Here is a 103,071-nt window from a genome sequence, read left to right as displayed (position 1 = left end):
TTCGACGTCATGTTCTGTACGCGAAAAGTCGCAGAAATCGACCTCAGGATTAAGGCGTAGAATGGTTCGACATGTGTCACCTATGTCTCTAGACATGTGTAACCCATGTCCCTGTGCCATACAGGGTATCCCGCCCACGCGGTGATAGTTGCGGCTACAACTGACGAACGGGTAGATCTTGCTGGTTTGACCGCGTGGGCAGGAAACCTGCCCACCCTACAAAATCATGTGCGGCTATGAACGAGTGTTCCGGCCGAGTACGTCGCCCGGATGGCCCGGTCATCCCCCAGCAGCGCCAGCGCGAACAGCAGTTCTTCCAGCGAGTCCAGCTGCTTCGTCCTGCGCGCCAGCAGCGGCGTGCAGCTTGGGTCGAGCACGACGAAGTCTGCTTCCGTGCCCGGCTGGAAGTTGCCGACCGTGCCTTCCAGGCCCATGGCGCGCGCCGCGCCCAGCGTCGCCAGGTAGAACATGCGCTCTGCCTTCAGGTAGCTGCCCTTCAGGCGCGCCACCTTGTAGGCCTCGTTCATGGTCTGCAGCATCGAGAACGAGGTGCCGGCGCCGACGTCGGTGCCGAGCGAGAGCAGCGTGCGTGCTCCGTCGGCCTTCTCGAAGTCGAACAGGCCGCTGCCGAGGAACAGGTTGGAGGTCGGGCACACCGCCGCCGCCGATCCGGTGGCCGTCATGCGCGCGAAGTCCTCGTCGTCCAGCCAGATGCAATGGCCGAACAGGGCGCGCGGACGCATCAGGCCAAAGCGCTCGTAGACGTCCAGGTAGCTGCGCGCCTGCGGATGCAGTTCGCCCACCCACTTGCACTCGTCCCTGTTTTCCGAGACGTGAGTCTGGATGAAGGTGTCCGGGTAGGCCTGGGCCAATTCGGCGGTGGCGCGCAGCTGGGCGTCGGTCGAGGTGGGGGCGAAGCGCGGGGTGATCGCATACAGCTGGCGGCCGCGCTTGTGCCACTTCTCGATCAGGTCCGCGCTGGCGCCGACGCCGCCCTCGAGGTCGCGCAGGAAGTCAGGGCAGTGGCGGTCCATCAGCACCTTGCCGGCCGCCATGCGCAAGTTGCGTGCCTCGCTGGCCTCGAAGAACGCGTCCACCGATTGCGGATGCACGGTGCAGTACACCACGGCGGTGGTGGTTCCGCAGCGCAGCAGCTCGTCGAGGAAGAACTCGGCGGTGGCGCGCGCATGCGCCGGATCCTCGAAGCGGCGCTCGGTCGGGAAGGTGTAGGTCTCCAGCCAGGGCAGCAGGCCCGGGCTCGGCGAGGCGATCATGTCGGTCTGCGGGTAATGCAGGTGGGTGTCGATGAAGCCCGGCGTGATCAGCTGGCCGCGGTAGTCGTGCGGGGCCACGCCTGGCGGCAGCGTGCCGACCAGGGCAGCGTAATCGCCCGCCGCCTTGACGCGGCCGTCTTCGACGAACAGCAGGCCGTCCTCGTGCCAGGCGTAGGCGTCGCTGTCGAAAGCCGGGTCGGCGTGAAAATGCAGCAAGCTCGCACGGTAGGCTTGCACGTTATTGGGTGCGGTGGACATTAGATAAATTCCGTTGAAACGTCTGGCTGGCGGGCGCAAGCTTCCCACACGAGGAGCAGCTGGGCCGCCACGGAGGCCGCGATCACGGCCGGGGCCTTGCCCTCGATGCCGGGCAAGCCGACGGGGCAGACCATCGCGTCGAGGCGCGCGGCATCGATGCCGCGTTCGCGCAAGCGGTGCTCGAACTGGCGGCGCTTGGTGCTTGAACCGATCAGGCCGAACCAATCCCCTGCGCCGGGGCGGGACAGTATCGCGTGGGACAGCTGCAGGTCAAGTGCGTGGCTGTGGGTCATGACCAGGAAGGTGGTGCCGTGTGGTGCTTTTTCAACAAGCACCTCGGGGGTGTCGGTCGCTTCGACCGTGACGTTGGCCGGGATCGAGGCCGGAAACAGCTCGTCGCGCTCGTCGACCCAGGTGACGCGGCAGGGCAGTTCGCCCAGCGCGCGGACGATGGCGGCGCCGACGTGGCCGGCGCCGAACAGCATCAGGTGGGCGCGCGGGGCGAGGATGGCGTCAAGCAGCCAGAGGCGGTTGTCGGCGTCCTGGAAGATGTGCGTGCCCGCAGTGCGGTCGAATGCGGGAGCGTCCCCGCCGGCAAGCAGTCGTCCACTCCCGTCGAACAACGCAGTTGTAGGGTGGGCGGGTCTCCCGCCCACGCGTTCAGCTAAAGATGAATTCTCGGCTGAGCTTCCGTCAGTTGAACGCGTGGGCGGGGAACCCGCCCACCCTACGAAAACCAAGCGCCAGCTGTCTTCATTGCGCCGTGCTGCGAGCAGCTTTAATTGACCTGCATCCGCCATCTCGAAAGCCAGCCACGCAATCCCCCCGCAACACTGCCCCAGCTTGGGCCCCAGCGGAAAACGCTCGACATGCGCCTGCCCCCTACCCTGCCCCAGCATCACCCGCGCCATCTCCAGCGCCCGGTGCTCCAGGTGCCCGCCACCGATGGTGCCGCGAAAGCCCTGCGCATCGACGAGCATGCGCGCGCCCGGTTCGCGCGGGACGGAGCCCTCGACGCGGGCGACCGTCACCAGCACTGCCGGTCCGTGCAGCTCCCTTGGCAACCAATCGCTCATCAAGCGCTCGCCGCTTCGACGGCTGCCACCGCCTTCAGGATCTCTTCGCAGGTGGCCGGCGCGTTCAGCGGCGGATGCACCCGGTGATCGCCGACCGCGGAGATGGCGTCACGGATCGCGAAGAACACCGAGAACGGCAGCAGCAGCGGCGGCTCGCCCACGGCCTTGGAGCGATGGATGCTGTCCTCGACGTTGCTGTTCCGGAACAGGCGCACGCGGAAGTCCTCCGGGCAGTCGGAAACGCCGGGGATCTTGTAGGTCGAAGGCGCATGCGTCATCAACTTGCCCGCCGGGTTCCACCACAGCTCTTCGGTGGTGAGCCAGCCCATGCCCTGGATGAAGGCGCCTTCGACCTGGCCGATGTCGATCGCCGGGTTGAGCGAATTGCCGGCGTCGTAGAGCGCATCGGCGCGCAGCAGCTTCCATTCGCCGGTGAGCGTATCCACCACCACTTCCGACACCGCGGCGCCATAGGCGTAGTAGGAGAAGGGATGGCCGTTCATGGTCTTCGGGTCCCAGTGCAGGCCCGGGGTGGCATAAAAGCCGTCGGACCACAGCTGCACCCGGGCCAGGTAGGCCTTGGCCACCACTTCGCCGAAGCGCAGCGCTTCTCCGTTCACGAACACAGTGTCGTCGGCAAAATGGACTTCAGAAGCACTGGCGCCGAACTCCGCTGCGACGAAGGCGGCCAGCCGGTCGCGGATCTTACGCGCCGCGTCCTGCGCGGCCTTGCCGTTCAGGTCCGCGCCGGTCGAGGCGGCGGTGGCCGAGGTGTTGGCGACCTTGCTGGTATTGGTGGCGGTGGCGCGCACGCGCGCCAGGTCCACGCCCAGTTCGTGGGCCACCACCTGCATCACCTTGGTGTTGATCCCCTGCCCCATCTCGGTGCCGCCGTGGTTCACCAGGATCGAGCCGTCCACGTAGACGTGCACCAGCGCGCCCGCCTGGTTCAGGTGGGTGACGTTGAAGGCGATGCCGAATTTGACGGGTGTCAGCGCCAGGCCCTTCTTGAGCACGGGGCTGGCGCGGTTGAAGTCCTCGATCGCCGCGCGGCGCGCGCGGTACTCGCTGGTCTGCTCGAGCTCCGCCACCAGCTCGTGGATGACGTTGTCGACGATGGCCTGGCCGTAGGGCGTGACGTTGCGCTCGCCCTTGCCGTAGAAATTCAGGCGCCGGATGTCGAGCGGGTCGCGGCCGAGGTTGCGCGCGATCTCGTCGATCACGTACTCGATGGCGATCGCGCCCTGCGGTCCGCCGAAACCGCGGAAGGCGGTGTTCGACTGGGTATTGGTCTTGCCGCAGGCGGCGCGGATCTCGACGTCGGACAGGTAATAGCTGTTGTCGAAGTGGCAGACGGCGCGCGTCGCCACCGGACCGGACAGGTCGGCCGAGAAGCCGGCGCGCGTGACCATGTCGACCTTCGCGGCGAGGATGCGCCCTTCCCCGTCGTAGCCGACTTCATATTCGTAGTGGAAGCAGTGGCGCTTGCCGGTGACGAGCATGTCGTCGTCGCGGTCGGCGCGCAGCTTGACCGGACGGCGCGTGCGCACCGCGGCAATCGCCGCCGCCGCCGCCCACAGCGCCGACTGCGATTCCTTGCCGCCGAAGCCGCCGCCCATGCGGCGGCACTCGACCGTCACATGGTGCGAATGCAGGCCGAGCGCATGCGCCACCACGTGCTGCATCTCGCTCGGGTGCTGGGTCGAGCAGTAGACGTGCATGCCGTGGTCTTCGCCGGGAATGGCGTAGGCGATCTGGCCTTCGAGGTAGAACTGCTCCTGGCCGCCCACATACAGCTCGCCTTTCACGCGGTGCGGCGCGCCTGCGAAGGCGCTGTGCGCGTCGCCGCGCGCCAGGCGCATCGGCGGCAGCACGTACGATTGGGCGGCGCGCGCCTCCTGCGGCGTCAGGATTGCCGGCAGGTCTTCGTAGTCGATCCTGGCCAACCTGGCGGCGCGGCGCGCGTTGTCGTGGCTGTCGGCGACGACGATAAAGACCGGCTGTCCCACGTACTGGACCAGGCCGTCCGCCAGGATCGGGTCGTCATGGATGATGGGGCCGCAGTCGTTCAGTCCCGGAATATCCTGCGCGGTGAGCACCGCCACCACGCCGCGGCTGGCTGCTACCTGTTCCAGGTCGATACCGAGGATGCGCGCATGGGCGCGGCTCGAGAGGCCGAGCGCGGCATGCAGGGTGCCGGCGGTTTCGCGGATGTCGTCGGTATAGGTGGCCTGGCCGAGCACGTGCAGCACGGCGGATTCGTGCGCGCGCGCGCGCCCGACTTCGGTCCACTGGGCCGCGTCGAGGATGGGGGTGCCTGCGTCGTTCATGTCCGTTCTCCCCTCAAGCGGCCGCGAAGGCATTGAGCGCGCTGGCCGGCAGCGGATTCTCGAGGCGGGTCTCGAACCAGAAACGGCGCAGCAGGTTCTGCGCAGCCAGCATGCGGTAGGCGCTGGAGGCGCGCATGTCGCTCAGCGGCGCGTAATCCTGGGCCAGCGCGTTCATGGCAGCGCGCAGCGAAGCTTCGTTCCATGGCTGGCCGATGAGCAGCGCTTCGGCCTTGGCGGCGCGCTTGGGCGTGGCCGCCATACCGCCAAAGGCGATGCGTGCGGCGGCCACGGTGTCGCCGTCGAGGGTGACGGCAAAGGCCGCGCACACGGCCGAGATATCCTGGTCGAAGCGCTTGGCCAGCTTATAGGTACGGAAGCGCAGGCCGGCGCGCGGCAGCGGCACTCGTACCGCCTGGACGAACTCACCCGGCTGCAGGTCTTTCTGCTGGTAGCCGAGATAAAAATCTTCCAGCGCCAGCACCCGCTCGCCCGCGGCGCTGCGCAGCACCACCTGGCTGCCCAGGGCGATCAGCCAGGGCATCGAGTCGCCGATCGGCGAGCCGTTGGCGACGTTGCCGCCCAGCGTGCCGGCATTGCGGATCGGGAGCGAGGCGAAGCGCTGCCACATCTCGGTCAAGGCATCCGGATAGTGGCGGCAGATGGCCGCGTAGGCATCGTTCAGGCTCACGCCCGCGCCGATCTCGAGCATGCTGCCGGATTCAGCCAGCGTTTTCAGCTCGTCCACCTGGCCCAGGTAGATGATGTCGTTCAGCTCGCGCATCTGCTTGGTGACCCAGAGGCCGACGTCGGTCGAGCCGGCAAGCATCAGCGCCTGCGGGAATGCGCTGCGCAGCTGCACCAGCTCGGCGAGCGTGCGCGGGACGTGGAAGCGTCCGCCTTGCGCTTCATACGTGAAGCCGTGGGTGCGCTGCAGGACGCGCAGGCGCTCGGCCAGCGCGGCGCGGTCGAAAGCGCTTGGGGGCAGCTCGACCATGCGGCGGGCCGCGTCGATGATCGGGCGGTAGCCGGTGCAGCGGCACAGGTTGCCCGAGAGCGCATCGTCGATCTGGCAGCGCGAGGGCTGGCGGCCGGAAAGCCCATGGCTTTCCTGTTTCAGGTACATGCCCCACAGCGACATGGCGAAGCCCGGGGTGCAGAAACCGCACTGCGAACCGTGGCACTCGACCAGGGCCTGCTGGACCGGATGCAGGCTGCCGTCGGGCTGCTGCAGGTCTTCGACCGTGAACAAGGCCTTGCCGTCGAGCGTGGGCGTAAACTGGATGCAGGAATTGACCGCCTTGAGCTGCAATTCGCCGTCTTCCAGCGAGCCGATCACCACCGTGCAGGCGCCGCAATCGCCCTCGGCACAACCTTCCTTGGTGCCGGTGCAATGCAGGTCCTCCCGCAGGTGCTGCAGGATGGTCTGCGTCGGCTGCGCGTCACGTACTTCGTGGACGGCGCCGCGGTAAAAGAAGCGGATCGGCTCTGGCATTCTGTTCTCTCTTGGCTGCAAAAGCGGCAAGGGCGGAAGGCTACCACCCGGAAGCACACCACTTATAAGATAAACTATATATTACTTATCAATATATTCGTATATCTTATGAATCGCCCTGCTCTTTCATTTTAGGAAAGGATGCAGCGTTTTCCAGTGGTTCGCGATGTCGATGCGGCGCGTGATCCAGACCTTATCATGCCCCTGGACATAGTCGAGGAAGCGCGCCAGCGCCGCGGCGCGCGCCGGCCGTCCGACCAGCCGGCAATGCAGGCCGATCGACAGCATCTTCGGCCGGTCCAGGCCGTCAGGGTCGCCCTCGGCATACAGCACGTCGAAGGCGTCTTTCAGGTAGTCGAAGAACTGGGTGCCCGAGTTAAAACCCTGCATGGCGGCGAAGCGCATGTCGTTGGTGTCGAGCGTGTACGGCACCACCAGGTGCGGCACCCGCTGGCCGTCGCTGGTCTCGACCTGCTGCCAGAACGGCAGGTCGTCGCCGTAATGGTCGGCGTCGTAGGCGAAGCCGCCGTGCTCGACCACCAGCCGGCGCGTGTTGGGCGAATCGCGCCCGGTGTACCAGCCGAGCGGCGCTTCGCCGGTCAGCTCGCGCAGGATCTGCACCGCCTCCGCCATGTGCGCACGTTCAAGGGCCTCGTCGACGTTCTGGTACGAGATCCAGCGCAGCCCGTGGCAGGCGATCTCGTGGCCCAGTTCGCGGAAGGCGCTGGCCGCCTCGGGATGGCGCCTGAGCGCCATCGCCACGGCGAACACCGTCAGCGGCAGGCCGCGTTCCTCGAACAGGCGCAGCACCCGCCACAGGCCGGCGCGCGAACCGTATTCGTAGAGCGACTCCACGCTCATGTGGCGCATCGGGAAGGCTTGCGCCCCGATGATCTCGGACAGGAAGGTTTCGGAGGCCGGGTCGCCGTGCAGCACGCAGTTCTCGCCGCCTTCCTCGTAGTTCAGCACGAACTGCAGGGCCACGCGCGCGCCGCCGGGCCAGCGCGCATGCGGCGGATTGCGGCCGTAGCCGACCAGGTCGCGCGGATATTCGGAATAAGTGTCCATGGGCTCGGAAAGAGGCAAATATATCGGCGATCATATATTGCAGGAAGCACAACGGTATATGATTGCCCGCATACTTCCACTCATTCTGCTGATATGGGCAAACTCTCCACCCACGTGCTCGATACCGCCCACGGCCGCCCCGGCGCAGGCGTCAAGGTCGAGCTGTACGGTATCGACGCAACCGGGCGCACCCTGATCAAGACCGACGTCACGAACAGCGACGGCCGCTGCGCCGCGCCGCTGCTGGAAGGCGAGCTGCTGCGGCCCGGCCAGTACGAGCTGGTCTTCCATGCCGGCGACTACTTCGCCGCCCAGGGGGTGGCGCTGCCCCCGCCCCACTTGCGCTTCCTCGACCGCGTGACGATCGCTTTCGGCATCTTCGACGCACAGCAAAACTACCACGTGCCGCTGGTAATGACGCCCTGGTCCTACTCCACCTACCGGGGCAGCTAGCATCCGGACGCGGCCGGCGCCTGAAACTTGCTATGCTCGATCTCATCGCGTCGGGAGAAGCCATGGCATTGCATATCGTTCATTTCATCGGACCGATCAACCATCATTCCGCCAGCAGCATTCGCAACAATTGCTTGCAGGCGCTGCAAAACGGCGCGACCGAGATCGAACTGCACATGTCCAGCGAGGGCGGCAACATGACGGCCGGCTTCGCCCTGTATTTCTTCCTGAAATCGCTGCCGGTGCCGCTCACCACCCACAATATCGGCAGCGTGGAATCGGTGGCCGTGGTCATCTTCCTGGCCGGGCAAAAACGCTATGCCTGCCCCGGCACACGCTTCCTGATCCACCCGCTGCACTGGGGTTTCGGCAGCCTGGTCGCGGCCGACCACTCGCGCGTGTCCGAATGGCGCGACTGCCTCGATTTCGACGCCGAGCGCTATGCCAGCATCTTCCTCGAGGCCACGACCGCCGCCGGCTGCCCCACCGACATCCGCAGCAACCTGACCGGCAATGCACGCATCTTCGATGCCGACGGGGCGGTCAAGGCCGGGATCGTCCACCGCGCGGTGCAGGCGCAGTTGCCGGCAGCCGGGTCGACTTGTCATTGGTGGAATTAAATCTGACAACACGCTGTTTCAATTGCACAACAGGTAATGACATTCCGGCATAAAATGTCACCAATTGTCATCTTTTGAGTTGCATCAAAAATTGCTCGCTGGATAGAATAATTTTCAGAGTTTCACGGCGCTGCCTGCTTGCTGCCTTTTTAGCGCCGCCTTTTCCGAGCAGCTTTTGCAACCAGAACGATGATAAAAAAAGTGTAATTGCTACCCTGCTGGCGCTTTCGCTGGCAGTCCCGGCCGCCTTTGCGCAGGATGGCGCCGGCTTCCCTTCCGTAAAAATCAGCGGCTTCGGCACCGGCGCCCTGACCTATGCCGACACCCGCCACGCCGAATTCGCACGCCCGAACCAGGCTGAAGGTTCGGCGCGCGGTTTCCGCACCGGCATCGACTCCAACCTCGGCCTGCAGGCCGACATGCCGGTCAACAGCTGGCTGTCGCTGACCGCCCAGGGCCTGGTGCGCAAGGATGCCGAAGCGAGCTACGGCGCCGAGCTGACCTAGGCCTTCGCCAAGGCCCGCATCTCGGACGAGCTGAGCGTGCGCGTCGGCCGCGTCGGCCTGCCGGTGTTCATGATCTCCGACTACCGCAACGTCGGCTACGCCAACCACACCGTGCGTCCGTCGGCGGAGGTCTATTCGCAGGTGCCCTTCAACAGCATCGACGGCCTGGATGTCACCTGGCAGCATGGCTTCGGCGACACCAGCCTGACCACCCAGCTGGCCTACGGCAACGTGAAGTCGCCGCTGGCCGGCGGCATGCACGCCAAGGGGAAGCAGATTGCTGCCCTGAACATCAGCGCCGAACACGGCCCCTTCACCGTCCGCGCCGGCCACGCCACCGCCAAGGTCACGGTCGACGACTCGGCCTCGCTGAACACCCTGGTGGGCGGCCTGCGCGCTGCCGGCGCCGGCTACCGCTTCCCGCAACTGCTCACCCTCGCCGATGAGATCCAGGCCAACGAAAAGCGTGCGACCTTCAGCTCGCTGGGCCTGGCCATGGACTGGAACGACATCGTCGTCCAGACCGAGTATGCCAAGCGCAAGACAAAGGCCTACATCAACGACACCAGCGCCTGGTACGTGATGGGCGGCTACCGCATCGACAAGTTCATGCCTTACGTCAGCCACGCCGTGCTGAAGATCGACAGCGCCGTCGTCAACACCGTGCCGGCAGCCTGCCCGGCCGGCTACCCGGCCGCCTGCACCCCGACCATGCAGCAGCTCGGCGCCGGCGTGCGCCGCCTGCCGAACACCGGCGTCGGCCAGGGCGAGCAGTCGACCAGCAGCTTCGGTTTCCGCTGGGACTTCGCCAGCTCGGTCGCCTTGAAAGCGCAGATCGACCGCGTCAAGCCGAAGAACGGCAGCGGCCTGTTCGTGAACGCCCAGCCGAGCTTCAAGGGCGACGTCGTCGTCGGCGCCGTGGCCCTCGACTTCGTGTTCTGAGGAGCGGACCATGCACAAGATGATTGCAAAGCTGTTCGCTGCAGCCGCCCTCCTTGCAGCCGCTCCCGCCATGGCCGAGGTGGTCGTGGTGGTGAACCCGAAGGCCGCCGAAGCCTCAATGACCAGGGAGCAGGTGGCCCAGTTCTTCCTGGGTAAATCCAGCGCCATGACCCCGATCGACCAGGCCGATGCGAGTCCGGTGCGCGCCGAGTTCTACAAGAAGGTCGCGGACAAGGACGCCGCCCAGGCCAAGGCCCTGTGGTCGAAGCTGGTCTTCACCGGCAAGGCCACGATGCCGAAGGAAGTCGCCGACAACGCCGCCGTGAAGGCCGCCGTCGCCGCCAACCCGAAGGCCATCGGCTACATCGACAAGAGCGCCGTCGACGGCAGCGTCAAGGTCGTCTACTCGGCACAGTAACAAGCCTCACCTTATAGGTAGCACCCGCCGCCGGCCATGCGCCGCCGGCGGTTTCTGCATTCTGGAGACATCACCATGAGCATCAAGCGCAGGATCTGGGCACTGCCCGTCATTTCCGCCATTATTTTCGGCCTTGGCGCCGGCGCCAGCGCGATGATCGCGAACGGCGCGCTGACCTCGATCACCACGACCGCGAGCGTCGACTATCCGGTGCTCGATGCTTCCAAGGCACTCATTCTCGACGTCGCAGCCGTCACCGACGGCCTGCAGGACGCGGTCGCCGAAGGCGACAAGGACAAGATCGGCCAGGTCGGCGAGCAGGCCGACAAGCTGCGCGCCAGGCTGGACAAGTTCAAGCAGATCCCGGGGCAGCTGGAAACCGGCACGCGCCTGGGCAAGGAATTCGACGCCTATTACGCGCCGGCCCTGTCGGCCGCGCGCATCATGCTCGAAATGGAGCAAGGCGACCCGCAGGCGGTCGTCGGCAAGATGCAATCGGCCCTCGCCGTGCTGAACGGCGACCTGGCCAAGGTCAACGAAGCGGCCCAGCGCCAGTTTGCGGCCGGCATCGAAGCCAGCAAGAACAGCGTGAACGAGGTCGTGATCTCGATGATCGTGACCGCGCTGATCGTGATCGCCAGCCTGGCGGTGGTCTCGTGGTTCGTGGTGCGCACCATCTGGCAGCAACTGGGCGGCGAACCGGAATACGCCCGCGAGATCGCCCAGGCCGTGGCCAGCGGCGACCTGTCGACCGAGATCCGCCTGGAAGCCGGCGACAAGGGCAGCCTGCTGGTGGCGCTGAAGGAGATGCGTGGCCGCCTGGCGACCCTGGTCGCCGAGATCAAGCTGTCGGCCGACACCATCGCCCTGGCCAGCTCGGAAATCGCGAGCGGCAACGCCGACCTGGCGCGCCGCACCGAATCGCAGGCCGAGAGCCTGGACCGCACCACCCGCTCGATGGAAGAACTCACCGGCGCCGTGCGCGAGAACGCCAGCGCCGCCAGCCAGGCCAATGCCCTGGTCGAGAGCGCGACCAGCATCGCGACCCGCGGCGGCCAGGTGGTGGGCGGGGTGGTGAGCACCATGGGCGACATCAACAGCTCGGCGAACAAGATCGTGGAGATCATCTCGGTCATCGACGGCATCGCCTTCCAGACCAATATCCTGGCCCTGAATGCGGCCGTGGAAGCGGCGCGCGCCGGCGAACAGGGCCGCGGCTTCGCGGTGGTGGCGGGCGAGGTGCGCAACCTGGCGCAGCGTTCGGCGGCGGCGGCCAAGGAGATCAAGGAACTGATCGGCGACTCGGTGTCCAAAGTGAGCGCCGGCAGCGCGCTGGTGGACGAAGCCGGCGTGACCATGGGCCAGATCGTGGAGTCGGTGCGCAAGGTGCAGACCATCATGGCCGAGATCAGCGCCGCGGGCGCGCGCCAGAGCGCGGGCATCGACGACATCGGCCGCGCGATCGGCAGCATCGACGAGATGACCCAGCAGAACTCGGCGCTGGTGGAGGAAGCCTCGGCGGCGGCGGAGTCGCTGTCGGAGCAGACCACGCAGCTCACCAGCGCGCTGTCGGTGTTCAAGCTGGAGACGGCAACGCCGGGGCTCGGTTCGCCTGCCAGGCGGCTGGCGCTCAAGTAAGCCGTCGATCGTCGCGCTTGCGGGCCGGCATGGCGCCATCGGCGCCATGCCGGCTTTTTTGCGCCCGCGCGCGCCGCATCAAGGCATTCCATTGCCACCTCAACCATAATGCTTGTCGACCCAACCACAAGCGTTATCGGCTGCACCATATACGTGGCGCGTACGCATCTCCCGGGGCACGGTACGCTTTACAAATTTGATGCCCGTAGGCATCATCCAGAGAATCCATCCCGGGTAAAACTCCGTCCTTCCAGCCCTTCTCCTATGGCAGCAGTCCTCCCCAACACGATCACCGGTGCGCCCCTGTCGGGCCTGGCGCGGGCGCTCGTGCAGGCTGGCCGGCTGAGCCCGGGACAGGCGGATGGGCTGCACAAGAAAGCCGCCGCCGACAAGACCGCCTTCATCGACGCCCTGCTCGAGAGCGGCATCATCGAGCCGGCCGCCCTGGCCAGCTTCTGCGCCGAGACCTTCGGCTACCCCTTGCTCGACCTGTCCTGCTTCGCGCCCGAATCCCTCCCGGCGGCCGCCATCGACGCCAAGCTGATGCAGGCGCAGCGCGTCATCGCGCTGGCCAAGCGCGGCAATAAGATGTCGGTGGCGCTGTCCGACCCGACCAATATCCAGGCCCTGGACCAGATCAAGTTCCAGAGCGAGGCCTCGGTGGAGCCGGTGATCGTGGCCCACGATGTCCTGCTCAAGCTGCTGGACAAGCTGGCCAAGAGCACCGAAGCGAGCCTGAACGAGCTGGTCGGCGACGATGCCGAGATCGAATTCGCCGAGGAAGAAGCGCAGGCGGCGGCGCTGCCGGACCCGGCGAGCGATGTCGAGGATGCGCCGATCGTGCGCTTCCTGAACAAGATCCTGATGGACGCGCTCCAGCTGGGCGCCTCCGACATCCACTTCGAGCCCTACGAGAAGTACTACCGCATCCGCATGCGCGTCGACGGGGTGCTGCGCGACCATGCCAATCCGCCGCTGTCGATCCGCGAGAAGCTGGTCTCGCGCATCAAGGTGCTGGCCAAGCTCGACATCTCGGAAAAGCGCGTGCCGCAGGACGGCCGCATGCGCCTGATCGTTGGCCCGACCCGCAGCATCGACTTCCGTGTCAGCACCCTGCCCACGCTGTTCGGCGAAAAGACCGTCATGCGTATCCTCGACGCCACCCAGGCGCAGATGGGCATCGACGCGCTCGGCTACGATCCCGAACAGAAGGCGCTGCTGCTGGACGCGATCTCGCGTCCCTACGGCATGGTACTGGTCACCGGCCCGACCGGCTCCGGCAAGACGGTATCGCTGTACACCTGCCTGAATGTACTGAACAAGCCCGGCATCAACATCTCGACCGCCGAAGACCCGGCCGAGATCAACCTGCCCGGCGTGAACCAGGTGAACGTCAACGACAAGGCCGGCCTGACCTTCCCGGTGGCGCTGAAGTCTTTTCTCCGCCAGGATCCCGACATCATCATGGTCGGCGAGATCCGCGACCTGGAAACCGCCGACATCGCGATCAAGGCCGCCCAGACCGGCCACATGGTGTTCTCGACCCTGCACACCAACGACGCGCCCTCGACCCTGACCCGCCTGATGAACATGGGCGTGGCGCCTTTCAATATCGCCTCCTCGGTCATCCTGATCACGGCGCAGCGCCTGGCGCGCCGCCTGTGCAGCTGCAAGCAGCCGCTCGATACCTCGCGCGAGGTGCTGGTCGCGGCCGGCTACCGCGACAGCGACCTGGAAGGCGGCTGGAAGCCCTATGGCCCGGTGGGCTGCGACCGCTGCCTCGGCTCCGGCTACAAGGGCCGCGTCGGCATCTACCAGCTGATGCCGATCACCCCGGCCATCGAGGCCCTGATCCTCGCGCACGGCAATTCGATGCAGATCGCCGAGCAGGCCGAGAAGGAAGGCGTGAACTCGCTGCGCCGCTCCGGCCTGATGAAGGTAAAACAAGGACTCACCAGTCTCGAAGAAGTGCTCGGCTGCACCAACGAATAGACGACAAGAACATATGGCTACCTCCCTACAACCCCGGAGCCGCGCCGCAGCGCAGGTCAAGGAAGCGGTCTACGCCTGGGAAGGCAAGGACAAGACCGGCAAGACCGTGCGCGGCGAACTGCGCGCCGGCGGCGAGGCGATCGTCAACGTCACGCTGCGCCGCCAGGGCATCCTGGTCACCAAGGTCAAGAAGAAGGCCTACCGCAGCGGACGCAAGATCACCGACAAGGACCTGACCCTGTTCACGCGCCAGCTGGCCACCATGATGAAGGCCGGCGTGCCGCTGCTGCAGGCCTTCGACATCGTCGGCAAGGGCCATGCCAACCCGTCCATGTCCAAGCTGATCATGGACCTGCGCAACGACGTCGAGACCGGCACCAGCCTGAACAACGCCTTCCGCAAGTACCCGGTCTACTTCGACCCGCTGTTCTGCAACCTGGTGGGCGCCGGCGAACAGGCCGGCATCCTGGAAGACCTCCTGACCCGCCTGGCGATCTACAAGGAAAAGACGCTGGCGATCAAGGGCAAGATCAAGTCGGCCCTGATGTACCCGATCTCGATCATCGCGATCGCCTTCGTCGTCACCGCGATCATCATGATCTGGGTGGTCCCCGCCTTCAAGGAAGTGTTCAAGACCTTCGGCGCCGACCTGCCCGCCCCGACCCTGATCGTGATGGGCATCTCGGACTTCGTCGTGGAATGGTGGTGGCTGATCTTCGGCGGGCTGTTCGCCGGCCTGTACTTCTTCTTCCAGGCCTGGAAGCGCTCGCGCAAGATGCAGCAGGCGATGGACCGCCTGCTGCTGCGCCTGCCGATCTTCGGCGCCGTGATCCGCAAGGCCACCATCGCGCGCTGGACCCGCACCCTGTCGACCATGTTCGCCGCCGGCGTGCCGCTGGTCGAAGCGCTCGACTCGGTCGGCGGCGCCTCCGGCAACGACGTCTACCTGGAAGCGACCAAGAAGATCCAGACCGAAGTCAGCACCGGCACCAGCCTGACGATCTCGATGCAGAACGCGAACGTGTTCCCCAACATGGTCATCCAGATGGTGCAGATCGGAGAGGAATCCGGTTCGCTCGACGCCATGCTGGGCAAGGTGGCCGACTTCTTCGAAGAGGAAGTGGACGAGGCGGTGGCGGCGCTGTCGTCGCTGATGGAGCCGCTGATCATGGTGATCCTGGGCGTGCTGATTGGCGGCCTGGTGATTGCGATGTATATGCCGATCTTTAAGCTGGGGTCGGTGGTTTGATCGGCTGACCGATTCTCAAAACGGGCCTCGACATGTGTCGCGGCCTTTTTTTCGCCATGTTGATCAGTCCACCCAGCGCGGGGCCGGAATCGGGGTGCCCAGGTTGTGCATCACGATCGAGCTCACCCTGCCCGCATCGTCACGGATCACTTCCACGCTCACATCTTTCAAGTGTTCATAAAAGAACACGGAGTTTGATTGTGCCTTGAGTTGTTGCCATGGCCACCTGCCACTGCCGCCCGCCCATAATTTATTGCCTCTTACTTCGAGCGTGAATTTTTCCCCCATCAGGCGATACGTTCCTTCGTATTGTTTCAGGGTCGAGACGGCGACCGGGATTTCCTTCAGCTCGGAGTGCAGTACGACTGCGCCTCCTGCTGCCACCTTGGCCATCCGGTCCAGCATGAGCGGTATGTTGGCGCGCCCATCCAGGTTCCCAAGAATGATGACGTTGCCCCCGGACCCGGGGTAGTGCCCGACAAAGCTGCGAAACCCCTGGATATGGCCGTTGTGCGTGATCTCCTGTTCCCCTGCGCCCTTGATGACTTCGAGCCCGAACGCCTGATCATCCTTGTAGGGGGTCGTCATCCTTTTCAAGGATGGCGGCGAAAGAAGCTTGCCGCCATACAGGGCCCGCTGCCAACGCAGCAGGTCCTGTGTCGTCGAATACAATCCGCCGGCAGCATAGGGTAGGCTCATGTGGACGTATTCCGCTTTTTCGACGCCTGCTTTCGTCATCGTATAACCACTGGCCCGGCGCGACATGACCGTGGCATTCCTGTCGTATCCGGAATCTTTCATGCCCAGCGGCGTGAAGATCGCCTCCTGGAGGAAGCGATCGTAAGTTTGCCCGCTAATTTGCTCGATTAAATGGCCAAGCAAGATGTAGCCGAAGCTGCTGTAGCTGGCCCGCTCGCCCGGTGTGAATTCGAGCGGCTTGTCGCGGAAACTGGCGATACTCGTGGCAGCCGTGGTCGACACTGGCTGGATCTCACGGAAATTCGCGAAGCGGGTGAGATCGGGAATGCCCGACGAATGCGTCAACAAATGGAAAAACGTGATGTCCTTCCATGCAGGAGGCGCATCCCTAAGGTAGCTGGAAATTTTATCGTCGACCTTCAGTTTGCCGCGCTCGGCAAGGACGAGGATGGCTGCCGCTGTGAATTACTTGGTGATCGAGGCAATCCGAAACCTGGTATCCGGTCCGTTCGGAACACCCCACTCGCGATTCGCTTCGCCATACCCTTTATTCAACAGCGTTTGATCACCGCGCGCGACCAGCACGGAGCCGGTGAAATTCTTGTCATCGACATAGGATCGAACGATCTGATCAAGACGAGCGGACGTCTGCGCATTACTCCCATCAGAGGCTGCCTGTCCAAACGGGCTGACAGAGAGAGCAAGCAGAATTGGCACCGCGAGGAATTTTCTCATGCTTGCTCCTGGCAATTTATTTACCTCATGCTAGCAATGCCTGAATCAATACGCAATGCGGCCTGCATATAATGGGGTCCAGTTGACGGCGCAAGTACGAAGCGTACTTTGCTCAGCCGAACACCGCCCCCGACCCCTCCAGGATGCGCCGCACCGCCGGATGCCGTTCGCGCCGCTCCACCGACACCGCATAGAAGTGCTCGACGATACTGTCGATGACGCCCACCGGCACCATGCCGTTTTCAAGCTGCACGATCTCGGACAGCACCGTCGGCGCCACCATGAATCCGGTGCCGGCGCAGGCGAAGGATTTCAACAAGGCGCCGTCGTCGAATTCGCCCACCGTGATCGGACGCAGGTCGTGGCTCTCGAACCAGCTCTTGAGCTGGGTGTGGACGGCGGCGTCCTGCCCGGGCAGCAAGAAGGGCGCGTCGCGCAGGCGCTGCGGAAAGTCACCGGGCCACTCCTCGCACAATTCCGGATGGCCGAATACGGTCAGCGTGCTCGATCCCATCAGCTGGGTATAGCCGCGCACCGCGCCGCCGGTGGGCAGGCCCTGGTCGGCGATCACGAGATCGAGCTTGTGGGCGGCGAGATCGACGACCAGGTCGTCGAAACGCCCTTCGCGGCAGATCAGGCGCATCGCCATCCCGGCTTCGCGCGCCGGCTGGAGCAGGCGGAAGGCCATGGGCTTGGCGATCACGTCGCAGATGCCTACTCGTAGCGTTTCCTCGCCCGTGAAGGCGCCGCGCCGCACCGCATGTTCCAGCTCGTTGCCGAGGTCGAAGATCTGCTCGGCATAGCGCAGCACGGTCTTGCCGGCCTCGGTCAGTTCCAGCACCCGTCCCTTCTTCTTGAACAGTTCCTCGCCCAGCTGCTCTTCCAGCACCTGCAGCTGCATGCTGATCGCCTGCGCCGTCACGTGCAGCTGTTCGGCCGCGCGCGCCACGGTACCGTGGGTGGCGACCGCGTGGAAGTAGTGCAGATGCTTGTAATTGATCATAGCAGCAAAACCTCAATTAAACTTACGATTTATGAAAGATTAATCGATTTTACTTTAGTTTCGTGCGCTTCTATAGTGGGCCTCACTTAATCACAACAACGAGGTCACCATGCACACTTATCAACCCAATAGCCCGGAAGCCGTCAGCCGCATCCTGGCCCTGACCATGATCGTCGACGGCCACCTGAGCCCCGCCGAGGTGAGCGCCATGCACCGCTCCAAATACCTGGAACAGGTGCAGATCGACGACGACACCTTCGACCGCACCCTGCGCGAGCTGTGCGAAGACCTGCTCGATGCCGCGGCCAACCGCCGCGCCGGCATGGTCGAGATCGACCCGCGCCTGATGGACGCCCTGCTGCTCGACCTGCGCGATCCGCTGCTGCAGATCCGCGTGTGGAGGACCATGGTCGACATCATCCACGCCGACGGCCACCTCGACGGCCGCGAAGCGACGCTGGTACGACGCGCGGCGCGCGCCTGGTTCGGCCAGATCGATGCCGAGGATTCCTTCACCACCGCGGCCCTCGCCACCTGAGGCCGCCTTTTCTTAAGCGGAGAACATCATGGACTTCCTCACTGCACTCTGGCTCGGTACGCCGGCCTGGTCCTGGCTGGTGTTCCTCACCATCGTCGTGGTGCTGCTGGCCTTCGACCTTGGCGTGCTGAACAAAAAGGACCACGTCATCGGGGTCAAGGAAAGCCTGAAGCTGTCGGCGCTGTACATCGCCGCGGGCCTGCTGTTCGGCCTGTGGGTCTGGCATGAATTCGGCAGCGAAAAAGGCATGCACTTCTATACGGGCTTCCTGATCGAGAAGAGCCTGTCGCTGGATAACATCTTCGTGATCTCGCTGATCTTTGCCACCCTGGCGATCCCGCCGCTCTACCAGCACCGTGTGCTGTTCTGGGGCATCATGGGTGTGATCGTCACGCGCGGCATCATGATCGGCGCCGGCACCGCCCTGGTGGAAAGCTATTACTGGACCCTGTACATCTTCGGCGCCTTCCTGGTCTTCACCGGCATCAAGATGTTTTTCGTGGATACCGACAGCGACGACATCCGCGAGAGCAAGGTGCTGTCCTGGCTGAAGGGCCACATGCGCATCACGCCCGACCTGCACGGCAACCACTTCCTGGTGCGTCAGCCCGACCCGGCGCAACCCGGCAAGACCCTGCTTTGGGCGACGCCGCTGTTCCTGGCGCTGTGCATGGTGGAGATCACCGACGTGGTGTTCGCAGTCGACAGCGTGCCCGCGATCTTCGCGATCACCAGCGACCCGTTCGTCGTCTACACCTCGAACATCTTCGCGGTGCTGGGCCTGCGTGCGCTGTACTTCGCGCTGGCGGCGATGGTGGCGCGCTTCCACTACCTGAAGTACTCGCTGGCCGCGGTGCTGGTCTTCATCGGCTCGAAGATCTTCCTGGGCGACTTCGTCTTCGGCGGCAAGGTGCCGGCCGCGCTGTCCCTGGCGGTGACGGGACTGCTGCTCGCCTCGGGCATCCTGTACTCGCTGTGGAAGACCCGGAATGACCCGCCGGCGGTAGCGGGCTAAATAGCAGCAAACCCACACGGCGGCACCGGCAGGCGCGAAGCAAACAGCGCCGACCGTGCCGCCGGCTCTTTTCCAGCCTTCTCGGCAGTTGACTACGTACTAAGCCTCAGCCATACTCGGATAAATGCTAGCGCTATCATTTAGTGATATATAAATGGTAGCGACTGGTTCCGGCGCGTCAGACGCCTGACTTATAACGATATCCGAGACATCATGAGCATTCCAAAAGCGACCCCTGCACGGCTGGGAGTAGTCGAAAAGCTCGGCTACAGCCTGGGCGACCTTGCCGCCAACCTGATCTTCCAGACCCTCCTGACCTTCATCGCCTTCTTCTACACGGACGTGTACAAGCTGGCGCCGAGCGCGGCGGCCTCGGTCATCTTCATCGGCGGCATCGTCGGCGCCTGCTTCAACCCGATGATGGGCCTGCTGGCGGACCGCACCCGCACGCGCTGGGGCAAGTTCCGTCCCTGGATCCTGTGGACCTCGATTCCTTTCGGTCTCACCGCGCTGCTGGCCTTCAGCACGCCCGATCTCGGGGAGCAGGGCAAGATCGTCTATGCGCTGCTGACCTACATCCTCCTGATGCTGGTCTACTCCGCCAATAACCTGCCCTACTCGGCCCTGAGCGGCGTCCTGACCGGCAATATGGCCGAGCGCAACAGCCTGTCGGCCTACCGCTTCACCGCCGTCATGGTCGCCCAGTTCATCATCCAGGTCCTGTTGCTGCCGCTGGTGCTGATCGCGGGCGGCGGCGACAAGGCGCTCGGCTTCCAGAACGTGATGACCGTGTTCGCGATCGTCGGCACCGTCTTCTTCCTGATCACCTTCTTCACCACCCGCGAGCGGGTGGTGCCGGCACCGACGCAGCGTTCCAGCATCCGCCAGGACATCGTGGACCTGCTGGGCAACCGGCCCTGGGTCGTGATGCTGGTGCTGACCATCCTGGTGTTCATCACGCTGGCCCTGAAAGGCGGCACCTACGTCTACTACTTCAACTCCTACCTGAGCGAAACGCAGCTCGCCGCCTTCCTCGAGAACATCGGCTTCAACGGCTTCATCGCCGGGCTGAACGCGGTGCTCGCCAGCGTTGGCCTGACCGCCTTCCACTGGCCGAAAGATGCTGCCACCTCGGGCTTCAGCGTGTTCAATGCCGTCGGCATCATCATGATGATCATCGGGATCGGCTTTTCCAAGCCGCTGGCGGACCGCTTCGGCAAGCGCGACGTGTTCGGCGCCGCGCTGCTGGTCTCGACCGTCTTCATGATGGCCCTGTACTTCTTCCCGCCCGAGTCCATCGGCCCGGTCTTCCTGTGCCAGCTGCTGCACGGCTTCTTCTACGGCATCACGATCCCGCTGCTGTGGGCCATGATCGCCGACGTCGCCGACTACTCGGAATGGAAGAACAACCGGCGCGCCACCGCCCTGCTGTTCTCGGCGATGATCTTCGGCCTCAAGGCGGGCCTGAGCATCGGCGGCGCCCTGGTCGCGGCCCTGCTGTCCCACTATGGGTATGACGCGTCGTTGCCGGCCCAGGCGCCCGAGACGGCGAACGGCATCCTGCTGTCGGTCAGCGTGTGGGCCTCGATTCCCTTCCTGCTCGGCGTCGCCAGCCTGGCCCTGTACGACATCCGCAAGTCGGTCGAGCTGCAGATCGAGCGCGATCTCGGCGACCGCCGCGCCGCCGCCCAGCACTGATTTTTCTTTCAACGACAAACAGGTCCCAACCATATGTCCGAAGTCATCGACACCGAGCGCGTGCAGGAACTGAAGGCGCGCGCCATTTCCGCTCCGCTCGTCACCCACATCTATACCGCCGACCCTTCCGCCCACGTCTTCGAGGGCAGGATCTACATCTATCCTTCGCACGACATCGAGGCCGGCATTCCCTTCAACGACAACGGCGACCATTTCGCGATGGAGGACTACCACGTCCTCTCGCTCGACCGTCCGGACGCCGAAGCGGTCGACCACGGCGTCGCCCTCCACGTCAAGGATGTGCCCTGGGCCGAGCGCCAGATGTGGGCGCCGGATGCCGCCTGCAAGGACGGGAAGTACTACCTGTACTTCCCGGCCAAGCGCCCCGACGGCATCTTCCAGATCGGCGTCGCCGTCGGCGAGCACCCGGCCGGCCCGTTCGTGCCCGAGCCCAAGCCGATCGAAGGCAGCTACTCGATCGATCCGGCCGTATTCGAAGACGTCGACGGCGCCTTCTACATGTATTTCGGCGGAATCTGGGGCGGGCAACTGCAGAAGTACCGCGACAATGCCTATGACGCGGCGAATGAAGAGCCGGAACCGAGCCAGGAAGCGCTGGCCCCGCGCGTGGCGCGGCTCACGTCCGACATGACGCAGTTCGCGGAAAGCCCGCGCGCGGTCCTCATCCTCGACGAGAACGGCCAGCCCCTGCTCGCCGGCGACCACGAGCGCCGCTATTTCGAGGCGCCCTGGCTGCACCGGCACGACGGCAAGTACTACTTCTCCTACTCGACGGGCAATACCCACCTGCTCTGCTATGCGGTCGGCGACAGTCCCTACGGTCCTTTCACCTACCGTGGCCAGATCATGACGCCGGTGATCGGCTGGACCACCCACCATTCGATCTGCGAGTTCGAAGGCCGCAGCTACCTGTTCTACCACGACAGCAGCCTGTCGGAAGGCGTGACCCACCTGCGCAGCGTGAAGGTCACCGAGCTGCACTACGACGACGAAGGGAATATCCTCACGATCTCGCCCTACGGCGAGCGCTAGCATCCGCTGGCCAGCAAGGAAAAAGGGCGCCGATGGCGCCCTTTGTCGTTTCTTCCTTGCCTCGCCAGGTTGCGCGAGGCAAGATACATCAGAACTTCATGCGCATGCCGACCGAGATGGTGCGGCCCGGTTTGTAGCTGGTGAAGGTGGCGTTCGAGAACTGGAAGTAAGCGCGGCGCACGGTGTCGGTCGCGTTCACCACGTCGAAGGTCAGGGTCGGCAGGCCGTCGCGGTCGAGCAGCTTCTCCAGGTCGAACTGCGACGAGAAGTCGAGCTGCTTGAAGCCGTCGCTGAACAAGGCCGCGGCCGCGATGCCGTTCTGGTTCAGGCCCGAGATCTGGCTGCCCTGCGAATAGGTGTGCGACAGGCGCGCCATGAAGCCATGGTTCTCGTAGTAGAGCTGAAAGTTGTTACTCTTCTTCGGCACGCCCAGCGCCACGAAGCCCTGGGTGCCTTCGCCGGTCGCCTTCTGGTCGATCAGGGTCAGGGTTTCCGAGAAGCCAAAGCCGCGCCACGGCAGCAGCTTGTCGAGCGGCTGCACCCAGCCCAGCTCCAGGCCCTTGATCTTCAGTTCGCCGCCGGCGTTGCGCTGCGAAGTCATCACCACGCTGGCGTTGGCGGGACCGCCGCGGGCGTCGAGCGCCTGCTGCATGGTGGGGGTCACGCTCTCATAGGTGACGCCGTACTGGGCCAGCGCGCTGAAGGGCAAGGTATTGCTCTGGTTGACCGTGAAGCCGTTCAGCGTCTTCTGGAACACCGTGGCCGCGACATAGCCTTCGCGTCCGGTGTACCACTCGACGCCGAAGTCCAGGTTATCCGAGATATAGGGCGCCAGGTTCGGTGCGCCCAGGCTGCCGATGTCGGCCGACGGGTTCGAGAAGTTGATGCCCGGACGAAGGGCTTCCGGATTGGCGCGGGTCATCGAGCGCGAGGCCGAGGCGCGCAGCACCACGTTCTTCGCCAGGTCGAGGGCGGCGCTGGCCGAGGGCAGCGTATTGCTGTAGGTCTTGTCGACGTAGACCCACTGGTTCACGTTCGGAAAGGGCGTGGCCCCTGCCGGCAGGCTGGCGTTGCGCGGATCGGCCACCGAGTTGTAGGCGCCCACGCTCTGTTCGGTGCGCACGTAGCGCACGCCGGCGTTGTAGCGCAGCTGGTAGCCCACCAGCTGGGTGATGCCGTCGGCCTGCAGGAACACGCCCTTGGTCTTTTCCTGGATGAAGCCGGTGGCCGCGCCGGTATTGGACGCGCCGGTGATCGGCGCCTGGTCGAGCAGCTGCTGGTAATTGGTGTCGCCGGCGAAGCGCTGCCAGTCGACTTCGATCAGGCCGTTCGGGCCGCGGCGCAGGTACTCGCCGACGCGCGCGCCGATCGTGCCCGCGCCCTGGCAACCGGCGACGTTACCGCAGATCAGGTTCTGCCAGGCGGTCGTGTTGTCGCGCGCGGTGATGCGGCGCAGGATGTCGTCGTAGGCGAAGCCGCCCTTGATGCTGAAGTCGCTGTCGCCCCAGGTCAGGTCGGAGCGCAAGCCCTTGGTGCTGGTCTCGCGCAGCTCCTGCTGCAGGTTGACGCGCGCGCCGTTGGCGGTGTCGAACACGTAATTGGCCGGACTCGTGATGTCCATCGAGCTCACGATGCTCGGGATCGGGCCGTTGGTGAAGCTCACGGTATTGCCCGCGTTGACCGGCGTGACCGGCAGCACGGTCGGCGACTCGCGCGAGAACTCCGACTTCGTGTAGTTCAGTTGGGCGGTCAACTTGAGCTTCTCGCCGAGCTCCCATTCCATGCCCGGGTTGATGCCCTTCAGGCGCACCTTCTCCATGTAGGGGCGGTATTCGGCGAAGTACTGGGCGTTGGCGAGGGTAGCGCTTTCGACCACGCAGCCGTTGGCGCAGTCGCTGCGGTCGACTTTCATGTCCAGCGGGATGATGGCGCCGTTGCGGCCGATCAGCGCGGTGTCGAGGCGCTGCAGGTCGTTGTCCTTCTCGCTGTACATCGTGTCGACGTAGAAGTGCAGGCCGGCGCTCGGACGGAATTCGCCGGACAGGATCGCGGTGACCTTGTCCTTGTCGCCGTACTGCGCCATCTGGCGGCCTAGGCGCGGGATCAGGGAGTTGTCGATCTGCTGGATGGAGAGGCCCGGGTTACGGGCCAGCAGCAAGGCCTGGTCGATGGCGGCGCCCGGGCTCAAGCCGTTGCCGGCATTGCTCGGGACGGTGGCCGGGATGGTCCAGTTGCCGCCGCCGGTGTTGTTGCGGGTCGGGCTGCTGTTCTGGGCCGCGGTCAGGTTCGGGTTGGTCAGGCCGATGGTCTCGTAGCCGGTGGCCTGCACCTTGGACTTGTTCCAGGCGACGCCGCCCAGGATGCCCCAGGTGTTGTTGAAGGTCTTGCTGGCCAGGACCGAGCCGCGGTTGCCCCACTTGCCGGCAACCTGGTTGCGGGTGCCGCCCAGGTTGGCCGAGACGTAGCTGCCCTTGCGGTCGAAGGGACGCGCGCTGCGCATGTCGACCACGCCGGCGGCGCCGCCTTCGAGCAGCGACGCCGAGGGGCTCTTGCTGACGGTGAGCTTGGTGAACAGGTCGGTCGGCAGCAGGTCGAGGTCGACCTCGCGGTTGGTGTTCTGGCTGTCGGTGCTGCCGGTGGAGGCCACCGCGATCGGGGCGCCGTTCAGCAGGACCTTGGTGAAGCTGGTGCCCAGGCCGCGGATCTGGATGTTGACGCCCTCGCCCGTGATCTCGCGCGACACCTGCACGCCCGGGATGCGGTTGAGCGATTCGGCGATGTTCGTGTCGGGGAATTTGCCGAGGTCCTCGGCGAAGATCGAATCCTGGAAGCCGGTGGCTTCGCGCTTGTCGCGCGCCGAGGTTTCCAGGCTGCCGCGGTAGCCGGTCACCTGCACGGTCTGGATCGAGCCCAGGGCACTTGGCGCCGTCTCCTGCGCGTACGCTGCCGAGACCAGCCCGGCGAGGATCGTCAGTTGAAGAATGCGGCCGCCGGTATGACCGGGGCGCAGGAATCGCTGCTGGACCATGATTGTCTCCTGAGTATTTTTATGCAATATGTTGTCGGCGACGCGATCAACATTTTCAATAACATAAATGTTATCGCAATCATTTTTAGTCTAAACTTCAACTTTTATACTTGTCAACTAATATATTTGCTGCGAGGACGACCGCAGAAAAAGCGTGGCGCACACGCGAAATTAGTTACTGTTTGAAAAAGTTTGCGCTAACATCCGGATTCCAACATACGTCGGGCGCAGTTAGGCCGGACAACAAAACGACGGAGACTATCTTGCAGCGATCCCTCGCATCCGTGCTGGTTCGCGCCCTGGCAGCCTTGCTGCTGGGCGCCATGTTCGCAGCCGCCGCCCGCGCCGACGAAGACGGCTACCAACTCTGGCTACGCTATCGCCCCCTGCCTGCCGCCCAGGCAGCGGCAGTGCCGGCCAGCGCGATCGTCACGCTGGCGCCCGAGACCCCGACCGTGCTGGCCGCACGCACCGAACTGCAGCGCGCGCTGGGAGGCATGCTGGGCCGGGTGCCGCAGGTTGCCACCGCCATCCGCGCCGGCAGCGTGGTGCTGGCGCGCAGCGACGGCCTGCTCGCCGGGCTGCCTGCCGAGCTGCGCGGCTCCCTGGACCGCGTCGGCCCGGAGGGTCACCTGCTTGCCCGCACCCGGATGCAGGGCCAGGACGTCTTCCTGATCACTGCGAAGAGCGACATCGGCCTCTTGTACGGCAGCTTCGCCTGGCTGCGCGCCCTGCAGGACGGCAGCGCCGCCTCCCTGGTGCGCAGTCCGCTGGTCTCGAACCCCGCCCTGCCGCTGCGCGTGCTGAACCACTGGGACAACCTGGACCGCAGCGTCGAGCGCGGCTATGCCGGGCAATCGATCTGGAACTGGTGGGAACTGCCCGCCATCGTCGATCCGCGCTACCTGGACTATGCGCGCGCCAACGCTTCGCTCGGCATCAACGGCACGGTGCTGAACAACGTCAATGCCAAGGCCGAGGTACTGAGCCCGGCCTTCATCGCCAAGGCCGCCGCGGTCGCGACCGTCCTGCGCCCCTACGGCATCCGGGTGTTCCTCTCGGTGCGCTGGTCGACCCCGCTGGACCTGCGCGAGACCGCCACTGCCGATCCGCTCGACCCGGCGGTGGCCGCCTGGTGGCGCCGCAAGACCGAGGAGATCTACCGCAGCATCCCCGACTTCGGCGGCTTCCTGGTGAAAGCCAACTCAGAAGGCCAGCCCGGCCCGCAGGACTATGGCCGCAACCACGTCGACGGCGCCAACATGCTGGCGCGCGCGCTGGCGCCGCATGGCGGCACCGTGATGTGGCGTGCCTTCGTGTACGAGCCGCCCGAGGCGCGCAAGCGCAAGGGCCTGGGGGACGATCCGAAGCACGACCGCGCCGCCCACGCCTACGACCAGTTCAAGCCGCTGGACGGCAAGTTCGACGCCAACGTGCTGGTGCAGGTGAAGAACGGCGCGATCGACTTCCAGCCGCGCGAGCCCTTCCATCCGCTGTTCGGCGCCATGCCGGACACGCGCCTGATGATGGAATTCCAGATCACCAAGGAGTACCTCGGTTTCGCCACCCACCAGGCCTACCTCGGCCCGATGTTCCAGGAGACCCTGCGCGCCGACACCCGCGCCGGCGGTCAAGCGCTTACCGTGACCCAGGCATTGCAGGGCGCGCAGAAGGGTCGCGTCGGCGGCATCGCCGGCGTGGCGAATATCGGCAGCAGCCGTACCTGGTCCGGCTCGGTCTTCGACCAGGCCAACTGGTACGTGTTCGGACGCATGGCCTGGGATCCGATGCTGGACGCTGGCGCCGTGGCGCGCGAGTGGGCGGCGCAGACCTTCTCGCCGGACAGGCAGGTGCTCGACCCGGTGGTCGCGATGATGATGGCTTCGCGCGAGGCAGTGGTCGACTACATGACGCCGCTCGGCCTGCACCACCTGATGGACACCGGCCACCACCATGGCCCGGGGCCCTGGGTGGACAACCTGGAGCGTCCCGACTGGAACCCGGTGTACTACCACCGCGCCGGCCGCGACGGCATCGGCTTCGACCGCACGGCGCGCGGCAGCAATGCAGTCAGCCAGTACGCGCCCGAAGTCGCGCGCCGCTTCTCCAAGCCGGCCACCACGCCGCCCGAACTGCTGCTGTGGTTCCACCACCTGCCCTGGGACTACCGCATGCCTTCAAACCGCACGCTGTGGGAAGAGCTGGTGGCGCGCTACGACCGCGGTGTGCTCGAGGTCGGGCGCATGCAGGAACGCTGGAATGGGCTGCGTAGGGTGGTCGACGCCCAGCGCTGGAACGACACCGCCCAGCGCCTGGCCCAGCAGCGCGTGGAGGCGCAGTGGTGGCGCGATGCCTGCCTGGCGTATTTCATGCACGTGTCGGGACGAGCGCTGCCGGCCGGGGCGAAGGCGCCGGCGCAGCCGCTGGAGTACTACCGCGCGCAGCGTTTTCCGTACGCTCCCGGTAACGGTTGAATGAGTTCGTACGGTGGACGGCGGAGCCGTCCACCGTATCTCAACGGCGGCAGTCCTTCAGCAGCTCCAGCGGCACCGCCTCCGCCATCGCCTTGTACCCCGCCATGTTCGGATGCAGCCCATCGTTGTCATACGCCTTGAGCAGATGATCCGGCCGCGCCGGATCGCGCAGCGCCGCATCGAAGTCGATCACCCCGTCGAACACGTTCGAGCGGCGGATCCAGTCATTGTAGGCCAGGCGATCCTGTTCGTTGGGCGCCTTCGGATGGTAGTACTCGCTGCCGGCATAAGGGGTGATGGTGGCGCCGATCACGCACACGCCGCGCGCCTGGGCACGCGCGGCCGACTGGCGCAGCGCCTCTTTCATATCAAGCAGCAGCTGCGCGCGTGCGGCCGGGCTGTCGTGCCCGCCCCGGTGCAGGCCGCCGAAGTCGTTCACGCCGATCAGGACGATCGCATGGCGCACGCCCGGCCGCTCCAGGATGTCACGCTCGAAGCGCGAAACCAGGTTGGGGCCCAGGCCGTCGCGCAGCAGGCGGCCGCCGCCGATCCCCGCATTCACCACGCCGACTCCCGTCATGCCGGCCTGGCGCAGCCTGGTCGCCAGGCCGTCGGTCCAGCGCAGGTTGGTGTCCGGCGCGACCCCATAGCCGTCGGTGATCGAATCGCCGATCGCCACCACGGCATGCGCGCCGGGCCCGGCCTCGACCTCGATCCCGGCCAGCTGGTACCAGCGCGTGAAGCTGGACGCCTGCGCCAGCTCGGCAGCCGTGAGCTGCTGTCCCGGCGCGATGAAACTGGTGGCGCGGGCGCCCGGGTGGCTGGTCTGGCGGCTTGGGGCGGCCGGATAGTGGATCGACACCGCCAGGTCGCTTCCTGCGCTGTGAGGCAGGTCGACCGGATCGCTCAGGTACTCGGCCCCGGCCGGAATCGTGACCGAGGCGGCGCCGCCGAAGCGCAGGGGCCGGCTGCTGGCCGGGTCGATCGTGGAGCGGCCCGGCCCGCCCGACAGCGCGATGCTGGCGCCGCCAATCACCAGCGGCTCGGTGCCGAAGGCATTGCTGAACCTGACGCGCAGGCGCTCGCCGCCCAGCGACACCCGCAGCACCTGGCGCAGGGTGGCGTCGCGCCACTGGGCGGGCGCCAGTTCGTGCTCGGCGCCGGGCACCATCTGCGCCGTTCCCCAGGAGGCGACCCAATGGGAGGCGCCTGGCTGCCGTGGAGCGCTGGCACATCCGGCCAGCAGTACGGCAGCCAGCGCGGCTGCCAGAATCGATTGACGCGCCATCGCAATTCCTTCACACTGATTATGTTAGCGCAATCATTTTATTTGATACTAATGTTACGAGCAAGTTCCATCCTTGCTTGCAAGGAGACTCTTCGATGAATCCGATCCAGCGACACGCCAGCCCGACCGTCACCGAGATGCAGGTCATCCCGGTGGCCGGCATGGACAGCATGCTGCTCAACCTGTGCGGCGCCCATGCGCCCTACTTCACGCGCATCCTGGTGCTCCTGAAGGACAGCGCCGGCAACACCGGCATGGGTGAAGTGCCGGGGTCGAGCGGCATCCTGCGCGCGCTGGAGCGCCTCGTGCCGCTGGTTGCCGGCACCCCGATCGCCCGCTACCACCACACGCTGAACACGCTGCGCGGCGCCATCGCGGGGCCGAACCACCAGGTCACGTCAACAGCGGAAGCCGCCCTCCTGGCGCAGCCGCACGAGATCAACCTGCGCCTGGAGAACGTGATCACGGCGGTCGAAGCCGCCCTGCTCGACCTGCTCGGCCAGCACCTGGGCGTGCCGGTCTGCGAGCTGCTGGGCGGCGGCCAGCAGCGCAGCCACGTGCCGATGCTGGCCTACCTGTTCTACATCGGCGACCGAAAGCGCACCGACCTGCCCTATTCTCCCGGCAGCGGCGCGGATGACTGGTACGGCTTGCGCACCGAGGAAGCGCTCACGCCGGATAGAATCGCCGACCTGGCCGAGGCCAGCGTCGACAAGTATGGCTTCCGCGACTTCAAGCTCAAGGGCGGCGTGATGCGGCCGGAAGAGGAGATTGCGGCAGTGGCGGCCATCAAGCGCCGCTTCCCCGAGTCGCGCGCGACGCTCGACCCGAACGGCGCCTGGTCCTTGGCAGAGGCAGTCTCCGCCTGCCGCGGCCAGGGCCATGTCCTGGCCTATGCCGAAGACCCGTGCGGCCCCGAGCAGGGTTATTCCGGACGCGAGATCATGGCCGAATTCAGGCGTGCCACCGGCATCCCCACCGCAACCAACATGGTCGCCACCGACTGGCGCCAGATGGGCCATTCGCACCTGCTGGGCGCGGTCGACATTCCGCTGGCGGACCCGCATTTCTGGACCATGCAGGGATCGGTGCGCCTGGCCCAGCTGTGCCACGACTGGGGCCTGACCTGGGGCTCGCATTCGAACAACCACTTCGACGTGTCGCTGGCCATGTTCACCCACGTCGCCGCCGCGGCGCCCGGCACGATCACCGCCATCGACACCCACTGGATCTGGCAGGAGGGCCAAGAGCGCCTGACGCGCGAGCCGCTACAGATCGTTGGCGGACAGGTGGCGGTGCCGGAGCGCCCGGGCCTGGGCATCGAACCCGACATGGCGCGCATCGAGCAGGCGCACCTCCTGTACAAGAAGGTGGCGTCGGGCGCACGCGACGACGCGACGGCGATGCGCTACCTGTTCCCGGACTGGACCTACGACGCGAAGCGTCCCAGCTACGCGCGCTGAGCGCTCCACGCGGGCGCGCACGGCGCCCCGGGGCGGCGTTCAGCGCAGCGCCGCCTGCAACTGCCTTGCCATCCTTCCCATCAGCGCCCGCCACAGGTAGCCGCCCATCCTGAGCGGCCGGTGGCGGTCGGCCCCGCGCCGTCCCATGCGCTGCGGCAGGAAGAAGCGCCCGAATGTGGACAGCCCGCTGCGCCGCAGCGTCCAGAAGCAGCCGCCCGCATACACCGTGTCGAAGCCATCCTCGGAGCGCAGCAGCTGCAGTGCCGTTCCCGAAAACATCGCCACGTGGGCCGTCTGCTGTTCATCATCCATGCGCGGCTTCACGCGAAAACCGTGCCGGTAGGACAGCTCCACCGTCTGGCGCAGATCGGGCAGGTGCACGAGCAGGGGCCGCAGCGGCCCGGCCGTCTCGAGCAGGCGCGGCAGCACATGCATCGTGGTCGCGATGCGCTCGCGGTAGCGCGCGAAGGCCGCCTTCAGTTCCCCCAGCGAGGCCTGCGGCGGGCGCGGCAGCGGCGGCGGGCGCTTGCGCCAGCAGTCGGCCCAGTGCTCCAGCGCGCGCTCGTGCGCGGCCCCGAGCGTGCCGGGCGTGTCGCGCTGCAGGTCGATGCTGCTGCCCGGGGTGAGGAAGCGGATCACGCCGCGCAGGTTTTCCAGCCGCGACAGCTCGAGCAGCTCGGGCGGCGACAGCCGGCCGCCGTTGAGCCAGACGTTGTCGGACCGCGCGAAGCGGGCGAACGAGGCGATCGGCACCACCAGCCGGGGCCGGAAGTGCTCGACCTGCAGCGCCAGGCGCTCCACCGCCGCCTTGGCTGCCGCCTCGCGTACCGCGAACTGTTCCGGATTGCCGCACCAGCCCATGCTGCCGAAACCGGTGAGCAGCAGATCGATGCGCGAGGCCGCCCGCCCGATGCGCGGCGCCGCCGCATGACAGGCGGCCTCGGTGGCCAGCGCCCGGTCGCCGAGGTTGAGGATGCTGCGGCCGCCGCAACTGATCAGGCAGGCGGAGTCGCCGTCGCCGTTGGCCAGGGCCGTGAGGCGCAGGTCGCCGGCCAGCGCCACGGTGACGCCGTCCGGGCATTCGCCCACCGGCAGGCGCTGGCGCCGCAGTTCCTCGCCGATGCGCATGTCGCGCCCGGGACGGTAGAGGAAGGTGGCGATGCCGCGGAATTCGCTCCGGAAGCGCCGCAGGAAGGGCAGCGAGAAATGGTCGGGCTGGGCACGCGAGCACCATATATAGACGGGCACGCCGGCCGCATTGAGGATGTCGAGCAGGGCCGCATGGCTGGTAGCGCCGTCGACCAGGCTCCAGGCCTCGCCCAGCACCGCGCCTTCCAGCCATGGGTCGGACACCAGGAGGGCACCGTCGGTGCGGACCATGAAACAGGCATGGTTCAGGAAAGTAAATGTTGCGCGTGGCATCGCAGGCACCCGGGAGTAGCTCTATCAAGGCCCAGCGTAGCCGCGCGCCACGGAGCGGGCATGATCCCTCACAATCGTGCGCCGGGACGGCATACCACACCACCACTCCCGGCGAGGTGCAGATGCTTCGCCAAATCACGGGAAACCTCTACAATAGGTTGATGTAAAGAATCTTTTCCTGCCATCTGCCCCTGCTTTCTGATTGGACCCTGCCGCCATGCCCATGGAATCCCTGCTGTTTGCCCCGCCGGCCACACTCAGCGCCACCCTGGTGGCCGCCCTGTTCGGGCTGCTCGTCGGCAGTTTCCTGAACGTGGTGATCCACCGGATTCCGAAGATGATGCAGCGCGAATCCGACAACTACGTGGCGCAGGAGAGCGGCAAGGAGCCGCCGCATACCGACCGCTACAACCTGATGGTGCCGAGGTCAAGCTGCCCGCACTGCGGCCACCAGATTACGGCGCTGGAAAACATCCCGGTCGTCAGCTGGCTGGCCCTGCGCGGCAAGTGCCGCAAGTGCAAGGCGCCGATCTCGGCGCGCTACCCGGCGGTCGAGCTGCTCACCGGCATCCTGGCGGGCGTGCTGGTGTGGACCTTCGGCAGCGGCCTGGCCGGCCTGGCAACCCTGCTGTTCCTGTTCCTCTTGGTGGCGATGACCTTCATCGACATCGACACCCAGCTGCTGCCGGACGACCTGACCTATCCCCTGCTGTGGGCCGGCCTGCTGGTGAACCTGCACGGCACTTTCGTGCCCCTGCAGGACGCCGTGGTCGGCGCCGCCGCCGGCTACCTGGTGCTGTGGTCGGTGTACTGGCTGTTCAAGCTCGTTACCGGCAAGGAAGGCATGGGCTACGGCGACTTCAAGCTGCTGGCGGCGCTCGGCGCCTGGCTCGGCTGGCAGATGCTGCCGACCATCATCCTGCTGTCCTCGGTGGTCGGCGCGATCGTCGGCATCAGCCTGATCGTGTTCGCCAAGCGCGGCCGCGACAAGCCGATTCCCTTCGGCCCCTACCTGGCGGCGGCCGGCCTGATCGCCCTGCTCTACGGCAGCGCCATCAGCGCCCAGTTGCAGGCCGTCGTGACCGGCTGAGATGGACACCCCGCATCAGCTCGCTTTCTCCGTCGGCCTGACCGGCGGCATCGGCTGCGGCAAGAGCACCGTGGCCGACATGTTCGCAGCCCTCGGCGCCTCGGTCATCGATACCGACCAGATCGCCCACGCGCTCACCGCCCCGCACGGCGCGGCGATGCCGGCCCTGCTCGCCGAGTTCGGCAAGGAGTTCGCCACCCCCGAGGGGGCGCTCGACCGGGCCAGGATGCGCGCCCTCGTGTTCAGCGACGCCACGGCGCGCGCCCGGCTCGAGGCCATCCTGCACCCGCGCATCCGCGACGCCACCGCGGCCGCGGCCGCCATCGCCAGCGGCGACTACGTGATCTTCGTCGTGCCCCTCCTGATCGAATCGGGCACCTGGCGCGAGCGCGTCACCCGGGTGCTGGCGATCGACTGCCCCGAGGAGCTGCAGGTGGCGCGGGTGATGGCCCGCAGCGGCATCACCGCGGCACAGGTACGCGCCATCATGGCCGCCCAGGTCACCCGCGCACAGCGCCGCGCGGCGGCCGACGACATCATCGTCAACGACGACGGACTGGACGCTTTACGCCCGCAAGTCGAGATTTTGCACGCAATGTATTTATCCCAGAGCAAACGAACTTAAAAATCAATTGAATTAGGTCAATGCGGGATTTGTAATTTTGCGCAGCATGGTTCAGAATCACGGGGTTGCTCGCCAGCCTACATTCAGAGGAATGTCATTTTGATCGTCTACGAATATCCTTTCAACGAGCGGATTCGCACGTTGTTGCGGCTGGAAGATTTGTACGAGAAGTTCAAGTTCTTTGTGCAACAAGAGCACCCGATGCAGCACCACGTGGCCCTCGCCACGATCTTCGACATGCTGGAAGTGGCCGGCCGTGCCGACCTGAAGTCCGACCTGCTGCAGGAGCTCGAGCGCCAAAAGCAGAGCCTGTTGTCCTACCGCAGCAATCCCAATGTCGCCACCGAGACGCTCGACGCCGTGCTGGCCGAGCTGGACGCCGTCAGCGGCGCGCTGGTAGCAAGCCAGGGCAAGACCGGCCAGAACGTGCGCGACAACGAATGGCTGATGAGCATCCGCGGCCGCACCATCATCCCGGGCGGCGCCTGCGAGTTCGACCTGCCCTCGTATTACGCCTGGCAGCACCGCCCCGCGCAGCAGCGCCAATCGGATATCATGGGCTGGTTCGCCCCGCTGGCGCCGCTGTTCGAGGCCTTGGCCCTGGTGCTGCGCCTGCTGCGCGATTCCGGCGGCCCGGCCAAGATGATCGCCGTGGGAGGCAGCTACCAGCAGATGCTGCAGGGAAAGGTCTACCAGATGCTGCGCCTGTCGATCGACGCATCGCTTGGCGCGATTCCCGAAATCTCGGCCAACAAGTATATGCTGTGGGTTCGCTTCACCACCCAGGACGGGGACTGCAAGCCGAAGGCGCTGGAAACAGACGTGCCCTTCAACCTGACCCTGTGTAATTTCTGATTCAACGATTGAGACGAAGATGACTGTTGTAGCCTGCCCGACCTGCGGCAAGAAGGTCGAATGGACCCCGGCGAACAAGTACCGCCCGTTCTGCTCGGAACGCTGCAAGCAGATCGACCTGGGCGCCTGGGCCGAAGAGAAGTACACGATTCCCGGCGCGTCCACCAGCGACCCGCAGGACGACAAGCCGACGGACGACTGAGCACCAGTAACAGCGCGAGCGGCATTACGGTTCCGCTGTTCTTTAGCTAACCCTAAGACCGTCGTACCCGCCACTGGCGGCTACGACTTCCGGCGAAGGCCGGAACCCAATTTGACTTTCGCGGCATATCGACGAAATTGGATCCCGGCCTTCGCCGGGATGACGTGCCGAGGGGGTGGTACTAAGTTATGCAGGGCTACTCCGGCGTCGCGTAACGCACCTTGTCCAGCCATTCCAATAACGGTATCGTCGCCGGCAGCAACGGACTGACGCTGTACCCGCCCTGCCATGCAAAGGCCTGCCCTTCCAGGCTTTGCGGCTCGCCTTCCCATTCGCGGCAGATGTAGAAATACAGGCGCACGTGCGCATGCTCGTACACGTGCTCGACGCAGCACCAGGGCTCGCCGCTGAGCGGGCGCACGCCCAGCTCCTCGACGAACTCGCGCTGCAGCGCGTGGAAGATGTCCTCGCCTGGTTCGACTTTCCCACCCGGGAATTCCCAGTAGCCGGCATAGGGCTTGCCTTCCGGACGCTGGCCCAGCAGCACGTCGCCGTTGGGGCGCATCAGGATGCCGACTGCGACGTCGACCGGTTTTGCTTTTACTGCTTCACTCATTGGTTTTTTGATCCGGCAGCCTGCCGGCGTAGTCCTTCGCAAATTGCCACGCCACCCGGCCCGAACGCGAACCGCGCTGCAAGGCCCATTGCAGCGCCTCCGTCCTTGCCGATTCGATTCTCTCCGGCATGCAGCCGAAGCTGGCCAGCCAGTGGGCGACGATGCCCAGGTAGTCGTCCTGCCTGAAGGGGTAGAAGGAGAGCCACAGGCCGAAGCGTTCCGACAGCGAGATCTTCTCTTCGACCGTCTCGCCCGGATGCAGGTCGCCGTCGTCGCCATGGGTGTAGCCGGCGTTGTCCGACATCTTTTCCGGCATCAGGTGGCGCCGGTTCGAGGTCGCATAAATGAGCACATTGTCCGACTGCGCCGAAATGCTGCCGTCGAGCGCCACCTTGAGCGCCTTGTAGCCCGCCTCGCCTTCTTCGAAGGACAGGTCGTCGCAGAAGATCACGAAGCGCTCCGGCCGTCCCGCCACCAGGTCGACGATGTCGGGCAAATCGGCCAGGTCGGCCTTGTCCACCTCGATCAGGCGCAGGCCCTGCTCGGCGAAGCCGTTCAGGCAGGCCTTGATCAGCGAGGACTTGCCGGTGCCGCGCGCACCGGTCAGCAGCACGTTGTTGGCCGGGCGGCGCAGCACGAACTGCTTCGTGTTCTGCTCGATCGCACGCTTCTGGGCGTCGACGTGCTGCAAATCCTCGAGCCGGATGGTCGAGGCGTGCAGCACCGGCGCCAGGTATTTGCCGCCACCGCCGGCGCCACCAGGGCGCTTGCGCCAGCGGAAGGCGAAACTGCGCTTCCAGTCCGGCTCGCGCGGCACCGCGGGCGGCAGCACCGCTTCGACCCGCGCCAGCAGGGCTTCGGCGCGGTGCAGGAACTGTTCCAGTGGCGTCACTCGCTTGCTCTCCTTACGAACGGTAGTCGGCGTTGATCGAGACGTAGTCGTGCGACAGGTCGCAGGTCCAGACGGTGGCGGTGGCGTCGCCGCGGCCGAGCGTCACGCGCACGGTGATCTCGGCCTGCTTCATCACGCGCTGGCCGTCCTCTTCCTTGTAGTCCGGGTTGCGCCCGCCCGCCTTGGCCACCCACACGTCGTCCAGGTAGAGATCCAGCTTGGTGGTATCCAGGTCGTCGACGCCGGCGTAGCCGATCGCGGCCAGGATGCGGCCCAGGTTCGGGTCCGAGGCGAAGAAGGCGGTCTTGACCAGCGGCGAGTGCGCGATCGAGTAGGCAATCTTGCGGCACTCTTCCACGCTGCTGCCCTGCTCCACCGTGATGGTCATGAATTTGGTCGCGCCTTCGCCGTCGCGGATGATCTGCTGCGCCAGGTTGCGCGAGATGTCGGTCACGGCTTCCTTCAGCGCTTCGTAGTCCGCACCCGAGGCGGCATCGATGTTCAGGCTGCCCGCGCCGGTGGCGACGATGATGAAGGAATCGTTGGTCGAGGTGTCGCCGTCGATGGTGATGCTGTTGAACGAGTGGTCGGCCGCGTGCTTCACCAGTTCGTCCAGCACCGGCTGCGCCACGCGCGCGTCGATCGCCAGGTAGCCCAGCATGGTCGCCATGTTCGGCTTGATCATGCCCGCACCCTTGCTGATGCCGGTCATGGTGACAAGATGGCCGCCGATGGTGACGGTGCGCGAGGCGGCTTTCGGCTGGGTGTCGGTGGTCATGATCGCCTCGGCGGCGTTGAACCAGTTGTCCGCCTTCAGGTTCGACACGGCGGCCGGCAGGCCGGCAACGATTCTATCGATCGGCAGCTGCTCGAGGATCACGCCGGTGGAGAACGGCAGCACCTGCTGCGCGTCCAGGCCGAGCAGCTTCGCGACCTCGGCGCAGGTGGCCTGCGCGTTGGCCAGGCCCTGTTCGCCGGTGGCGGCGTTGGCGTTGCCGGTGTTGACTACCAGCGCTCGGATCGGCTTGCCGCCATCCGCGACGGCTGCCAGGTTGGCCTTGCTCACCTGGACCGGCGCGGCGCAGAAGCGGTTCTTGGTGAAGACGCCGGCCACGGTCGCACTTTCGGCCAGCTTCATCACGAGCAGGTCCTTGCGGTTGGGCTTCTTGATACCGGCTTCGGCAAAGCCGATCTCGATGCCGTTGACGGGTTTCAGGTCGGCTGCGACTGGCAGGGGGGAATTGACGGCCATGGCATTCTCTTAAAAGAAAAGATAGGTAATCCGATATTGTACTGCCAGCGGCGGGTACGGCGAGCAGGCCTGTCCAGCCAGGGTGTCGCGCCCGCTTTCATGCCGTGCGCATAAAGCGATAACCCCCGCTTACACCCTCTTAATCTGCGTGTATGGTCCGACTTTTAGTGGCGCATTGAGCACGATTCATTTCTGCCGAAATATTGTTTTAAATCAAATCCTTACCGTTTCTCGATCTGGAGTATGCATATACTCGACAGGCCTGGAAACGGCATGTTGTTGCGTCTTCCAGGCACCCTTCCGGCCCCGTGCCGGAGCTATTCAAACAACACTGGAGACAACAATGAAGCAAAGCGTCAAGCTGCGGCTGCTGGCCGCGCTATGTGCAGCAATCGTTGGAACGGCGGCAGCGCCGCTCGCGCTCGCCGACGGCAAGCAGGCCGAGCTGACCGTGTCGGCAAAGCAGTACAAGCAGTACTTCCGGGAAGCCTCGAACGAATTCAACGTGCCGGTCGAACTGCTGCAGTCGATCGCCTATGCCGAAACGCGCTGGCATCCGCACGTCCCCAAGGGCAAGCTCAAGAAGAACGGCGAACCCGAGGTCGAAGTCGAGTCGCACGACGGCATGCCGATCAGCTACGGCATCATGGGTCTGCGCGACGACAATCACTTCGGCCACTCCCTGCACGAAGGCGCGGCCCTGATCCGCGTCACGCCCGAGCAGGCGGCCTCGGACACGCGTTCCAACATCCGCGCCGCCGCCGCCCTGCTCGCCCACTACGGCGCCCGCAAGAACAAGGGCTTCCCGCTCGCGGACTGGGAAAGCGCGGTGGCCCGCTACAGCGGCATCCCGCAGCCCGAGATCGCGAAGATCTACAGCTACGAAGTCTTGACCGCGATCCGCCAGGGCCGGCGCAGCGACAAATTCGAGATCGACCAGAAGCACGTCGAGATGGAGAAAGCCTACGGCAAGGAGCGGCTGCGCAAGCTGTCCGCGCGCCGCATCACCGTGGAAACCGGCACCCCCGATCCGAAGATGTCGGCGCCGGATTTCGTCGACACCCCGAACAGATAATAACGAAGCAGAATACGGAGACAACATCCATGAAGAACATGATGCGCGGCTCATTTGCCAGGCTCCTCGCTGGCCTGTGTTTGATCGCGTCGGCCCAGCCGGCGCTTGCGTCGACCGACTATCCGCCGGCCATCTGGAACCCGGCCGCCAGCTGCAATTATTCCGCCCGCACCGCCTCGGTCAGCCACGTGACCGTGCACACCACCCAGGGCTCCTACGCCGGCTCGATCTCCTGGTTTCAGAACTGCAGCGCCGGCGTCAGCGCCCACTACGTCATCCGCTCCTCGGACGGCCAGGTGACGCAGATGGTGCGCGAGGCCGACAAGGCCTGGCACGTCGGGAACTCGAACGGCTACACCATCGGCATCGAGCACGAGGGCTACATCGCCAACCCGTCCGCCTGGTACACCACCGCGATGTACAACGCCTCGGCGGCGCTGACCAAGGACATCCTCGCCTCGCGCGGCCTGGCGCAGAAGGTGTATGACGGCAGCAGCGGCTGGAGCGCCGTGCCCTCGGACTCGCTGTACAACGTCAAGGGCCACGTCAACTACGCCAGCCAGAGCCATACCGACCCGGGCTCGGGCTGGGACTGGCCGCGTTACAAATCGCTGGTAGCCGGCAGCACCTCGGGCGGCGGCACCACCACCACCTGGCCGCTGGTCCAGTACGGGAACACGGGCGAGCGCGTGCGCACCATCCAGTACCTGCTGCAGCAATGGGGCTACACGCTCAGCGTGAACGGCACGTTCGATACCACGACCCAGAACGCGGTGAAGAACTTCCAGTCCTCGCACGGCCTGGGCGCGGACGGCGTGGTCGGCAACGCCACCTGGCCGGCGCTGACCATCCTCACCCAGCAGGGCGACTCGGGCGCCAAGGTGCGCGCGGTGCAGAGCCAGCTCAACGAGAGCGGCGCCGGCATCACGGTGGACGGCGCCTTCGGCCCGGCCACGGCGACCGCGGTGAAAAACTTCCAGACCTCGAAGGGATTGAGCGCCGACGGCGTCGTCGGCGACAACACCTGGAACAAGATGGTCTGGTAAGCAGGGGTGTGCGAAGATGCTTGACCCTCACGCAAGGTGAGGGTCCAGAGTAGCGCTACGCATGAAGACGGGGAGAAGCTCGATGTTGAAAGTGGGAGAACTCGCGGCGCACGCCGGCCTGACGGTCCGCACGCTGCACCATTACGACAGCATCGGGCTGCTCTCGCCTTCGGCGCGTTCCGATGCCGGCTACCGCCTCTACAACCGCGACGACGTGGCGCGCCTGCAGCAGATCCAGGCCCTGCGCGCGTTCGGCATGGCACTCAGCGACATCGGAGCTTACCTGGACAGTCCCGCCGCCTCGCCGCTGGCCATCGTCGAGCGCCAGCTCTCCAGCCTCGACCAGCAGATCGCGCAAGCGCGGCACATGCGCGAGCAGCTGCTGCGTCTGCGCTCGCGCCTGGCCGCCGGTAAAGAGACGGACCTGTCCATCTGGCTAACCACTCTGGAGCAGATGACGATGTACGAAAAACACTTTTCGAAGGAAGAACTGGCGCGGCTGCCGCTGTACCAGAACCCCGAGGCCCAGGCCGAATGGCAGGAACTGGTGCGCCACGCCCAGTCGCTGATGAATCGCGGCGTCGCGCCGGATACGCGCGAGGCCAGAGCCTTCGCCGAGCGCTGGCTGGGCTGCGTGGAACGCGACAGCGGCGGCAACCCCGCTTTCATCCTGCGCCTGACCGCGATGGCCGGACAGGATCCGGAAGCGCAGAAGGAAATGCGCTTGACGCCTGCGCTGCTGGCCTACATGCGCACAGCGATCGCCGAGCTGCGCTTCGTCATCTACGCGCGCTATCTGCCGGCGGAGACGATCGAGCGCATGCGCCGCCACGAGGCTTCTCACTCGGACGAATGGATCGAGCTGGCCATGGCGATCCGTGCATGCATGGGGGCCGACCCGGAGGCGCGGTCGAGCGAGGCACTGGCCCTCACCCGGCGCTGGTTCGCGCTGTTCCACGATATGGTGGGCGACGACCCGGAGGTGGTGGCGCAGTTCCGCCGCGCCGGCAGCACGGAACCGATGCTGCACCTCGGCACCGGCATCGGCGACGATGTGATCGGCTTCTTGCGCCGGGCCATGCAGAACATCCAGGCGCAGGCCGCCAAGGCGTAAGCGACAGGGACGCGGTGCTGTTCAGCGCGGAATCGACAGCGCCAGCGTCTCTTTCAGCTCTTCCATCACCACATAGCTCTTCGACTGGCCGGCATCGGCCACGTGCAGGATCTCGCCCAGCAGGCGGCGGTATTCCGACATTTCCGGAATGCGGGCCTTGATCAGGTAGTCGAAGTCACCAGATACGAGGTGGCACTCCATCACCTCGGGAATGCCGAGCATCGCGCGGCGGAAGCGGTCGAAGGCTTTTTCCGATTTCTGGTGCAGGGTGATTTCGACGAACACCAGGATCTGCAGGCCCATGGCCTGCGGATTCACGCGCGCATGGTAGCCGGCGATGACGCCGTCGCGCTCCATGCGCTTGACCCGTTCGATGCAGGGCGTCAGCGACAGCCCGACCTGCTCGGCCAGGTCTTTCATGACGATGCGCGCGTCGTCCTGGAGAATCGACAGGATGTGCAGGTCGATCTTGTCGAGGACGCGGTGGGAGTTCTTCTGGACGCGCATGAAGTTTCACTGAAAACGTGTGTAATAACAGGAACCATTATTTCACCACCACCTGTATCATGGCAATCTTTTCTGAATCCGGCTTCTTTTCTTAATCAGGACTCCTCATGCGCGTTCTCGTACTGGGCAGCGGCGTGGTCGGCGTGACCACCGCATACTATCTGGCCAAGGCAGGCCACGACGTCACCGTCATCGACCGTCAACCCGGCCCTGCCCTGGAGACGAGTTTTGCCAACGCCGGCCAGATCTCGCCGGGCTATGCCTCGCCCTGGGCGGCGCCGGGCATCCCGCTGAAGGCCGCGAAGTGGCTGTTCCAGAAGCACGCGCCGCTGGCCATCCGTCCGGACGGCTCGCTGTTCCAGCTGCAGTGGATGTGGCAGATGTACCGCAACTGCACCGCCGACCGCTATGCCGTCAACAAGGAGCGCATGGTGCGCCTGGCCGAGTACAGCCGCGATTGCATCCGCGAACTGCGCGCCGACACCGGCATCGAATACGAAGGCCGCAGCCTGGGCACGATCCAGCTGTTCCGCACCCAGCAGCAGCTGGAAAGCGCCGGCAAGGACATCGAAGTCCTGCGGGACGCCGGCGTCGACTATGAACTGCTGCTCGGCCACGACCTCGGCAAGGCCGAGCCGGCGCTGGGCTCGCACGGCACCCTGGTGGGCGGATTGCGCCTGCCGAACGACGAGACCGGCGACTGCCAGATGTTCACCACCCGCCTGACCGCGATGGCGCGCGACCTGGGCGTGCGCTTCGAGTTCGATACAAGCATCCAGGCGCTCGACATCGCCGGCGACCAGATCACCGGCGTGCGCACCGACAAGGGCCTGCTCATGGCCGACCGCTACGTGCTGGCGCTGGGCAGCTACTCGCGCCTGCTGCTCAAGCACCAGTTCACGCTGCCGGTCTACCCGCTCAAGGGCTATTCGATCACCGTGCCGATCACGGACGCGAGCCGTGCGCCGGTGTCGACCATCCTGGACGAGACCTACAAGATCGCCGTGACCCGTTTCGAAGACCGCATCCGTGTGGGCGGCATGGCCGAGATCGCGGGCTACAGCCAGGTCCTGAACCCGGCGCGCCGCGAAACCCTGGAAATGGTGGTCAACGACCTGTTCCCGGGCGCCGGCGACACCCGCCAGGCATCCTTCTGGACCGGCCTGCGCCCGATGACCCCGGACAGCACCCCGGTAGTCGGCGCCACTCCGCTGCGCAACCTGTTCACCAACACCGGCCACGGCACCCTTGGCTGGACCATGGCCTGTGGCTCGGCCAGCGTGATCGCCGACCTGGTCAGCGGCAAGAAGCCGGCCATCCGCGCCGACGACCTGGCGGTATTCCGCTACGCCGGCACCCCGCAGCGCGGTGCTTCGCCCGAACTGGTCAAGGCCTGACGCGTCGATGGTGGATTCTGTGGATGCGTCCCGCGCCGGGGCGCGGCTGACGGTCGACCTGGGCGCGATCCGTGACAATTACCGGCTGCTGGCCGGGAAGACCAAGGGCGCCTGCGCGGCCGTCATGAAGGCCGACGCCTACGGGCTCGGCATGGAACAGGTGGCGCCCGCGCTGGCCCTGGAAGGCTGCAAGACCTTCTTCACCGCCCACCTGGAGGAAGGCATTCGCCTGCGCCAGCTGGTGCCCGAGGATTGCGCGATCTACGTGCTGCACGGGCCACCGCCGGGCACGACGAAGGACTGCTTCCAGTACGACCTGCGGCCGGTGCTGAACGATCCCGGGCAAATCCAGGAATGGCGCGCGCTGGCACGCACCCTGGACCGCGAACTGCCGGCCGCGATCCAGCTCGACACCGGCATGTCGCGCATGGGACTGGCGCCGGAAGACCTGCTGGCGCTCTCCAAGGACCGCAACTGGCTGGCGGGCGTGCGCCCCACCCTCGTGATGAGCCACCTGGCCTGCGCGGACGAGCCCCTGCACCCCTTGAACGAGGCGCAGCGGCGCCGCTTCGAGGAGCTACGCCAGCTGTTCCCGGGCGTACCGGCCAGCCTGGCCAATTCCTCGGGCGTGTTCCTGGGTTCCGCCTATCACTACGACCTGCTGCGCCCCGGTGCGGCGCTGTACGGCATCAATCCGCAGCCGGGCATGCCGAATCCGCTCAGGCAGGCGGTGTCGCTGCATGCGCGCGTGGTGCAGGTGCGCAGCGTCTGCGATGGCGCTGTGGTGGGCTATGGCGCGCACCATGCCTGCACCGGCGAGCAGCGCATCGCCACCATCGCGGTGGGCTATGCCGACGGGTGGCTGCGTTCGCTGTCGGGACGCGGCTTTGCCTTCGTGGACGGCGTCAAGGTGCCGATCGCGGGGCGGGTGTCGATGGACAGCATCACGCTGGACGTGACCGGGATTGCGCCCGAGCGCGTGGCGCCGGGTTCGGAAGTCGAGCTGATGGGTGCGCACCAGCCGGTGGACGAGGTGGCGGCGCTGGCGGGGACGATCGGGTATGAGGTGCTGACGCGCTTGGGCACCCGCTTCCATCGGCGCTACGTCTGATTACGCAAAATTGGATCCCGGCCTTCGCCGGGATGACGGTCTTTAGGTCAGCGGCAGGAATCGAACCGCTTGCCATTCATACACATTGAAACAACGTCGTCCCGGCGCAGGCCGGGACCCAAGTTCCCAAGCATCACGCAAATATAAAAAAACGGCCGGACATCAGTCCGGCCGTTTCCGTTTACACGCTGAAGCAGCTTACGCCAGCTTGCCGTGGCACGCCTTGAACTTCTTCCCGCTACCGCAAGGGCACGGATCGTTGCGGCCGACCTTCATGCCCAGGTAGGTGTTGTGGTCTTCCGCCGCCACAGCCGCCGAATCGGCGCGCACCGGGTTCGGGTTGAGCAGCTCTTCCGGCGCTGCCGACGGGTTGAAGTCGGCGTGCTGGAAGTTGATGTTTTCCAGCTGCGCCACCTGCGCCGCCATCGCCGCTTCGGCAGCTTCCACTTCCTCGCGGGTCTGGATGCGGACCGTCATGACGGTGCGGATCACTTCGTTCTTGATACGGTCCAGCATGTCGCTGAACAGCTCGAAGGCTTCGCGCTTGTATTCCTGCTTCGGGTTCTTCTGCGCGTAGCCGCGCAGGTGGATGCCCTGGCGCAGGTGGTCCAGCGCCGCGAGGTGTTCGCGCCAGTGGGTGTCCAGGCTCTGCAGCATGACGTTGCGCTCGAAGCCGCCGAAGGATTCCTTGCCGACCACCGCCACCTTGGTGTCGTAGGACTCCGCGGCCGCCTTCAGCACGTGCTCGAGGATGTCGTCGTCGTTCAGGTTCGGCTCGTCGACCAGCATCTTCTGCAGCGGGATCGTGAGGCCCCACTCCGCGGCCAGCACCGATTCCAGCGACGGGATGTCCCATTGCTCCTCGACCGACTCGGCCGGGACGTACTGGCGCACCAGGTCGGTGAACACGCCCACGCGCAGCGAAGCGATCAGCTCGGCCATGTCGACCGATTCCAGCAGTTCGTTACGCTGGGTGTAGATCACCTTGCGCTGGTCGTTGGCGACGTCGTCGTATTCCAGCAGCTGCTTGCGGATGTCGAAGTTCCTGGCCTCGACCTTGCGCTGGGCGGTCTCGATCGAGCGGGTCACGATGCCCGCCTCGATCGGCTCGCCTTCCGGCATCTTCAGGCGCTCCATGATCGCGCGCACGCGGTCGCCGGCGAAGATGCGCAGCAGCGGGTCGTCCAGGCACAGGTAGAAGCGCGAGGAGCCCGGGTCGCCCTGGCGGCCCGAACGGCCGCGCAGCTGGTTGTCGACCCGGCGCGACTCGTGGCGCTCGGTACCGATGATGTGCAGGCCGCCGGCGCCCACCACGTGGTCGTGCAGCGACTGCCATTCGTCGCGCAGCACCTTGGACTGCGCTTCCTTGTCGGCGTCCGACAGCGCGTCGTTGGCTTCGATCAGCTGGATCTGCTTCTCGACGTTGCCGCCCAGGACGATGTCGGTACCGCGGCCCGCCATGTTGGTGGCGATGGTGATCATCTTCGGACGGCCCGCCTGCGCGATGATTTCCGCTTCGCGTGCGTGCTGCTTGGCGTTCAACACGTTGTGCGGCAGGTTCGCCTTGTTCAGGATGCCGGACAGCAGTTCCGAGTTCTCGATCGAGGTGGTCCCCACGAGCACCGGCTGGCCGCGCTCGTAGCAGTCGCGGATGTCGTTGAGCATCGCGTTGTACTTCTCTTCGGCCGACTTGTACACCTGGTCCTGGCGGTCCTTGCGCTGCGACGGCTTGTTCGGCGGGACGACCACGGTCTCGAGGCCGTAGATTTCCTGGAATTCGTAGGCTTCGGTGTCGGCCGTACCGGTCATGCCGGCCAGCTTGCTGTACATGCGGAAGTAGTTCTGGAAGGTGATCGAGGCCAGGGTCTGGTTCTCGTTCTGGATGCGCACGCCTTCCTTGGCTTCCACGGCCTGGTGCAGGCCGTCGGACCAGCGGCGGCCCGTCATCAGGCGGCCGGTGAATTCGTCGACGATCACCACCTCGTTGTTCTGCACCACGTAGTGCTGGTCCTTGTGGTACAGGACATGGGCGCGCAGCGCCGCGTACAGGTGGTGGATCAGGGTGATGTTGGCGGCGTCGTACAGCGAAGCGCCTTCCGGCAGCAGGCCCCATTCGGTCAGGATGGCCTCGGCCTTTTCGTGGCCGGCTTCGGTCAGCAGCACGGTGTGCGCTTTCTCGTCCTTGGTGTAGTCGCCCGGGACTTCGATCTTGCCCTTGCCGTCCGGGGTCTCTTCGCCGATCTGCTGGGTCAGCAGCGGCGGCAGCGCGTTCAGGCGGTGGTACAGGTCGGTGTGGTTCTCGGCCTGTCCGGAGATGATCAGGGGGGTACGGGCTTCGTCGATCAGGATCGAGTCGACCTCGTCGACCACCGAGAAGTTCAGGCTGCGCTGCACGCGTTCGCGCACGTCGTACACCATGTTGTCGCGCAGGTAGTCGAAGCCGAATTCGTTGTTGGTGCCGTAGGTGATGTCCGAGGCGTAGGCCTTCTGCTTGCTGTCGTGGTCGAGCTGCGACAGGTTCACGCCGGTCGTGAGGCCGAGCCAGCCGTACAGGCGGCCCATCGATTCGGCGTCGCGCTGGGCCAGGTAATCGTTGACCGTAATGACGTGCACGCCCTTGCCGGACAGGCCGTTCAGGTAGACCGGCAGGGTCGCCATCAGGGTCTTGCCCTCACCGGTGCCCATTTCGGCGATCTTGCCCTCGTGCAGGACCATGCCGCCGATCAGCTGGACATCGAAGTGGCGCATCTTCATGACGCGCTTGGCGGCTTCGCGGCAGACCGCGAAGGCTTCCGGCAGGATGTCGTCGAGCGTCGCGCCCTTGGCCAGGCGGTCCTTGAATTCGGGCGTCTTGGCTTGCAGTTCGGCGTCAGACAGCTTTTCCATCTGGGGCTCGAGCGCGTTGATCTGACGCACGGTCTTTTGGTATTGCTTGAGCAGACGCTGGTTACGGCTGCCGAAAATCTGGGTCAGGAATGACATTGCTGTGTTCTAGAAAATTACGCCGCAAAAAGAGCCAGGGGTGGCTTGTACATACTAGCCGCCGCAGACCGCCTATGGCAAAAAGCTACTGATTTTATCATGCGATCCGGCCACACTTGGGGTCATTGGGCAGGATAACAAGGCTGCTGAACAGCAGAATGTTATCAAATTGCACTGCGCGTACACCACGCGCCACGTTCCCAGGGCCCTTCGCCCGCGCACGGGCGGCGAATATGGTATGTTGCGGGCATAGCGAACCCGCTCTTCTTCTCCCTTTTTCCTGTCCCTGTTTACCAGTGCATATCTACGGTACCAAGAACCGGCAGACCTCGATCGTCGCGACGGATTTCCTGCGCAAGAACGACCGCATGGCCAGCCTCCTGCCCGCCGCGATGCGGATGGCGCGCCTGCAGTCCGACTGCGCCGCCATCCTGCCCGTCATGGCCGGCAATACCGACGTGATCTCGTTCCAGGACGGGGTGCTGGTGCTGGCCGTGCCGAGTTCGGCCGTCGCGGCAAGGATGAAGCAGATGCTGCCCAAGCTGCAGTCGGCGCTGGCGCAGCGCGGCTGGGCGGTGGAGTCGGTCAAGCTGAAGGTGCAGGTGGCGCGCGCCATGCCGGACGACAAGCCGCAGATGCGCACCCTGGAGCTGCCGAAGACGGCGGTGCAGGCCTTCGAGGAACTGGCCGAGTCGCTGGAGGACAGCAGCCAGAACAAGGATCTGGTGGCGGCGTTGAGGAGGTTGGCGGAGAGGCGGAAGTAGTTCTTTGCTTCTTTGGCTAAACGACACGCTAGCGGTTTGCCGCTAACTTGGGTACCGGCCTTCGCCGGTACGACGTACTACTGCTAGTGGCAACAAGTAACTATCGTTTACTCCACCGCCCTAAAAACCGTCGTTCCGGCGAAGGCCGGAACCCAATTTCTGCATGCACGCCATAAGACTGAGCGTGCACCACAGAATCACATCTGCGCCCACTCCCGCGTCATTTGCCGCAGGTAGGACGGCGGCGCCTCGCTCAGCGAATCGAACTCCACCCACTCGTAGGCGTCCGGCGTTGCCAACAGCTTGCGCAGCAGTTCGTTGTTGAGCGCATGGCCCGACTTGTGGGCCGTGTAGCTGGCCAGCAGCGGGTGGCCGACAATGTACAGGTCGCCGATCGCGTCGAGGATCTTGTGGCGCACGAACTCGTCCTCGTAGCGCAGCCCGTCCGCATTCAGGATGCGGTACTCGTCCATCACGATCGCGTTCTCCAGCGAACCGCCGCGCGCCAGGCCCATGCCGCGCAGGGTTTCCACGTCCTGCATGAAGCCGAAGGTGCGCGCCCGCGCCACGTCGTGCACGTAGGAGACGTCGCCGAAATCCACCGAGGCGCGCTGCATGGTGCCGTCCACGGCCGGGTGGTTGAATTCGATGAAGAAGTCGAGCTTGAAGCCGTCGTAGGGCGACAGGCGCGCCCACTTCTCGTTCTTGCCCTCGCCCTGGCGGATCTCGACGTCCTTCAGCACGCGGATGAACTTCTTCGGCGCGTCCTGCTCTTCCAGACCGGCCTGCTGCAGCAGGAACACGAAGGAAGCCGCCGAGCCGTCCATGATCGGGATCTCTTCGGCCGTCACGTCGACGGTCAGGTTGTCGATGCCGAGGCCGGCGCAGGCCGACATCAGGTGCTCGACGGTGGAGACGCGCGCGTTATCCTTGATCAGGACCGTGGCCATGCGGGTCTCGCCGACCACGTCGGCCGCGCTCGGGATGGCGACGATGGGGTCGTAATCGACGCGGCGGAAGGTGATGCCGGCGCCCGGCGGCGCCGGACGCAGGGTCAGTTCGACCTTGGTGCCCGAATGGACGCCGACACCGGTGGTGCGGACGACCTGTTTGATGGTTCGTTGTTTCAACATCCGGCGATTATAGCCCAGCGCTTATTGGCCCGCTGAGGCCATGCCGTCCTTACGGATGATCCGACTCCACGTGCACTTTTTCGTGGCGAATCAGATACATACCACTGCCGATGATGATCGCCGCGCCCACCACCGTCCAGCCGTCCGGCAGGGTTTTCCACAGCATCCAGTCGAGGCCGACCGCCCAGGCCAGGGCCGTGTACTCGAAGGGCGCCACACTCGAGGCGTCCCCCTTGGCGAAGGCTTCGGTGATGGCCAGCTGGCCGATGAAGCCGCTCAAGGCCAGGCCCAGCAACAGCGGGATATCGCTCATCCGCATCCCGACCCAGCCCGGCGCCGCCAGCAAGCCGGCGCCGATCGACATCATGACCATCAGCCAGAACACCATGTGCTCGCTGCGGTCGGTCCTGGCCAGGATGCCGACCGTGATCGCCGAGACCGCGTACATCGCGGCCGCCCCCAGCACGGCCAGGCCGCCGATGGTGAGGAAGCCGGCGCCGCTCGGGCGCAGCACCACCAGCACACCGCACAGTCCAACGGAGATGGCAATCCAGCGGGGTACGTCGACGCGCTCCTTCAGGAACCATACGGAAAGCGCTGTGATGATCGCCGGCGCGATGAAGAAGATCGTGTAGGCCTCGGCCAGCGACAGCTTGCGGATGCCGAAGGCGAAGAAGCTGAGCATGGCGATGCCGAGCACCGCGCGCAGGATATGCAGTGGCCAGCGGATGCGGAAGATGTCGCCGTAGCCGACCTTGATGCCGACGTAGACCGCGATCAGCGGCAGCGAGGTGAGCGAGCGCAGCGCGGCCACCTGGATCGCCGGGTAACTCTGCGAGAGCAGCTTCATCATCGTGTCCATCAGCGCGAACATGAACACGGCCAGCACCATCGCGTAGATGCTGTACAGGTTGCCGGCGGGCCGCTTCACAAGTGCTTTTCCATGAACAGGCTCAAGGGGTCGGGCTGGTAGTCGCCAAAGGCGTCGCGGCGCACGAAGCCCATCCGCTCGTACAGGGCGATCGCTTCCGGCTGGTGAATGCCGGTTTCTAACCTCAGGACCTGCAGTCCCGACATGCGCGCGAACATCACCAGTTGCTCCAGCAGCTTGCTGCCGATGCCGCGGCCGCGGCCCGCTTCCTCGACATACATGCGTTTGACTTCGCCATAGGCGCCGCGATTGGCGAGCGCCGCGCAGCCGACCGCCGCTCCTGTCACGTCGCGCGCGACCAGGAACAGCACGTCGCCGGCCAGCAGCGACGCAATGTCCATCAGGTGGTTGGATTCGGCCGGATACAGCGACGCGCAGTAGGCGTCGAGCTGGTCCAGCATGGCCCGCACTTCGGGCTGGTCAGGAGATTCGGCGTTGATGATCATGATTGAAAAACGGCGCCGCAGCGCCGTTTGCACAGGGTAGCGGGCAGTTTAGCCCAGTTGTTCCAGCATCTTTTCGGCGCTCGAGACTTCGAAGCCGGCGGTTTCCACGTTCAGCTGCTTGACGACGCCGTCTTCGACCAGCATCGAGTAGCGCTTGCAGCGGGTGCCCATGCCGTGCTTCGAGAAGTCGGCGTCCAGGCCCAGGGCTTTGGAGTAGTCGGCATTACCGTCGGCCATCATGCGCACGATGCCGGTGGCCTTCTGGTCGCGGCCCCAGGCGCCCATCACAAAGGCGTCGTTCACCGAGATGCACCAGATCTCGTCCACGCCCTTGGCCTTCAGTGCCTCGGCATTCTTCACGAAACCCGGCACGTGCTGGGCCGAGCAGGTCGGGGTGTAGGCGCCCGGCAGGCCGAAGATGACGATCTTCTTGCCCTTCGCCAGTTCAGCAACCTGGAACGTGTTCGGGCCCAGCGAGCAGCCGGCGGTTTCGGTTTCGATGAATTCCGACAGGGTGCCTTCCGGCAGGCGGTCGCCGATCTGGATGGTCATGGGGTGTACTCCTTCAGTTTTGAGAATCTGGCAATTATCGCCGATGTGGCGATGGTCTGCAGGAAGCGACGTCACAAAGCAGAAGGGCCAGCTAGTGCTGGCCCTTCTTTATTCAGCTAATCCTGAAAATCAGTCAGCCTGCTTGCGCAGGAAGGCCGGGATGTCGTAGGTCTCGACGCCGTTGCGCTGCATCGCCTGCACCTGCTCGGATGCCTGCTCGCGGCGCCACACGGCCGGCTGCTTCATGCCGCCCATGGCGTCGCCGCCTGCGTGGCCCATGGTCAGGCCGCCGGCCACGGTCGAGGCGCCAGCCATCACCGGGGCGTTGTAGGTGCCGGTCTTGAGCATCTGCTGCGGCTGCACCAGCTGCATCTTCTTGTTCTTGCCCAGGCCGGTCGCGACCACGGTCACGCGCAGCTCGTCGCCCATCGCGTCGTCGTAGGCGATGCCCTGTGCGATCGAGGCGTCCGGCGCCGCGAAGGCGCGCACGGCGGCCATGACTTCCTTGATCTCCTTGCCCTTCAGGCCACGGCTTGCGGTCACGTTGACCAGCACGCCCTTGGCGCCCGACAGGTCGATGCCGTCCAGCAGCGGCGACGCCACGGCCTGCTCGGCGGCGATGCGCGCACGGTCCACGCCCGACGCGGTCGCGGTGCCCATCATGGCCTTGCCCTGCTCGCTCATGATGGTCTTCACGTCGTTGAAGTCGACGTTGATGTGGCCCGGCACGTTGATGATCTCGGCGATACCGGCGACGGCGTTGTTCAGGACGTCGTCGGCGTGCTTCATCCAGTCGAGCATCGATTCGTCTTCGTAGATGTCTTCCAGCTTTTCATTGAGGATGACGATCAGCGAGTCGACGTGCTTGGTCAGCTCTTCCAGGCCCGCTTCCGCGACCTGCATGCACTTGTCGCCTTCGTAGGAGAACGGCTTGGAAACCACGGCAACGGTCAGTGCGCCCATGGTCTTGGCCACTTCGGCGACGATCGGCGCGGCGCCGGTGCCGGTGCCGCCGCCCATGCCGGCGGCGATGAAGACCATGTGCGCGCCGCGCAGCGCATCTTCGATGCGCGAACGCGACTGCTCGGCGAGCTGGCGGCCCACTTCCGGACGCATGCCCGCGCCCAGGCCGGATTCACCGATCTGGATGATGTTGTTTGCGCTCGAAACGGCAAGTGCCTGCGCATCCGTGTTTGCGGCGATGAACTCGACACCGGACACACCCTTGTTGATCATGTGCTGAACCGCGTTGCCGCCGGCGCCGCCGACGCCGACAACTTTGATAACGGTTCCCAGTGCTGCGTTATCGACCATATCGAACTCCATATCGAACTCCCAATTTTCAAGTTGCCGCTTCCGTTTCAAGACTGGTGCCAGGCCCCTGGCAGAGCCTTGAAACCGGAAGTAGCGATTGTATTTAAAAAATCTTTACCCGTGAACGCTTTGTTGCTGACGTACTGAAAAAATTCACGCCTTGCCCGACTGTTAATCCCTGCTCTCGCTTTTAGAAGTTCCCCGCTATCCATTCCTTCATGCGCTGCCACACTGCCTTCACCGAACCATCCTGACGCGTGACGATGTGTCCGCGCAGGTACTGCTTCTTCGCTTCCAGCAGCAGGCCGAGCACCGTGGCGTAGCGTGGGCTGCGCACGACGTCGGCCAGCTGGCCGCGGTAATCCGGCGTGCCGAGGCGCGCCGGTTTGAGGAAAATGTCTTCGGCCATCTCGATCATGCCGGGCATGATCGAGCTGCCGCCGGTGAGCACGATGCCCGACGAGAGCACGCCCTCGTAGCCCGACTCGCGCACCACCGTGTGCACCATCGCGAACAGCTCTTCGACGCGCGGCTCGATCACGGCCGCCAGCGCCTGGCGCGACAGGGCGCGCGGTCCGCGGTCGCCCAGCCCCGGCACCTCGAGCGTCTCGCCCGGGTCGGCCAGCACCTGCTTGGCGACGCCGTAGCGGATCTTGATGTCCTCGGCCTCGCCGGTCGGCGTGCGCAGCGCCATCGCGATGTCGCTGGTGATCTGGTCGCCGGCGATCGGCAGCACGGCGGTGTGGCGGATCGCGCCATCCGAGTACACGGCGATGTCGGTGGTGCCGCCGCCGATGTCGATCAGGACCACGCCCAGTTCCTTTTCGTCGGTGGTCAAGACGGAATCGGCCGAGGCAATCGGCTGCAGGATCAGGTCCGAGACCTCGAGCCCGCAACGGCGCACGCACTTTACAATATTCTGGACCGCGGATACCGCACCGGTGACGATGTGCACGCGCACTTCCAGGCGGATGCCGCTCATGCCGATCGGCTCGCGCACGTCTTCCTGGTTGTCGACGATGAATTCCTGCGGCACCGTGTGCAGCAATTGCTGGTCGGTCGGGATGTTGACCGCCTTGGCGGTCTCGATCACGCGCGCCACGTCGGTGGCGGTGACTTCCTTGTCCTTGATCGCAACCATGCCGCTCGAATTGAACGAACGGATATGGCTGCCGGCGATGCCAGCATAGACGTTGCGGATCTTGCAGTCGGCCATCAGCTCCGCTTCCTCGAGCGCGCGCTGGATCGACTCGACGGTGGCCTCGATGTTCACGACCACGCCCTTCTTCAATCCTTTCGACTCGTGCTGACCGAGGCCGATCACCTCGTGGCGTCCGTCGGACATCACTTCGGCCACGACCGCCACCACCTTCGAGGTGCCGATGTCGAGGCCGACGATCAGGTTCTTCGCGTCTTTAGTCATTGCTGTTGCCTGCTTATGTTTGCTTGGTTGTTTTGTTGGGTTGATTCGGTTTTTTCTTTACCGGCTTTACTGGTTTACTGGCGTCGTCCGGCACCGAAAGCAGAGCCGAGGACAGCGCCAGGCCGTTCGGGTAGCGCATGTCGATGGTGTCGATGCGCCCTTCCTGCAGCCGCGCGACAAGCTGCGGGTAGACGCCCACCAGCCGCTGCACGCGCTTCTTCAGCGTGTCCTTGTCCTGCTCGCGCCCCAGGGCCACGCTCATGCCGTTGTCCAGCTTCACGGTCCAGGCATACCGGTCGGACAGCGACAGCGCCATCGGCGCCAGCTGTACCGGCGCAAACAGCGAACGCAGTTCGGTGAAGCGGGCCAGCACTTCCTTCTCGCTGCCGCGCGGGCCGCTGAAGGCCGGCAGCTCGTGGTCGTCGTCGGCCTCGGCCAGGTTGGCGGTAAACACGTCGCCCTTGACCGACAGCAGGCGGCCATCCTCGCCCCAGGTGCCGAGCGCCTCGTGCTCTTCCACCTCGACGATCAGCTGGTCCGGCCATTCGCGGCGCACGGTGGCGCGCCGCACCCAGGGCACGGTCTCGAACGTCGCCCGCACCCCTTCCAGGTCCGTGGTGAAGAAGTTGCCGCGGATCTTGCCGATCACGCCGTTGCGCACCGTGAGTTCGTTCACGTGGCGCAGCGGCAGCTGGTACATGCTTTCCACCGTCACCGCGCGCAGCGAGAACATGGGGAGCTGCGACAGCCACCACACGCCGGACCCGATACAGGCGAGCACCACCAGCGCCACCAGGCTGCTGGCGGTTGCGTTGAGGGCGCGGATGTCATGCCACATGCGTTCTTATCCCTCTACCTTCTTCGCCATTTTCAGGCGGGCGGAGGCCAGGATCTCCAGGCACAGGTCCTCGTAGCCGATGCCCACCGCGCGCGCGGCCATCGGCACCAGCGAGTGCGAGGTCATGCCCGGCGAGGTGTTCACTTCCAGCAGGAAGGGACGCATGTCTTCCTTGCGCACCAGCACGTCGATCCGGCCCCAGCCCTCGCAGCCGAGCGCGCGGTAGGCGTTCACGGCGTGGCGCTGGATCTCTTCCGTCAGGGCCGCATCCAGCGGCGCCGGGCAGTGGTACTGGGTGTCGTCGGTGAAGTACTTGTTCTGGTAGTCGTAGTTGCCTTCCGGAGCCACGATCTCGACGATCGGCAATGCGCGCGCGCTCTTGCCGGTGCCCAGCACGGCGACGGTGAACTCGCGCCCGGTGACGAATTCCTCGGCCAGCACCACCGGGTCGAAGCCGATGGCCAGGTCGACGGCGGCCTTCAGCTCGTCGGCCTTGCTCACCTTGGTGATGCCGATGGTCGAACCTTCGAGCGGCGGCTTGACGATCATCGGCAGGCCGAGCGCGACCAGGACTTCGTCGAGGTCGGTGGACGGATCGATCGCCATGTAGTCCGGCGTCGGGATCTCGTCCATCTTCCAGATCTTCTTGGTGGTGATCTTGTCCATGCCGACCGCGGACGCCATCACGCCGCTGCCGGTGTAGGGAATGCCGAGCTGCTCGAGCGCGCCCTGCAGGCTGCCGTCCTCGCCGTAGCGGCCGTGCAGCGCGATGAAGACACGGTCGAACTTCTGCTCGGCCAGTTCGGCCAGGCTCTGGGTGCCCGGATCGAAGGGGTGGGCATCGACGCCACGCGATTTCAGGGCGTTCAGGACGCCGGTGCCGGACATGATCGACACGTCGCGTTCGGCGGAGCGGCCGCCGAACAGCACGCCGACCTTGCCGAAGGATGCCGGATCAAAGGTGGGAGTAGTTACGTTCACGATTCAGGCCTTTGCATTGGTCAGTTGTTGCGGGACGCCGCTGATCGAGCCGGCGCCCATGGTGAGGACGACGTCGCCGTCACGCGCCACGTTCATGATGGCGGCGGGCATGTCGGCGATCGCCTCCACGAAAATCGGTTCCAGCTTGCCGCCGGTGCGCAGCGCGCGCGCCAGGGCGCGGCCGTCGGCAGCCACGATCGGCGCTTCGCCGGCGGCGTAGACGTCGGCCAGCAGCAGCACGTCCGGGGTCGCCAGCACTTTCACGAAGTCCTCGAACAGGTCGCGCGTGCGGCTGTAGCGGTGCGGCTGGAAGGCCAGCACCAGGCGCCGGCCGGGATAGGCGGCGCGCGCGGCGGCCAGGGTCACCTCGGTCTCGACCGGGTGGTGGCCGAAATCGTCCACCAGGGTGAAGCTGCCGCCGGGGATGGCCACTTCGCCGTAGCGGGTGAAGCGGCGGCCGACGCCGCTGAAATTCTGCAGGCCCAGGTTGGTCGAGACGTCGTCGATGCCGATCTCGCGCGCGATCGCGACTGCCGAGCAGGCATTGAGCACGTTGTGCATGCCCGGCTGGTTCAGCACGAACCTGGTATCCGGGTAGCCCTGCTGGCGCACCGTGAAGTGCATCTGCACGCCTTCGGCGTGGGCGTCGATGGCGCGCACTTCGGCGTCCGGCGAGAAGCCGTAGGTCGTCACCGGCTTGGTCACCTGCGGCAGGATGGCGCGCACGTGCGGGTCGTCGATGCACATCATCACCCGGCCGTAGAACGGCAGGCGGTGGGTGAAGTTCACGAACGCGGCCTTCAGCTTCTCGAAGTCGTGCTCGTAGGTGTCCATGTGGTCGGCGTCGATGTTGGTGATCACCTCGATCATCGGCGTCAGGTTCAGGAAGGAGGCATCCGACTCGTCGGCCTCGGCCACGATGTAGTCGCCCGAACCCAGCTTGGCGTTGGCGCCGGCCGCGGTCAGGCGCCCGCCGATGACGAAGGTCGGATCCAGGCCGCCCTGGGCCAGCACCGAGGCCACCAGGCTGGTGGTGGTGGTCTTGCCGTGGGTGCCGGCAATCGCGATGCCGCGCTTCAGGCGCATCAGTTCGCCGAGCATGATCGCGCGCGGCACCACCGGCACCTTGGCGGCGCGGGCAGCGACCACTTCCGGATTGGCTTCGTTGACCGCGGTCGAGGTCACGACCACGTTGGCGCCGACCACGTGTTCGGCCGAGTGGCCGGTACACACGCGGGCGCCCAGTTCACTCAGGCGCTGGCTAGCGGCATTGCTCGACAGGTCGGAACCCGACACGTTGTAGCCGAGGTTGAGCAGCACTTCGGCGATGCCGCTCATGCCGCTGCCGCCGATGCCGACGAAATGGATGTTCTTGATCTTGTGCTTCATTTATTTGCTCATCCCGGCCAGTTGCTCCAGTTCGCGCGCGATTGCCTCATTCGCATCGCGCTTGCCCACTTTGTGCGCCGCCTGCGCCATCGCCAGGCAGTCAGCGCGCGTTGTCGTTTGCAGCAGGCTTGCCAGCCGCTGCGGATCCAGTTCGCCCTGCGGCAAATGCACCGCCGCCTTCTGTTCGTGCATCCAGATCGCGTTGTCGCGCTGGTGGCTGGTGGTGCTCGCGACAAACGGCACCAGCACGCTGGCCACGCCGGCAGCGGTCAGTTCCGAGACCGTGATGGCGCCGGCGCGGCAGATCACCAGGTCGGCGTTCGCATAACTTGCGGCCATGTCGTCGATGAAGTCGACCACGTTTGCCTGCACCCCGGCGGCCGCATAGGCGGCGCGCAGCGCGTCGATGTTCTTCTTGCCCGACTGATGGGTCACGATCGGGCGCGTGGCCGGATCGATTCTCTCCAGCGCGGCCGGCACGCTATCGTTCAGCACCTTCGCGCCCAGGCTGCCGCCGACCACCAGCACGCGCAGCGGACCGCTGCGGCCGGCGAAACGCGCGGCGGGCAGAGGCAGATCGAGGATCTGCTGGCGCACCGGATTGCCGGTGACGACCGCCTTGCCGGTCGCCGCGCCGAAATCGGCCGGGAAGCCGAACAGCACCCGGCTGGCGATCGGGGCCAGGGTCTTGTTCGACAGCAGGAGCGCCGCATCGGCATTCACCAGGGCCAGCGGGATGTTGCGCGTCTTCGCCATCATTCCGCCCGGCACCGTGACGTAGCCGCCCATGCCCAGCACCACATCGGGTTTGCGCTGGCCGAGATAGCGGCGGCAGGCGGCGAAGGCGCCCAGCATCTTGAAGGCGCCCTTGATGGTGTGGCCCAGGCCCTTGCCGCGCATGCCGGCGAAGTCGATGCTGTCCATCGGGATGCCGGCCTTCGGCACCAGCTCGGTTTCCATGCCGTGGGCGGTGCCCAGCCACGAGACCTCCCAGCCGCGCGCGCGCATGGTCTGCGCGATCGCGATGCCGGGGAAGATGTGGCCGCCGGTGCCGGCGGCCATGATCATCAGGCGCTTCCTCATTGGCGTACTCATGTCCGCCCTCCCCGCATGCGCACGCGGTTCTCGTAGTCGATCCGCAGCAGGATGGCCAGGCCAATGCAGTTGAACATCACGCCCGAACCGCCAAAGCTCATCAGCGGCAGGGTCAGGCCCTTGGTCGGCAGCAGGCCGAGGTTGACGCCCATGTTGATGAAGGTCTGCGCGCCGATCCAGATGCCGACGCCCTTGGCGACCAGGCCGGCGAAGATCTGGTCGAGGGCGATGGCCTGGCGGCCGATGTCGAAGGCACGCTTGACCAGCCAGTAGAACATCGCGATCACGACGAGTACGCCGACCAGGCCGAGTTCCTCGCCGATCACGGCCATGATGAAGTCGGTATGCGCCTCCGGCAGGTAGAACAGCTTCTCGACGCTGCTTCCCAGGCCCACGCCGAAGAATTCGCCGCGTCCGAAAGCGATCAGGGAATGCGTCAACTGGTAGGCCTTGTCCAGCGCATGGCCGTCGGCCCACGGGTCGAGGTAGGCGAACATGCGCGCGCGGCGGAACGGCGACAGCGCGATGATCGCGCTGAAGATCAGCACCAGCAGCGCGCCGATGCCCCCGAACCAGACAATATTGATCCCGCCCAGGAACAGGATGCCCATGGCGATGCAGACGATCACGCCGAAGGCGCCGAGGTCCGGCTCCAGCAGCAGCAGGCCGCCCACCAGTCCGATCGCGACCATCATCGGCAGGAAGCCCTTGGTCAGCTTGTGCATGTATTCCTGCTTGCGCACCGTGAAATCGGCCGCGTACAGCACCACCGCGATCTTCATGATCTCGGACGGCTGCAGCTGCATGACCTTCAGCGGCAGCCAGCGGCGCGCACCGTTGACGGACACGCCGATGCCCGGGATCAGCACGATCACCAGCAGGAACAGCGTGCCGATGAACATCATCGGCGCGTACTTCTGCCACACGGCGACCGGCACCTGGAATACGACGGCCGCGGCCACCATCGAGACGATGATGTACATCATCTGGCGGTACAGGAAGTATTCATTCTTGTCGTTCAGGTAGGCGAACTTGGGTGAATCCGGCAGCGCGATCGAGGCCGAGTACACCATCACCAGGCCGAACATCATGAGCAGCACGGTGACCCAGACCAGCAGCTGGTCGTAGTCCATCATCTTCGACGGACGGCTGCGCGCCGCGATGCTTGCATCGCTGCTGGAGCCGGAGAACTTGAACGGAAGCTGGAAGGCCATCAGATCTCCTGCCCCTTCTCCAGCGCCAGCTCGCGCACGGCGTCGACGAACACCTGCGCGCGGTGCGCGTAGTTGGTGAACATATCGAGGCTGGCGCAGGCCGGCGACAGCAGCACGGCGTCCCCAGGGCGAGCCAGGCCGGCGGCGCGGCGCACCGCTTCCGGCAGGCCAGGCAAATCGAACACCGGCACGCCGCTCGGCTCGATCGCGGCGCGGACCGCCGGCGCATCGCGGCCAATCAGGAGCACGGCGCGCACGTAGCGCGAAGCGGGCAATGCCAGCGGCGCGAAGTCCTGGCCCTTGCCGTCGCCGCCGGCGATCAGGAGGATCTGCTGGTCTTCGCCGGCAAAGGCCTTACCGAGGCCTTCGAGCGCGGCGACCGTCGCGCCGACGTTGGTGCCCTTGCTGTCGTCATAGAAATCGACGCCGTCGATGTTCGCGACCAGCTCCACGCGGTGCGGCTCGCCCGCGTATTCGCGCAGGCCGTGCAGCAGCGGGGCCAGCGGCAGGCCGCAGGCGCGGCACAGGGCCAGCGCGGCCAGCGCGTTCGAGGCATTGTGCAGGCCGCGGATTTTCAGCGCATCGGCCGGCATCAGGCGGCTCACGCTCACCTCGACCGGCGGGGCGACCTCGCCCTTCTTCAATTTCTTGGGCGGCTCGTCGTCGAGCGCCACGGCGTTGGCGAGCCACAGCACGCCGCGTTCGTTGACCAGTCCGAAGCTGTTCGGATCCGACGGCTCGTCGGTACCGAAGGTATAGGTTGGCGTGTCGACGGCCGTCATGCGCATGACGATCCCGTCGTTCCGGTTCAGCACGCGCACCGTGTCGGAACCAAAAATGCGCGCCTTGTCCGCGGCATAGGCGTCCATGCTGCCGTGCCAGTCCAGGTGGTCCTGGGTCACGTTCAGCACCGTGGCCGCATCGGCCTGCAGGCTGAAGGTGGTGTGCAGCTGGAAGCTCGACAGCTCGAGCACCCAGGCCTGCGGCAGGTCTTCGCCGTCCAGGCATTCGCGCAGCACGTCGAGCGCGGCCGGGCTGATGTTGCCGGCCACGCGGGTCGACAGGCCGGCGCGCCGGCACAGCAGGCCGGTCAGGCTCGTCACCGTGGTCTTGCCATTGGTGCCGGTGATGGCGATGACTTTCGGAGAATATGCGCGTTGCGCGCGCAGGTGCGCGAGCGCCTGCGCGAACAGCTCGATCTCGCCCCATACCGGGATGTTGCGCGCACGCGCCTGCGGTGCCACCTGCGCGAGTTCGCGCTCCGGCGCCAGGCCCGGGCTGACGGCCACGAAGTCCATGCCGTCGAGCAGCGACTCGCCGAACTCGCCACCGACGAACTCCGCGTTCGGTACCGCCTGGCGCAGGGCGAACAGGCGCTGCGGCTCGGTGCGCGTGTCGGCCACGCGCACGCGCGCGCCGCAACGTGCCAGCCATTGCGCCATCGCCAGCCCGGATTCACCCAGGCCCAGCACCAGTGCGGATTTGCCTTCGTAGTTCATTCTTTAGCGTAGCTTCAGCGCAGTTTTAAGGTGGACAGGCCGACAAGGACCAGCATCATGGTCACGATCCAGAAGCGGACCACGACCTTGGTCTCCTTCCAGCCCTTTTGTTCGAAATGGTGGTGCAGCGGCGCCATCAGGAACACGCGGCGGCCGGCGCCGTAGCGCTTCTTGGTGTACTTGAACCAGGTGACCTGGATGATCACCGACAGGGTTTCGGCCACGAACACGCCGCCCATGATGAACAGGACGATTTCCTGGCGCACGATGACGGCGATGGTGCCGAGCGCGCCGCCCAGCGCCAGCGCGCCGACGTCGCCCATGAACATCTGTGCGGGGTGCGCGTTATACCAGAGGAAGGCCAGGCCCGCGCCCGCCATCGCGCCGCAGAAGATCAGCAGTTCGCCGGCGCCCGGGATGTAGGGGATGAACAGGTACTTCGCATAGGTCACGCTGCCGGTGAGATAGGCGAACAGGCCGAGGGCGGCGCCGACCATCACGGTCGGCATGATCGCCAGGCCATCCAGGCCGTCGGTGAAGTTGACCGCGTTCGAGGAACCGACGATCACGCAATAGGTCAGCGCGATGAAACCCCACACGCCCAGCGGGTAGCTGATCGACTTGAAGAAGGGCACGATCAGGTCTGCTTTAGGAGGCAGGGTCATCGAGAAGCCCGACTGCACCCAGGCGTAGAACAGCTGCAGCACTTCCCACGGGTTCGCGGCCGAGACCGAGAACGCCAGGTACAGGGCCGATGCGATGCCGATCAGCGACATCCAGAAGTATTTTTCGCCCGAACGCATGCCTTCCGGGTCCTTGTAGACCACCTTGCGGTAGTCGTCGACCCAGCCGACGGCGCCGAAGCCCATGGTCACCACCAGCACCGGCCAGATCAGGCGGTTCGACAGGTCGCACCACAGCAGGGTCGAGACGCCGATCGAGATCAGCACCAGCACGCCGCCCATGGTCGGGGTGCCGTGCTTGGCCAGGTGGGTCTGCGGGCCATAGGTGCGCACCGCCTGGCCGACCTTCATGGCGGTCAGCTTGCGGATGACGGCCGGGCCGCAGACCAGGCCGATGGCGATCGCGGTGATGGTCGCGAAGACCGCGCGGAACGTGATGTAGTTGAACACGCGCAGCGGACCGATGTAGTCCTGAAAATATTGGGCTAGCCAGAGAAGCATGTCAGTGGGCGTCCTTACTCATAGTTGATCCGGTCAGGTGCTGGACCGCGCGCTCCATCTTCATGAAGCGCGAGCCCTTCACCAGCACAGTCGCTTTCCTATTGCCGCCCAGTGTTGAATCCAGTGCTGCCAATAATTCGTCGAACTGCTCGTAATGCCGTGCTCCCGACGCCGTCATGTGACGGGCCAGTTCGCCAGTGGCGAGCACGTGTTCGATGCCACGCGCCTGAGCGTAAGCACCGACTTCTTCGTGAAACTCCTTACCTTGCGTGCCGACTTCGCCCATGTCGCCGACCACCAGGATGCGCGGGGCGTCATACGCCGCCAGCACGTCGATCGCGGCGCGCATCGAGTCGGGATTCGCGTTGTAGGTGTCGTCGATGACGGTCGCGCCGCCGGCGGCCTGCTTGCGCTGCAGGCGGCCGCCGACCGGGGCGAAGCTTTCCAGGCCGCGCACGATGGCCTCGACCGGGATGCCCGCCGCCAGCGTGCTGGCGATCGCGGCCAGCGCGTTGCGCACGTTGTGCTCACCTGCCGCCTGCAGCGTGACGCTCACGATGTTTTGACCGTTATCGCTTGATCCGTCATCCCGGCGCAGGCCGGGATCCAAGTTTCCATCCGTCGCCGATACCGCATCCGCAGTCGACTGCGCATCGAAATTGGATCCCGGCCTGCGCCGGGATGACGTTGTTATACGCAGCTGGCTACCAAAACCGTTGCTGGTATAGCTGGCGCTAACGTTGCATTCGTTGGTCAGGCCAAAGGTCAGGACCTCGCATTTGGCCATGCTGCGCCACAAGTCGGTATACGTATCGTCGCCCGGGAACACCGCGACGCCGTCGCTCGGCAGCGCCTGCAGCACCGAGCCGTTCTCGCGCGCCACCGCTTCCACGGTGTGCATGAATTCCTGGTGCTCGCGCTGGGCGTTGTTCACCATGGCGACCGTCGGCGCGGCGATGGCGGCCAGGCGGGCGATCTCGCCCGGATGGTTCATGCCCATCTCGATCACGGCGGCGCGATGCGCTTTCCCCAAGCGGAACAGGGTCAGCGGCACGCCGATCTCGTTGTTCAGGTTGCCCTGGGTCGCCAGGCGGGCGTCCTCGCCGACGGCGACGGCCAGGATGGAGGCAATCATTTCCTTGACCGTGGTCTTGCCGTTCGAGCCGGTCACGCCGATCACCGGGATGTCATGCTGCGTGCGCCAGACATTGGCGATGCAGCCGAGCGCCACCAGGGTATCCGGCACCACGATCGCAGGCAGGGTCCAGCCCTCCGGCAGCGCGTGCACCGCATTTTCGTTAATGACTGCCGCGGCGACGCCACGCCCGGCGACCTGGCCGAGGAAGCTGTGCGCATCGAAGGTCGCGCCCTTGAGGGCGACGAACAGCGCACCGGCGGGCGCCGTGCGGCTGTCGGTCGACACGCCCTCGAAGGCGGCGTCGCCGCCCACGAGCCGTGCGCCCGGAATCGCGGCGACCAGTTGTGCAAGCGTACCGCGCATCAGTGGGTCCTCATCATGGTGAGCCGCGCGGTCAATGCCAGCGAAGCGTGGTCGGCATCGGAGAACGGGAGCTTCTTGCCCTTGATTTCCTGGTAGGGCTCGTGGCCCTTCCCTGCCAGCAGAATCACATCCTGCTTGCCGGCGTTCTTCACGGCCAGCAGGATCGCGGTGGCGCGGTCTTCCACGGCCTGGTATTCCTTCTCGATGCCGGCAACGACCTGGGCGATGATGCTGGCCGGCTCTTCGCTGCGCGGATTGTCGCTGGTGACCAGGATGTGGTCGGCGGCCTGCGCCACGGCGCCCATCTGCGGGCGCTTGCCCGGGTCGCGGTCGCCGCCGCAGCCGAACACGCACCACAGCTGGCCGCCGCGCTCGTCGGCCACCTGGCGCAGGGCTTGCAGCGTCTTTTCCAGCGCGTCCGGGGTGTGCGCGTAGTCGATCACGACCATCGGCGCATCCTGGCCGCCGATCTGCTGCATGCGGCCCGGCGCCGGCGCCAGCGCCTCGACGGCGTCCACCGCGCTCTTCAAGGACACGCCCTTGGCCAGCAGCGCGCCCAGCACCGCCAGCGCATTGCTGACGTTGAAGTGGCCGACCAGACGGGTCTTCACGACCGAGGTACCGGCCGGGCTGTCGACCGTGAAGTCGGTGCCCGCGTGGCGGCTGCGCATGTTCGAGGCGCGCAGGATGGCGACGCCGTCGATGGCCGGCTGCCCGGCCTCGCTCCCGAGCGTATAGCCGGTCACCGGCAGCGCCGGGAAGTTCGTGCGCAGGTGCGCCACCAGGCGCAGGCCGGCCGGGTCGTCCAGGTTGACCACGGCATGCTTCAGGCCCTCCCATTCGAACAGCTTCAGCTTGGCGGTCTCATAGTCTTCCATCGTGCCGTGGAAGTCGAGGTGGTCGCGGGTCAGGTTGGTGAAGATGGCGACGTCGAAGTGCATGCCGGCGGCGCGCTCCTGCACCAGGCCGATGGACGAGACCTCGATCGCCAGCGCGCCGACGTCCTGGGCACGCAGCTCGCCCAGGGTCTGCGCCAGCAGCACGGCGTCCGGCGTGGTGTAGCCGGTGGCGTCGAATTGCGGTTCCGCCCCTTTCTTCACGATGCCGACACCCAGGGTGCCGATCACGGCGGCGGTCTCGCCCAGGCGCGCCAGCGCCTGCCCGGTCCACACCGCACAGGAAGTCTTGCCGTTGGTGCCGGTGACGCCGACGGTGAACATGCCGGCGTCCGGATGCTGCAACACGCCGTGGGCGATCGGACCCAGGTTCTTCTTCAGCTTGGCCACGCCGAGATGCGGGACCTCGTGCGCCGCGTCCCAGCTGTATCCGTCTTCTTCATAGACGACGGCGGCCGCGCCGGCGGCGAGCGCCGCGGCGATGTAGCTGCGTCCGTCCGAGGCTTCGCCCGGATAGGCGAAGAACACGTCTCCCTGCGCCACGCGGCGGGAGTCGGAAACGAGTCGGCCGCCTGGAGCGGCGGCGCGAATCCACTGGCAGATGTCGTTCAGGCTCATCGCCATCACAAATCCTCCTCTACCGGTTCGTCCGGAATGATGATGTCGGTGATCGATGAGTCGGGCGGCACGTTCGCCGCCCGCAAGGCATTCGAGGCCAGGTCCGCGGCGGTCGGCGCCGCGACGCTGCCCCCGGTTCTCAGGGCCCCGCGCGGGTTGTCGATCATGACCGCGATGACGAAGCGCGGCTTGGACATCGGCGCGATGCCGACGAAGTAGCCGATGTTGTCGGTCTTCGAGTAGCGGCCGTTGACGATCTTTTCGGCGGTGCCGGTCTTGCCGCCCACGCGGTAGCCGGCCACCCGGGCTCGCGTTGCGGTGCCGCCCGGCTCCACGACCGATTCCAGCATGGTGCGCACCTTGGCCGCGGTCTCGGGCGAGATCACCTGCTGGCCGACCGGCTCTTCAGTGACTTTCAAAAAGGAGAGCGGGATGATGTCGCCGTCGCGCGCGAACACCATGTAGGAGCGCGCCAGCTGCAGCAGCGACACCGACAGGCCGTGGCCGAAGGACATGTTGGCGTATTCGATCGGCTTCCAGGATTTCCATGGACGCACGCGGCCGGCGACGGCGCCCGGGAAGCCGAAGCGCGGCGCCTGGCCGTAGCCCAGCTTCGTGTACAGCTCCCACATGTCCTTCGGTTCCAGCATCTGGGCGATCTTGACGGTGCCGACGTTCGAGGACTTCTGGATGATGCCGCTGGTCGTCAGGGCGTCCTTCGGATGCATGTCGCGGATCGGGCGGCCGCCCACGACGATGCGCCCGCCGGAGGTGTCGAACACGGTGTCCGGAGTGATCTTCTTCTTTTCCAGGCCGAGCGCCACCGTGACCGGCTTGAGGGTCGATCCCGGCTCGAAGGTGTCGGTGATGACGCGGTTGCGCAGCTGGGCGCCGGTCAGGCCGGCGCGGTCGTTCGGGTTGTAGGTCGGGTAGTTGGCCATCGCCAGCACTTCGCCGGTGTGCACGTCCAGCACCACGGCGCCGCCGGCCTGGGCGTTGAACTTCTCGACCGCGTTCTTCACGCTGGTGAAGGCGATGTACTGCAGCTTGCTGTCGACCGACAGGGTCAGGTCCTTGCCGTGGTGCGGCTCGCGGAACATGCCCAGGTCTTCGGCGATGTGGCCGAGGCGGTCGCGGATGACGCGGCGGCTGCCCGGCACGCCGTTCAAGGACTTCTGGTGGAACAGCTCCATGCCTTCCTGGCCCTTGTCCTCGACGTTGGTGAAGCCCACCATGTGGGTCATCACTTCGCCTTGCGGGTAGTAGCGCTTGTATTCCTTGCGGGTGTCGATGCCGTCGATCTTGAGCTTCTCGATCTGCTCGACCTTGTCCATCTCGACCTGGCGCTTCAGGTACACATAGCTGCGCTTCGGATCGAGCTTGGTGCGCACCTCGGAGAGCGGCATGTCGAGCAGGCGCGCCAGTTCGGCCAGCTTGTCGTCGGGCGCGTTCAGCACTTCTTTCGGGAAGGCGGCGACCGCCTTCACCGGCAGCGAAGAGGCCAGCACCTGGCCATTGCGGTCCATGATCTTGCCGCGCGCGGCCGGCAGTTCGACCAGGCGCTCGTAGCGGCTCTTGCCCTGCTTTTGCAGGAACTGGGTGGACACGCCCTGCAGCCAGAGCGCGCGCACGGCCAGCGCGGCGAAGGCCGCGAACAGCACGAACAGCACCAGGCGCGAGCGCCAGTTGGGCACGTTCACGGCCAGGACCGGGCTCTTCGAGAAGGCCACGCCCTTGGACGCGGCCACCCGCGAGGTGCTGCGACGTTCGGTGCGGCTCATTTCGCCCCTTCCGTCAGGTACTGGGTACGGGCCGGCGTGAGCGGCGACATGTTCAGGCTGTTGCGCGCGATCTGCTCGATGCGCTCGTTCTTGCCGAGCGTGGACTGGTCGAGCTGGAGCTGGGCCCAGTCGATCTCGAGCTGGCGCGAATGCTGGTTCAGGCGCTCGAGTTCGATCAGGAGGTGGCGCGACTGGTAGCGCGCGTTCACCACCGACAGCGCGCAGCCGACCACGGCCACCGTCAGGACGATGTTCAGCTTGACGCTCATGCAGCGCTTTCCTGACGATTGCCCAGGCGCTCGGCCACGCGCAGCACCGCCGAGCGGGCGCGCGGGTTGGCCTCGACCTCGAGGTCGGATGGCTTGGTCTTGGTGATCAGTTTCATCAGGGGCTGCGGCAGGTCGACAGCGCGGATCGGCAGCCGGCGGTCCGGCTGCTCCACTTTGGCCTTGGACGCGAGGAATTGCTTGACCATGCGGTCTTCCAGCGAGTGGAAGCTGATCACGGACATGCGCGCCCCCGGCGCCAGCATCGCGTAGGCGGCGCTCAGACCTGCTTCGAGGTCTTCAAGCTCTTTATTGATGAAAATCCGGACAGCCTGAAAGGTCCGGGTTGCCGGATCTTTGCCCTTTTCGCGAGTCTTGACCGTGTCTGCCACGATTGCGGCAAGCTCTCGTGTGGTCGAAATTGGCTGGATTGCGCGGCGAGCAACAATCGCCTTTGCAATCTGGAAAGCAAACCGTTCTTCTCCATAATCCCGAATAACCTTTTCCAGTTGTTGTTGCGTCGCGGTGGCCAGCCATTCGGCCGCCGACATCCCGCGCGTGGTGTCCATGCGCATGTCGAGCGGTCCATCCTGGCGGAAACTGAATCCGCGGGAGGCGTCGTCCACCTGGGGCGACGAAATACCAAGGTCCAGCAAGATGCCGTCCACCTGGCTGATGCCGCGCGCGTCAAGCGCGTCGATCATCGTGGCAAAACTGTCATGCACAATCGTGAAGCGGGGGTCCTGCACTGCTGCCGCGGTGGCGATCGCCTGCGGATCCTTGTCGAAGGCGATCAGGCGGCCCTGCGGCCCCAGTCGGGACAGGATCAGGCGGCTGTGGCCCCCACGGCCGAACGTGCCATCTATATATGTACCGTTGATGCGCTCACCGGTCAGGTCGAGCGCGTCGACTGCTTCATCCAGCAGCACCGTGCGATGCTGAAAAGCTCCAGGCACCGTGTTTGTTTCCGTCATCGGCGCCTCAGAAGGAGAAATTGGAAAGGACATCGGGCATGCCGCCGGCAACAGCTTCGGCTTCGCTTTCGGCAAGCTTGGCGGCATCCCAGATTTCGAAATGGGTGCCCATGCCCAACATCATGACTTCTTTCTCCAAACCCACGGCGGCGCGCAACTCGGGCGAAATCAGTACCCGGCCTGCGCTGTCCAACTCGACATCGCACGCGTTACCAAGGAAAATGCGCTGCCACGCACGGGCCGACATCGGCCAGGCCGCGATCTGCTCGCGATGCTGCTCCCACACCGGGCGCGGGAAGAACAGCAGGCAGCCGTGCGGATGCTTCGTCAGCGTCATCCGGCCCTCGCACTGGACCGCAAGGGCGTCACGATGCTTTGCCGGGATCGACATCCTTCCTTTAGCATCGAGATTGATCGCTGACGCGCCCTGGAACACGTATTTACCTAGCTTGGAGAATTATCAATTTAGAATTTTTTGGCCGCCTGGGGTTCCAAAACTCCCCCACAAATCGACACTTTTTCACACTGTTTCCCACTTTATTGGAATCAATGTTGGTGGTCAAGCGAATTCACGCTTGGCAAATCCGAATTTGTCTAATGAAACCAAGGACTTAGCGGCATCTATTGAGGCATCGCCAAGGTAAAATGTCTCGTAAATCAGTCACTTAGGAAACAACATGAAGGTTGGACCTCAGTTGTAATGACAAGCTTTCCGTTTGATCAACGTCACGTCATGACGATGTCTTTTTTCACGGAAACTAAAATTGCCGCACAGAATTAGTGGTAGGAGATTGGCGGTGCTCGGCTGGACGCGTTAGGATCGGGGCATGGCGAAGACCCATCCGGCTAACGGCCCGCTCGGCAGGATGGGAGCCGGATGGGGGCGGGCGACCTAGGAGAAAGCCGTGAGCATTACACTCGCCCGTACCTGCGCGGTCTACGACCTGATCGAAGTTCAGGAAGCGCTCGACCGCAGCCGCGGCCGCGCCCCGGAACTCGAAGCGTTCTACGAGCGCATGCTGGAGACCGGGGCCGACCGCTTCGTCACCAAGCCCTCATCGATCGATGCCCTCGATCCCCTGTTCGAGGAATGCCCCAATTTCGACGAAGTCCTGGACGACCTGGCGCGTTACCTGGCCTTGGCGCACGCGGGCGACCGCGGCTTCAACGTCATGCCGATCCTGCTGCTGGGCGGCCCCGGCGTGGGCAAGACCCACTTCGCGCGGCGCCTGGCCAGGGTGATGCAGACCGAGTGCGAGCTGATCAGCATGAATGCGCTGTCGGCCGGTTTCGTCATCACCGGCAGTTCGGCCAGCTGGCGCGGCGCCAAGTGCGGCAAGGTGGCCGAGCGCCTGGTGCGCGGGCAGTACGCCAATCCGGTGATCGTGCTGGACGAAGTGGAAAAGGCGAGCGGCTCCTCGCAATCCGATCCGCTGGCCGCCCTGTATCAGCTGCTGGAACCGGAAACGGCCAGCACCTTCCGCGACGAATTCATCGACGTCGAGATCGACGCTTCGCAGATCTTCTGGGTGCTGACCGCGAACTCGGTCGAAGGCATCCCGCATCCGCTGCTCAATCGCATGGCGGTGTACGAGGTACCGACCCCGACGCCGGAACAGGCGGCCGGCATCGCCCAGCGCATGTATGCCGGGCTGCTGGACGAACTGAACCTGGCGGCCTTCGACCCAAGACTGGGCGACGTGGTGCTGGACAAGCTGGTGAACGTGTCGCCGCGCGACCTGCGCAAGACCCTGCTCGATGGCCTGGGCCATGCGGTAGCGGCCGGACGCGAACGCGTGAGCGTGGACGACATCCGCATCCGGCCAACGCCTGGCAAGGGCCGGATCGGGTTCTAGGATCCCGGCGGCTCCCCTTTCTTCGCGCAGATGAAGATCAGCAGCGCGCCGAGGACGGCGACGTAGGCGAGGAAGATGCCGGTGCCGTAGGGCAGGACCAGGGCCGATCCCGCGATCAGCAGCATGATGAAGCCCACCAGGACCGCCCAGCCCTGCCAGGTCAGCGGCGGTCCCCATCCCCATCCGTGTCCCGGCGGTTTGGCAGCGAACCAGTAGTCAGGCTTGGTGTGCTTCATTCTCGTCCATCCTTCGTTTGCATCCGGCAGATCATGCCATCTGCCGCAGGCTTGCAAACTCTCGGAATGTCACGCCTCAGCTCAGGTAGGCCTTGAGGACCGCGGCGCTGCGGTCCATGCCTTCCTTCAGGCGCTTCTCGGCATGCAGGGCGTAGTCGGCCGGCGCGGCGCCGCCCTGGCTGGCCGCCTTGGCCGACATGGCCTTGGCCGCGACGCCCAGGGCGACGACGGCCTGGTCCCAGGTCAGGCCCGAGGCGAGTGCGTCTTCCACCACGCGTGCGGCGAGTGTGCCGAGCTTGTCGATCAGCCGGGGATCGGTTTCTCCCAGTTTCAGCATGTTTTCTCCTGCGAATCGGCGAGCTGGGCGCCGCCGCTGCGGGGATCATACGGCATCGGCAATCGTGGACGGCACACCATTGGACTGCTCATGCGGGATGCGGCGGGCCGAGGCGATATCGCGCACCAGCTGGCCCAGGAAGTAGCCATTGCACAGGCCAAGGAGGCCGCACACAGTGGCCACGAAGATCGCCTGTCCTGCCATCTCGGGCAGGATCACCAGCACGACCGCCAGCACATACTTGATCGAGAATACCGCCAGCATCAGGGCGAGCGGCGTCCAGCTGCCGCGCAGTCGCACCCTCCCCGCGCCGGCGGCCGCGAGGACGCAGCTACGGCCAAAAGCCAGGCGCTGCAGCGTCAGGACAGCCGCGCCGAGCAGCCATGCCGGCATGGCCACGCTCGCCATGCCGAACTGGGTGGCGATGGCGTGCAGCGCCAGCACCAGCATGACCACCGGAACGATCGCCATCCGGGTGAGTGTCACGTCGCGCTCGCGCGCGGCCAGCACGCCCCGATAGACCAGGAAGGCGAGGATGGCCCAGACATACAGTGGGGTCTTGATGAGGATCTGCTGCAGCATGACGGGCTTTCGCATGGTGGTCGATGCACGCCACCTTATCAGGGCGGGTAGTGCGCCGGCAGGTTTGCGACGACATGGCCGGTCGGCGGCGCCAGATGCGCGGAAAGCGGTGCGAAATGCGCCACGAAGGCGCGCTGCTCTTTGGTATAAATCTCCGACCAACTTCTTAGCGATAAATTTTAGGCTAGACTGCCGGGCTCCGTACAATGACCCAGGCCTCCCTGGCCAAGCTCGACATGGCAGTTGTCCTACCCCCTATCACTTCCACCGTCCACACCCGCATGGGAACATGCCGCGCCTGCGAGGCCCTGTCATGAACGCCCCGCTGGATCGCCACCTCCTGGATCTCCCTTCTCCTGTCGTCGAGGACCAGGCGCGTCATCCATGGCGCTTCTTTTCCGCCGGCGGTTTCACCCAGGTCCGCCTCGACACGGGGGCCGACTTCGTCAACCTCAAGCAGCTCGACCAGAAGCTGTGGGTCGCCCTTTCCTGTCCCGTCCAGGGCCTGGAATTCGACCGCCGCACCCTGGCGCTGATGGATACGGACAACGACGGACACATCCGGGCTCCGGAACTGATCGCCGCCATCGACTGGGCGGCGGCGCGGCTGGCCTCCCCCGATGTCCTGGCGCGGGGCGGCCCGCTGCCGCTGGCCGCCCTCGACATCGACAGCGAAGCCGGTGCGCGGCTCCTGACCTCGGCGCGCCACGTGCTGGACAGCCTGGGCAAGGGCGGCAGCGACACCATCAGCGTCGAGGATGTCAGCGACAGCGACCGCATCTTCTCCGGCATGGCCTTCAACGGCGACGGCGTCATCACCGCCGCCGCCTGCGACGAGGCACTGGAGCCGGTTTTCGCCGCCATCGTGGACACCCTGGGCAGCGTGCCGGATCGCAGCGGCGCGGCAGGCATCGACCAGGCGCTCGCCGACCGCTTCTTTACCGAAGCCGAAGCCTGGCTCGCCTGGCAGTCCCGCCCCCGCGACGACGCCACCCTGCTGCCCCTCGGCGCCGACACCGGATCCGCCTTCGCCGCCCTGGCCGCGATCCGGGTCAAGGCCGACGATTATTTCACCCGCTGCCGCCTGGCCGAGTTCGACCCACGGGCCGCGGAATTGATGAACGGCGCACCGGAAGAGATCCGCGCCGTCGGCGCCCGGAGCCTGACGGCGGACGACGCCGTCCTGGCGGCCCTGCCGATCGCCTACGTCCAGGCCGGCGGTGCGCTGCCGCTGGAGTCCGGCATCAATCCGGCCTGGACGGCGGCAGTAGCGGCCCTGCGCAACCAGGTGGTCCAGCCCCTGCTGGGAGACCGGGAAAGCCTGGGCGCCGGCGAGTGGGAGAACCTGAAGGACCGCTTTGCCGCCTACCAGGCCTGGCAGGCGGCCCGTCCGGAAACACCCCTGGCCAAGCTCGAGACCTCCCGCCTGCAAGCCTTCCTCGCACCCGGCATCCGCGCCGCCATCGACCAGCTCCTGTCGCGCGACCTGGCCCTGGCCCCGGAAGCGGACCTCATCGCCGAGGTGGAACGCCTGGTGCGGTATGTGCGCGACCTGGAACAGCTGGCCAATAACTTCGTCTCCTTCCGCAACTTCTATAGTAGCGACGACAAGGCCATGTTCCAGGCCGGCACCCTGTTCCTGGACGGCCGCAGCTGCGAGCTCTGCATCAAGGTGCTGGACCCGGCGCGCCACGGCGTGCTGGCCAGCCTGTCCGGGGTCTACCTGGCGTATTGCGACTGTGTGCGCGCCGGCCAGAAGATGACGATCGCCGCCGCGTTCACGGCCGGCGATTCGGACCAGCTCATGGTCGGTCGCAACGGCATCTTCTATGACCGCGAGGGCAAGGACTGGGATGCCACCATCACCAAGATCGTGGATCACCCGATCAGCATCCGCCAGGCTTTCTGGGCGCCCTACCGCAAGGCCACCCGCCTGATCAGCGAGCAGATGGAGAAATTTGCCGCCACCCGGGCCAAGGGCGTGGACGACATGACGTCCAAGCTGGTCACCGAGGCCGGCAGCAAGGTCGAATCCGGCGCCAGGCCCGGACCTGCCCCCACGCCTTTCGACGCGGCGCGCTTCGCCGGCATCTTCGCCGCCCTCGGGCTCGCGATCGGCGCCATCGGCACCGCCCTGGCCTCGGTGGTCACGGGCTTCCTTGGCCTCAAGGGCTGGCAGATGCCGCTCGCGATGGTGGGCCTGTTCCTGGCGATCTCGGGCCCTTCCGTGGCGATGGCCTTCTTCAAGCTGAGGAACCGCAACCTGGGTCCCATCCTGGACGCGAACGGCTGGGCCGTGAACGCCCGCGCCCGCATCAACATCCCCTTCGGCACGGCGCTGACCCGCATGGCCAGGCTGCCGGAAGGGGCGGAGCGCAGCCTGCGGGACCCCTACGTCGCCCAAGGTAGATCCTGGAAGCTCTACCTGGTGCTCGGGATGCTGGCCGCGGCTGCGCTGACCTGGCTTGGCTTCAACACCGACCTGGGCGGCTTCAAGCTGTTCTGAACCACGCCGGCTAGCCGTTCGCCCAGCCCTTCGCATGCTCCACAGCCCGGCCCCAGCGCGCCATCAGCTCGGCGCGCCGGCCGGCCTCCATCGCCGGTTCGAAACGCCGCTCGACCTGCCACTGGCGGGCGATCTCGTCGACCCCCTCCCAGTAGCCGACCGCCAGTCCGGCCAGGTAGGCCGCGCCCAGCGCCGTGGTTTCAAGCACGCGCGGCCGCACGACGGGGATGCCGAGCAGGTCGGCCTGGAACTGCATCAAGAGGTCGTTGCGGGCGGCGCCGCCGTCGGCGCGCATTTCAAGGACGGCACACGATGCATCCTTCTGCATCGCCGCCAGCAGTTCCGCGCTCTGGTAGGCGATCGCCTCGACCGCGGCGCGGGCGATGTGGCCGGCCGTGGTCCCGCGCGTCATGCCGACGATGGTGCCGCGCGCATACTGGTCCCAGTGCGGGGCGCCCAGGCCGGTGAAGGCCGGCACCAGCATCACGCCGCCGCTGTCCGGCACGCTCAGGGCCAGCGCCTCGACCTCACCGGATTGCCTGATGATGCCGAGGCCGTCGCGCAGCCACTGCACGGTGGCGCCGCCCATGAAGACGCTGCCTTCCAATAGATAGTCGGTGGCGCCGCCAATGGTCCAGCCGACGGTGGACAGCAGGCGATTGTACGAGACCGGCGGCGTGGCGCCGGCATGCATCAGCATGAAGCAGCCGGTGCCGTAGGTATTCTTGACCAGTCCCTGGCGGTGACAGGCCTGGCCGAAGGTGGCGGCCTGCTGGTCGCCGGCGATGCCGGCGATCGGCACCGCGGCGCCGAAGCATTCTTCGGCCGCCAGACCGACGACCTCCGAACTGGCGACGAGGTCCGGCAGCACGCCGGCCGGGATGTCGAACAGGGCCAGCAGTTCCTCGTCCCAGCGCAGCGTGTGGATATTGAAGAGCATGGTGCGCGCGGCGTTGCCGGCGTCGGTGACGTGGCGCCCGCACAGGCGGTACACCAGCCAGCTGTCGACCGTGCCGAAGGCCAGTTCGCCGCGCTCGGCGCGGGTCCTGGCGCCCGGCACGTGCTCGAGCAGCCATTGCAGCTTGGTGGCGGAAAAATAAGCGTCGACTTCGAGGCCGGTGCGCTGCCGGATGTCCTCCGCCCTGCCCTGTTCGCGCAGGCGGTCGCACGTGGCGGCGGTGCGGCGGTCCTGCCAGACGATGGCGCGCGCGACCGGTTCGCCGGTGGCGCGGTCCCACAGCACCGTGGTTTCACGCTGGTTGGCGATGCCAACGGCGGCGAGCTGCCGTCCGTCGATGCCGGCCTGGCGCAGCGCCTCGCGCGCGCAGGCGAGCTGGCTGTGCCAGATGTCGAGGGCGTCGTGCTCGACCCAACCGGGTTCGGGGAAATGCTGGGGATATTCGTGCTGGCTGCTCGCTACGGCCAAGCCGGCGCGATCGCAGACGATGGCGCGCGAGCTGGTGGTGCCCTGGTCGAGGGCAAGGATGTATTGATGCATCGATGACTCCACCAAGGACTACCGGAATTCATGTAAAGCAGGCCGATAGGCCGGATTCTGTGTAGTGGTCTCCCTTGCGGGACGCCCCTATGACAGCCATTCCTCTAGGCGCTGGATTACTCCAGCGCTCAAGCTTCCTACCCGCACGCTCCGCGAGCAACATCAACGCGTGCCTATTTGGAATTGCTCCAGGTGGAGGTTACCGCGTTTCACCGTAACTTAATACGCTCGTCTCTGTGGCCCTATTCCTCGCCTTATACCTTGCGGCTTTCAGCGGACGGCCGTTAACCGTCACCCTGCTCTGTGGAGTCCGGACCTTCCTCCCGCCATCACCCGAAGATGACGGCCAGCGGCTGTCTGGCCTGCTTCACGGAGGGCATTGTAACCGATTGGGCTTGCGCAACCTATCGCCAAGTGACCACGTTTTCTGAAATTTCGTGTCGCCATTTCAAAATCCTTCCCCACCTCATCCACATAGAATGCTTGGATAGCAAAATCATCAAGGACGAGACCCAACCATGACCCACCCTTCCCGCACCGGCGGCCAGATCCTGGTCGATGCGCTCCATACCCATGGCGTGGACACCGCCTTCGGCGTGCCCGGCGAAAGCTACCTGGACGTGCTGGACGCACTGCACGATTCGGATATCCGCTTCGTGATCAACCGGCAGGAAGGTGGCGCGGCGTTCATGGCGGAGGCCTACGGCAAGATGACCGGTAAACCAGGCATCTGCTTTGTCACCCGCGGCCCTGGCGCCACCAACGCCTCGATCGGCGTGCACACCGCCTTCCAGGACTCGACCCCGATGATCCTGTTCATCGGCCAGGTCGGCAGCGACTTCATCGACCGCGAAGCCTTCCAGGAAATCGACTACCGCCGCATGTTCGGCCAGATGGCCAAATGGGTCACCCAGATCGACCGCGCCGACCGCATCCCCGAATACATCGCGCGCGCCTTCCAGGTCGCCACCAGCGGCCGCCCCGGCCCGGTGGTGCTGGCCCTGCCGGAAGACATGCTGGTCAACAAAGCGGAAGTGCCTGATGCGCGCCGCTACCAGCCGGTGCAGGCAGCACCATCGACCGAACAGGTCGCCCAGCTGCGTGCCATGCTGGCCGAAAGCCAGCGCCCGATCGTGCTGCTCGGCGGCGGCTCCTGGTCCGACCAGGCCTGCGCCGACCTGGCCCGCTTCGCCGAAGCCAACCGGCTGCCGGTCGGTTGCACCTTCCGCTTCCAGGACCTGATGGACAACGCGCATCCGAACTACGTGGGCGACGTCGGCATCGGCATCAACCCGAAACTGGCGGCGCGCGTGAAGGAAGCCGATCTGGTGATCGCCATCGGCCCGCGCCTGGGCGAGATGACCACCAGCGGCTATTCGCTGCTGTCCTCCCCGGTCCCGCGCCAGCGCCTGGTCCACATCCACGCGGATCCGGAAGAGCTGGGCAGCGTCTACCAGGCCGATCTGATGATCGCCAGCGGCGCTCCGCAGGTGTGCGCGATGCTGGCCGCGATGGAGCCGGTGGATTCCTCGGCCTGGGCTAACACAGTGGAAGAAGCCAGGGCCGACCTGACCGCCTGGCAGGCGCAGCCGCCGATCTTCCGCGACGGCGCTGCGCCGCTCGACCTGTGGCAAGTGGTGCAGGAACTCATGCGCCAAAGCCCGCGCGACACCATCATCACCAACGGCGCCGGCAACTACGCGACCTGGGCGCACCGCTTCTACCGCTACGGCGGCAAGCGCACCCAATTGGCGCCGACCAATGGCGCCATGGGCTATGCGGTGCCGGCCGGCGTGGCGGCCAAGATCATCGATCCGCAGCGCACGGTGGTCACCTTCGCCGGTGACGGTGAATTCATGATGACGGGCCAGGAACTGGCCACCGCGGTGCAGTACGGCGCCGGCGTGATCATCCTGGTGTTCAACAACAGCATGTTCGGAACCATCCGCATGCACCAGGAGCGCGACTACCCGGGCCGCGTGTCGGGTACCAGCCTGCACAATCCGGATTTCGCCGCACTGGCGCGCGCCTATGGCGGCCACGGCGAGGTGGTCGAGAAGACCGAGGAATTCGCGCCCGCCCTGCAGCGCGCGCTGGCGCATGCGAACGAACGCAAGCTGCCGGCGGTGATCGAGCTGCGCTACGACGGCAATCTGATTACGCCGAACGCGACGCTCGAGACGATCCGCAAGACGGCGGAAGCGGCCAAGGCTGGCCGTTGATGTCGTACGGTGGTCGGCCTGCCGACCACCGCCCTACTGCCCCAAGCCCAGCTCGGCCGGCAGCGGAATCGGCTTGTCGAAGATACTGACCGGCTCACCCGACGGGTTGGTCAGGAACAATGCGACGAGGGCGATAAACGCCCACACGATAATGTTGCGCATGTTCGCGGCGCTGCCATCCGTGGCGTTGTCGCCATAGATGAGGCGCTTCAGAAAATTGGTAATTTTCACGGTGTGCCCCGTTGTATTTTGTGGTTTTCTCTCTCTGTTCAATTTAACGCAAGTCGCTGTCGTTTTCCAGACGCGCACTGTTGAGTAACCAGTCGGTTTCATCAATAACACAACAAAGAGTTCCTTCCACGCATCTTCTAGCGTCGATACCTGGCATTCCGGGTGGCGTCTTGCTGCTCTGGTAAAATATTCGCTACTTTTCTCATCGCCGGCGCCAGCCGGCAGCGTGCGCAGGAATCGCCCCCATTTATGTTTAGTTTCTTCAAGAGAAAGAAGCCTGAAACCGAGGTCTCGGCGCCGGACCAGGCCGCGCCCGCAGCGGCGCCGATGTTCGTGCCGGGTGCGCTGGACGCACCGGTCAGCCCGCCGCCGCCGGCACCAGTCGCCGCGCCCGCTATCGCGCCGGCTGCGCCGGCCGCCCCGCCCGTCGCAGCGGATATCGGCGAACTGTTCCCGGAAACCGCGGAACGCCCGACCAGCGCCGCGGAACAGAAGACATCCTGGATGGCGCGCCTGAAGGCTGGCCTGTCCAAGACCTCGAGCAACCTGTCGCTGCTGTTCGTCGGTGCGCGCATCGACGAAGACCTATACGAGGAGCTCGAAGCGGCGCTGCTGATGTCCGATGCCGGCATGGACGCCACCGAGCACCTGCTGGGCGCCCTGCGCCGCAAGGTCAAGGAAGACAAGCTGCTCGACGCCGCCCAGGTCAAGGCCGCGCTCAAGGAACTCATGATCGAGCTGCTGGCGCCGCTGCAGAAGCCCCTCGAACTGGGCCGCCACGAACCGCTGGTGATGATGATCTCGGGCGTGAACGGCGCCGGCAAGACCACCACCATCGGCAAGCTGGCCAAGCACATGCAGCGCTTCGACCAGTCGGTGCTGCTGGCCGCGGGCGACACCTTCCGCGCCGCCGCGCGCGAGCAGCTGATGGTCTGGGGCCAGCGCAACAACGTCACCGTGATCTCGCAGGCCTCGGGCGACCCGGCCGCCGTCGCTTTCGACGCGGTCCAGTCGGGCAAGGCGCGCGGCACCGACGTGGTCATGGTCGACACCGCCGGCCGCCTGCCGACCCAGCTGCACCTGATGGAAGAACTCAAGAAGATCAAGCGCGTCATCGGCAAGGGCATGGACGGCGCCCCGCACGAGACCCTCTTGGTCATCGACGGCAACACCGGCCAGAACGCGCTGGCCCAGGTGAAGGCTTTCGACGACGCCCTGCAGCTGACCGGCCTGGTGATCACCAAGCTGGACGGCACCGCCAAGGGCGGCGTGCTGGCCGCGATCGCGCGTACCCGCCCGGTGCCGGTGTACTTCATCGGCGTGGGCGAAAAGCTGGACGACCTGCAGCCGTTCAACGCCGAAGAATTCGTCGAAGCGCTGCTGGGTTGAAGGAACGGACCATCGATGATCGAATTCCAGTCCGTCTCCAAACAATATTCCCCTGACGCTTACGCGCTGCGCGACGTCTCCCTCAATATCGGCAAGGGCGAGCTGGTCTACCTGGCCGGCCCGTCCGGCGCGGGCAAGTCGACCCTGATGAAGATGGTGGCCGCCGTCGAGCGGCCCAGCAGCGGCGTGGTCACCGTCAACGGCCAGGACATCGGCCGCCTCAAGCGGGCCGGCATTCCTTTCCTGCGCCGTAACCTGGGCCTGATCTTCCAGCACCAGCGCCTGCTCAACGACCGCAACATCCTCGGCAACGTCATGCTGCCCCTGCTCGTCACCGGCGCCCCCAAGGCACAGGCCGAGCAGCGCGCCCGGGCCGCCCTCGACAAGGTGGGCTTGCTCGAGCGCGCCAGGGCAATGCCGCTGGAACTCTCCGGCGGCGAGCAGCAGCGCGTGGCGGTGGCGCGCGCCATCGTCAACCGCCCGCAGATCATCCTGGCGGACGAGCCGACCGCCAACCTCGACCGCGTGGCGGCCGACAAGGTGCTCGACGCGCTGCGCGCCTTCAACGCCGTCGGAGTGACCTGCGTGATCTCGACCCACGACGACCAGGTGCTCGACAGTGCGGCGGCGCGCGTGATCCGTCTCGAGCATGGCCAGCTGGTGGGAGACGCCGCATGAGCCCCTGGATCCGCCAGCACCGCTTCGCCCTGGGAGCGGCCCTGTCCACGGTGCGCAAATCGCCGGGCAGCTTCCTGTTCAACGTGCTCGTCGTCGCCTTCGCCCTGATGCTGCCGATCGCCGGCATCACCCTGCTCGACAACGTGCGCCCGCTGTCCGAGCAGCTCTCGGTCGACCCGGAGATCAGCGTCTTCATGAAGCTCGAGGCGACACGCGAGGAAGCGACCGCCCTGCAGCCGCGCATTCGCGCGATCGCAGCCGGCGGCGGCAAGGCCGACGTCGACTTCATCCCGCGCGAGCAAGCGCTGGCCGCGATGAAGGCCGGGAGCGGCCTGGGTGACGTGATCGACACGCTGGGCGAAAACCCGCTGCCGGACAGTTTCAAGCTGCGCCTGGACGGCAGCAGCGCAGCAAGCCAGGTCGACGCGATCACCGAACAGCTGCGCACCCTGCCCGGCGTGGACGTGGTGCAGGTCGATTCGGCCTGGGTGAAGCGCCTGGCCGCCATGCTGGCCATCCTGCGTCTGGCCCTGCTGCTGCTGGCGGTCACGCTCGGCATCGTGGTGATCGCGGTGGTGTTCAACACCATCCGCCTGCAGGTGCTGACGCAGAAGGAGGAAATCAACGTGTCGAAGCTGCTGGGCGCCACGGACAACTTCATCCACCGCCCCTTCTACTACACCGGCGGCCTGCTCGGCCTGTGCGCGGGCGCGGTGGCGCTCGGCGCCGTGGTGCTGGCCCTGCAGCCGCTGAACGGCGTGATTGCGGACTTTGCAAGATTGTATGCGTCGGAATTCCAGCTGGCGCCGCTCGGCGCACTGGAAACCGCCGGCGTCCTCGCGATCAGCGCGGGCCTCGGCCTGATCGGCGCGATGCTGTCGGTGCAGCGGCACCTGGCGCGCGTGCAATAAGGCAGACTCCACTGGGCGCGCGGGCCGCTTGGGCCGGGCGCGCGCCCAATCTTGCCCCTCTTCTTCAAACTGCTGACCCGCCCCACCCTACGTTCACACGAGCGCTATTCCTACAGGCCGGCTTTGACGAATGTGCGCCATCCAACAGAAGGCCGCTCCTCAGGCCTTTAACCTGTCTCTAACACGTTTTCCAGCGGGTTTTTGCTCACTTTTGAGCTAAATCAACTGAATTGGGGTCGCCTGCACTACAGTTAAAGCGGCGCGATTTTGATTCCCAAGAGCAATACTTTAGCCAAACTTAATCGATTTCGATAAATCGATGGCCTGCCTAGCACTCACACATGGAGAGTGCTAATATATGTCTTGAATACAGCGAAATCAAGGAAAGCATCCAGGTAACAAGCAGTAACGCTGGTGTCACGCGGCATGGGTCGGTGGCACATTGGGATGCAGTAAGTCTACTACGAGGAAATTGAAAATGTCCGCACAATCCGCATTGGTTCCGGCCGGCAGTCGTGCTCTGGGACTGGGTTTCTCTGGCAATCTGGGCAACATCGATGCCTACATTTCTGCCGTCAACCGCCTGCCGATGCTGACTCACGAGGAAGAGGTATCGCTGGCGAAGTCGCTCCGGGAAAAGAATGACCTGGACGCTGCACAGAAGCTGGTGCTGTCGCACCTGCGCCTGGTCGTGTCGATCGCGCGCGGCTACCTCGGCTATGGCCTGCCGCACGCCGACCTGATCCAGGAAGGCAATATCGGCCTCATGAAAGCGGTCAAGCGCTTCGACCCGAACCAGGGCGTGCGTCTGGTCTCGTACGCGATGCACTGGATCAAGGCCGAGATGCACGAATACATCCTGAAGAACTGGCGTCTGGTGAAGGTCGCCACGACCAAGGCCCAGCGCAAGCTGTTCTTCAACCTGCGCAGCAACAAGCAGGGTCTGGACACCATGACCCCGAGCCAGGTCGACGAGCTGGCGAAGATGCTCGACGTCAAGCGTGAAGAAGTGATCGAGATGGAAACCCGCCTGTCGGGCCGCGACATCGCCCTCGAATCGCCAACCGACGACGAAGACGACAAGTTCGCCCCGATCGCCTATCTGTCGTCGGAGCAGCAGGAGCCGACCCGCGTGCTGGAGGCCGAGCAACACGACCGCCTGCAGTCGGAAGGCCTGGAGACCGCGTTGTCGAAGCTGGACCCGCGTTCGCGCCGCATCGTCGAAGCGCGCTGGCTGGCCAACGACGACGGTTCGGGCGCCACGCTGCACACGCTGGCCGAAGAGTTTGGCGTGTCGGCCGAGCGCATCCGCCAGATCGAATCGGCTGCGCTGAAGAAGATGAAAGGCGCGCTGGCGGCTTACATCTAAGCCCTGCCCGCCCTGACCGAAACCCCGCCCCGGCGGGGTTTTCTTTTTTTTAAGTCGGGGTCAGGTCTGACATTCAGACACGGACTGAGCAATACAACATCGGAGTAACGCTCGAGCTCGTGTCCGAATGTCAGACCTGACCCTCATGCTTTCTCATGGTTTGGGCAGGTCCGGCATGCCGCGGCTAGAATGGCTACTTTGACCAGATGCCCAAGGAGCGCCCGATGACCGACCAGTACGTCCCACCCACAGTCTGGACCCCGCCCGCTTCCAGCGGCGGCACCTTCGCCAACATCAACCGCCCGGTCGCCGGCCCGACCCACGAGGCCGCACTGCCGGTCGGCAAGCACCCGCTGCAGCTGTACTCGCTGGCCACGCCCAACGGCGTGAAGGTGACCATCATGCTGGAAGAGCTGCTGGCCCTCGGCCACAGCGGCGCCGAGTACGACGCCTGGCTCATCAAGATCAACGAGGGCGCCCAGTTCTCGAGCGGCTTCGTCGAGATCAACCCGAATTCCAAGATCCCGGCCCTGGTCGACCGCAGCGCCGAACAGCCGGTGCGCGTGTTCGAATCCGGCTCGATCCTGGTCTACCTGGCCGAGAAGTTCGGCGCCTTCTTGCCAACAGATGGTCCGGCGCGCGCCGAGACCATGAACTGGCTGTTCTGGCAGATGGGTTCGGCGCCTTTCGTGGGCGGCGGCTTCGGCCACTTCTATGCCTACGCGCCGGAAAAACTGCAGTATCCGATCGACCGCTATGCGATGGAAACCAAGCGCCAGCTCGACGTGCTCGAGCGCGAGCTGGCCAACAAGCAGTTTGTGGCCGGCAGCGAGTACACGATCGCCGACATGGCGATCTGGCCGTGGTACGGCGGCATGGTGCGCGGCGAGCTGTACGAGGCCGGCGAATTCCTCTCCGTGCACGAGTACCGGCACGTGCGCCGCTGGGCCGACGAGATCGCGGCGCGCCCGGCCGTCGTCCGCGGCCGCAAGGTCAACCGGGTTCGTGGCAATCCGGAGGAGCAGGTTCCCGAGCGTCACGACGCTTCCGACCTAGACTGATCTTTCGTAAGGGAGACCGTGGCAAGCGAGGAAGGCGCGCGATTGCGTTATGCTGGCGCGCGACATTCCGAACGATGTGCCTACGATGGGAGACATGCCATGGTCAGCAAGAACACGATTTGCCTCTGGTTCAACGGAACCGCGCTGGAAGCGGCGCAGTTCTACGCGGCGACCATTCCCGACAGCGCGCTCGGCGAGGTCTTCCGCGCACCGAGTGACTATCCGGCCGGCAAGCAAGGCGACGTACTGACCGTCGCCTTCACCGTGGCCGGCATCCCCTGCATCGGCCTGAACGGCGGCCCGGTCTTCCCCCATACCGAAGCCTTTTCCTTCCAGATCGCCACCGATGACCAGGAAGAAACCGACCGCCTGTGGAACGCCATCGTCGGCAACGGCGGCCAGGAAAGCGCCTGCGGCTGGTGCAAGGACAAGTGGGGCCTGTCCTGGCAGATCACGCCACGCATGCTCAGTGAAGGCATTGCCGACCCCGACCCGGCCGTGGCGAAGCGCGTGTTCGAGGCGATGATGACGATGCGCAAGATCGACGTGGCGGCGATCGAGGCTGCGCGGCGCGGCTGAACGGGAACGGACAGCGGCCTGCGGGCTGCGCGCACTTGCCATTCAGGCGGCGGACGCATGCGCTCCTGCACTATACTCTTGCCTTCCCGCCAGGAACCATGAGAAGCACGATGAAAGAACCCATGCAAGCTGAACCGGTCTTCAAGAAATTGCGCGGCATGGTCCGCTCCCTGCCGCCTGGCGGCATCACTCTGAGCGAACTGATCCGCCGCGTCGGCAACGAAGGCCTGCTGATCCTGACCGCCCTGCTCACCCTTGTCTTCCTGATTCCGGTGTCGATTCCGGGGGTGAGCACCGTGTTCGGCGCCGCGATCCTCCTGATCGGCGTCAGCCGCCTGTTCGGCCGCGAACTCTGGGTCCCGGCAAAGCTGAAGCACCGGACGATTTCCACCAGCAAGCTGCGCCCGGCGCTGCGCAAGGCGCTGCCCTGGCTGTACCGGATCGAACGCGTGTGCAAGCCGAATCGTATCCAGTGGCTAGTGGCGAATGGCTCGATCCAGCATCTCAACAACGCCGGCCTGATCCTGGGCGCCGTGCTGCTGATGATGCCTTTCGGCCTGATCCCGTTCAGCAACACCTTCCCCGCGGTCGCCCTGCTGTTCCTGGCGATCGGCCTGCTGCAGCGCGACGGCGTCAGCGTACTGCTGGGTCACGTCAGCAACGTCGTCACCATCCTGTATTTCAGTCTGCTCATCGGTGGCGGCGGCCTGGCCGTGCGCGAGCTGTTCAACCGCATGCTTGGCTGAGCAAGGCTATCCGCTTGCAAATCATGCAAAGCAGCACTAACTTCAGTCTCAATAGTGCGCAATACCAAACCAGCAATTTTTGCTGTTTAGCCACTAAAACATAAACTTAATGCAAAGTCTTAAGAATTTACTTTAAGTGCATTTACAGCTCTGCTAGCATCCTTCGCTCGCATGGAGGAACGCATGGCAGAGCAGAGCAGGAACGATGCACGCAGTGACCTGGTGACGGCTGGCCAGGTCGACGAGGGCCTGAAATTATGCGCACGCTACGGCGTCCATCCCGCCCTGCTGTTCATGGAACAGGTCGGGGTGCCGCGCCGGGTGGCCCTGCGCGTGCTGTGCTCTCCCGAACACTTCCGCCAGCGCGACCGCCGCCGGCAACCCCGTCCCGTACGCTGACGGCGACACCGGCGCCTAGGGCAGCCAGGCCGCCACCGCGTACAGCGCCATCTTCACGAACACGATCACCACGCCCGACACCAGCGCGGCGGATGCCAGGGCCGCGGCCAGTCCGGCCAGGATCCAGTAGCCGTCGCGTTCGAGAATGCCGAGCGCCAGCAGGCTGATCGAAAAGGCCGGCAGCATGTTCCCCATCGGGATCGGCAGCAGCACGACCACGGCCAGCACCAGGCACACCGCGCCCACCAGGTATTCCATCGGCGGCAGCGCCAGTGCGCTAGCCCGTGGGCGCAGCAGGCGCTCGGCGCGCTGCAGCCAGGGGTGCATGCGCCCTACCAGCGCGCGGAAGGCCGGGCGCGGTATCGAACGCGCCGCGATGAAGCGCGGCAGCCAGGGCCGGCGCCCGAACGCCAGCTGCGCCGCCAGGAACACCAGCGGCAGGCCGAGGATGGCCGAGGTGCCGGGCAGCGCCGGCAGCGCGTTGGGAAAGGCGAACACGAACATCAGGGCGCCGAGCGCGCGGTCGCCCAGTGCCGCGAGCAGGTCGCCGATCGAGATCCGCTCGCCCTCCTCCTCGGCCAGGCGCTGCAGCACCGCCGACAGCGCGCTCCCCGCGGCGGGGCCGGTCATTGCGCCTGCAATGCCGCGATGCGCGCCTCGATCGGCGGGTGGCTGGAAAACAACGACAGCGCGCCCTTGCCGGAAATGCCGAACGCCGCCATGTTCTTCGGCAGCTCCCCTTCGGCCAGGCCGCCCAGGCGGCGCAGCGCCGCGATCATCGGCTGCGGGCGGCCCAGGATCTGTGCAGCCCCGCGGTCGGCGCGGAATTCGCGCTGGCGCGAGAAGTACATCACGATGATGCTGGCCAGGATGCCGAACAGGATCTCGCACACCACCACCGTGACCATGTAGCCGATGCCCGGCCCCGACTGTTCGCTGTCGTTCCGGCGCAGCATCTGGTCGACCGCGTAGCCGACCACCCGCGCCAGGAACACCACGAAGGTGTTGACCACGCCCTGGACCAGGGTCAGCGTGACCATGTCGCCGTTGGCGATGTGCGCCACCTCGTGCGCCAGCACGGCTTCGACCTCCTCCTGCGACATCGAGGCCAGGAGGCCCGTGGACACCGCGACCAGCGAGCCGTTGCGGGTGGCGCCGGTGGCGAAGGCGTTCGGCTCGCCCTCGTACACGGCCACTTCCGGCATCTTGATGCCGGCCTTGCGCGCCTGCTCTCCCACGGTATTCAGCAGCCAGGCCTCGGTGGCATTGGCCGGCTGGGAGATGACGCGCGCCTTGGTCGACCATTTGGCGATCGGCTTGGACAGCCACAGCGAGATGAAGGCGCCGCCGAAGCCCATCAGCGCGGCGAAGGCCAGCAGCATGGGGAGATTCAGGCCGTTGGCAGTGAGGAAGCGGTTGACGCCGAGCAGGCTGGCGCTCAGGCTCAGGACCAGCACGACGGCCAGGTTGGTGGCGAGGAACAGGAGAATGCGTTTCATGGGTTTTCCTTCGATGACAAATGAGATAAAGAGTCAGCCCGCGGCGTCCTGCGCCTGCAGGTCCGGGCGCGTGATCGCGACGCGCAGGATGCGCCGGTCTTCCACCGCCAGGATCTCGAAGCGCAGCCCGTCGGCCTCGATCGCCTGGCCGGCGACCGGCAGGGTTTCGAAACGCGCCAGCAGGTAGCCGGCCAGCGAGCTGTAGTCGGCGTCCGGGTCGACCAGGCGATCGGACTCCAGCACCTGCTCGAGCAGGTGCAGGTCGGCGCCGCCGTCGGCCTCCCAGCGGCCCGCTCCCTGCGCGCGGATCGCCGGCTGCTCGTCCTCGTCCGGGAACTCGCCGGCGATCGCTTCCAGCAGGTCGATCGGCGTCAACAGGCCCTGGACCACGCCGTACTCGTCGGCCACCAGCACCAGCTGGCCGCGGGCGCGCTTGAGCGTGTCCATGGCGCGCAGCACGCCGGCGGTGTCGGGCAGGTAGATCGGCTTGCGCAGCAGCGCCGGGTCGGCCTCGTCGATGCGCTCGTGGAGCAGCAGCGCCCCGATCAGGTCCTTGGTCCGGGCCACGCCCACCACCCGGTCGACGTCGCCGCGGCAGACCGGCAGCTGGTTGTGCGGGGTTTCCTGCAGCTGCTGCAGGATGGTGGCCGCGTCCTGTTCCAGGTTCACCCAGGACATCTCGGCGCGCGGCGTCATGATCGAGCGGATCGAGCGGTCGGCCAGGGTCAGCACGCCGCTGACCATGTTGCGCTCCTCGACGGCGAAGCTGTCGTCCGGCTCGCGCGCTTCTTCCGGCGCCTCCTCCAGGGCATGGCGAGGCTTGCCGAGCAGGCGCAGGACCGAGTCGGCGGTGCGCTCGCGGAACGGCAGGCGCGCCTCGTTCTTCAGGAAGTTACGGCGCGCGAACTGGTTGAAGGTCTCGATCAGCACCGAGAAGCCGATCGCCGCGTACAGGTAGCCCTTCGGGATGTGGAAGCCCAGTCCCTCGGCGATCAGGCTCAGGCCGATCATCAACAGGAAGCTCAGGCACAGCACCACCACGGTCGGGTGGGCGTTGACGAAGCGGGTCAGCGGCTTCGAGGCCAGGATCATGACGCCGATCGAGATGACGACGGCCGCCATCATGACCCACAGTTCGTCGACCATGCCCACCGCCGTGATCACCGCGTCCAGCGAGAACACCGCGTCGAGCACGACGATCTGGGCCACCACGGCGGCGAAGCCGGCATACACCTTGTTGCCGGACTGGACGTGGACCACGCCCTCGATGCGCTCGTGCAGCTCGACCGTGGCCTTGAACAGCAGGAACAGGCCGCCGATAAGAAGAATCAGGTCACGCCCGGAGAAACTGAAGGACCCGAGCGAGAACAGCGGCGTGGTCAGGGTGACCAGCCAGGAGACGATCGTCAGCAGGCCGAGGCGCATGGCCATGGCCAGGGACAGGCCCAGCAGGCGCGCCTTGTCGCGCTGGTGCGGCGGCAGCTTGTCCGCCAGGATCGCGATAAAAATCAGGTTGTCGATGCCCAGGACGATTTCCAGGAACACCAGGGTCAGCAAACCCACCCATATCGAGGGGTCCATTAGCCATTCCATCTTGCTTGCCTTAATAAACGTGAAGAAGCGGGGTCCACCGACGATGGTCGGCGGAAGAAGTCCGGAGGCAGGCAGGCGCGCGCGGGCGCGCCGTCCAGGGCGAACCGGACGGACGACAGGGGGGAGCCACGCTCCCGCGTCAGGCGCGGCGGGGTGGCTTGTCGGGAGGCGGCAGGGAGAGGCGGTAAGACGGCGCGGCGTGCTGCGGCACCGCGGCGGCGCGCAGGCCGGCCAGGTTCAGGCGGGTGTCCTGGTGCACGAGGTCATGCAGGTCGGCCACCGAGGGCGGCTCGTCGGGATCGATGTCGGCGTTGGCGTTGCCCTGGAAGGCATCGATGCCGGTCATGCTCGCATGCGTGTGCGCGCCATCGGGCTGCGCCGTCGACACGGAAATCGACAAGGCCAGGACGTTCAGCGGGAACAGCAGGATCAGGAAAATGACGAGGAGTCGTCTCATACGATGGGGACAAGCATGACGATGCGAGTATATCATGCGTTTGATGAACACGATCCCAGCCTCTCCCGCCGCACCGGCACTCAACATCAAGGCAGCCGATGTCGATACCTACGATGCCATCGTGATCGGCTCGGGCATCAGCGGCGGTTTCGCGGCGAAGGAGTTGTGCGAACTGGGCTTGCGCACCCTGGTCCTCGAGCGCGGCCGGACGGTGGAACACATCGCGGACTATCCGACCGCGCTGAGCGCGCCGTGGGAGCTGCCCAACCGGAATCAGCTGAGCCGCAAGATGCGGGAAGACAATCCGATCGCCAGCCGCCATGCCTCCTTCCAGGAAGCGACCGAGCACTTCTTCGTCAAGGACAAGGAACACCCGTATGTGCAAACCCGCCCTTACGACTGGATCCGCGGCTACCAGCTGGGTGGGCGCTCGCTGACCTGGGGGCGCTGGACCCAGCGCTGGAGCGAGCAGGATTTCGAAGCCAATGCCAGGGAAGGCATTGCCGTCGACTGGCCAATCCGCTATCGCGACCTCGCCCCCTGGTACAGCCACGTGGAGCGGTTCGTGGGTGTCAGCGGCACGCGCGATGGCTTGTCCCAGGTGCCGGACGGCGAATTCCTGCCGCCACTGCAGATGACACCGGCCGAGGAGCACTTCAAGCGCCAGCTCGCCAGGCATTATGGAGACCGCCACCTGATCGTCGCGCGCATGGCCAACCTGTCGGTGCCGCACCTCGGCCGCGGCAGCTGCCAGAACCGCAACCTGTGCGTGCGCGGTTGTCCATTCGGCGGCTACTTCAGCAGCAATAGCGCCACCCTGCCGGCGGCGGCCCGGACCGGCCTGCTGACCATCCGCCCGCACGCGGTGGTGGAATCCATCATCCACGATCCCGCCAGCGGCAAGGCCCGGGGTGTGCGCGTCATCGACGCGAACACCAGGGCGAGCACCGAGTATTTTGCGAAGCTCGTGTTCGTCAATGCGTCGACCCTGAACACGACGCTGATCCTGCTGAACTCCACCTCCAGCCGCTTCCCGCGGGGCATGGGCAATGACAGCGGCGAGCTGGGACACAACCTGATGGACCATAACTGCAATGCCACGATCGGCGCCGAGATTCCGATGTTCCAGGACCAGTACTACCAGGGGCGCCGTCCCGGCGGCGTCTACCTGCCGCGCTTTCGCAATCTCGGGGCCGACCGCAGCAGCGCCTTCCTGCGCGGCTTCGCCTACCAGGGCAGCAGCACGCGCACGCCACGTGCTACGCCCCCGGGCCTGGGGCCGGAACTCAAGAGCGCCTTGCGCGATCCCGGTCCATGGCAGATCAGCATGCGCGGCATCGGTGAATGCCTGCCTTACCACAGCAACAAGGTCAGCCTGAGCCCGAGCCTGCGCGATGCCTGGGGCATGCCCTTGCTCGAGGTCGACGCCGCTTTCGGCGACAACGAGCATGCGATGACCCGCGACATGCTGGCCGCGGGCAGCGAGATGTTCGAACGTGCGGGCTTCACCAACATCACCGCGCACGAGGCGCACGACAACATGGGCCTGCGCAACCACGAAATGGGCACGGCCCGCATGGGCCGCGATGCGCGCACCTCGGTGCTCAATGGCCACAACCAGGTATGGGGTGCGCCGAACGTCTTCGTCACCGATGGCGCCTGCATGACCTCGAGCGGAACGGCGAATCCTTCGCTCACTTATATGGCGCTCACTGCCAGGGCCGCGCATTTCGCCGTGGACCAGCTCAAGAAAGGAAACCTGTGAGTGCGCCGCCGGATAGCCGGCGCCGCCGCGTGCTGCTGTCCATGGCGCTGGGCGGCGTCGGCCTTGCCGGCGGCTGCAGCCTGCCTGCCCTGCGACGCGACGCCCAGCGCAGCGCGCTCGGTGCGCGCGACGTGCTGCTGCTCGACGACTTGGGCGAGACCATCGTGCCGGCAACGCCCGGCCTGGGCGGCGCGCGCGCGGCGGCGATCGGCCTGTACATGCTCGCCACGGTGAATACCTGCTGGCCGCTGGACGAGGCGCAAGCCTTCGTGCGCGGGCTCGATGCGCTGGAGGCAGCCTGCACCCAGGAACATGGCAAGGGTTTCGGCGCGCTGAGCGAGGCGCAGAAGCTGGCTTTCCTGACCCGCTGGAGCCTCGAGCCGGCCGGGGCGAGCATGGTCGCCATGCTCAAGCGCCTGACCGTGCACGGCTACCTGACGTCGGAAATCGGGGCCACCCAGGCCCTGCGCTACGATCCGGTGCCGGGCACGTATCGCCGGATCCGGTATGCCAAGGGCGACAGGCGCTGGGCGACCTAACCTGGAGCCTTACTGCGACAGGTGTTCGATCAGGATGGTCGTGCCGACCAGCACCAGCACCACGCCGCCGATGCGCTCCGCATTGCGTCCCACCGCCGCGCCCAGGCGCCGCCCGAGCAGCACGCCGATGGTGACCATCACGGTGGTGGCGATGCCGATCGCCACCGCCGCATGCACGATCGAGACGTCCACGAAAGCCAGTCCGACCCCGACCGCCATCGCATCGATGCTGGTGGCCACCGCGGTCAGCACCAGCACCAGGAAGTTCTGCGAGCCGGCGCGCTCCTCTTCTTCTTCCTCGTCGCCGAAGGACAGCCACAGCATGCGCCCGCCCAGGCCCAGCAGCAGGAAGAAGGCGATCCAGTGGTCCCATTGGCGGATGGCGTCGGCGGCCAGCGAACCCAGGGCCCAGCCGATCAGCGGGGTGATGGTCTCGATGCAGCCGAACAGCAGGCCGATCCGCAGCGCCTGCGGCAGGCCGGGATTGCGCAGGGCGGCGCCCTTGGCGATCGCCGCGGCAAAGGCGTCGGTCGACATGGCGAGGGCGAGGAATACGAGGGCGGTGAAGGTCATGCTGGGGTTCCGGTCGGACAAAAACACAAAGGCGCACCCGCACGCCCGACAATGGCGCGGATGGGCCGATGGTCTCGCCAACCGCTAGGTCGCCCGCGCCACGCTTCAGCATCAGAAACTGAGTGAAGCGAGTATGTTGACACGGGCCCTCCCGCATTGCGCAGGAGGAGGCTACTCCCCACAGGGTGTGGGCATTCTAGAAGGAAACAACCTCCGGCGCAAGCGAACCGGGCGCCAACAGGAAGCGCCGCCCCATCATCTGCAACATCTCGCCGGCCGGCACCGGGCGCGCGATGTAATAGCCCTGCACCTCGTTGCAATCCAGACCGCGCAGGATCTCGAGCTGCTCCTCGGTCTCGACCCCTTCGGCCACCACGGACATGCCGAGCGCGTGGGCCATCGACACGATCGCCTGGAAGAACACCCTGCCCTCCTTCGAGTTGCCCAGTTCCGTGGTGAAGGCGCGGTCCACCTTCAGCACGTCCATCTTCAGGCGCTGCAGCTGCGACAGCGAGGAGTAGCCGGTGCCGAAATCGTCCACGTGCAGCTTCACGCCAAGGGCGCGCAGCGCGGCCAGTTCGGCCAGGATCTCGTCGTGGTCGCCCATCATGGCCGACTCGGTGATCTCGATCTCGATCAGGCTGGCCGGCACGCGGTGGCGCGCCATCGCGCCACTCAGATGGCGCTGCACGCCGCCGCGCAGGAACTGCTTGGGCGAGACGTTGATCGAGACCGGGACCAGGTCGGCTCCCGCCTCGCGCCAGGCGGCCAGCTGGGCGCAGGCCTTGTCGATCACGATCTCGCCGATGTTGCGAATCAGGCCGGTGCTTTCCGCCAGCGGGATGAACTCGCCCGGCGCCACCACGCCCAGTTCCGGATGGCGCCAGCGCACCAGCGCCTCCATGCTCAGCAGCTCGCCGCTGCGGGCGTCCACGCGCGGCTGGTAGTGCAGCAGGAACTGGTCGTGCTCGATCGCTTCGAGCATGCGCTGCTTCAGGCGGGCGCGCGCGTTCAGGCCGTTCGACAGCGCCGGGTCGAAGAAGCGGTACTGGCCCTTGCCCTCGTTCTTCCCGGCGTACATGGCGATGTCGCTGTGGCGCACCAGGGTCTCGGCGTCCTGGCCGTCGCGCGGGAACATGCTGATGCCGATCGAGGCGCCCACCGCGTGCAGCTCGTCGCCGATCAGGAAAGGCACGCCGAAGGCCTCGACGATGCGCGCCGCCACCGAGGCGGCCTGGCGCTCGCCCTCGCAGGGATGCAGCAGCACCAGGAACTCGTCGCCGCCGAAGCGCGCCACCCGGTCCGTCGGGCGCAGCAGCGACAGCAGGCGCCCCGCCGCGCTCTTGAGCAGCAGGTCGCCGGTGGCGTGGCCGTGGGTATCGTTGACCTGCTTGAACTCGTCGAGGTCGATGAACAGCAAGGCCAGGCCGGCCTCGCTGCCGCGCGCCTGCGCCAGGATCGCCGGCATCGCGGCCAGGAAAGCGTGGCGCGTGGCCAGGCCGGTCAGCACGTCCTCGTTGGCCAGGCGCTCCAGCTGGGTCTCGTGGGCCTTGCGCTCGCTGATGTCCTGCAGCGTCACCGCCAGCCCGTTCCCGACCCGCACCAGGCGCCGGCGGCCCCAGCTGATGTTCAGGCGGTTGTCCAGGGGCATCTTGCGGTCGTCCTCGTAAAAGCCGCTGTCCATCGCCTTGCGGTAGGTGTCGAGCAGGGCTTCGCCGAACAGGGCGCTGTCGACCTGCGACAGGCTGCTGCCCACCAGGGTGGCGCGCGTCAGCCCGTAGAAGAAGGCGCCGCGCTCGTTGCAGTCGACGATGCGAAAGTCGAGGATGTCGCCATCGCGGTCGCGCACGGCGGCGGCCATGTAGAAGCCGTCGTTGCCGCTTTCGGTGGCGGTGCGGTAGGCGCGCTGCACTTCTTCCTGCTCGCGCTCGCGCAGCACGGCGCGCCGCGCCAGCACCGAACCGACTGCACCCAGCAGCAGCAGGCAGGCGCCGATGGCGATGGCGCGGTCGCGGCTGTCGATCCAGGCCGCCTGCGCGGCGTCCAGGGCATTGGCGTGCGACAGGCCGACCAGGGCCACCAGCGGATAGGCGCTCGAGTGGCGCCAGCCGAGCACGCGCGCCTGGCCGTCGGCGAAACCATCCTGCCCCTGCACCAGGCGCACGCCGTGGTCGCCCGCCCACAGCTCCGCGCGCGCCGGCAGCAGCCTGGGGCCGCCGTCGCGGAAGGCGCTGCCGTCGCTGTGCTGCTCGGCGCGCAGGCGCCCTTCGCTGCCGGCCAGCGCCGCCACGCCGCCCGCACCTAGCGTGGCCGGGCTGACGAAGGAGGTGAAGTAGCGCGCATCGACCGCCATCAGGACGATGCCGTCGAATTCGTCGTCGCGGGTGTCGAGGCGGCGGGTGAACAGCACCAGTTCGCCGCCCTCGCCTTCCTTGACGAAGCGTGGCGGCGCGGCGCCGACGCGCAAGGCGGTCGAGATGTGGTTGCGGTGCTGGACGAAATAAGGCCCGGCGGACAGGTCGCTGCCGAGCAGCGCGGGCCGGGTCGAGGCCTGCACCATGCCGTCGCGGTCGACGATCGCGACCACGCCGAAGGCGGCGTCGGTGAACATGCCGTCGCGGCGCAGTTCGTCGAGCAGGCCAAGGTCTTTCCGATGCGCGCGTCCCTTCTCCCAGCTGAACTTCAGCTGCATCGTGACCTGGTCCATCTGGCCGACCGAGCGCGTGATGTACTGCTCGTAGGCCTCGGCATAGGCGCCGGCGTCCTTGCGCGCCTGGGTGTCGGCGCGCGCGCGCTCGGCCTCGGCGCGCAGCACGGTGGCGATCCACAGCGCCGCGCACAGGAGCAGCGCGAGGAGCGGCCAGATGAAAACGAGATACCGGTTGGTGCGGGAAGCGGTGCGGACGGCGGCGTGGATGCTCATGCAGGCTGGGTCAAGGACGCAAAGTTGCCGCAAGTCTACTTAGCAAACATGTCATCCCGATGACAAGGTCTGCCTCAGGCCGCGGACAGCATGTAGCCGGCCCCGCGCACGGTCTTGAGCAGGGACTTGGCGCGTCCCAGCGCCTTGCGCAGGCGCAGCACGTGGACGTCCACGGTGCGCTGGTCGAGCCGGTCGTGCGAGGTCCATAGCTGCTCGAGCAGCTGGGCGCGCGAGAACACCTGGCCCGGGTGGCACAGCAGGAAGCGCAGCAGCCGGTATTCGGCGTGGCGCACCTCGACCTTGTGGTTGCCGACGCGCACGGTGCAGCTGAGCGGATCGAGCACCAGGCGCCCCAGGCACAGCAGGCGCTCGTCCGGCGCCTCGTCCGGCGGCGGCTGGGGGATGAATTCGGCGAGCGGGGGCGGCGCCGTGCGTTCGCCGTCCGTGGATTCGGCAGCGAGCAGGATCACCGGTTTCTCGCGCAGGCGGCGATCGCCGCGCAGGCGCGCCAGCAGGCGCAGGCCGCCTTCCTGGCGCAGCATCGATTCCTGCAGCAGCAGTTCGGGGCGTTCGCGCCCGATGAAATCCCAGGCCTGCGCCAGGCTCGGCACGCTGTGCCAGACCCACTCGTCTTCGTGCAGCGAATACTTGAGCAGCTCGGCGATGGCCGGCTTGTCGTCGACGACCAGGACGATCGTGTTAGCCGTTGTCATCATGGGGTCCAAAGAAAATCCGGCAGCCCAGCTGCCGGAATCGTGACGGAGTCAGGGGATCAGTAGATCGCCTTGCCCGATGCATCCTTCAGGTTGGCTTTCCAGTTGGCCTGCACCAGCTTGACGACCGATGCCGGCATCGGCACGTAGTCCAGCTCGGCGGCAGCCGGGGCGCCGTTCTTGAAGGCCCAGTCGAAGAACTTCACGACTTCCAGGCCCTTGGCGGCATTGGCCTGGGTCTTGTGCATCAGGATGTAGGACACGCCCGTGATCGGCCAGCTCTGCTTGCCGGCCGCGTCGGTCAGCACCACGCCGAAGCCCGGGGCCTTGGTCCATTCGGCGCCGGCGGCGGCGGCCTTGAAGGCCTCGTCGTCCGGCTGCAGGAAGGCGCCGTCCTTGTTCTTCAGCTGGGTGTGCGCCAGCTTGTTCTTCTTGGCGTAGGCCCACTCGACGTAGCCGATCGCGCCCTTGATGCGCTGCACGTTGGCGGCCACGCCTTCGTTGCCCTTGCCGCCCACGCCCACCGCCCACTTCACGGTGGTGCCGGCGCCGATGCTGTTCTTCCAGTCGGGGCTGGTCTTGGCCAGGTAGTCGGTGAACAGGAAGGAGGTGCCCGAGGAATCGGCGCGGTGCACGACGGTGATGTCTGCGCTAGGGAGCTTCACGCCCGGGTTCAGCGCGGCGATTGCTTGTGCGTCCCACTTGGTGATCTTGCCCATGTAGATGTCGGCCAGCACCGGGCCGGTCAGCTTGAGCTGGCCCGGCTGCACGCCTTCGACGTTGACCACGGCGACCACGCCGCCCATGATGGCCGGGAACTGCATCAGGCCGGCTTCGTCCAGGTCTTCGGCTTTCAGCGGCATGTCCGACGCGCCGAAGTCCACGGTCTTGGCCTTGATCTGCTTGATGCCGGCGCCCGAACCGACCGACTGGTAGTTCAAGCCATTGCCGGTGGCAGCCTTGTACGACTCGGCCCACTTGGCGTAGATCGGGTACGGGAAGGTCGCGCCGGCGCCGGTCATGTCTGCGGCGTGGGAGGTCGACATCGCGAACACGGCGGCAGTGGTGGCTGCGGCGGCGAGGATCTTCTTGAACATTGGCTTCTTATTCCTATTCCTGGTTGATGGAGGTGTGTTTTGGACCACGCGGCAAAGTCTAGTCCGCCGATATGACCGGAATATGACGGCAATGTGACCGCTCCATGACCGCATGTGCGCGACCGCGGCGGGCAGGTTTGCTATGATGAGGATTCCAAAAAAACAACCCGGTGGACATCGCATGCATCACCTGCTCCGTGTTCTCTCCTTCGGCTGCGCCGCCTCGCTGCTGCTCGGCTGCGCCACCCCCGAACGCCTGCCCGAAGCGCGCTACACCCTGACCGAGCGCCAGGTGCTGCCGCTGGACGAAGGCCTGACCATCACCTACGAAGGCGCGGAAGACAGCCGCTGCCCCGATAACGCGCGCTGCATCTGGCCGGGCCAGCTGGCCTACCGCTTCACGATGCGCATCGGCAACGTGGCGCAGGGCTTCTACCTGGTGCCGGGCCGGCCGGGCTACATGTCGCCGGCGCTGCGCGGCTCGCTCATCCAGCTCGATCACCTGACCCCGCAGCCGCCGCGCGGCATCGCGGGGGCCGCGCCGGTGTCGTATCCGGTGACCTTCAACATGTACGCCTACTAGGCGCTCGAAGGAAGACCCCATGAAGGCGACCCTGCTCGCTTGCGGGCTGACTTTGTCCATCGTCCTGCACCCGGCCGCGGCCACGGCGAAGACGCCGGTAGCCACCGGCACCGGCGGCGCGGTCGCCACCATCAGCGAGCAGGCCTCGCAGTCGGCCATGGCGATCCTGAACAAGGGCGGCAATGCGGTCGACGCGGCGGTCGCGGCCGCGGCCACGCTGGGCGTCACCGATCCGTTCAGCTGCGGCATCGGCGGCGGCGGCTTCATGGTGATCTACCTGGCCAAGGACAAGCGCGCCATCACCATCGACCACCGCGAGACGGCTCCGGCCAGCTTCACGCCCCAGGCTTTCCTCGAGAACGGCAAGCCGGTCGACTTCGACACGGCGGTGGCGAGCGGCGCCTCGGTCGGCGTGCCCGGTACCGTGCGCGGCTGGCACGAAGCGCTCGAGCGCTACGGTACGATGCGCTTCAGCCAGGTGCTGGCGCCGGCGATCGAGGTCGCCGACAAGGGCTATACGGTGACTGAAATATTCAGTCATTTAACGGCTCAAAATGAAAGAAAATTTCAGCTATACGCGCCGACCAGTGCGCTCTACCTGCGCAACGGCAAGGCCGTGCAGCCGGGCACCCTGATCCGCAATCCGGGCATGGCCAAGGCCTACCGCGAGATCGCCGAGGGCGGCGTCAAGGCCTTCTACGAAGGGCCGCTCGCGCGCGCCATCATCGATGCGGTCAACAAGCCGCCGCTGGCCCCGGGCAAGAGCGCGCGCCCGGGCAAGATGACGATGGCCGACCTGGCCAACTACGAGGCGCGCATCCGCCAGCCGCTGCGCAGCACCTACCGCGGCTACGAGATTGTCGGCATGCCGCTGCCCAGCAGCGGCGGCGCCACGGTGGCCGAAGCGCTCAACATCCTGGAAGGCTACGACCTGAAAAAGCTGCCGCGCGCCCAGGCCGAGCACCTGTACATCGAGGCCAGCCGCCTGGCCTTCGCCGACCGCAACGCCTACCTGGCCGACACCGAATACATCGACGCGCCGGTGGCCGGCATCCTGTCCAAGGAATACGCGGCCCAGCGGCGCAAGCTGATCGGGGCGCAGGCTGCGCGCAATGCGGCAGCGGGCGACCCCTACGGCTACCAGCGCGACCTGAGCGTGCCGCTGCGCCGGGAGGCCGTATCCCCCCAGTCCGCCAAACTGCAGCTGGAAAACGCCCACACCACCCACCTGACGGTCTCGGACAAGGACGGCAACGTGGTGTCCTATACCTTCACCATCGAATCCTGGGGCGGCAGTGGCATCGTGGTGCCGGGCTACGGCTTCCTGCTGAATAACGAGCTGACCGACTTCGATTTCAGCGGCCCGCACCCGAACGTGCCCGAAGCCGGCAAGCGCCCGCGTTCCAGCATGGCGCCCACCATCGCGCTCAAGGACGGCAAGCCGGCCTTCACCATCGGCAGCCCGGGCGGCTCGACCATCATCACGACGGTGCTGCAGACCATCGTCAACTACATCGACCTCGGCATGCCGATGGACCAGGCCGTGAACGCGCCGCGCATCTCGGAGCGCAACGGCGAGGCCACCTCGATCGAGCCGGGCTTTGCCGACAGCGAACAAGCGCGCGCGCTCGAGCGCCTTGGCCACCGCTGGGAGGCCGAGCCGGAGGAAATCGGCGCCGCGAATGCCCTGGTGTTCAACCCGGACGGCACCGTCACCGCGGTCAGCGAAAGCAAGCGCCACGGGGTCGGCACGGCCCTGGTGCAGCGCCGCGGTCATTAGAGAAACATTCCCTGGCGTTGGGCGTTTCGCACATGTTCAATATCTTTCGTGGTTAAAACACTAATTTCATGTAGGAATGGTCTTACATTGGGATAACATACGAGCATCAGCAATGTTCATATTGTCATGTCCACCTCCTACGTCGTGCCCACCCCGCCGATCCGCCGGAGTGCCCTCACCCTGGTCCTCGCGCTCGTGCTCATCACGGCGATGAGCATCTTTTTCGTCCGCGAGGTCGTCGACCTGCGCGACGCGATGGGCCAGCTCAAGCAGAACGACGTGGCGCGCATCCAGGTCCGCAACGTCCTGATGAACCTGCTCAATGCCGAGACCGGGCAGCGCGGATTCCTGCTCACCGGCGACCCGGCCTACCTCGAGCCCTACCAGCTCGGACGCGGCAGCGTGCGCGACAGTCTGGCGCAGGCCGAGCAGTCCGGCTACCACGACGCGCAATTCCTCGCCAACGTGCGTAAGCTGGCCCTGGTCACGGAGAGCAAGCTCGACGAGATCGAGCGCACCGTGCAGCTCAAGAAGCGCGGCGACGATGCCGCCGCCCTGGCCATCGTGCGCGAGGGCTTCGGCCGCAGCAAGATGCGCGAAGCGCGCCGGCTGATCCAGGACGAGGTGACGCGGCTGCGGGTGGTCCGCGAAGCGCTCATCGACGACTTCAACCGCCGCCTGCTGCGCGCCGCCATGATCCTGGTGCTGATGCTGTCGACCGTGGTCGCCATGACGGTGCACGCCTGGCGCTCGCTGTCGGCGGCCGCGCGCCGCAACAACGAGCTGGCCAAGCGCCTGGCGATGGAAGCCTCGCACGACGTCCTCACCGGCCTGCCGAACCGGCGCTACTTCGACCGCTGGGCGCGCCGCCTGGTGGCCAGGAGCCAGCGCAGCGGCAAGCCCTTTACCATGCTGGCCATCGACCTGGACCGCTTCAAGGAGGTCAACGACACCCACGGCCACGCGGCCGGCGACGAGGTGCTGAAGGAAGTGGCGCGGCGCTTCCAGTCGGTCCTGCGCAGCGGCGAATTCCTGGCGCGCGTGGGCGGCGACGAATTCGTGGTGCTGATGGACGGCGAGTTCTCGCGCAACGAAGTCACCAGCGTCGGCCGGCGCCTGATCGACTGCCTCTACCCCTCCCTGCGTCCGGGCCTGGCCGACAACGCGGTCGGTGCCAGCATCGGCGCCGCGGGCTTCCCGCTGAACGGCGCCGACCTGGAGGGCGTGATGCAGGCCGCCGACGACGCGCTCTACGCGTCCAAGCACGGCGGCCGCGGCATGCTGTCGTTCGCGCGCGCCGAACCCGGCCCTGCGCCGAATGTGCACGGCGCTGCCAGTCGCACCGCCCCCATGACGGGGGCTGTTTTCTAGCGCAGCACGGGGCTAGAGTGCGTACCGGACAATCCCACACCACGGACCGGTATGACTCAGCGACGCTTTTCCCCTGCCCTGCTGGCAATGCTCTGCGCCACCCTCGTCGCGGCGCAGCCGGCAGCGGCCAGCGATTTCCTCAACAACCTGGCCAGGCAAGTGGTGGGCGACACCGTGCAGGCGGTATCCAGGGCCGCGGCGGCGAAGGTCGCGACGGCGGCTGCTCCGGCCGTTCCGGCCGCCGCCGCGCCCAGGGTGCGCGCCGTCGCCAGGGAGCAGCGCATGCGCCTGGAGAACGGCGAACCCTTCCACGCCGACTACATCATCGACTACTGGAGCCGGCCGGACGCTCCGACCCGCGGCAGCACGCCCGAGCTCGACGCGCCGGGCTGGATCATGCCCATACCCTCGAAGTTCGGCGCCAGCAAGAAGGGGGCGGACTACGCCCTGCTGCAGCGCAGGCTCGAACGGATCATCGCGCGGGTGATGGCGCATCCGGCCCTGGTCGGCATCCGCGGCGCGAGCCTGACCTGGAGCGCCGATTTCGGCTACGACGGCGGCAAGCGGCCTCTGGTAGCCAGTCTGTCGATGATTGCTCGTCCGATCAGCCTGGACGATCCGAAGACGGTGCGCCACCCGGACGGCAGCTTCCACACGCCAGGAGAAGGCCCGGTGCTCAAGATCACCGTGAACAATCCGGAAGAGATCGGTTCTCGCCGCTCGTCCGGCAGCTACAAGGGCATGACCGTGCTACGCCACGGCTACATGTTCGTGATCCCGAATACCGACCGCCCGCTGCTCGTCGGTCCGGCCGACGACACGCAGGTGAACCCCGACCTGCTCGACGATGCGCGGCCGCGCTCGGACATCCAGTTCATGACCGTCTACGTCGGCGCCTTCATCCCCAGCGAGCTGCACCTCGTGCAGAAGCGCATCGACCCGGTCGGCAACGCCGGGCGGCTGATCGGCGTGCTGTACAACATCGACTGGCCTGCCGTGCTGAAGGAAGCAAGCGCGATTCAGTAGTCACCCCGTCTCCATGCGTGCGATTCCCGTCACGCCTTCGTGCGGCGCGCCGTCTGCATCCGGTGCCGCCGCATTTTTTTGTCTGTACAGCTCAGCAAGGTACTACACTGTCAGGACGGCCGCCGAGCCTGCGCGACCGAATAACGATAACGACGGAGACAACGCATGAGCAACTTCATTACCCTGTTGCCCACCCTCCTGATCGGCGCGCTGGCGCTGATCATGTTCGGGCTGGGCCTGTCCCTCACCCTCGCCGACTTCCGCCGCCTCATCAAGCACCCGAAGGCCGTGGTGCTGGCCCTGGTCCTGCAGGCCATGGTGCTGCCGGCGATCTGCTACGGCCTGATCGTCGGGCTGGGCGTGGCGCCGGTGTACGCGGTCGGCCTGATGCTGCTGGCGGCATCGCCAGGCGGCGTCTCGGCCAACCTGTTCAGCCACCTGTTCGGCGGCAACGTGGCGATGAACATCTCGCTCACCGCGATCAACACCGTGCTGTCGATCGTCAGCCTGCCCCTGATCGCCAACTTCGCCATCGCCACCTTCGCGAAAAGCGGGCAGGTGGTGCCGATGCAGACCGCCAAGGTGATCGAGGTGATCGTCATCGTGCTGATCCCGGTGGCGATCGGCATGTTCGTGAAAAGCCGCGCCCCAGGCTTTGCCGCGCGCATGGACAAGCCGATGAAGCGCTTCTCGATGGCCGTGCTGGCCCTGCTCGCCATCATCGCCATCGCCAAGGAATGGACGGCCATCACGAGCTCCTTCGCCTCGATCGGCCTGGCCGTCATCCTCTTCAACATCCTGAGCCTGGGCCTGGGCTACTACGTGCCGCGCATGCTGGGCCTGGACAAGCCGAACGCCATCGCGATCGGCTACGAGATCGGCATCCACAACTCCACCCTGGCGATTTTCGTGGCGGTGTCGGTGCTGGGCGACTTCCAGCTGATGCTGCCGGCGGCGATCTACTCGGTCAGCATGTACGTGTTCGCCACCGCCTTCGGCTTCCTGATCCTGGGTCGCAAGCAAACGGCCGGCGCCGCGGCGCCGGCGTCCAGCTGAGGGATTGTCAATCCATGCGCCCTGCCGGGAAGGCGAAGGGCCCGCGCCGCATCGTGCGCAGTCCGCGCATGACGACGACCACCGTCAGGCCGATGCTGGCCAGGGCGGCTACCGGCAGCGCCGGGATGCCGGCCATGGAACTGAGCGCAAGGCCGAGGATGACGCCTTCCACGATCGACACCAGGAGCAGCGTTGCCGCCGCGCCGGCTGCATTTCCCGTTCGGCTGGCGTGCTTGCGCAGCGGCACCGCCACCACAGGCAGGACGATGCAGGCGACGCAGAGCACCCGCAACAGCGCCTCCGGTCCCGCACCGCCGAGCGCCGCCAGCAGCAGTGCGGCGCCGGTGGCCAGCGCCCAGCCTGCCAGCGCCTGCAGCAGCAAGCTGCGGCCGAGCTGGGCGTTGAAGGCCGCCGCCCTGCCCGGCATGGCGGGAGCCAGCAGCACCAGCCCCTGTTCGGCGGCGAGGTCCGCCGGCAGCTGGGCCAGGCGCACGCTGTGCAGGAGAGGAACGACCAGCAGCGTGCAGGCGAACAGCCAGCCGATGCCCGCCGTGACCTCACGATCGGCGCGCCAGGTGGCGAGGATGCCGGTACAGATCACGACCACGGCCAGGATGGCCAGCACGGCCACGGTTTCGGCCAGGTGGTGGGTGGGCCCGAGCGCATGCAGCGCCAGGCGCCGGCCATCGCGCCTCGCACTGTCGCGGCGCAGCGTCTTGCCGTACCAGCCTCTGGTCTGCTTGCTCGCCATCTGCTCGACCAGCGGATCCGGCTGGCCGGACGAGGCGACCCAGCGCAGGCGCTTGGCCATCATCTCCCAGTGGCGCTCGCCTCCTCGCGGGAACATGGCGCATACCGCCACCACGATGACGCCTGCATAGATGGGCAACGCCAGGACCACGGCCACAGGATGGGACAGGAGCGCGGTCAGGTCTTGCGGCAGCCACTCCACCAGCAACCAGCTGAAACACAGCGTCGTGATGATCGGTTCGGCCGCCCGGTGTCCCGCCGCGCCCAGGCCGATACCCACGACGAAGATCACCAGCCACAACAACCAGAACCCGAGCGCACTGGTATCGGCATGGGGCGCACTGGCGAAGCCGGCGATGCCGGCCAGGCACACCAGGCAGGACAGCTCGACCAGGCGCCGGCGCATTTGCGGAACCAGCCAGGCATTCACCGGCGTATTGAGCTTCATGGCGCCCGGCATGAAGCACCATGCCCAGTTCAGCAGGAGAAGCACGGAGGCAGCGGTCCACAACGTGGCCAGGCCTTCGCGCGGCCCCTCGTTCACCGCCTGCGCGGCGGCGAAGACGATCGCGGTGATGATCGCGCCCCAACGGATCACGCCCGACATGCGCGGGTTGGCATGCGTCACCGCGGCACGCCACAGCATCCGGTAGTCGCGCAGGCGCGCGTTCATCGTCGCATTCATTGGGTCACCTCGATGAACAGGTCTTCCAGGCTGAGCGGCTCGGCGCGGCGGCCTTCGGTCGTGCTGCGCGCCCCTTCCAGCAGTTCGTCGAGCGGCCCCTGCAGCGCAATACGGCCGCCCTTCAGGAAGGCGACGTCGAGCGCCACCCGTTCCAGGTCGGTCAGGATGTGGGTCGAGAACACCACCGTGGTGCCGCGTTCGATCACGTCGTCCACCAGCTCGGAGAGAAAAGCGCGGCGCCCGGCCGGATCCAGCGCCGACACCGGCTCGTCCAGCACCAGCAGTTCCGGGTCGTGCGCCAGCGCGCGGATGATCGACAGGCGCTGCTGCTCGCCGCCGGACAGGCGGCCGATCGGCTTGTGGAGCAGGATGTCGCCGAAGCCCCAGCGTTCCAGCAACGCATCGACCTTGACCCCGTTCCAGCGCGGATACATGGCCTTGAAATAATCCAGCATCTGCAGCGGCGTCATCCACTCGAACAGGCCGTGCTTCTGCGGCACGTAACCGATCCGGGCGCGGGTCGCATCCGACAGCGCGGCAACGTCTTCGCCGAACAGGCGGATGCTGCCGGCATCCTGCTCGCGCAGGCCGAGCAGGCATTCCATCAGCGTCGACTTGCCGGCGCCGTTGCGGCCCAGCAGGCCGATGACCTGGCCCTGCCCGACTTCCCAGTTCAGGCTACTCAGGACGCTGGCACTGCCGTAGTACTTGGCCACGTCGCGCATCTGGATGATGGGTGCAGTCACGATTCTTCCTTCAGGATGTG

The 103,071-nt window shown here is 65.9% G+C and carries 91 protein-coding genes, 1 other RNA gene, 1 pseudogene and 1 riboswitch (1 of these 94 only partly in view); of the genes and pseudogenes, 42 read left to right on the top strand and 51 right to left on the bottom strand.

Annotated features, from left to right (window positions below):
- Positions 1–224: 224 nt before the first annotated feature.
- The 5 genes from guaD to puuE form a co-directional block, all read right to left on the bottom strand.
- Positions 225–1,532: a guanine deaminase gene (guaD, locus tag FG94_RS10920; protein ID WP_036210962.1), complete on the bottom strand. Its 1,308-nt coding sequence runs from the start codon at positions 1,530–1,532 to the stop codon at positions 225–227.
- Entirely contained in the window at positions 1,532–2,608 is a 1,077-nt protein-coding gene (gene xdhC / locus FG94_RS10915; protein WP_036210959.1) for a xanthine dehydrogenase accessory protein XdhC, read from the bottom strand. Before xdhC ends, guaD begins: the two co-directional genes overlap by 1 nt.
- The gene (gene xdhB, locus FG94_RS10910) at positions 2,608–4,938 is read right to left on the bottom strand and encodes a xanthine dehydrogenase molybdopterin binding subunit (protein WP_036210956.1); all 2,331 of its coding nucleotides are present in this window, start codon (positions 4,936–4,938) and stop codon (positions 2,608–2,610) included. Before xdhB ends, xdhC begins: the two co-directional genes overlap by 1 nt.
- A gap of 13 nt (positions 4,939–4,951) precedes the next feature.
- On the bottom strand, positions 4,952–6,430 hold the full coding sequence (gene xdhA / locus FG94_RS10905; protein ID WP_036210953.1) for a xanthine dehydrogenase small subunit: 1,479 nt from the start codon (positions 6,428–6,430) through the stop codon (positions 4,952–4,954).
- Between the two features lie 126 nt (positions 6,431–6,556).
- Positions 6,557–7,498 carry an allantoinase PuuE gene (gene puuE / locus FG94_RS10900; RefSeq protein ID WP_036210951.1) on the bottom strand — a complete coding sequence of 314 codons (942 nt, stop codon included), beginning with the start codon at positions 7,496–7,498 and terminating at the stop codon, positions 6,557–6,559.
- A 93-nt stretch (positions 7,499–7,591) separates the two neighbouring features.
- Between puuE and uraH the strand changes: the two genes are divergently transcribed.
- From uraH to FG94_RS10865, 8 genes are all read left to right on the top strand, one after another.
- A complete protein-coding gene (uraH, locus tag FG94_RS10895; RefSeq protein ID WP_036210948.1) occupies positions 7,592–7,951 on the top strand; it encodes a hydroxyisourate hydrolase in 360 nt (119 codons plus the stop codon).
- A gap of 62 nt (positions 7,952–8,013) precedes the next feature.
- Positions 8,014–8,571 (top strand): ClpP family protease, encoded by a 558-nt coding sequence (locus FG94_RS10890; RefSeq protein WP_036211097.1) that lies wholly within the window; start codon positions 8,014–8,016, stop codon positions 8,569–8,571.
- Between the two features lie 74 nt (positions 8,572–8,645).
- Positions 8,646–9,077 (top strand): hypothetical protein, encoded by a 432-nt coding sequence (locus FG94_RS28175; protein ID WP_229445912.1) that lies wholly within the window; start codon positions 8,646–8,648, stop codon positions 9,075–9,077.
- Between the two features lie 36 nt (positions 9,078–9,113).
- A complete protein-coding gene (locus tag FG94_RS10885) occupies positions 9,114–10,019 on the top strand; it encodes a hypothetical protein (RefSeq protein ID WP_229445911.1) in 906 nt (301 codons plus the stop codon).
- A 10-nt stretch (positions 10,020–10,029) separates the two neighbouring features.
- Positions 10,030–10,437, top strand: a complete 408-nt coding sequence (locus FG94_RS10880) for a hypothetical protein (protein WP_036210945.1) — start codon at positions 10,030–10,032, stop codon at positions 10,435–10,437.
- 75 nt (positions 10,438–10,512) lie between these two features.
- On the top strand, positions 10,513–12,075 hold the full coding sequence (locus tag FG94_RS10875) for a methyl-accepting chemotaxis protein (protein WP_036210938.1): 1,563 nt from the start codon (positions 10,513–10,515) through the stop codon (positions 12,073–12,075).
- A 264-nt stretch (positions 12,076–12,339) separates the two neighbouring features.
- Positions 12,340–14,067 carry a type IV-A pilus assembly ATPase PilB gene (gene pilB, locus FG94_RS10870; RefSeq protein WP_036210935.1) on the top strand — a complete coding sequence of 576 codons (1,728 nt, stop codon included), beginning with the start codon at positions 12,340–12,342 and terminating at the stop codon, positions 14,065–14,067.
- Positions 14,068–14,080: 13 nt separating this feature from the next.
- Entirely contained in the window at positions 14,081–15,316 is a 1,236-nt protein-coding gene (locus tag FG94_RS10865) for a type II secretion system F family protein (RefSeq protein ID WP_036210932.1), read from the top strand.
- Positions 15,317–15,379: 63 nt separating this feature from the next.
- Here FG94_RS10865 and FG94_RS10860 read toward each other — a convergent pair.
- Positions 15,380–16,750 (bottom strand): annotated as a pseudogene (locus FG94_RS10860) (serine hydrolase domain-containing protein).
- 112 nt (positions 16,751–16,862) lie between these two features.
- Positions 16,863–17,753: a LysR family transcriptional regulator gene (locus FG94_RS10855; RefSeq protein WP_036210929.1), complete on the bottom strand. Its 891-nt coding sequence runs from the start codon at positions 17,751–17,753 to the stop codon at positions 16,863–16,865.
- A gap of 109 nt (positions 17,754–17,862) precedes the next feature.
- Between FG94_RS10855 and FG94_RS10850 the strand changes: the two genes are divergently transcribed.
- The 4 genes from FG94_RS10850 (at position 17,863) to FG94_RS10835 (ending at position 22,057) form a co-directional block, all read left to right on the top strand.
- Entirely contained in the window at positions 17,863–18,291 is a 429-nt protein-coding gene (locus FG94_RS10850) for a TerB family tellurite resistance protein (RefSeq protein WP_036210925.1), read from the top strand.
- Positions 18,292–18,319: 28 nt separating this feature from the next.
- Positions 18,320–19,306: a TerC family protein gene (locus tag FG94_RS10845; RefSeq protein ID WP_036210923.1), complete on the top strand. Its 987-nt coding sequence runs from the start codon at positions 18,320–18,322 to the stop codon at positions 19,304–19,306.
- A 213-nt stretch (positions 19,307–19,519) separates the two neighbouring features.
- Entirely contained in the window at positions 19,520–21,004 is a 1,485-nt protein-coding gene (locus FG94_RS10840) for an MFS transporter (RefSeq protein ID WP_036210920.1), read from the top strand.
- A 33-nt stretch (positions 21,005–21,037) separates the two neighbouring features.
- Positions 21,038–22,057, top strand: a complete 1,020-nt coding sequence (locus tag FG94_RS10835; protein WP_036210917.1) for a glycoside hydrolase family 43 protein — start codon at positions 21,038–21,040, stop codon at positions 22,055–22,057.
- A gap of 88 nt (positions 22,058–22,145) precedes the next feature.
- On the opposite strand, the gene FG94_RS10830 is transcribed toward FG94_RS10835, so the two are convergent.
- Positions 22,146–25,085: a TonB-dependent receptor gene (locus tag FG94_RS10830; protein ID WP_051996445.1), complete on the bottom strand. Its 2,940-nt coding sequence runs from the start codon at positions 25,083–25,085 to the stop codon at positions 22,146–22,148.
- Between the two features lie 263 nt (positions 25,086–25,348).
- On the opposite strand from FG94_RS10830, the gene FG94_RS10825 reads away from it, so the two are divergent.
- Positions 25,349–27,559, top strand: coding sequence for an alpha-glucuronidase family glycosyl hydrolase (locus FG94_RS10825; protein WP_229445910.1), 2,211 nt, complete (start codon positions 25,349–25,351; stop codon positions 27,557–27,559).
- Positions 27,560–27,599: 40 nt separating this feature from the next.
- Here FG94_RS10825 and FG94_RS10820 read toward each other — a convergent pair whose 3' ends face one another.
- The gene (locus FG94_RS10820; RefSeq protein ID WP_036210912.1) at positions 27,600–28,847 is read right to left on the bottom strand and encodes an SGNH/GDSL hydrolase family protein; all 1,248 of its coding nucleotides are present in this window, start codon (positions 28,845–28,847) and stop codon (positions 27,600–27,602) included.
- 95 nt (positions 28,848–28,942) lie between these two features.
- Here FG94_RS10820 and FG94_RS10815 point away from each other — a divergent pair, with 95 nt between their 5' ends.
- A complete protein-coding gene (locus FG94_RS10815) occupies positions 28,943–30,310 on the top strand; it encodes an enolase C-terminal domain-like protein (RefSeq protein WP_036210909.1) in 1,368 nt (455 codons plus the stop codon).
- Between the two features lie 39 nt (positions 30,311–30,349).
- Here FG94_RS10815 and FG94_RS10810 read toward each other — a convergent pair whose 3' ends face one another.
- A complete protein-coding gene (locus FG94_RS10810; RefSeq protein ID WP_229445909.1) occupies positions 30,350–31,690 on the bottom strand; it encodes a hypothetical protein in 1,341 nt (446 codons plus the stop codon).
- 259 nt (positions 31,691–31,949) lie between these two features.
- Here FG94_RS10810 and FG94_RS10805 point away from each other — a divergent pair, with 259 nt between their 5' ends.
- The 4 genes from FG94_RS10805 to yacG all read left to right on the top strand — a co-directional run bounded on the left by FG94_RS10805 (position 31,950) and on the right by yacG (position 34,504).
- The gene (locus tag FG94_RS10805; RefSeq protein ID WP_036210903.1) at positions 31,950–32,822 is read left to right on the top strand and encodes an A24 family peptidase; all 873 of its coding nucleotides are present in this window, start codon (positions 31,950–31,952) and stop codon (positions 32,820–32,822) included.
- A gap of 1 nt (position 32,823) precedes the next feature.
- Complete coding sequence (gene coaE / locus FG94_RS10800; protein WP_036210900.1) at positions 32,824–33,447, top strand: dephospho-CoA kinase; 624 nt, start codon at positions 32,824–32,826, stop codon at positions 33,445–33,447.
- A 99-nt stretch (positions 33,448–33,546) separates the two neighbouring features.
- On the top strand, positions 33,547–34,302 hold the full coding sequence (gene zapD, locus FG94_RS10795) for a cell division protein ZapD (RefSeq protein ID WP_036210897.1): 756 nt from the start codon (positions 33,547–33,549) through the stop codon (positions 34,300–34,302).
- Between the two features lie 19 nt (positions 34,303–34,321).
- Positions 34,322–34,504 (top strand): DNA gyrase inhibitor YacG, encoded by a 183-nt coding sequence (gene yacG / locus FG94_RS10790; protein WP_036210894.1) that lies wholly within the window; start codon positions 34,322–34,324, stop codon positions 34,502–34,504.
- Between the two features lie 196 nt (positions 34,505–34,700).
- Here yacG and FG94_RS10785 read toward each other — a convergent pair whose 3' ends face one another.
- From FG94_RS10785 to argJ, 3 genes are read right to left on the bottom strand one after another with little or no spacing between them, the layout of a single operon-like run.
- On the bottom strand, positions 34,701–35,120 hold the full coding sequence (locus FG94_RS10785; protein WP_036210892.1) for an NUDIX domain-containing protein: 420 nt from the start codon (positions 35,118–35,120) through the stop codon (positions 34,701–34,703).
- Positions 35,113–36,012: an ATP-binding protein gene (locus FG94_RS10780; protein ID WP_036210889.1), complete on the bottom strand. Its 900-nt coding sequence runs from the start codon at positions 36,010–36,012 to the stop codon at positions 35,113–35,115. Before FG94_RS10780 ends, FG94_RS10785 begins: the two co-directional genes overlap by 8 nt.
- A 13-nt stretch (positions 36,013–36,025) precedes the next feature.
- Positions 36,026–37,264, bottom strand: a complete 1,239-nt coding sequence (gene argJ / locus FG94_RS10775) for a bifunctional glutamate N-acetyltransferase/amino-acid acetyltransferase ArgJ (protein ID WP_036210886.1) — start codon at positions 37,262–37,264, stop codon at positions 36,026–36,028.
- Between the two features lie 343 nt (positions 37,265–37,607).
- Between argJ and FG94_RS10770 the strand changes: the two genes are divergently transcribed.
- From FG94_RS10770 to FG94_RS10760, 3 genes are all read left to right on the top strand, one after another.
- Complete coding sequence (locus FG94_RS10770) at positions 37,608–38,339, top strand: transglycosylase SLT domain-containing protein (protein WP_036210883.1); 732 nt, start codon at positions 37,608–37,610, stop codon at positions 38,337–38,339.
- A 29-nt stretch (positions 38,340–38,368) separates the two neighbouring features.
- Positions 38,369–39,385, top strand: a complete 1,017-nt coding sequence (locus tag FG94_RS10765) for a peptidoglycan-binding protein (protein WP_051996443.1) — start codon at positions 38,369–38,371, stop codon at positions 39,383–39,385.
- 82 nt (positions 39,386–39,467) lie between these two features.
- On the top strand, positions 39,468–40,499 hold the full coding sequence (locus FG94_RS10760; protein WP_036210880.1) for a MerR family transcriptional regulator: 1,032 nt from the start codon (positions 39,468–39,470) through the stop codon (positions 40,497–40,499).
- A gap of 21 nt (positions 40,500–40,520) precedes the next feature.
- Here the strand turns inward: FG94_RS10760 and FG94_RS10755 are convergent, their stop codons facing one another.
- Positions 40,521–41,006 carry an Lrp/AsnC ligand binding domain-containing protein gene (locus FG94_RS10755; protein WP_027866013.1) on the bottom strand — a complete coding sequence of 162 codons (486 nt, stop codon included), beginning with the start codon at positions 41,004–41,006 and terminating at the stop codon, positions 40,521–40,523.
- 107 nt (positions 41,007–41,113) lie between these two features.
- Between FG94_RS10755 and FG94_RS10750 the strand changes: the two genes are divergently transcribed.
- Positions 41,114–42,403 carry a D-amino acid dehydrogenase gene (locus FG94_RS10750; RefSeq protein WP_036210877.1) on the top strand — a complete coding sequence of 430 codons (1,290 nt, stop codon included), beginning with the start codon at positions 41,114–41,116 and terminating at the stop codon, positions 42,401–42,403.
- Between the two features lie 19 nt (positions 42,404–42,422).
- A complete protein-coding gene (gene alr / locus FG94_RS10745; RefSeq protein WP_229445908.1) occupies positions 42,423–43,514 on the top strand; it encodes an alanine racemase in 1,092 nt (363 codons plus the stop codon).
- 198 nt (positions 43,515–43,712) lie between these two features.
- Here the strand turns inward: alr and secA are convergent, their stop codons facing one another.
- Entirely contained in the window at positions 43,713–46,496 is a 2,784-nt protein-coding gene (secA, locus tag FG94_RS10740; protein WP_036210871.1) for a preprotein translocase subunit SecA, read from the bottom strand.
- A gap of 296 nt (positions 46,497–46,792) precedes the next feature.
- On the opposite strand from secA, the gene FG94_RS10735 reads away from it, so the two are divergent.
- Positions 46,793–47,260, top strand: a complete 468-nt coding sequence (locus FG94_RS10735) for a DciA family protein (RefSeq protein WP_036210868.1) — start codon at positions 46,793–46,795, stop codon at positions 47,258–47,260.
- A 197-nt stretch (positions 47,261–47,457) separates the two neighbouring features.
- Here the strand turns inward: FG94_RS10735 and lpxC are convergent, their stop codons facing one another.
- From lpxC to mraZ, 19 genes are all read right to left on the bottom strand, one after another.
- A complete protein-coding gene (lpxC, locus tag FG94_RS10730) occupies positions 47,458–48,393 on the bottom strand; it encodes a UDP-3-O-acyl-N-acetylglucosamine deacetylase (protein WP_036210866.1) in 936 nt (311 codons plus the stop codon).
- 49 nt (positions 48,394–48,442) lie between these two features.
- Positions 48,443–49,285 carry a DMT family transporter gene (locus tag FG94_RS10725; RefSeq protein ID WP_036211088.1) on the bottom strand — a complete coding sequence of 281 codons (843 nt, stop codon included), beginning with the start codon at positions 49,283–49,285 and terminating at the stop codon, positions 48,443–48,445.
- Between the two features lie 35 nt (positions 49,286–49,320).
- A complete protein-coding gene (locus tag FG94_RS10720) occupies positions 49,321–49,770 on the bottom strand; it encodes a GNAT family N-acetyltransferase (RefSeq protein ID WP_036210863.1) in 450 nt (149 codons plus the stop codon).
- Between the two features lie 48 nt (positions 49,771–49,818).
- The gene (locus FG94_RS10715) at positions 49,819–50,322 is read right to left on the bottom strand and encodes a peroxiredoxin (protein WP_036210860.1); all 504 of its coding nucleotides are present in this window, start codon (positions 50,320–50,322) and stop codon (positions 49,819–49,821) included.
- A gap of 129 nt (positions 50,323–50,451) precedes the next feature.
- Positions 50,452–51,648, bottom strand: a complete 1,197-nt coding sequence (ftsZ, locus tag FG94_RS10710; RefSeq protein ID WP_027867864.1) for a cell division protein FtsZ — start codon at positions 51,646–51,648, stop codon at positions 50,452–50,454.
- 178 nt (positions 51,649–51,826) lie between these two features.
- A complete protein-coding gene (ftsA, locus tag FG94_RS10705; RefSeq protein WP_036210857.1) occupies positions 51,827–53,059 on the bottom strand; it encodes a cell division protein FtsA in 1,233 nt (410 codons plus the stop codon).
- Between the two features lie 13 nt (positions 53,060–53,072).
- Positions 53,073–53,897, bottom strand: a complete 825-nt coding sequence (locus tag FG94_RS10700; RefSeq protein WP_036210854.1) for a cell division protein FtsQ/DivIB — start codon at positions 53,895–53,897, stop codon at positions 53,073–53,075.
- 6 nt (positions 53,898–53,903) lie between these two features.
- Positions 53,904–54,878 carry a D-alanine--D-alanine ligase gene (locus FG94_RS10695; protein ID WP_036210851.1) on the bottom strand — a complete coding sequence of 325 codons (975 nt, stop codon included), beginning with the start codon at positions 54,876–54,878 and terminating at the stop codon, positions 53,904–53,906.
- A 3-nt stretch (positions 54,879–54,881) separates the two neighbouring features.
- A complete protein-coding gene (murC, locus tag FG94_RS10690) occupies positions 54,882–56,267 on the bottom strand; it encodes a UDP-N-acetylmuramate--L-alanine ligase (RefSeq protein ID WP_036210848.1) in 1,386 nt (461 codons plus the stop codon).
- Positions 56,268–57,362 carry an undecaprenyldiphospho-muramoylpentapeptide beta-N-acetylglucosaminyltransferase gene (gene murG, locus FG94_RS10685; RefSeq protein WP_229445907.1) on the bottom strand — a complete coding sequence of 365 codons (1,095 nt, stop codon included), beginning with the start codon at positions 57,360–57,362 and terminating at the stop codon, positions 56,268–56,270.
- On the bottom strand, positions 57,359–58,576 hold the full coding sequence (gene ftsW / locus FG94_RS10680) for a putative lipid II flippase FtsW (protein ID WP_036210845.1): 1,218 nt from the start codon (positions 58,574–58,576) through the stop codon (positions 57,359–57,361). Before ftsW ends, murG begins: the two co-directional genes overlap by 4 nt.
- Positions 58,576–60,075 carry a UDP-N-acetylmuramoyl-L-alanine--D-glutamate ligase gene (gene murD / locus FG94_RS10675; protein ID WP_036210844.1) on the bottom strand — a complete coding sequence of 500 codons (1,500 nt, stop codon included), beginning with the start codon at positions 60,073–60,075 and terminating at the stop codon, positions 58,576–58,578. The genes ftsW and murD overlap by 1 nt, the downstream gene beginning before the upstream one ends.
- Positions 60,076–60,089: 14 nt before the next feature.
- Positions 60,090–61,259 (bottom strand): phospho-N-acetylmuramoyl-pentapeptide-transferase, encoded by a 1,170-nt coding sequence (gene mraY, locus FG94_RS10670; RefSeq protein ID WP_027867872.1) that lies wholly within the window; start codon positions 61,257–61,259, stop codon positions 60,090–60,092.
- A 1-nt stretch (position 61,260) separates the two neighbouring features.
- Positions 61,261–62,760 carry a UDP-N-acetylmuramoyl-tripeptide--D-alanyl-D-alanine ligase gene (murF, locus tag FG94_RS10665; protein ID WP_036210842.1) on the bottom strand — a complete coding sequence of 500 codons (1,500 nt, stop codon included), beginning with the start codon at positions 62,758–62,760 and terminating at the stop codon, positions 61,261–61,263.
- Positions 62,760–64,280, bottom strand: a complete 1,521-nt coding sequence (locus FG94_RS10660) for a UDP-N-acetylmuramoyl-L-alanyl-D-glutamate--2,6-diaminopimelate ligase (RefSeq protein WP_036210840.1) — start codon at positions 64,278–64,280, stop codon at positions 62,760–62,762. Before FG94_RS10660 ends, murF begins: the two co-directional genes overlap by 1 nt.
- Positions 64,280–66,055, bottom strand: coding sequence for a penicillin-binding protein 2 (locus FG94_RS10655; protein ID WP_036210837.1), 1,776 nt, complete (start codon positions 66,053–66,055; stop codon positions 64,280–64,282). Before FG94_RS10655 ends, FG94_RS10660 begins: the two co-directional genes overlap by 1 nt.
- Positions 66,052–66,324, bottom strand: a complete 273-nt coding sequence (gene ftsL, locus FG94_RS10650) for a cell division protein FtsL (RefSeq protein ID WP_027867876.1) — start codon at positions 66,322–66,324, stop codon at positions 66,052–66,054. Before ftsL ends, FG94_RS10655 begins: the two co-directional genes overlap by 4 nt.
- Positions 66,321–67,316: a 16S rRNA (cytosine(1402)-N(4))-methyltransferase RsmH gene (gene rsmH, locus FG94_RS10645; protein ID WP_373964879.1), complete on the bottom strand. Its 996-nt coding sequence runs from the start codon at positions 67,314–67,316 to the stop codon at positions 66,321–66,323. The genes ftsL and rsmH overlap by 4 nt, the downstream gene beginning before the upstream one ends.
- Positions 67,303–67,731, bottom strand: a complete 429-nt coding sequence (gene mraZ / locus FG94_RS10640; RefSeq protein ID WP_027867878.1) for a division/cell wall cluster transcriptional repressor MraZ — start codon at positions 67,729–67,731, stop codon at positions 67,303–67,305. Before mraZ ends, rsmH begins: the two co-directional genes overlap by 14 nt.
- Positions 67,732–68,200: 469 nt before the next feature.
- Between mraZ and FG94_RS10635 the strand changes: the two genes are divergently transcribed.
- On the top strand, positions 68,201–69,151 hold the full coding sequence (locus FG94_RS10635; RefSeq protein WP_036210830.1) for an AAA family ATPase: 951 nt from the start codon (positions 68,201–68,203) through the stop codon (positions 69,149–69,151).
- Here FG94_RS10635 and FG94_RS10630 read toward each other — a convergent pair.
- From FG94_RS10630 to FG94_RS10620, 3 genes are all read right to left on the bottom strand, one after another.
- Complete coding sequence (locus FG94_RS10630) at positions 69,148–69,387, bottom strand: hypothetical protein (RefSeq protein ID WP_036210828.1); 240 nt, start codon at positions 69,385–69,387, stop codon at positions 69,148–69,150. The genes FG94_RS10635 and FG94_RS10630 overlap by 4 nt on opposite strands.
- A 76-nt stretch (positions 69,388–69,463) precedes the next feature.
- Positions 69,464–69,724, bottom strand: coding sequence for a hypothetical protein (locus FG94_RS10625; protein WP_036210823.1), 261 nt, complete (start codon positions 69,722–69,724; stop codon positions 69,464–69,466).
- A 45-nt stretch (positions 69,725–69,769) separates the two neighbouring features.
- Complete coding sequence (locus FG94_RS10620; protein ID WP_152570940.1) at positions 69,770–70,321, bottom strand: DUF6622 family protein; 552 nt, start codon at positions 70,319–70,321, stop codon at positions 69,770–69,772.
- 298 nt (positions 70,322–70,619) lie between these two features.
- Here FG94_RS10620 and FG94_RS10615 point away from each other — a divergent pair, with 298 nt between their 5' ends.
- Complete coding sequence (locus FG94_RS10615) at positions 70,620–72,812, top strand: hypothetical protein (protein WP_051996439.1); 2,193 nt, start codon at positions 70,620–70,622, stop codon at positions 72,810–72,812.
- Between the two features lie 10 nt (positions 72,813–72,822).
- Here the strand turns inward: FG94_RS10615 and glpK are convergent, their stop codons facing one another.
- Together glpK and rnpB are read right to left on the bottom strand one after the other, a co-directional pair.
- Positions 72,823–74,310, bottom strand: a complete 1,488-nt coding sequence (gene glpK, locus FG94_RS10610; protein WP_036210820.1) for a glycerol kinase GlpK — start codon at positions 74,308–74,310, stop codon at positions 72,823–72,825.
- Positions 74,311–74,340: 30 nt separating this feature from the next.
- An RNA gene (gene rnpB / locus FG94_RS25990) (RNase P RNA component class A) lies at positions 74,341–74,679 on the bottom strand.
- Positions 74,680–74,828: 149 nt separating this feature from the next.
- Between rnpB and FG94_RS10605 the strand changes: the two genes are divergently transcribed.
- A complete protein-coding gene (locus FG94_RS10605; protein ID WP_036210817.1) occupies positions 74,829–76,532 on the top strand; it encodes a thiamine pyrophosphate-binding protein in 1,704 nt (567 codons plus the stop codon).
- Between the two features lie 33 nt (positions 76,533–76,565).
- Here FG94_RS10605 and FG94_RS10600 read toward each other — a convergent pair whose 3' ends face one another.
- A complete protein-coding gene (locus FG94_RS10600) occupies positions 76,566–76,763 on the bottom strand; it encodes a hypothetical protein (protein WP_036210814.1) in 198 nt (65 codons plus the stop codon).
- Between the two features lie 249 nt (positions 76,764–77,012).
- Between FG94_RS10600 and ftsY the strand changes: the two genes are divergently transcribed.
- The 8 genes from ftsY to FG94_RS10560 all read left to right on the top strand — a co-directional run bounded on the left by ftsY (position 77,013) and on the right by FG94_RS10560 (position 83,895).
- Entirely contained in the window at positions 77,013–78,152 is a 1,140-nt protein-coding gene (ftsY, locus tag FG94_RS10595; RefSeq protein ID WP_036210811.1) for a signal recognition particle-docking protein FtsY, read from the top strand.
- A 15-nt stretch (positions 78,153–78,167) separates the two neighbouring features.
- Positions 78,168–78,830, top strand: coding sequence for a cell division ATP-binding protein FtsE (locus tag FG94_RS10590; RefSeq protein WP_036210808.1), 663 nt, complete (start codon positions 78,168–78,170; stop codon positions 78,828–78,830).
- Positions 78,827–79,741: a permease-like cell division protein FtsX gene (ftsX, locus tag FG94_RS10585; protein WP_036210805.1), complete on the top strand. Its 915-nt coding sequence runs from the start codon at positions 78,827–78,829 to the stop codon at positions 79,739–79,741. Before FG94_RS10590 ends, ftsX begins: the two co-directional genes overlap by 4 nt.
- A 478-nt stretch (positions 79,742–80,219) precedes the next feature.
- On the top strand, positions 80,220–81,110 hold the full coding sequence (gene rpoH / locus FG94_RS10580) for an RNA polymerase sigma factor RpoH (protein WP_036210803.1): 891 nt from the start codon (positions 80,220–80,222) through the stop codon (positions 81,108–81,110).
- 224 nt (positions 81,111–81,334) lie between these two features.
- Complete coding sequence (yghU, locus tag FG94_RS10575) at positions 81,335–82,171, top strand: glutathione-dependent disulfide-bond oxidoreductase (RefSeq protein ID WP_036210800.1); 837 nt, start codon at positions 81,335–81,337, stop codon at positions 82,169–82,171.
- Positions 82,172–82,270: 99 nt separating this feature from the next.
- The gene (locus FG94_RS10570; protein ID WP_036210797.1) at positions 82,271–82,750 is read left to right on the top strand and encodes a VOC family protein; all 480 of its coding nucleotides are present in this window, start codon (positions 82,271–82,273) and stop codon (positions 82,748–82,750) included.
- A gap of 110 nt (positions 82,751–82,860) precedes the next feature.
- Positions 82,861–83,496 carry an exopolysaccharide biosynthesis protein gene (locus tag FG94_RS10565; RefSeq protein WP_229445906.1) on the top strand — a complete coding sequence of 212 codons (636 nt, stop codon included), beginning with the start codon at positions 82,861–82,863 and terminating at the stop codon, positions 83,494–83,496.
- A gap of 183 nt (positions 83,497–83,679) precedes the next feature.
- Positions 83,680–83,895 (top strand): hypothetical protein, encoded by a 216-nt coding sequence (locus tag FG94_RS10560; RefSeq protein WP_036210791.1) that lies wholly within the window; start codon positions 83,680–83,682, stop codon positions 83,893–83,895.
- Positions 83,896–83,910: 15 nt separating this feature from the next.
- Here FG94_RS10560 and FG94_RS10555 read toward each other — a convergent pair whose 3' ends face one another.
- From FG94_RS10555 to FG94_RS10540, 4 genes are all read right to left on the bottom strand, one after another.
- Positions 83,911–84,525 (bottom strand): exopolysaccharide biosynthesis protein, encoded by a 615-nt coding sequence (locus tag FG94_RS10555; RefSeq protein ID WP_051996437.1) that lies wholly within the window; start codon positions 84,523–84,525, stop codon positions 83,911–83,913.
- A complete protein-coding gene (htpX, locus tag FG94_RS10550; protein WP_036210789.1) occupies positions 84,522–85,394 on the bottom strand; it encodes a protease HtpX in 873 nt (290 codons plus the stop codon). The genes FG94_RS10555 and htpX overlap by 4 nt, the downstream gene beginning before the upstream one ends.
- Positions 85,395–85,427: 33 nt before the next feature.
- Entirely contained in the window at positions 85,428–86,987 is a 1,560-nt protein-coding gene (locus FG94_RS10545) for a TerC family protein (RefSeq protein WP_036210786.1), read from the bottom strand.
- 139 nt (positions 86,988–87,126) lie between these two features.
- The gene (locus tag FG94_RS10540) at positions 87,127–87,444 is read right to left on the bottom strand and encodes a hypothetical protein (RefSeq protein ID WP_036210783.1); all 318 of its coding nucleotides are present in this window, start codon (positions 87,442–87,444) and stop codon (positions 87,127–87,129) included.
- 43 nt (positions 87,445–87,487) lie between these two features.
- On the opposite strand from FG94_RS10540, the gene FG94_RS10535 reads away from it, so the two are divergent.
- Positions 87,488–89,209 carry a GMC oxidoreductase gene (locus tag FG94_RS10535; RefSeq protein WP_051996468.1) on the top strand — a complete coding sequence of 574 codons (1,722 nt, stop codon included), beginning with the start codon at positions 87,488–87,490 and terminating at the stop codon, positions 89,207–89,209.
- Positions 89,206–89,748, top strand: a complete 543-nt coding sequence (locus tag FG94_RS10530; protein WP_051996435.1) for a gluconate 2-dehydrogenase subunit 3 family protein — start codon at positions 89,206–89,208, stop codon at positions 89,746–89,748. The genes FG94_RS10535 and FG94_RS10530 overlap by 4 nt, the downstream gene beginning before the upstream one ends.
- Before the next feature lie 9 nt (positions 89,749–89,757).
- On the opposite strand, the gene FG94_RS10525 is transcribed toward FG94_RS10530, so the two are convergent.
- The 4 genes from FG94_RS10525 to pstS all read right to left on the bottom strand — a co-directional run bounded on the left by FG94_RS10525 (position 89,758) and on the right by pstS (position 95,054).
- The gene (locus tag FG94_RS10525) at positions 89,758–90,321 is read right to left on the bottom strand and encodes a manganese efflux pump MntP family protein (protein ID WP_027867031.1); all 564 of its coding nucleotides are present in this window, start codon (positions 90,319–90,321) and stop codon (positions 89,758–89,760) included.
- 2 nt (positions 90,322–90,323) lie between these two features.
- Positions 90,324–90,513: riboswitch (yybP-ykoY riboswitch) on the bottom strand.
- A 4-nt stretch (positions 90,514–90,517) separates the two neighbouring features.
- Positions 90,518–93,244: an EAL domain-containing protein gene (locus FG94_RS10520; protein ID WP_036210780.1), complete on the bottom strand. Its 2,727-nt coding sequence runs from the start codon at positions 93,242–93,244 to the stop codon at positions 90,518–90,520.
- Positions 93,245–93,318: 74 nt separating this feature from the next.
- The gene (locus FG94_RS10515) at positions 93,319–93,957 is read right to left on the bottom strand and encodes a response regulator transcription factor (RefSeq protein WP_036211072.1); all 639 of its coding nucleotides are present in this window, start codon (positions 93,955–93,957) and stop codon (positions 93,319–93,321) included.
- 59 nt (positions 93,958–94,016) lie between these two features.
- A complete protein-coding gene (gene pstS / locus FG94_RS10510) occupies positions 94,017–95,054 on the bottom strand; it encodes a phosphate ABC transporter substrate-binding protein PstS (protein ID WP_036210777.1) in 1,038 nt (345 codons plus the stop codon).
- A gap of 181 nt (positions 95,055–95,235) precedes the next feature.
- Between pstS and FG94_RS10505 the strand changes: the two genes are divergently transcribed.
- From FG94_RS10505 to FG94_RS10485, 5 genes are all read left to right on the top strand, one after another.
- A complete protein-coding gene (locus FG94_RS10505; protein WP_229445905.1) occupies positions 95,236–95,637 on the top strand; it encodes a hypothetical protein in 402 nt (133 codons plus the stop codon).
- A 19-nt stretch (positions 95,638–95,656) separates the two neighbouring features.
- Entirely contained in the window at positions 95,657–97,417 is a 1,761-nt protein-coding gene (gene ggt / locus FG94_RS10500) for a gamma-glutamyltransferase (RefSeq protein ID WP_036210771.1), read from the top strand.
- A gap of 126 nt (positions 97,418–97,543) precedes the next feature.
- Entirely contained in the window at positions 97,544–98,788 is a 1,245-nt protein-coding gene (locus FG94_RS25980) for a diguanylate cyclase (protein ID WP_051996432.1), read from the top strand.
- Positions 98,789–98,839: 51 nt separating this feature from the next.
- Positions 98,840–99,814, top strand: coding sequence for a hypothetical protein (locus FG94_RS10490; protein ID WP_152570939.1), 975 nt, complete (start codon positions 98,840–98,842; stop codon positions 99,812–99,814).
- A gap of 165 nt (positions 99,815–99,979) precedes the next feature.
- Positions 99,980–100,870, top strand: coding sequence for a bile acid:sodium symporter family protein (locus tag FG94_RS10485; protein ID WP_036210767.1), 891 nt, complete (start codon positions 99,980–99,982; stop codon positions 100,868–100,870).
- Between the two features lie 7 nt (positions 100,871–100,877).
- Here FG94_RS10485 and FG94_RS10480 read toward each other — a convergent pair whose 3' ends face one another.
- The 3 genes in view from FG94_RS10480 to FG94_RS10470 are tightly spaced (each overlapping or abutting the next) and all read right to left on the bottom strand, a layout consistent with a single transcriptional unit that may run on beyond the window.
- On the bottom strand, positions 100,878–102,305 hold the full coding sequence (locus FG94_RS10480) for a hypothetical protein (protein WP_036210764.1): 1,428 nt from the start codon (positions 102,303–102,305) through the stop codon (positions 100,878–100,880).
- Complete coding sequence (locus tag FG94_RS10475; RefSeq protein ID WP_051996430.1) at positions 102,302–103,051, bottom strand: ABC transporter ATP-binding protein; 750 nt, start codon at positions 103,049–103,051, stop codon at positions 102,302–102,304. The genes FG94_RS10480 and FG94_RS10475 overlap by 4 nt, the downstream gene beginning before the upstream one ends.
- On the bottom strand, positions 103,048–103,071 hold the end of the coding sequence (locus FG94_RS10470; protein ID WP_036210762.1) for a GntR family transcriptional regulator. It continues 375 nt past the right edge of the window; the window shows 24 of its 399 coding nt (coding positions 376–399); its start codon lies beyond the right edge, outside the window; it ends in the stop codon at positions 103,048–103,050. The genes FG94_RS10475 and FG94_RS10470 overlap by 4 nt, the downstream gene beginning before the upstream one ends.

It is taken from the genome of Massilia sp. LC238 (assembly GCF_000735635.1).
Taxonomy (GTDB): domain Bacteria; phylum Pseudomonadota; class Gammaproteobacteria; order Burkholderiales; family Burkholderiaceae_D; genus Telluria; species Telluria varians.
The sequence above is the reverse complement of the archived record's forward strand: the minus strand, read 5'-3'. Positions and strand labels throughout refer to the sequence as shown.

Excerpts from the sequence above, each read along its gene's own strand:
- guaD (WP_036210962.1), bottom strand. The coding sequence starts at position 1,532 with ATGTCCACCGCACCCAATAACGTGCAAGCCTACCGTGCGAGCTTGCTG.
- xdhC (WP_036210959.1), bottom strand. The coding sequence starts at position 2,608 with ATGAGCGATTGGTTGCCAAGGGAGCTGCACGGACCGGCAGTGCTGGTG.
- xdhB (WP_036210956.1), bottom strand. The coding sequence starts at position 4,938 with ATGAACGACGCAGGCACCCCCATCCTCGACGCGGCCCAGTGGACCGAA.
- xdhA (WP_036210953.1), bottom strand. The coding sequence starts at position 6,430 with ATGCCAGAGCCGATCCGCTTCTTTTACCGCGGCGCCGTCCACGAAGTA.
- puuE (WP_036210951.1), bottom strand. The coding sequence starts at position 7,498 with ATGGACACTTATTCCGAATATCCGCGCGACCTGGTCGGCTACGGCCGC.
- uraH (WP_036210948.1), top strand. The coding sequence starts at position 7,592 with ATGGGCAAACTCTCCACCCACGTGCTCGATACCGCCCACGGCCGCCCC.
- FG94_RS10890 (WP_036211097.1), top strand. The coding sequence starts at position 8,014 with ATGGCATTGCATATCGTTCATTTCATCGGACCGATCAACCATCATTCC.
- FG94_RS10880 (WP_036210945.1), top strand. The coding sequence starts at position 10,030 with ATGCACAAGATGATTGCAAAGCTGTTCGCTGCAGCCGCCCTCCTTGCA.
- FG94_RS10875 (WP_036210938.1), top strand. The coding sequence starts at position 10,513 with ATGAGCATCAAGCGCAGGATCTGGGCACTGCCCGTCATTTCCGCCATT.
- pilB (WP_036210935.1), top strand. The coding sequence starts at position 12,340 with ATGGCAGCAGTCCTCCCCAACACGATCACCGGTGCGCCCCTGTCGGGC.
- FG94_RS10865 (WP_036210932.1), top strand. The coding sequence starts at position 14,081 with ATGGCTACCTCCCTACAACCCCGGAGCCGCGCCGCAGCGCAGGTCAAG.
- FG94_RS10855 (WP_036210929.1), bottom strand. The coding sequence starts at position 17,753 with ATGATCAATTACAAGCATCTGCACTACTTCCACGCGGTCGCCACCCAC.
- FG94_RS10850 (WP_036210925.1), top strand. The coding sequence starts at position 17,863 with ATGCACACTTATCAACCCAATAGCCCGGAAGCCGTCAGCCGCATCCTG.
- FG94_RS10845 (WP_036210923.1), top strand. The coding sequence starts at position 18,320 with ATGGACTTCCTCACTGCACTCTGGCTCGGTACGCCGGCCTGGTCCTGG.
- FG94_RS10840 (WP_036210920.1), top strand. The coding sequence starts at position 19,520 with ATGAGCATTCCAAAAGCGACCCCTGCACGGCTGGGAGTAGTCGAAAAG.
- FG94_RS10835 (WP_036210917.1), top strand. The coding sequence starts at position 21,038 with ATGTCCGAAGTCATCGACACCGAGCGCGTGCAGGAACTGAAGGCGCGC.
- FG94_RS10830 (WP_051996445.1), bottom strand. The coding sequence starts at position 25,085 with ATGGTCCAGCAGCGATTCCTGCGCCCCGGTCATACCGGCGGCCGCATT.
- FG94_RS10820 (WP_036210912.1), bottom strand. The coding sequence starts at position 28,847 with ATGGCGCGTCAATCGATTCTGGCAGCCGCGCTGGCTGCCGTACTGCTG.
- FG94_RS10815 (WP_036210909.1), top strand. The coding sequence starts at position 28,943 with ATGAATCCGATCCAGCGACACGCCAGCCCGACCGTCACCGAGATGCAG.
- FG94_RS10810 (WP_229445909.1), bottom strand. The coding sequence starts at position 31,690 with ATGGTCCGCACCGACGGTGCCCTCCTGGTGTCCGACCCATGGCTGGAA.
- FG94_RS10805 (WP_036210903.1), top strand. The coding sequence starts at position 31,950 with ATGCCCATGGAATCCCTGCTGTTTGCCCCGCCGGCCACACTCAGCGCC.
- coaE (WP_036210900.1), top strand. The coding sequence starts at position 32,824 with ATGGACACCCCGCATCAGCTCGCTTTCTCCGTCGGCCTGACCGGCGGC.
- yacG (WP_036210894.1), top strand. The coding sequence starts at position 34,322 with ATGACTGTTGTAGCCTGCCCGACCTGCGGCAAGAAGGTCGAATGGACC.
- FG94_RS10785 (WP_036210892.1), bottom strand. The coding sequence starts at position 35,120 with ATGAGTGAAGCAGTAAAAGCAAAACCGGTCGACGTCGCAGTCGGCATC.
- argJ (WP_036210886.1), bottom strand. The coding sequence starts at position 37,264 with ATGGCCGTCAATTCCCCCCTGCCAGTCGCAGCCGACCTGAAACCCGTC.
- FG94_RS10770 (WP_036210883.1), top strand. The coding sequence starts at position 37,608 with ATGAAGCAAAGCGTCAAGCTGCGGCTGCTGGCCGCGCTATGTGCAGCA.
- FG94_RS10765 (WP_051996443.1), top strand. The coding sequence starts at position 38,369 with ATGAAGAACATGATGCGCGGCTCATTTGCCAGGCTCCTCGCTGGCCTG.
- FG94_RS10760 (WP_036210880.1), top strand. The coding sequence starts at position 39,468 with ATGTTGAAAGTGGGAGAACTCGCGGCGCACGCCGGCCTGACGGTCCGC.
- FG94_RS10755 (WP_027866013.1), bottom strand. The coding sequence starts at position 41,006 with ATGCGCGTCCAGAAGAACTCCCACCGCGTCCTCGACAAGATCGACCTG.
- FG94_RS10750 (WP_036210877.1), top strand. The coding sequence starts at position 41,114 with ATGCGCGTTCTCGTACTGGGCAGCGGCGTGGTCGGCGTGACCACCGCA.
- secA (WP_036210871.1), bottom strand. The coding sequence starts at position 46,496 with ATGTCATTCCTGACCCAGATTTTCGGCAGCCGTAACCAGCGTCTGCTC.
- lpxC (WP_036210866.1), bottom strand. The coding sequence starts at position 48,393 with ATGTTGAAACAACGAACCATCAAACAGGTCGTCCGCACCACCGGTGTC.
- FG94_RS10725 (WP_036211088.1), bottom strand. The coding sequence starts at position 49,285 with ATGGTGCTGGCCGTGTTCATGTTCGCGCTGATGGACACGATGATGAAG.
- FG94_RS10720 (WP_036210863.1), bottom strand. The coding sequence starts at position 49,770 with ATGATCATCAACGCCGAATCTCCTGACCAGCCCGAAGTGCGGGCCATG.
- FG94_RS10715 (WP_036210860.1), bottom strand. The coding sequence starts at position 50,322 with ATGACCATCCAGATCGGCGACCGCCTGCCGGAAGGCACCCTGTCGGAA.
- ftsZ (WP_027867864.1), bottom strand. The coding sequence starts at position 51,648 with ATGGAGTTCGATATGGTCGATAACGCAGCACTGGGAACCGTTATCAAA.
- ftsA (WP_036210857.1), bottom strand. The coding sequence starts at position 53,059 with ATGACTAAAGACGCGAAGAACCTGATCGTCGGCCTCGACATCGGCACC.
- FG94_RS10700 (WP_036210854.1), bottom strand. The coding sequence starts at position 53,897 with ATGTGGCATGACATCCGCGCCCTCAACGCAACCGCCAGCAGCCTGGTG.
- murC (WP_036210848.1), bottom strand. The coding sequence starts at position 56,267 with ATGAAGCACAAGATCAAGAACATCCATTTCGTCGGCATCGGCGGCAGC.
- murG (WP_229445907.1), bottom strand. The coding sequence starts at position 57,362 with ATGAGTACGCCAATGAGGAAGCGCCTGATGATCATGGCCGCCGGCACC.
- ftsW (WP_036210845.1), bottom strand. The coding sequence starts at position 58,576 with ATGGCCTTCCAGCTTCCGTTCAAGTTCTCCGGCTCCAGCAGCGATGCA.
- murD (WP_036210844.1), bottom strand. The coding sequence starts at position 60,075 with ATGAACTACGAAGGCAAATCCGCACTGGTGCTGGGCCTGGGTGAATCC.
- mraY (WP_027867872.1), bottom strand. The coding sequence starts at position 61,259 with ATGCTTCTCTGGCTAGCCCAATATTTTCAGGACTACATCGGTCCGCTG.
- murF (WP_036210842.1), bottom strand. The coding sequence starts at position 62,760 with ATGCGCGGTACGCTTGCACAACTGGTCGCCGCGATTCCGGGCGCACGG.
- FG94_RS10660 (WP_036210840.1), bottom strand. The coding sequence starts at position 64,280 with ATGGCGATGAGCCTGAACGACATCTGCCAGTGGATTCGCGCCGCCGCT.
- FG94_RS10655 (WP_036210837.1), bottom strand. The coding sequence starts at position 66,055 with ATGAGCCGCACCGAACGTCGCAGCACCTCGCGGGTGGCCGCGTCCAAG.
- ftsL (WP_027867876.1), bottom strand. The coding sequence starts at position 66,324 with ATGAGCGTCAAGCTGAACATCGTCCTGACGGTGGCCGTGGTCGGCTGC.
- FG94_RS10630 (WP_036210828.1), bottom strand. The coding sequence starts at position 69,387 with ATGAAGCACACCAAGCCTGACTACTGGTTCGCTGCCAAACCGCCGGGA.
- FG94_RS10625 (WP_036210823.1), bottom strand. The coding sequence starts at position 69,724 with ATGCTGAAACTGGGAGAAACCGATCCCCGGCTGATCGACAAGCTCGGC.
- FG94_RS10620 (WP_152570940.1), bottom strand. The coding sequence starts at position 70,321 with ATGCGAAAGCCCGTCATGCTGCAGCAGATCCTCATCAAGACCCCACTG.
- FG94_RS10615 (WP_051996439.1), top strand. The coding sequence starts at position 70,620 with ATGAACGCCCCGCTGGATCGCCACCTCCTGGATCTCCCTTCTCCTGTC.
- glpK (WP_036210820.1), bottom strand. The coding sequence starts at position 74,310 with ATGCATCAATACATCCTTGCCCTCGACCAGGGCACCACCAGCTCGCGC.
- FG94_RS10605 (WP_036210817.1), top strand. The coding sequence starts at position 74,829 with ATGACCCACCCTTCCCGCACCGGCGGCCAGATCCTGGTCGATGCGCTC.
- ftsY (WP_036210811.1), top strand. The coding sequence starts at position 77,013 with ATGTTTAGTTTCTTCAAGAGAAAGAAGCCTGAAACCGAGGTCTCGGCG.
- FG94_RS10590 (WP_036210808.1), top strand. The coding sequence starts at position 78,168 with ATGATCGAATTCCAGTCCGTCTCCAAACAATATTCCCCTGACGCTTAC.
- ftsX (WP_036210805.1), top strand. The coding sequence starts at position 78,827 with ATGAGCCCCTGGATCCGCCAGCACCGCTTCGCCCTGGGAGCGGCCCTG.
- rpoH (WP_036210803.1), top strand. The coding sequence starts at position 80,220 with ATGTCCGCACAATCCGCATTGGTTCCGGCCGGCAGTCGTGCTCTGGGA.
- yghU (WP_036210800.1), top strand. The coding sequence starts at position 81,335 with ATGACCGACCAGTACGTCCCACCCACAGTCTGGACCCCGCCCGCTTCC.
- FG94_RS10570 (WP_036210797.1), top strand. The coding sequence starts at position 82,271 with ATGGTCAGCAAGAACACGATTTGCCTCTGGTTCAACGGAACCGCGCTG.
- FG94_RS10565 (WP_229445906.1), top strand. The coding sequence starts at position 82,861 with ATGAAAGAACCCATGCAAGCTGAACCGGTCTTCAAGAAATTGCGCGGC.
- FG94_RS10560 (WP_036210791.1), top strand. The coding sequence starts at position 83,680 with ATGGCAGAGCAGAGCAGGAACGATGCACGCAGTGACCTGGTGACGGCT.
- FG94_RS10555 (WP_051996437.1), bottom strand. The coding sequence starts at position 84,525 with ATGACCGGCCCCGCCGCGGGGAGCGCGCTGTCGGCGGTGCTGCAGCGC.
- htpX (WP_036210789.1), bottom strand. The coding sequence starts at position 85,394 with ATGAAACGCATTCTCCTGTTCCTCGCCACCAACCTGGCCGTCGTGCTG.
- FG94_RS10545 (WP_036210786.1), bottom strand. The coding sequence starts at position 86,987 with ATGGAATGGCTAATGGACCCCTCGATATGGGTGGGTTTGCTGACCCTG.
- FG94_RS10540 (WP_036210783.1), bottom strand. The coding sequence starts at position 87,444 with ATGAGACGACTCCTCGTCATTTTCCTGATCCTGCTGTTCCCGCTGAAC.
- FG94_RS10535 (WP_051996468.1), top strand. The coding sequence starts at position 87,488 with ATGAACACGATCCCAGCCTCTCCCGCCGCACCGGCACTCAACATCAAG.
- FG94_RS10525 (WP_027867031.1), bottom strand. The coding sequence starts at position 90,321 with ATGACCTTCACCGCCCTCGTATTCCTCGCCCTCGCCATGTCGACCGAC.
- FG94_RS10520 (WP_036210780.1), bottom strand. The coding sequence starts at position 93,244 with ATGAGCATCCACGCCGCCGTCCGCACCGCTTCCCGCACCAACCGGTAT.
- FG94_RS10515 (WP_036211072.1), bottom strand. The coding sequence starts at position 93,957 with ATGACAACGGCTAACACGATCGTCCTGGTCGTCGACGACAAGCCGGCC.
- pstS (WP_036210777.1), bottom strand. The coding sequence starts at position 95,054 with ATGTTCAAGAAGATCCTCGCCGCCGCAGCCACCACTGCCGCCGTGTTC.
- FG94_RS10505 (WP_229445905.1), top strand. The coding sequence starts at position 95,236 with ATGCATCACCTGCTCCGTGTTCTCTCCTTCGGCTGCGCCGCCTCGCTG.
- ggt (WP_036210771.1), top strand. The coding sequence starts at position 95,657 with ATGAAGGCGACCCTGCTCGCTTGCGGGCTGACTTTGTCCATCGTCCTG.
- FG94_RS25980 (WP_051996432.1), top strand. The coding sequence starts at position 97,544 with ATGTCCACCTCCTACGTCGTGCCCACCCCGCCGATCCGCCGGAGTGCC.
- FG94_RS10490 (WP_152570939.1), top strand. The coding sequence starts at position 98,840 with ATGACTCAGCGACGCTTTTCCCCTGCCCTGCTGGCAATGCTCTGCGCC.
- FG94_RS10485 (WP_036210767.1), top strand. The coding sequence starts at position 99,980 with ATGAGCAACTTCATTACCCTGTTGCCCACCCTCCTGATCGGCGCGCTG.
- FG94_RS10480 (WP_036210764.1), bottom strand. The coding sequence starts at position 102,305 with ATGAATGCGACGATGAACGCGCGCCTGCGCGACTACCGGATGCTGTGG.